Genomic DNA, 115343 nt, shown 5'->3' with positions numbered 1-115343 from the left:
TGGTACGGGAAGTATTAGATGTAATGCGAAGTCTGGCTAGATCGGGTATGACAATGGTTTGCGTGACTCACGAAGTTGGTTTTGCCCGTGAAGTTGCCGATCGCGTCATCTTTTTAGCAGATGGGCTGTTGGTAGAAGATACAACACCAGCTAACTTTTTTAACAATCCTAAAGAAGAACGAACCAAAAAGTTTTTGTCGCAAATTTTACATTGATTTTTAAGTAGTTTGAACGCGGTATGACTGCAACAACATCGATAAATTTGGTAAACAGCGATCGCCTCAATCGCAGTATTGCTCAACTAGCGGAAATTGGCAAGTTAGCCAACGGTGGCGTAAGTAGAGTAGCTTTTACGCCGGAAGACTTGCTAGCACGTCAACTGGTGCAGTCATGGATGATTGATGCTGGGATGACTGTCCGGATTGATGCAGCGGGAAATATTATCGGTACATACGCCGGATTGCAAGAGGATTTAGGCGCATTAGCAACCGGATCTCATATCGATACTGTGCCTGTTGCTGGTCATTTTGACGGCGTGTTAGGAGTATTAGCAGGTATAGAAGTAGTGCGAGTATTGCACGAAAACTCTCTAAGGCTAATCCACCCGATTGAAGTAATAGTATTTACAGATGAAGAATGCAGTGTAATTGGCTGCAAGGCGATGGCTGGTAACGTCATCGCCAATCCAGAATATTATCGCCGTAATGATGGTAGGGCGATAGAGACTTGTTTGCAACAAATTGGCGGCGATTGGGTAAGAATCTCCACAGCTAAACGTAGAGTAGGAGAAATTGCGGCTTTTGTAGAATTGCACGTCGAACAAGGAGGCGTGTTAGAAAGTACAGGCGATCGCATTGGTGTCGTTAAAGGTATTGTCGGACAGTATAGATTTGCCGTCACTGTCACTGGAAGAATGAATCATGCAGGAACAACCCCCATGAACATGAGAAAAGATGCGCTAGTTGCAGCATCTCAAATAGTATTAGCTGTAAATAAACTAGGAAATACCCCAGGCGAACAAGTAGCAACAGTGGGGTATTTCGCCGTTTCACCCAATGCAGTAAACGTTGTTCCTGGCAAAGTCGAACTCAAAATAGACTTGCGCGATTTATCGCAAACTCATTTAGATAATTTAGTTGCACAGATGCAACAGCAGTTTGCCGAAATTGCTACAGCAACTCAAACAGAAATTACGATGACTCAAGCTTTGCACGTATTACCAACGCTAGCAGAGCCAAAAATTCAATCTGGCATCGCTCAAGTTTGTCAAGAATTAGAATTAAGCTACAGCTACCTACCTAGTCGCGCCGGACACGATGCTCAAGAAATTGGACGTTTTACTGATATGGGGATGATTTTTGTCCCTAGTTTTGCTGGATTAAGCCATTCTGAAGATGAATACACTTCTCCGCAGCAGTGTACTGAGGGCGCTAACGTACTGCTGCAGACGTTTTTGAAGTTGGATCTTCTATATAGCTAATTCTTTAGTTCGCCAAGGAAATCTTGATAAAACTCTTGATGTGAAGAAGCAAAGTTACTCATTCCTTGTTTAGTTAAATAACCCTTAAGTTTTCCAGTATGAGGATTGTTCACATAGCTATAAATATATTTTGGATAATGAGGATTTTCATGCCAGCTAATATTAAAAGCAGCATATTTCGGAAAAAAGGTCATATCAGCATAGGCAGGAATAAAGTCGTGAATCCACCAAGCTAAAGCCGTCCAATCTCCTGTCCGTTCGTAATAAGGAACAAACGAAGTAACAATAATGCAGGCTGTAGCCCCCATGTAGCCGTTTGCATCTTTGACATCCCAGATATGTTTGGCATAATTGTCTTCATTTTTAGCACAGTTATATTTATTATTTTCTGCGCCTATTTCATTTACTTGGCAAGAACGATAACCAGAACGGATGCTGATTCTGCCTAAAGCAGCAGAAATTGGTTCAAGTACATTCTCACAAAGATTTGTTCCAGATGCGATCGCAAGTTCTGGGTCGTCAGGAATATTCTTAACGCCCTCAATTTGAGAAATTTCCGAGTAAAGGAATTCGCGCATGAAAAAGCTTTTAGATAATCGAACGCGCCCTAGTTCTTCTAAAGTTTTGACAGATTGAGGCTTTTTCATGGCAAGTTGCAAGCGTATCCTAATAAAGCATAAAAGCTAGCTAAACTAAATACGCTCTTTTGACTCCAAACGTTTGAGCTTGCTATGCAGTTCCAATTCTTGGCTGCTACAAATCGTTTCTAAATTTGCTATTCGCTGCTCCATTTCTTGAATAGTCCTAGCTGAAGAAGATTTCATCAGGCGATCGCTAAAACCACCCCAAACGCCGACTGTACTAATAGCCGCACCAGCAATCACCACTAAAGGAATAATTGCTCCACCACTATGTGCAACTGCAACAAGTGGAATGCAAATTGCCAGCATAGCCGTAGCACACAACCATATTCTTGAAGTAGCAGTAACGCGGATATCTTTCGTGGTTTTACTTGCCATAAGCTAATTTAAGAGATTTCCAAACAGTTAACATTATTATTTGTGCATATCGTAGCCGAATAAGTTGGGGTCAACTTCTCCTAACTGCAAATCTGCCAAACCATACTCTTGCCAACGTCTTTCTACCATTGCTGCAACATCAGGGTCAGATTCTAATACTGCACCCCAATCATGCTCGGTTTCCGGTGGGATTTTAGTTGTCGCATCGATTCCCATGCGTCCGCCTAAGCCAATCTTTTCACTAGCAAAATCTAGAGTGTCAAACGGCGTATTGGGGAGAATAAATACATCGCGCGTAGGGTCTACTTTGGAGCTTATCGCCCACACAACCTGACGCGGATCGCGGATATTAATGTCTTTATCTACCACAATCACAAACTTAGTATAAGTAAATTGCGGCAAAGCACTCCAAAATGCTAAAGCAGCGCGTCTAGCTTGACCAGGATAAGCTTTGTCAATAGAAATAATCGCCGCTTTGTAGCTAAGGGCTTCCATTGGCAAGAAGAAATCGACAATTTCCGATACTTGCTGGCGCAATATAGGAGTATATATGCGGTTAAGAGCGATCGCCATCATTGCTTCTTCTTTAGGCGGACGACCGCTAAATGTCGTCAAATAGATTGGGTTTTGGCGATGCGTCATACAGTGAAAGCGAATCAAAGGCGAATCTTCCACGCCTCCGTAATAACCCATGTGATCGCCAAAAGGACCATCAGGTAAAACTTCCCCTGGCGTAATCGTCCCTTCTAAGACAAATTCCGAGTCCGCTGGCACTTCCAAATCCACAGTCTTACATTTTGCCAAATTCACCCCAGAACCGCCGTACAGCCCTGCAAACAGCCACTCAGAGAGGTCTACAGGTATAGGTGTAGCTGCTGCCATGATAATTAACGGATCTACACCTAATGCGATCGCAATTTCTAATTTTTTGCCTCTTTCTGCGGCTTTACGTAAATGTCTAGCACCACCGCGCACTGAGAGCCAATGAACGGTCATTGTGTTATGCGATTGCAATTGCAAGCGATATACGCCAACATTAGGCGTACCTGTTTCGCAATCTTTGGTAATTACCAATCCCAAGGTGATAATCTTACCTGCATCGCCAGGATAAGGACGAATTAAAGGTAGTCGATTTAAGTCTACATCGTCGCCTTGAATTACTACTTGCTGACAAGCAGGGAAAAAGTCTCGCCCAGGTTTAGCTTTGATTACGTCAAATAATACTTTGCCAAACTCTACCGCTTGCCCAATTTTCTTGGGTGGCTTGGGTTGTTGCAGCATTCCTAGTTTTTTGCCTAAGTCTTCTAGTTCCTCTGGCTGCTGCATATTCATCGCCCAGCAAATTCGCTCTACAGTCCCCATCAAGTTGACTGCTATGGGAAAATCTGCACCTTTAACGTTTTCAAACAGCAAACCTGGACCGCCTTTTTGCAACATCCGGTTAGAAATTTCGGCAATTTCTAGGTCTGGATCGACTAAGGCGTTAATTCGCTTTAGCTGTCCTCTTGCTTCTAGCTGTTTGATGAATCCCCGTAAATCTCTTGCCATATTAGAATTATTTATAACTATTAAGTGTTTTTTCTATTGTCAGGTGGAATCAGCTTCAAGAAAAATCCACACTTTTAAATTATCGTAATAAATAGCTCGTGTCTGCTATCAGCGCTAGATATTGGGCATAGCTAATATTTTCTAAATTATGTCTAGAGTGTACGATCTATTTGTAGCAGGCGGTCCGGTAATGTATCCGCTCTTAGGATTATCGATCGCTACTTTTGCTTGTGCTTTTGAGCGAGGTTGGTTTTGGTTTCAGCTAACAAGTCAAGAAGATCGCGTTGTGCATGACGTTCTAGAAGCTGCTAATCAAGATTTAACTAAAGCCGCGGCGATCGCCAAGCAAGCGCAAAATTTGGCTATAGGTAGGTTTTTGTTAGCACCTCTCAAGCTCAATCAACCTAGTCCCGAAACGTTTCATTTAGCGATGGAAGCCGCCGCAGATAAAGAGTTCGTGCAAATGCGAAAAGGCGATAAGCTGCTGGAAACAGTAATTGCGATCGCTCCTTTATTGGGACTGTTAGGAACGGTGACAGGTTTAATAGTTACTTTCGGCAGCCTAAAAATCGGCGGTGGTAGTAGTAATGATGTAAATACAGCGGCGGCGGGTATTGGCGAAGCGCTGACAACTACGGCGGCGGGAATGATTGTGGCGATTGTTGCTTTATTTTTCTTTCGGATCTTTGTGAGTTTGCAGTCGCAGCAAATGGACTATTTTTCTAGTGTAGGTAGCGAACTAGAACTTATTTACCGCCAAGTGTGGTACGAACCTGTTAACAGTGACCAGTGACCAGTGACCAGTTGCCAGTTAATCCTCATACTTGAAAGTAGGGGATTTAAATAATCAATTTCTTGATTTTCCCAAATTTCTTTGGGGGCTTGTACCTACTACTAACTGGTCAAGCGGTAAGTATGTCTCAGCGATCTTTAAAGCAAGATGGGAAGTAGCAATATGCCTTTAAATTCTAGATTCCGCACTGCTAAGTCGCAGATGCCAGAAATCAATTTAGTACCGATGATGGACGTGTTGATGACGATTTTAACTTTCTTCATCATCATTTCTATGACGTTGACAGTGCAGCAGCGCTCGGTAAATATCGATTTGCCAAGTACAAATGCTGGCGCAAATGATGTTAAAACGCCCGATCCTTTGATTGTGGGCTTAACAAGAGAAGGAACACTTGCGATCGCCGACAAGCCAGTTACAGACGCGCAGCTAAGTCAACAAATGCAAGTTTACTTACAAACAAATCCCAATGGTGCAATAGTTTTAAAAGCCGATAAAAAATTAGCTTACGAGCAAGTAATACAAGTATTAGGTCAGATGCGCGATATAGGAGGCGATCGCGTTTCTTTGGCGCTCGACCAAACTTAACTTGACTTTCAACAGCAGAACTATTTTTCGATTGGCAAGTAGCAGACTTGAGCTATCTAATTGAGCAGCCATCATCAAGTTACTTTGCGGCTGGCAAGTTCCCGAACGTACTGCTGTAGCGATCGCGGCGATCGTTCGAGAATGGTTCGCAGCACAAGTGCATTCCCACCTGGAAAACCATGAAGATTGTAGTCTTCGTACATCACCCGCAGATTCTCGTGCAATCTGTCTGGAATACGTGCGGCTTGCGCCCACTCATCAAATAGAGGTTCGCCAGCTTCAATACTGCGCTCGCTTACCTCGCTCATCATCGCTGCTAGTTCTACGCGGTTGACAGTCAGTCTATTTTCTGCTGCGCGATCGCACTGCGATCGGACTAAATTCAGAACAGTTTGCGCTTGAGCCGTCAGGTACAAAATGTAAGTACAATTGCAGCGATGGTAGTGAAAAAGAGTGAATATAACTTCACAATCGTTAACTATTAATAAAATTAAGCTTTAGCAGTACAGTTTATCAACTTTTAATAAGTAGTACGGCTTCAAGTTGTGGGCGAAGTGAAAACACGCCACTCCTGAATACCCCAACGACTAAGAATCGTCTCAGCCTGATGAATATCGTCCTCTGTACCTTCTAATGCTACTAAGTAATCGCCCTGAGATACTCGATCGTTATATAGTGCTGCTTGCTTTTCGGGAATATACCAACCTTCTAGTGCGCCAATAAGACCACCAATTCCAGCAACGGTTGCACTCCCTAAAAGTACGGTTAAAACCGACTCGGCTGCTAGTGCAAGCCCAATCCCAGGAATCAGCAATGCGGCTATGCCTCCTGCTAAAGTAAGTAAACCGCCTGTCGCGGCTCCTGCTTTTGCACCAAATTTCATACCTTCAGAGTGAGTAGGAGTAAGCTGGCTTAATTTCTCGCTGCTAAGTTCTTTACCCTCACCGGAGTCTTTGGTAAATACAGAAATTTTATTCATGGGGAAACCAGTATCTTTGAGTTCCTTGAGCGCCTGTTCTGCTGTATTGCGGCTGGAAAATACACCAATAGCGTGTTTGTCTTGGGTAGAGGTCATTTTTCTTAAAAAATTAGCTATAGATAACTGAGAGCAGCGAACGAAGATTTATAAAAATGAGACGGTACTTTGAACTGAGTTAGCTTATAAGTTCAACTTTGCAACAAGCCTTGCCAACAAAACTTTAGTGTTTCCATTAACAATGTCATAGTTAAAAAATTACTTGTTGAGCCATAATTCTAAATCCACCCTTTGAGAGACATCTGTTGTCCAAGGATCATAAGTCGTCATTGCGATCGCTCCTATATGCTTGGAGCTATTCAACACCTTGGCAGTTCACTACTCAAAATGCTTGGCTTGATGCACTGGGGAAGCTTTATTCTCAATCTTGCCCGAACAATATATTGCAAGGATGATGCTTGAAATGTCTGTCCCTCAAACATAGATGATTCAGTTCGATTGCTCAATATTGGTTTCACGGCGATCGCTATTATCTGTACGATGAATATTGTCAGTAAGTTGAATAACTTTAATTTGCGGTATAGCGATGAATTTAATTTCTGCTTGCTGCAATGATTCTTTGATTGCCTGTGTTACTTCAGAAGTCATTTCTATAAATGGTAGCCGTTGAGAATTAGCCCAAAATAGCACTTCAAGATTAACTGTACCTGTACCCAATTCGCGGACTAAAGTTATCGGCTTTGGTTCTGGTTCGACTCCTGTAACTTTCAAGACAGTATCAATTATAATTTTTTTGGCAGTGTTAATATCTGTGTCATAAGTAATGCCCACTGTCACAGAAGTACGACGCTTGCCAGAGACAGTATTATTAGTAATAACAGCACTAAAAACTTCTTGATTGGGAATATAAACAACACGTCCGTCGTAGGTGACAAGGGTTGTTGCTCGCAGTTCAATTTGTCTAACTGTGCCTTCAAACTCTTTGATGACAATTTGATCGCCCAGCCGGAATGGACGAGAAGCAAGCAAAATAACCCCAGAAAAGTAATTGCTTAAAACGTCCCGCAGGCTAAATCCAATTACCACACTCGTCAAGCCTAGCGTTCCCAATAAAGTAGTAAACTCTAGTCCTAAAACTCCCAAGGTAATAATAGTCCCTACCACCCACACGCCACCATATACGACGCGGCTTACCAAAATTTTAGCGTTGTCATCCCCTTGCCAATGTCGCGTCCCTACCAAAGTGAGGCGGCGCAAACTCCTTGCTACCAACCAAGTTAGCAGTAGTGCTAACAACGCTCCTATCAAGGAAGGTAGATTACTAATAGTGTCTCTTTGAAAGGAGCGCAACGTACTCCAGAGCCGTTGCCCAACATCAATGACAAACGGTTGCTGTTCAAACGCAGAGTTTAATGCATCCGCCCACTGCCTAGCTAGAGCTTCTACACTCGTGTTAAAGTCTTGGGCATCCTGCCCAGTCACAGTCATCAACACCCGGTTGTTGACTTGCAAAAGAGCTATGCCTCTTGTAGTGTCGGGTTCGACGGTGACTGCTTCTCCAGATTCCGACTGTGCTAAAACGCTAGCAATCCGCCGATTTATAATAGCAGCGCGACTTCTAGCGCTCAAATTTGATAAACTACCAACTTGAAACACGGGCTGTCCTCTGACAAGAATATCGGCGAAGTAAAACCCATCAGAGGGAATCGAGTCAGGGTTAGTGCTTTGAGGAGAAGCAGTTGTAGTTTGAGCTATAGCTGGCGTAAGGGAAGTATCCTGAGTTAGCCCAATACGAGCAACTACTATCGTTAGGCTCGTCACCAAGAATACACTTAGAAATGGACGGAAGCTAAATTTTCCCTGGTTTTTTGCTATCCAATTAGGCATAATTTTTGAGGTAATGCAACAATTCTATTAAAAAACCTCTCTACAAAGTTTTCTGGCTTTACTTGAAGTGAGTAGGTAACATTCGAGATAAAAAGGTATAGCGATCGCATCTCAATCTTAGTGCTATGCGATTTCATTGTTTATCTACTGATAAAAGTGATTTTATAACCTCCTAGCATCAGCAGTTGGTGGAATTTTACTTTAGGCTATCTCGGAAGTTGTCAAGAAAGGTAGGTATAGAAGCTATATACAATTAAACACGAAGCTCTTGTAAAGTAGGCGCTAGTAAACCGCATATTCACCTTCTTTGGATACGTGGAATTTATTAACAGCTATGCTAACTGCTAACCAACCTAGCCAAAATCTGTATGAATACGGGCGTTGTAGCAACTTTAACCCTAAATCAACTCCAGCTTTAAGAAGAATCGATCGCTCGTAAATACAGATCGACGCTTCACCATAATTTTTCAATTTATCCAAATTTAAGCAAGCAGGCGAGGATATAATGACCAATCTCCAACGGCGACTAAATAATTCCTTTATAGTTCGCTGTTTACTATTATTTGCCTTTGGTTGGGCTGCTCTACAGCTTTTGAGTTATTTTGAAACAGTAATTGTAGTTTTCACATTCGCTGCAATTTTAGCTGCTTTATTAAATTATCCCGTTCGTTGGTTGCAACATTTTTTACCCCGCACATTTGCAGTTATCTTAGTTTTCTTGTTAAGCCTTCTAATCACTATTGTTTTAGCGATCGCTCTTGGTTTAGCAATACTGTCTCAAGGTCAACAACTAATTGATAGATTTTTTGAAATTGCTAACTCTATCGGTTTTTTTGTAGCACAAATAGAAGCTTTTTTTCAAACTCGCAATCTGCAACTAGATTTGGATGCGATCGCCGAGCGAATCCGCAACCTTGCTTTATTAGGCATTAATTATCTTATTGTTTTTCTAGGAGCTTCTCTAGCTAATTTTGTCAATCTAATTTTTATTGCAGTTGTTACTCTTTTTATGTTGCTAAATGGCAGAAATGTTTGGCGTTTTGTCTTGAAAATTGTACCTGAAAGATCGCGCAGGCACTTTGCTAATACAGTTGAACAGAAGCTTTTGGGCTTTTTTCGAGGGCAATTACTTTTAATGCTGTTTTTGTCAACTTCTAGTTTTTTGGTTTTCGTGTTACTCCGAGTTCCTTACCCCCTAGTTTTGTCCTTAGTAATTGGAGTTATTGATGCAGTTCCAGGAATTGGAGCAACTTTGGGAATCGGTAGTGTATTTTTATTTCTGCTAACTCAAGATGTCTTGCTTGCTGTCAAAGTTTTAGCAGCATCAATTATCCTTCAGCAAATTCAAGATAACTTAATCTCGCCACGAGTTATGCAAAATTCAGTCGATGTTAATCCTGTAGCTACATTTTTCGCTTTATTAGTTGGAGCAAGAATTGCTGGATTGCTAGGAATTTTTCTGGCTGTTCCCATTGCGGGCTTGATTGTTAGTTTATTAGAAATTGACGAATTAAAAGGAGAATAATCAAAAGTTATAGTTAATTTTTAACTGCTTATACCAACAATGTTGTCCAATTCTACTATTAAATTTAAAATTATTACGAGCGAAGATTGAAATTAAAACACAAAAATCTCAGTTTTAATAATTTGATAAATTACTATTTTTGTACTTACAAATGAGTTAGTAATAAACAAGAAAAAGGCATTTTGAGTATAGGACAGTGGAGCGGTTTGGTTATTTTTGTTGTCTGTCAATACATTTCCTGGTAAGTTCGGCAAGTTCTCGTGCTGGTTTTAATACGAGCGTCGTTGCGATCGCATTGAATCGATTGCTACAAGTCCTGCAATCATGTAAACTTTAATCAAATTAGCAATTTAGCAATTGAATAATGCATAATTGAAGATCCCTGTGTTTCGGCTTGGAAATGATTTCTACGAAGCGATCGAAACTGTGGTGGAAAAATAACTGCTCTCAATCGAGCGTAAGCTGAGGCAGATGTTCTGTTTTCATAGGCAGGTATTTTAATAAGACTAGGTAGGGAACAATAAATCCACATCTTTCTAATTGAGGATTGCTAGCTCCTCTTGTTTCAATCTGTTATTTCGACTCCGTCCCATAGCTCACTTAGGGTTACAGTGCGATAATTGCGTTGCTTCAATTCATTCAGAATCAATGGCAAGGCTTGTGCAGTTTGTTTCGAGCGTTCAGGATTACCCCCATGTAGCACCAAAATTGCTCCTGGAAAAATATGTTGAGCGACATACCAAGCCGTAAATACACTATCATCAGTTGGTTTAAAGGTATCTACTGGCAACATCGATGCCAGCGCAAATCGGGGAACATATCCAGGCAGTTGTTGTAGGCATCGCAGCATAGTTTTATTGTATAGTCCTCGTCCTGGACGATACCACCGTAGGGGCTGATGGAGCTTTGCTGAAATATAGCGATGGGCAGCACTTAATTGGGCGGCAAAAACCTCTGGATGCAGCAATGCTGTTGTTTCATCTGCCAGTCCATGATTGCCAATTTCGTGCCCTTGCTCAACCATGCGATCGAGTAGAATAGTTCCGTCAAACAAATGGTTGCTGATGATAAAAAACGTCGCCCGAACGCGATCGCTCAAAGACGCAATACTTTGATTGTGGACGGCGATCGCCTCTAGAATTAGTTGAGTCGATTCATCGTTCGCCTCGTTCGGAGTTGGCACATCATCAATCGTCAAAGCAACAACCTTATTAGATGTTTCCTTATAGAACAATGCTTCTGGAAACAATCGGGCAAGACGGATAACGAGTTGTTGCTGAGGAGTTCGCTTGATACTCTTCATGAAGGAATATCTATTGATGTAATAACAATTCGATTTACTCTTAGTGCATTTAAAGAATTCTCAAATCTTCTCAGTTGCTAAGATGCTTGACTACATGAAAAGTTGCTGCAAATTGTCGTTTAGTGGGTGTTGGTAAGGAAACACCAAACAGATTTGACATATTCGCTCCTCCATATAGTTTTAGCTAGGATAATCGAACGCAGCAGGCGATCGCAACAGCATAGCAAGCTGATACTAATGGATGTGTTGATACACAGTCTACTACTGAAGGTAGACTATGGCGATTTTATAAGTCAGATGAATCTGCGATCGCAAGTCCAGTAAAATGAATGCTTCTATGACGCTAATGATGCTGGAATCAGCACCGTTAGTCCATTCGGAACGCATTTCACCTCGATTGGAGTTGTGCCAATGATTTCGCCATCCACTACGACTTTCTGAGGCGGATTGGTCGTCACCTTCAAACGACGAGTTCGACCGTGAATCACATTCTGTTGATTCAGTTGAGTTTTCGTAATTCCAGCCCCTAATAATCTGAGCATCGTGGTCACGGCTTGCAGCTTGCTTTGAGCAGTAACGACCGTCACATCTAGCAATCCATCATCGATCGACACTTCTCCTGCACCCTGGGCAAGAACGGATGTCGGTGGGGCAGCATTCGCGATCGTTATCGCACCCGCTTCAAATCGATGCACTTTTTCCTCTGCCTCAATCTCAATTTCAAACTCTTCCTGCCGATCGATCGTCTGCCATCCTGCCATCAGATATGCAAGCGTACCCCACCGATCTTTTAAGGCTCGATCGGCAGTTTCTACCACATTTGCTTCATAACCGATGCCTGCTAACAAGATCATCGGGATATTGTTACAGTAGGCAGCATCGACAGTTTGAGTACAATTGGCAAGAATGACTTGGCAGGCACTTCGCACAGGTAGTAATGCTGGAATACCCAATGCTACCGCAAAGGCGTTTGCTGTGCCCCTGGGAATAATCCCTAATGGAATACTTTTGCCAATTAGCGCACCCGCTACCGCCGACACCGTTCCATCCCCACCCGCAGCAATAATGAGATCGGCATTGGCAGCAATGGCGACTTTGACCAGTTGCTCTGGCTCAACCTCTGGTGTTGTTGAATGAATCTTCAAGCTAAGATGCGGTTCCAATAATTCTCGAATTAATAATAAATCTTGCCCTGCGTCTCTTTGACCCGCAACAGGATTAAAGATTAGGTGAGCCACTCGCGTTTTAGCAAGTTGCTTAACGATCGCTTCTGCTGTCGCCAGATTCGTAGCAAGCGCCACATTATGCACATTACAAAACTGCAATAAAACATCTAAAGAGGGTTCCCACGGCACTGCGATCGCATCAGCGAGAAAGATGACCGCTAGAACATTGCCACTAGCGACCTCAGCTGCAATCTCACCAAGCGAACCGGACAGTTTTGGCTCTAGATTCAGTCCGGTTGCAGCTTGAATCCGATCTGCGGTTTCAGCAGTTGTCATGAGATGATAGCGCGATAATGTGGGTGCATGAGCCGATGCAAAGCGCGTAAGATCGACGGTGCGACTGGTATGAGCAATCAGGGCGATAGTGTTTGGCATAACAAATTATTGAAGGGTGCTTAGAGCTTTAAATCAACGAGACTAAACTAAATTAGCGGAGGCGGTCGAAGCGTTCTAGTAACAGTACAGATGACAATAATGGGTAGACTTGTACCAATACTAATCGCTTCTTGAGTAGTGGTAACAGGAACCGTTTGAAATAATTGATTCATTACGCTCCACTGACTAAATAGTGTTTGTAGGATCGCGATCGCGATAACTCCAAGCGCAGGCGCGTAAGCAGCTTGGCAATCACTGAAAGAATAAACTGGCTAATGCTCAACAGGTAGAACGTCTCTACTGAAATTGATGTATCCACTGCCATTGTCCGTGCTAAATCAATATTACCTGTCGTTTCTCGTGCCCATAGAAATGTTCCGACTGCAATTAAATTAAACAGTGAAATAATAGACTTCTTGCAAAAGTGCTGAATGATATGAGACAAGTAGGTGAGAGATGGTAGTATCGATGACCTACGAACAGGTAAAAAACCTTAAACCAGAATACTTTAAGCACTTATGTGGTGTACGACCAGAGACTTTTAATCAAATGGTAGAGGTAGTGACATTATTTCTGGCTGTCAAAAAAGAAAACAGGACGACCTGGGAAATTAAGTTGGGAAGACCAAGTGTTAATGACTTTAGAATACTTAAGAGGTACCGAACTCCTGTTCATATTGGGCAATCGTGGGGCATAAATGAATCAACAGCATATAGAATCATCCGAAAAATTGAAGATATTCTTGTAAATTCAAGAACCTTCACCCTACCCGGTAAGAAAAAACTACAAAAGTCTGATTGCCAGGTAGAAGTAGTGGTGGTAGATGTCACGGAAACAGCAATAGAGCGTCCCAAAAAAAGCAAAAACGATTCTACAGCGGTAAAAAGAAACGGCATACGTTCAAATCACAGGTAGTAGACTAAAATACCAGAGAAATCATCTGTACTGCTCACGCTAAAGGAAGAGAACACGATGCATCGCATCTTTTGTTAATTTTCTTGTGTGGGAGCGCATGAACTATCAAATCGTTGATAGAACCCACCTAGTAGCGAACATTACAAAAAAAGGCATCCAGGTATAGACCATTACCGAAGTGTCTAAAGTGTCATGGGTGCAATCGGTTCAATATCGAGATCGTTTCCCCCCACCTGATTTGTTCGCAAGACCCACGCCGAGCCGCCCTGCTTTAGAAACGCTTGAGTCACATCATCGCTGGTGAGGCGAGGTAAAATCGTGCGCCAACTCAATAAACTTCGGCGGATTTTACTAAGAGGACGATCTTCTAGAGTGCTGCCCAGCACTTCAGCTTGATTCTTCCAGTCAGCGCGGGCGATTCCCCAGGGCAAAAGGAGCCGCTTTAGCTCTTTGCTCAACTGTTCTAGCTGCTCTAATCGGTGCAGTTGGTCGGGATGTTCTTGTTTCCACTGCTGGACATTGGGGTGAGAGCGCAGCGATCGCACAATTTGCCGCATTGCTGCATACAGTGCTTGATTAGAATCTTGAGTGCAATTGTATGCAGGTCCAACAAATGTTCCGCCCGTTCCATCGCCGATCCGGTAGCGAGCCGCCATAATTTGTAGTTGATAAATTAACCGATCGAGCGGCGACTTCTTCTCACCGTCATCCGTTTCGTAATCACCTGTAAAGGCATCAAGTTCGAGTATTGTATCGGACACCGGGCGCAATCCTAACCAGCCGAATTGGCGATCGCCCATGTAGCGCGACCAATGCAGACTTCCAGCAATCAATCCATCATGGTTATGGGTATAAATTTGGTGATAAACAATCTCAAACCGCAATTCATCAGCTAGAGGGTCTCGCACCACCTTGGCAATTCCGTAAGCAAAGTGACCGAAGTAAAGAGGACTTTTCGCAGCAGGTTCGGTTTTTTTTCCGCCAATTCCACCATAGATGTGAACCAGTAATGCTCGTTTTCCTTCTTGCCAAGAGATTGTGTTTTCGGTAATGGTGTTGTAACTCAGGATTACTTTACTGATTTGACCTTTCTGAGCAGCAAGATTGTCCCAAGCCTCTTTTTTGAGATAGTGTTTGACTGCCGATCCACCCACAATTTGTCTATTGGGTTCAACCTGCAACAAACTTCGGGGAGCAAGTGCCTGTACGATAAACCGTCCTGACTCGTCTGGCGCGCCGTAGATATACCATCCAGCATCGTTGAGGGGAGACTGTTCGATGTTTTGACTGGTGGACGAGTAGGTATCATTTTGATTCGCAACTACTTGAGGCAAATAAACTGTTTCTTTTGCGCCAGTGAATTGCCCTGAAGTTCGATCGAAGTGGATTGCCACAAACAAATCGCCTGGCTGAATCGGTTGCACAAATTTCACTAAGCCATAGTAGCGACCTGTAATTTGAACAGGGTCAAGATCGATCGTCAGGACAAAAGTCGATCGGTCTACCACGACTGGATCTTGCAACATCACGATCGCATCGTCATTGGGGTGCGCTCCTGCCAGGGATTCTAACGGATTGACCTGTCTCCAGTGATTTAGTCGAGTGGGATGAACTCTACCCTGTTGGATGCTGTGTTCAGCTTGAGGACTAAAATGAACGTCTTTTGTGACTGCCTGAACGTATGCTTGCACCTGGGGATCGTCGCTAAAACGCAGCGTTACGATTTGTCCAACTAAATCCTGAAAATCAATAGGTGCGTGATGAACTTCAAACAGTACACCTGCAATCGTTTGTCGCCGATCTTTTGGCGGAAGAATCAATCGTCCCATCCATTGCGCGATCGGTCGGTAATGTTCGGATGCTACCGATCGCGCAATCGGGTAGAACTGGGGTTGATTGAAAGCAGCTTGCTGATAGCGATCGTAGTTACTCAATTGCTGAGAAGTGGCGCGGTCGGAACTATCAGCCGTACTAAGTAAGATTTCTCTAACTCTATCGAGTGTTTGCTGTAGATGACTCTGACCGTCCGGTAAAAATTGTTCCGCGTCCATTAATCCACCCGGAAGTTGATGCCCAATCGGACCTAGAGAAATCCGGCTCACTTTTCCCATGCGAAGAGCGCGATTCCAGTATGACAGAAAAACGAGTTTCCAGCGTCCAGGAAACATGATAGGACCGATTCGTTCTACTCCATCTTTGTCCCCGACCAAATGATAGAGATGCTCTAGCGTGAGAATGTTGATATTGCCACTAATCACGCCGCCAAGGGAAATGATATCGATCGGAGCAGTTAACACTTGCCGCAGATATTGCGCGGCTCCAGCTGCCATTTGTCCGCCACCACTAAACCCAATCAGCGTAATCGGCACATTCTGCTCGATCGAGTAACCGTGTTGAATTAGCGATCGATAGATAATCCGAGCAATGCCCAAGTTGTAGAATAGACCATACCGTTTATCTGCCGAAACCGCAACCGCCAGAACATTGCGAAGATTGACGAAGTAGCCAAATACGCTCGTTGGATCTTTTAGCCGAAACCGATCTGCTAGCCGCCAAAGGAAAGCAAGAGGACGATTTTCAGTCAAGGGGTTATTGCGAACCGAATAAGGCATAATGCCTTTGATTACTTTTATGTCCTGCGGCAGGTTATGTTCTAATGCGTCTACAAAGGCTTGACTGTCCGATAAGTAATCAAGCGTAGATTGCCCGATGCCATCGAGATACACCACGTAGCGAGTGACTGGGGTTTGAGCGCTAGTCGCTTGAGGTTGCGTGGAATCAGAAGATGGGTCTAAGCTATCGCCTAACCAACCTGCCCACCAGCCCAGAGTTTCCCAAGGGGCAAGCAGCGCAGCCGCGACGAGCGCGATCGCACCAATCCAAACTAAACTAACAACAAATTGAGAAATCCGACTAGATTGCTCAAACTCAGCAAACCACCAGGCGCGAATCGGCGAAAGTAGCACGATCGCGATCGACGTTACCCCGATCGAAATCAGATAATCCCGTGCTTGAACGGCAATCGTCCATAACCGACTTGGGGCTTTAGAAGATACTGAGGTGGCAATGGCAGCGTTGTTTTGAAAAATCGCCGCAGGTTCTAATACGCTAAGTGCAGGCTCGACCTGGTTTTCTGGCTCCCTAACTGGAGACACCACAGAATTTCCAGTTGCTACAATCTGCGCGGGGGACTGCTCTGGGAGCGGAAAAGCGCGGAGATTTTGCTGCAATCGCATCAAAAAAGACTGCCGTTTAATTACTAGCTCAACGCCTGCTACCTTACAAACGAGCCAGTACCCCAAATTAGCGATCGGTTGCCCAATCGTGTGCTGCAATACCCATAGCATCAGCCACCCTAATCCCACAGTTCCAAACGCTTGCCATAAGCTGGCATGAGTAGCAGCCGCGAACCCAACGACGATCGCCAGCAAGTGCCAAAACGACAACACAGAGAGAATCGGTTCGCCGAAGTAAGGCATTGCTCCAAATAGACTAAAAATTAGCGGGGCATAGCTTGCGCCGAGCGTGCGTTCTACAACCGTAAACGGAGCTTCAACCGTAAAGGGAGCAAAGCTAATAATCCAGGTACTAAGAACCAGAAATAGATAACCAAATGCAAAGATAATCGCTCCAATCAGCAGCGTCAAAACAAAGCGGAGCGGTTTCACTCGATTGGCAAACAAAACTACACTCTGAGCCACAGCTTGAGACAGACACGCCGTTAAGACAACGATCGCTGCTGTAGAACCACCAGGCTGCGTGTTAATTTGCTCAAACGCTTCAGGATGCAGCGCCAGAATTTCTCCTAACTGCTGCCAAAACTGGCTGAAAGTTTCATCGCTCATTTATCGCTTGCTCTAGATTGTCTCGCGTTGTCTGCGATTGATTGTGCGGATTTTACTTGCTGAGAGATCGACACCGTCTCTATCGAGCGATAGATAACAACTTTTTCATTGCTTGCAGATTGATTAATTTCTGAACTGTTGTGACATGACCTGAATCGCAGTTGACACAATCTGAATCACAGGAAAACTTACGAAACTAATGATGGCAGCCTGAAGAATCGCGATCCTCATGACTCGATGAACTGCGATCGTAACGGCTAAAAGCGTCCACGCTGCTAAGATTAGTTCAATTGGTCTACCAAATAGCGGAATTATAGTCACAACATCCAGAATTTGCGGCGAGTAAGCAAATCCAACTGGAATAAGTAACTCTCGATACGTCGGTGGATTGAACTTCAACGAAGTCAACGCAGTTCCCGGAGGTTCCCTCCGGGAGAACGTTGACCACTGCCCAAGTTTCCAGATTGTGAACGTCCAGAAGTAGTAACCAATAATGACAGTGAAGATTCCCAACACCAAAGTGACTAAAAGTATCGGTAATGTGGCTCGGTTCAATAGAGAAATCACTGTACTTCCAAGCGAACGGGAAAGCGCTGCTAGAAGCACGATCGCGAAGGCGGTGCGACGAGTTTTTTGATTGCCCTGTACGGATTTAGATAAACGAGGATTGAGGGTAAGAGCATCCCGAATCGTTTGCCACACGCCCATATCTCTAGCAGCATCGTGCTTCATATCAAGTACCTTACTGACAGCAACAATAACTCTATCTCGAACGATCTATTATTCTGTATGCTTCTTTACAATATCCTATTCCGAGGGTAGACGTAAATTTCTGGGCAACTTGGTAGTTTAACTATGGCGTTCAAGCTTCAACAACTCAGGTTTACGTCCTCAGTAACAAACGGAAAAATTCTAGAATGCGTAGATAGATTAACCGTGCAGTTCATCATTGGCGATCGAGAACACTCTAAGATCTCAAGGATATTTCCAAGCAGCAATTGCATTTAACCAGACTTCTTATCTAAAACACACCTTAAATCGGGTTAATCAATTGCCAATTTAGTCGAGCGCTTGACCTCTAACCGCTGACTGTCCTGCTCGTAGAGGTTACCGACAGCGCGACTTGAATAGGAAGAAAAATTATGGGAATAGGACAAGCGATCGCTTCAGTTGTTTTTATTGTCTGTCTCTACATTTCCTGGCAAATCCGGCAAGTCCTCTTACTGGTATTTACAGCGATTGCGATCGCTGTAGCATTGAACCAACTTGTACGCGTCTTTCAGCGATTTCGCATCAAGCGACCAATTGCGATCTTATTATCAGTGAGTATTGTACTACTTCTTTTGGCTGGCTTTTTTATTTTAGTAGTTCCACCTTTTCTAGACCAATTGACAGAGCTAGCCAAACTAGCCCCTGAAGGATTAGAAAGGTTACGCAGTTTGACAAGCTGGCTACAGGAGTTGATTCCAGAGCAAGTGGTACAAGACCTCCGTAACTGGGGAGGATTGACTCAACAATTGCGAGCGTTGATGTTTAGCCTATTTGGCAACTTCTTGACTTTGTTTTCTAATTCACTGGGGATTATTCTCAACGTTTTAGTCGTGCTGGTTTTAACGCTCATGCTACTTGCAAGTCCTGCTCCCTATCTTCGGGGTTTTATCCTACTGTTTCCAGCTTCATACCGCCGCCGCGCTGCGGAGATCTTGCAGCAGTGTGAAGTAAGCTTAGGCGGCTGGGTCACAGGCACGCTCTTTAACATGGGTATAATTGCCGTTTTGAATGCGATCGCCTTGTTGATTTTGCAAGTACCATTGGCATTAGCCAATGGCGTTCTATCGGGTATATTAACGTTTATTCCCAATATTGGACCTACTCTAAGTACCATTCCACCGATCTTACTGGCTCTGCTTGATTCTCCCGGAAAAGCAGTGGCAGTGCTAGTGGTTTATATTATCATTCAGCAAGTTGAAAGCAACGTCCTCACACCACTGATTATGAAAAAACAGGTATCTCTGCTACCAGCAGTCACCTTGGCATCTCAACTAATTTTTGCTAGCTTCTTTGGATTTTTAGGTTTGTTCCTAGCTCTACCGCTGCTGGTTATAACTCAAGTTTGGATTAAGGAACTATTAGTAAAGGATGTCCTCAATCAGCGGTAGGTTTCATTTTTTAAAGGAAAATAGTGCTGTCTGGCACTGCCCTTTACAATAATGGCTGGTAAAATTTCGTCAATTGCTCTAATTTGAATCGCCGCGCTCAAGCTTCACATAAACAACTAAGTAGAAATCCTAAGATGCCAAGGTGGATCGACCGCACAGTTCATGCATTGAGTGGAACAACGTTTAGGCTCATTCTCTTAATAGCTGGATTCTTCGTGCTTTGGGGAATGCTAGCACCAGTCACTACGATTATCTGGTGGCTTAACCAAACTGCCGAGAGTTTAGGTTTGGAGAACAACGAAGAGGAAAAGCCTGATGTGTTGCTTCAGCCTTCTACCAATGCTCCAACCACAAAGATTGATTGCTACATTGTGTTTCTAGCAGGTGTCGGGAACTTTTCACCCGATGAGATTACGTCAGGAGAAAAGTATTTTATCGATCGCCTTGCAGAACGCCATCCTAACTGTGTTGTCGTGCGAGATGTGTTTCCTTACTCTGTAGTTAACCGAGATCTCAGTCAAGATCTATTAGCTCCGTTGTGGCAAGCTTCAAAAGAAACTAATGGCATACTCAGCAATGTTTTGGTTCAAGTGCGTAATCTGTGGCGGTTTGCGATTTCAGCCGACGATCGCTATGGTCCAGTTTACAACTTAAGCATTGCTTATACAATCGTCGATCGCATGAATGCCGCGTATCCGATCGCTCAAGCTGATAAACCAATTAACTTGATTTTAATAAGTACAAGTGGTGGAACTCAAGTTGCCTTGGGTACAACGGAGCATCTGCGGGACTGGATTCCCAAAGCTCGGATCGTGAATGTGTCGATCGGGGGCACGTTCGAGGGCAGAGCAGGCTTTAATCATGCAAATCATGTGTATCACTTGTATGGCAATCAAGACTGGGTACAAACGCTGCCGCGTGTAGTCTTTCCAGCACGATGGAGATTTGTGGTCGGGTCTCCGGTGAATCAAGCCCGAAGGCAAGGGCGCTACACCGTTTGCAATGTGGGCGATCGAGAACATACCGGATCTAAAGGGTATTTTGGCGATGCGATACCTTCGGTAAGCTTCGCTAACGCACCCAATGGCATACCTTACGTAAAGCAAACTATTGAGCAAGTCGATCGACTGCCAATTTGGTCAATTGACCAACCACTTACTTCCCGATGCCCCGTTCAGAAAACACCTGAGCAACAGTAATAGAAAATTCATACTTTCAACTGCAACATAGTAGCTTTTAGCAGATGGTACTCTTGGTTCCGATCGGTATGCAGTTCGCATCTGGGAACAAGAGCAATATTCAGGGCAAACTTAAATAAACTACGATTGTCTCCTGCTTGACCGAGACTGCAACCAAGCCAAGCTGGCGCAAAATGAAAAAGAGAATCGAGTTGACAATGCTAAGAGCGTTAGCGAAGCTTACCGAAGGTATCGCTCCTAAAATTGCACTGCCAATTCCCCATCGCAAGCGAAATCCCTCAACCAAACAAGCTGCCAGACCAAACACAATTATCCTGCCGATTAGGGGAATCAACCCCAAACTTAAAATGGCATTGGTAGCTCTAAACCAACCAGGAAACAAACTCCAGATGCCATTGAACGCACCGATAATTGCCCCAGCAATCAGCGCAATCCAAGGATTATCAACTTCAACACCTGTGGGTAGTTTTGAGATGATTAGTAAACTAATTGCAATGACGACAACAGAAACAAGAAAGCCAATCATTTATGCACTCCTGGGATTCAACTGGGAAGGTTTTTCCAAGCAAAGCATTTGCGATCGCTCACTCAAGGCTGAGTAATGTTGAAAATCAAACCGCATCCGCACTTTCGGCGCAAAACCTATGCACTCAAGCGCCATGAAAGCTTTTTATTCCAACGCCGCAGACATTGCCCTCGATCTTCCGAAGATAGAAGTAATACTCCAGACTCCCGCTCCTCGTGCAGCGATGTAGAGGAAGAGGAAACAGTAAAGAACCGCTAACTCACCTTGATTTACGATTGGCAGAAATCCGTGTGAAGCGTGCATCATGAAGTAGGCGACTGCCATTTCGCCACTGGCAACAAAAGCTGCATAACTTGCTAGAAATCCTAGAGCAATCAGCAATCCGCAAACGAGTTCGAGAATTCCGCCCACTCCTAAAAGTGAAGCTAAAGGGACTGGAGATTTGCCCCCTGGTATACCAAACACCTTCTGGCTACCATGCATGGCAAACATAAGACCAGAAATTATTCGCAAAATTGCATAAATGTAGGGTGAATATTTTTCCAAAAATTGATTCATTGTTAAATGCTCCCTCAGCAATTAAAGTGTGATGAGAATTATTAGTTTTTTACAGCACTCGATGCTCCGTCCAGTTTTGCACGCCCCGATCTTTGAGAATAGATTGGGCTTGTTTCAATTTTGCCTCACTACCTTCAATCACCAATAAGTAATGCCCTTGAGCGAGTTGCTCATCGTAAAAACGAGCTTGTTTGGTAGAGATGCCTTGTCCGAATGCAGCCCCAAGAATCATCCCTGCAATACCTGCATAGAATGTTCCAACCAAAGCCCCAACGACAGCGGCTTTGGCTCCCAAAAATGAGATGCCCCAACACCTAGAACCAATAGCATTGTCAGACCAATAAGTATTCCAGTCATCCCACCCAAGACACCACCATCAATTACGTCATGTTCTAGCTCTTGGATGGTTTCATGTCGCTTGAATTTGTTTTCAGCCTGAATCTCAGAGTTTTGAGGATCGCTTTGTTTGGCAACAACAGAGACTTTGTGCATGGGGAATTCAGCCTGTTCAAGTTGCTAGAGTGCAGATTCGATCGCACGCGCGATCGACAAACACGCCGACTGCATGATGATGAATTGTTGGACTACACTCTTTTAGCTTGACTGCTTAACCTAAACTTAATTGTTTTTCTTAAGCATTGCGTTAGCTGCGATCGCTCACTCAAGGCTGGTTATAACGCGGTAATGAACCTAGGGTAATCATCCTAATGCCATCAAACAAAAGGACAATTCCTACCCAAGTCCCGATCAGCCAAGGTGCATTGAAGGGCCATTGCGACCAAAGGAGAATCCCCAAAATAATTGCTAAAATTCCACCGAATAACACCCAACCCCAACTACGAGCAGGACGTATCTGGAAAGCTAAAATCGTTTGCAGCACGCCTTGAGCAAAGATGGTAATTCCTAATATTAACGTGAGTGCGATCGCTCCCCCAAGGACGTTGGATAAGACAATAATGCCAGCGCCAAGATAGAGAACACCTAACAGCACTTTCCAAATAACCTGACCTGCTCCCTTTGACCCAAAAGCATAGACTATTTGAGCAATGCCCGCAAAAATGAACAGCCAACCAAACACCATAGTCGAAGCAATCGTTGCGTATAAGGGTCGAGCAATAGCGATTAGTCCTAAAATCACTAACAAGACACCAACTACAATCTCTGTTCCCGATCCACCAGTTCGTTCTCTATCTCTAACTTCAGGATCTTCAACTCTCATATAGAGCTCCTTTTTTTTATACAGTGTAGTGGTAGATTTTTCGTTACCTTACCGCAACCCACAAACTGGACTTTCAGCTTCCTCATCGAAACTGAATAACTCGATATGTTTTGGGTTATTCATTATCTCTTTTGCAGCTAGCAATCCGGCAATCGTCCAAGTGTGATAAATTCTGGCTTCTTTACCTATCAATCGTCCTTGCTTGCCGTCATAATACTCAGGAAATCTATCTTCAACTAAACGAGATTCGGCAAGAGCGATCGCTTTTTGTGCCAGTGCTTGCCGCCCTGTTTTTTGCGCGGCAGCAGCAAATAGCCATAGTATTACGGGCCAGTTGCCACCATTGTGATAAGACCAAGGGATGTTTTTGGGATCGGAGCCAGTCACAATCCGCCACTCTACTCCTTCTACCGCCGGAAAGCAAATTTTCAAGGGCATAAATCCCATCAAATCTGAAGTGCGCTCGTCATATAAATTCATAATGCTTTGCGATTCCTCGCTGCTGGCTGGAGAAACTAAAATCGCCATTAAGTTGCCCAAGGCGAAAAAGCGAAAATCCATGTGTCCTGGTCCCAAATTTCCTGCTAAGTAGCCTGCTGTTTCGGGCAACCACTGGGTTAACCATGCGGGGATTGATTCGGGATGAATGTTGAATTTGTTAGCTACTTCTTTACCAAACTCGTCATTTTTAAAACGATAAATTTCATTGACTCGCTGCAAATTTAACCAGTAGTATTCGCGAATGTGGTATCTTAAAGCACCCAACCTTTGGGAAACAGATTGAAGATAGAAGTCGCCACCATTTTCAGGCAATAACAGTTCTTTTGCTGTCCGCAAAGCAGCATAGAACAATACTTGAATTTCCAAGGGATGCCCGCCAACTCCCATCCGACGGTCGATCATAAACGCACCATCGAGAACTGGCAAGGTAGGATACATGGAAAACCGATGCGCTAGACACAAATCTAGAATCAGTTTGATTCCCGTTTGTACATCCTCTTGATGAGCAAGCGCAATATCTCCTGTGGCTTTAACGTAAGCTCGTAATAGCAGCATCCACCACAAACAAGAATCAACCGGAGGAACGCGAGCGATCGCGCTTTCGCCAAAATCAGCTACGATAAATTCCTGCGTGCCATCGTGTTGTACTTTAAAGCTAGCGGGCATCAAACCTGGTCCTGGCGCAAAGCAATCCATTTCGCGATCGTGGTTTTGTTGCATTGCTAGCGTTTCGATTAAGAAGTTTCGCACGATTTGGGTTCTGCCATGCATGAGAAATAGCAAAGCACAGGGGACGAAATCGCGAACAAAACACTGGTCGTAATTAAGTGCTTGCAGTTGAGGGTCTTGAGCCGCAAGCGTACCAATTGGTCGCCCTTGATAGTAAATAATGGACTTTTCCAACAGTTGCCAGGCTTCTTCCCACATAGATATTTACGCTAGAGTACCCCTAAAAAAGCTTAACGACAGCATTACATTCACTAAAATTAGTTATAGTGAATAATCTATAGTTAATCTCTCGCTCGACCTTTCAATATGGTGCAGTCATTCTAAGCTCGAAAAACCGCATTCCATTAAAAGCATCTCTATTTGCTCAAAAGCCAGTCGGAGATAAACATGACTTGCAGTAGCAAATATTTGCATCAGCTATTAATAACATCTGAAGATACCCATATTAAAAGAGGGCATCTCAGATGTCGCCATACCTAAAGATTATTAAATGAAAAATCCTTAGATTCTTCTATCTACATCTGAAGGATTTTGGGTATTAATATCTAGCTTTTCGCGGCGGACTGTTTCTTGGGCTTCAACAGTATCTTGCTCTACCTCTTTCCTGATTCTTACTTCCTCACCCACAACGGTTTCTTTGCGAATATCAGGAGTTTCTTCGTAGAGTTGCACGTGTGCTACTTCCCCTTCCTGGAAAGCACCAGTAGTAGGCGAAACTGGCGTACCAGCATTAGTTGGAGTCACTCGCTCAATCACAACTTGCTCTCTTTCGATGGGAACTGAAACTTGTGCTGTTTCGGTTTCGACACGTTTGCCAATTGCTACTTCTCCTGCACTGCGGCGCTGTTTGGATGCAACTAGCCTCTCTTCGTACAATTTGAGCGTTTGTTGATCTTGATGGTTGATATCGTACAGATGTGGCTCTTGCTCGTAAGTGTAGGTACTTCGGTCATAATTTGCAGCAGGAGCCGGAGCGGGGATAGCTTCTGTTGTAGGAGCTTGATATGCCTTCGGTGTGTCTAAAGGTGCTGATGATTCCAAAGCTGCTGACCTTTCTATGGGCGCAGTGCGATAAACTCCTCTTACTTGCTCTTCATAATCGTTATCGATTCTTAAGTCATCATTAAACTCAGGCAGATTCTGTGCTTGCTCTTTAGTGAAACCTAAAGCATACACCCGTTTGCTACTAGGAAAAATCCGAGTACGCCCAACAGGCAGTAATACTTGCTTGCCAAAAATCCAAAATCCCGTATCAACAACTAAATACCGGAAACGACCTGCTTCATCAACTAAAATGTTTTTGACGCTACCAACCTTTTCATCATCTTGGTCTGTGTAAACATCAAGCCCGACAATATCATCACGACCAGCAGCGTCTTGGTAATCTGAATCGAAATCTTTGAGTTTGTAAAGAACCATATCAATCCTATTCAAGTTGTTTTAAAACACTTAATTAATAAAAATCAAATTATGGTCATTTACTATATCTACCCAAAGTATGAATATGCATTTTATTTAAAAACTTAAGTATTATTAGTAGTAATTGTATCTTTAATTAATTGACTACTTACCACTTAAAGATGATTTTGAAAATAAACTACTTAATACTTAAAGATGATTTTGAAAATAAATTATTTTTATAAGCTAATTATGTAAAAAATATAGGGTAATCAGTGAAAAATGTATGAATAATTCACTTGCTACCAAATATACTGATACAGGTGAGTTTTATAACTATGAAGTGTTTCAAGAGAGAACCTAAGCTCTATCTAGCAATGTTGATTATTGGCAGCAGTATAGGATGTACTGATATTAGAAATAGGCAAGCTACACAAACACAACCTGATGCCAGCAATACTCAACAAAATTCGCCTAATCAAGTTGCCACCCAGCCGAATAATATCAATTTTGTTGCCGAGGTTGCTCAAAAGGCAGGTCCAGCAGTGGTGCGTATCGATGCCACCCGCACCCTCGCTGCGCCGGAAAATAGAGATTCTTTATTGGAGCGTTTTTTTGGTAGCGAAGTACCTCAGCAGCGAATCGTACGCGGCAGTGGTTCTGGATTTATTATTAGTGCCGATGGTCGCCTTTTGACTAATGCCCATGTTGTGGAAAATGCCGATGAAGTTACAGTTACTCTCAGGGAAGGCAGAAGTTATGCTGGTAAAGTTATCGGTGCAGATCCAGTCACAGATGTAGCTGTAGTCAAAATTGAAGCAAATAATTTACCCACAGTTCAACTAGCAAATTCTGATAATATAGTTGCCGGACAATGGGCGATCGCCATTGGTAATCCTTTAGGTTTAAATAACACAGTTACTCAAGGTATTGTTAGTGCTACTGGACGCAGTGGCTCTGATATCGGTATTCGAGACAAGCGCCTTGATTTTATCCAAACCGATACGGCAATTAATCCGGGTAACTCTGGCGGACCATTACTAAATGAGCAAGGAGCGGTAATTGGTGTGAATACAGCAATTATTGGCGGCGCGCAAGGATTGGGCTTTGCAATACCAATTGACACAGCACAGCGGGTTGCCAACCAATTAATCGCCACTGGTCAAGTTTATCATCCCTACATAGGCATTCGTTTGATTGAATTGACACCTGCTATTGCTCAAGAAATCAACCAAAGCAATCTTGGTTTTAAAGTAGATCGCGAGCAAGGAGTTTTAATCGTAGATGTAGCTGCTAATTCTCCAGCAGCGCGTGGTGGTTTACGACCTGGCGATGTGATTACCCAAGTCAAAGGAGCAACAGTTCAAAACGCCGACCAAGTGCAAGATCAAATAGAAGCAACGCCAAGAGGAAGCACTTTGCAATTTGAAGTTAGCCGCAATAATTTACCTCAAACTATTACAGTTAGACCAGAACAATTACCAGCAGCTTCATCTAGCTAAAAGTAGAAGTTATTAGCAACTTTTGGCGCTATCCTTCAAGCGTAGAACTGTTGAATGAAAACTTTGATTGCAGACAAAAAACATTTTATCATTCTTAAGAAAAACAAATATGACAAGTGAATTAAACTCCTACTTACCTGCACCGACTAAACAACGATTTGCCGCAACTTTTCATGTAGTCAGGCGGATTAGCTTCTGGGTACAGTTAGCACTCGGTGCTGTATCTTTTTTAGCTTTACTGTTGGCTGTATTTAGCCGCAATGTTACTGTCCAAACAACGACAAATCCCGTCATGGGGTTTGGCGTTTTTTTAGGGATTTGTGGAATTTTAGTGCTGTGCTTCAGGCTGTATTTGTCTTTTCGTTACAGGCGTTTGGACAAGCTTTTACAGTCACCTAGTCGTGAATTACACCCCACAAAACAAGATGTAATTCGAGTATTAAATACAGGATTAATTGTGAGTTCGATCGGTCTTGGCTTGGCTTTTTTAGCATCGGAACTAACTATTGCTGTGGTCGCAGCAAAGGCTATAGCAATACCTCAAGGCGTTGCAGTTTATACATCCAAGAATTTTATTCGTCCGTTGGATATTTTTGTAGTATTAGCAAACGTCAATCTGATTGGCGCTCATTTTGTTGGGAGCGTGACTGCACTAGGGCTATTTAGCTGGTTAGATCAGTAGTAAATAGCACTCTTGTAATTGCAGATATAAAGTTGCAGCAACCAGAGAATGCCCTAAAAGAGCGCAAACCTTTAATAGAGTTTGTTTTCTCTGGTAGTTGGAATCAAACACCTGTAGTTACAAGGTAAAAAGAACAGCGCGATCGCGCTGTCATGTTGTACATTGCACATTTGGGACGTAGAGCGCGATCGCGCAAGGTATTAAAAGTTACGGGAATAAGGTGTTAGCAGCAGTTGGCATTGGCGGTAAAGTATCGCGTACCTCGCTAACCAAAGATCGAGAAGCCCAGTTACAGCAAGTTCTTTCAAACAGAGGTGTTACAGTTTAAGTCACTACAAGTTTGAAATGTCAATTTAATACTAAAACAACAGATTTCTCGACCCCTCTTAGGCACGAACAAGCATACAGACGTTGATAGCAGGAGCAATGTATGCGGATTAGTATTGAAAAACCGATTTTAAGAATTAATCATAGCAGTACCTTTATGGTAACTGACCTGGCGGGACAAATTCAGCCCAACAGTTATTTTGGCATCTTCTCCGACGACACTCGCTTTTTGAGCTACTATGCCTGCTATATAGACGGTCATGCCTGGGAGCGTCTGACCTCGACAACACCCACCTACTACGCTGCTCGAATTGAGCTAACCAATCCAGAGTTTACGTCTAGAGATGGCAAGATTCCTGCTGGAACGCTGTCATTGGCGATTAGTCGCACGGTGCAAGAGGGAGTTCACGAAGACCTTGACCTGATTAATTATGGACTTGCATCCGTCCAGTTTAATTTAGAAATTGCGCTGCGATCGGACTTTGCCGATATTTTTGAAGTGGAGTCGCGTCAATTCGTGCGACGAGGACGGCTTGAAACTCGTTGGGATGAAGAAAATAACGAGCTATCTACAACTTACACCAACGGAGATTTCTTTCGTCGCCTGACCTACAAAATCAGTAATTGCTCCTGCCCACCGCACTTTGCCAACGGACGCATTACCTTTGAAATAAAGCTGCAACCTAGTGAAACCTGGCACGCCTGCTGTGGCTATACCTTAGCAGGCAACGATCGCGTTCGCAAGCCAGTCAATTTTTGCTACGAGGCAATGGTGGACAACCAGATTATCAACACCGAAGTAGAAAGACTATACCACGATTGGCTGAACAGTGTTACGGCTGTCAACTCGTGTAACGAGGCAGTTAATCGCCTTTACCGCCAATCTGTTGAGGATATAGGGGCGCTGCGCTTATTCGATTATGATGTTGAACCTGATATTTGGCTACCAGCGGCAGGTGTACCCAAGTTTGTCACTTTATTTGGGCGAGACAGTTTGATTGTTAGCCTGCAAACCACGATCGCCCATGCCAATTTTGCGCGGGGAACGCTGAAAAAACTGGCACAGTTGCAGGCAACCGAGGACGATGATTGGCGCGATGCCGAACCTGGGAAAATTTTGCACGAAATTCGTCGGGGGGAACTTGCGTACTTAAGACAAGTGCCGCACACGCCCTACTACGGTACTGCCGATGCTACGCCGCTATTTTTAATCTTGCTGCATGAAGCGTGGAAATGGCTAGGGGATGAGTCGCTGCTACAAGAACACAGAGAAGCGGCATTACGTTGCCTAGAATGGATCGATCGCTATGGCGATCGCGACGGTGACGGGTTTCAAGAGTATCAAACCCGCTCTGCACGCGGCATAGAAAACCAAGGCTGGAAAGATTCGGGAGACTCTATCGTCTACCCGGATGGTAGCCAGGTCAAAGCACCTATAGCTCTGTGCGAACTCCAGGGTTATGCGTTTGATGCTCAAATGCGGATGGCGGAAGTTTTTGAGGCGTTGGGAGAAAGCGATCGCGCTGCCACACTCAGAACCAAAGCCGCCGCTCTGCAAAACCGCTTTGAAGAAAAATTCTGGTGCGAGGAGTTGGACTGCTATGCCTTTGCCCTCGACCCTGATAAGCAACCAGTGCGCTCTGTAGCTTCCAATACAGGACACTGCCTCTGGAGCGGTATTGCTAGACCCGATCGTGCCGCAAGGGTGGTACAGCGACTCCTGCAACCTGATATGTGGACTGGTTGGGGCATTCGCACTCTATCAACTCAAAACCCTGCTTGCAATCCCTTTTCCTATCACCGGGGTTCTGTGTGGCCTCACGACAATAGTATCATTGCCCTAGGCTTTAAACGTTATGGCTTCGCCCTAGAAGCGGCACAGGTGGCACAGGGCATTTTCAATGCTGGCACCTATTTCGCTAGCGATCGCTTGCCAGAATTGTATGCGGGTATTGAGTGCCGACCAGGAACGTTCCCAGTTCCGTATCTAGACGCGAACGTCCCACATGGCTGGGCAGCCGCGTCTGTGTTTCAATTGCTTCAGTCAATGCTCGGTATCCAAGCCGACGCACCTGGTGGCTACCTTTATGTCGATCCTTATCTTCCAGACTGGCTGTCTGATATAACGCTTTCTGGACTAGAGGTTGGCAATGCGATCGTTGACTTAAAATTTTGGCGGGAAGGCGATCGTACCTGTTGGGATGCTCTTGTGCGATCGGGCAAAATTGAGGTGAAAGCAAAACCTTGGCAACCCCGATCGGCTTAACTGAAAAGGTAGAAGGTTTGCATTGCATCAAGCACGGGCTGTTTTGAAAGATGGATGACAGCAGAAGAAAGACTGGGAGAATTGACCGACAGCATATTTGGTAACACCTCCAACTGCTGGGAATTGGTTTGGTTCCCTGTAAATTACTTGTATAAAATAGGGTAACTATCCATGACTTTAATCCAATCATCGGTTCAAAATGTTCTTTCTGCTCGCGCCCGTTTAGGGGAATGTCCTCTTTGGGATGAGACTAATCAACGGCTCTACTGGGTGGACGTTTACAACCAGCGAGTGCATGAGTTTGACCCCACTAGCGGACGCGATCGCTACTTCGACCTAGACAGCGTAGTTAGCGCGATCGCTTGCTCTGGCAAAGATCGATTACTGGTGGCTCTGCGCGATCGCCTCGTATTCCTAGATCTCCAGATAGGAAGCATAGAACACTTGTACCAAATTGAATTTCCCCATCCCGATACCCGCTTCAATGATGGCAAATGCGATCCTCAAGGACGCTTTTGGATTGGCTCCGTCAGCGAAATACCAGGACAAGCAGCCCTCTACCGCTACGATCCAGATGGTTCCCTGCACCTAATGGAAACAGGGTTAACTATTTCTAACGGGCTAGGTTGGAGTCCAGATGGAGCAACTTTTTACCTAACTGACTCGGCTCAACACAAAATTTTTGCCTATCGCTTCGATCCGCAAAGCGGTTCAATTAGCGATCGCCGTATAGTGGTTGACCTAAGTAATGAAGCAGTAGAACCTGATGGGCTAGCGATCGATCGGCAAGGGAATCTCTGGTCTGCACTCTGGGATGGTTGGTGTATTGTCTGCTTCAATTCAATAGGGCAAGAAATACTCCAGGTGAAAATGCCAGTGCAGCGTCCTACCTGTCCCACTTTTGGAGGCACCGATCTAACCGATCTTTATATCACCTCTGCATCAGTTGGGCTAAGTCAAAAAGAAATTCAACAAGGATTCTTTGCAGGTGATTTGTTTCGCCTCTCAACAGTTTTCCCCGGAATGCCAGCTCATCGGTTTGATGATTCGATATGAACATAACCATTGGCAGACATTTTTAATCTTTAAAGAGTTCAAGATAAATCTATGAATCATCAAAATTGCATTTCTATCAGTGTTTAATACACTTCGTAAGGTATCAACTATCGTCGAGTTACTTAGTCATCGTTGAAAGCGTTCCTGTCGTGTTTTTAGGAGAAGACTTGTAATGCAAGGATTAGCAGGGAAAAATGCACTAATTACCGGAGCTAGTTCCGGCATTGGGCAAGCGATCGCAATTCGACTAGCTACTGAAGGTTGCAATATTGCCATCAACTACCGCAAGAGTCCTGAAGGTGCCGAAGAAACAGAAGAAATAGCAATGCAAAAAGCTTGCGGACAAGTTGAAGAATGCGGCGTGAAATCGCTACTCGTTCAAGGTGATGTTTCTCAAGAAGCAGATATTATCGAGATGGTGAATGCGGTTGTCGAGCAATTTGGCAGCTTGGATATTCTCATCAACAATGCCGGAATTCAGCTAGAGTGTCCATCGCATGAAATTCCTACCCTCGATTTTGATAACGTGTTGTCTGTAAATCTTCGCGGTGCTTTCTTATGTGCGCGTGAAGCCATTAAGCATTTCCTGTCTCGAAATCGTGGCATTATTATCAATGTCTCTAGCGTTCACGAAAAGATTCCTCGACCTTTTTATGCTAGCTATTCAATCAGCAAAGGGGGAGTGGAAAATCTGACGAAAACACTGGCGCTAGAGTATGCCGAGCGTGGAATTCGCGTCAATGCGATCGCGCCTGGAGCCACCATTACGCCAATTAACGAAGCTTGGGTAAACGACCCACAACAGAAAGCAGTTGTAGAAAGTCATATTCCTATGGGTCGTGCTGGAACGGCAGAGGAGATGGCTGCTGCGGTTGCTTTTCTGGCATCTGAGGAGGCTGCTTACATCACAGGACAAACTTTATTTATTGACGGAGGGCTGACTCTCTATGCCGATTTCCGAGAAGCGTGGTCAGCATAATTTGACTTTGGATGCAGGTATTTTCGATTTTGGATTGAATACACAATTATATTTTTCGAGGTGTCCATAGGTCGAGCTATAGGTTCTTTCCAAAGATGTTGAAGATATGAATTTATCCCTTGTGCTAGAGTTGCCACCGTAGTAGGAGGAAGGATTGACCTATCAATTTTTGCCACCAGGGTCGTTTTTGCCAGGTTGACCGCTCAATACGATTGCTCTTTTCAAAAGCGCCCTGAAGCAATTTTTCAACGGTTGGTGCAAAGTCTGGATCGAACCACGCCAGATTTAATTCATCGTTGTGATAAAAGCTGCGAGGATCGAAATTTGCACTACCCAAGCTAATCCAATCGCGATCGACTAACATCAGTTTGGCGTGGATCATGCTGGGTTGGTATTCGTAAATTGCAATTTCAGCAGATAGAAGATGCCGATAGCGTTCGCGAGCAGCATAGTAAACGGGCGGCTTGTCGTTGCGGGCGCTAGTTGTCACGATCCGCACATCCACACCGCGCTTTTTAGCTTGAATCAGGGCAGTACGAGTATTGCGATCCAAAATGAAGTAAGGGCTAGCAATCCAAATTCGCTGCTGTGCAGCTTGCAGGCTGAACCAAAATAGGGCGTTAATCGACGAAATCTTACTCTCGGCATCGTGAGGAATAACCAGCATTGACTTTGCCTCAACAGAAGATTGCTGCGGGGGAAAATATCCTCCACTCGCCTTGCCATCCTCATAAAGCCAGTGCCGCAGAAAGATGCCTACAAGAACAGGCACAATAGCGTTTTCTAACTCGATTTCGCAATCCAGCCAAGGCGCTGTGTCTCCGATTTTGGGATCGCCGTCCCAGTTATCTGACACACCCATTCCACCAATGAAGGCGACTGTTCCATCAACGATCAATAGTTTGCGATGGCTGCGGCTGAGATATTGCAAGGGGGCTTTCAATTTAAAGGGATGAAAGAAGCGCACCTCAACGCCAGCCGCCCTAAGCCGTTTCCAGTAGGAAAACGACATTTTATGCGTGCCAATGCGATCGACTAGAACTTGGACGCGAACGCCACTTTGCGATCGCTCGATTAATGCGTCCGCAAACTCATTGGCACGCGCTCCCGGTGTCATGAAAAAGGTTTCAAACTGAATGATGTGTTGTGCTTTTCGGATCGCCGCTAACCGTGCTGCATAAATTTGATGCGGCTGCGACCAGAATCCACAGATGTGGGCTTGAGTCGCAAGCGATTGCGAGAAGCCCATTAACAGTGGCAGAAAATTTGCATCGCTCAACACTAAGCGACGATCGGAGCGGTACTGTACTTTAGGTTCAAATACCCCTCGTAGATACAAAATTAACCACGCGATAATTAGGACTGCAACGAAAAGAATAATATCTGTCCAAGCCATAGCTTCCCGCACAAATTGCCAGGTATCGTTAGACTGTATCAGGTTAACTTGATGGCTGAGGTCTTTCAGGGGATAGACCTTTTCTTGAGTATGACGATTAGCATCGTAATAACTACAGCGACTCCATAGAGCCAGATGATATGACGAGCCGCTAAATACCATCTCAACAAAATATGAGCAAGTCAGAATAGTCTTGACGATAATTAAGGCAACCTGTTAAAAGAGACACTATTTACAAGATATTTAGCGCGATGCAGATCTCATTCTACAGTTAGATGTTTAGTTAATTATTACACAGTTAGCTAAGAATATTCTGTTGGCTATTTACCTGAAAATCCGAGCAGACAAAATCCCTGTTTATTGTTGTCGGATTGCACATTTATCAGGAGACACTTAATGGTAGATTCCACAAATCGCTCCGATCGACTGCCGCTACCGCCTCACAAGTTTCAGGGACAGATTGGCATTACTTACACTGATTCTCAACCTGACGTTCTCGCAATGCCCTCTGCACCAGAGGATGCACCGAATGTTCTCGTGATTTTGCTCGATGATGTCGGCTTTGGACACGCTAGCACCTTTGGCGGTCCTATCAATATGCCGACCTTACAAAAATTAGCAGATACAGGATTACGCTACAACTGCTTCCACACAACTGCCCTGTGTTCTCCGACTCGTGCAGCGCTATTGACTGGACGCAACCACCATTCTGCTCATACCGGAGTCGTGATGGAAATGGCAACCGGATATCCAGGGTATGACGGTAGAATCCCAAAGGACTGCGCCTGCATTGCTGAGATTCTCAAACAGAATGGCTACAACACGGCTGCTTTTGGCAAGTGGCACCTGACACCCACTTATGAAACGAGTGTTGCGGGACCGTTCGATCGCTGGGCAACGGGCTTAGGCTTCGAGCATTGGTGGGGCTTCCACGGCGGGGAGACAGATAATTGGAATCCTCCCTTGTACGAAAACACAACGCCAACCCAAAAGCCGCAGGATGACCCAAACTGGCATCTCTCAGAAGGCATGGCGGAAAAATGTATTAGTTGGATTGCTCAACAGAAAGCTGCCGCACCCGATAAACCCTTTTTTGCTTACTGGGCACCGGGTGCGGGTCATTCTCCTCACCATGTTCCGAAAGAATGGGCAGATCGCTACAAAGGCAAATTCGATCGCGGGTGGGATCGGCAGCGTGAAGTCACTTTTGAGCGTCAAAAGCAACTCGGTGTGATTCCACCGGATACCCAACTCACGCCGCGACCTGATTCTATTCCTGCTTGGGAGGACTGTTCTGCGGATGAAAAGCGTCTCTATGCTCGAATGCAAGAAGTATTTGCTGGATTCGTGGAACACGTAGACGCGCAGATTGGCAAGGTCGTCGATACGCTGGAAGCGATGAATCTGCGCGAGAATACCCTGATTGTCTATATAGTGGGTGATAACGGTCCCAGTCCTGAAGGCTCCCTCACCGGAACCCTAAACGGGATGAAGTCGATGCAGGGATTCCCGGATGATGTCAGTACCATGCTGAAGCACATTGATGAGATCGGTAGTTCTCGTTTTGAAAACAACTATCCGGTTGCTTGGGGCTGGGCAGGTTCGTCACCGTTCCAGTGGATGAAGCAAATTGCGTCTCACTTTGGGGGAACCCGCAATCCGATGGTGATATCTTACCCAGCAAGGATCGAGGACAAAGGGGGCTTGCGATCGCAATTTCATCATGCGATCGACCTTGCTCCGACGATCTTAGAAGTGGCGGGTATTCCCGAACCGCGCGAGGTAAATGGCGTGCCGCAAAGACCGATCGAGGGCACATCAATGGTTTACACCTGGGATAATAAAACTGCACCAAGTCGCCGCACCACTCAATACTTCGAGATTCTAAGCAATCGGGCACTCTATCACAACGGATGGGTGGCAGGCTGTCGCAGGGGTAAACTCCCCTGGCAGTCTTCTGGCGGTACTTCTTTCGAGAATGACATCTGGGAGCTATACAACATCGAGCGGGATTTCTCTCAAGCAAATGACCTCGCAAGTCAAAATCCTGGGAAACTGCGGGAGTTACAAGATCTGTTCATGGTAGAAGCGGCAAAGTACAATGTGCTACCGCTCGACGATCGCTTTGCCAATCGCGCCGATGCTAACCTTCGCCCTAGCTATATCAAAGGCAAACAGCAATTTGTTTATCTCCCGAATACCATTCGATTGCCTGAAGCCTCTTCCCCGAACACCAAAAATGTTCACCACACTTTAGCAGCGGAAATTGTGATTCCCGAAGGGGGAGCAGAGGGCGTACTGGTTGCCTGTGGAGGGTTAGCTGCTGGTTATACCTTGTTTATCAAAGACAACAAGCTGCACTGGGAGCATAACTGGTTCACGAGCGATCGCTATCGCGTTTCTTCAACAGAATCGCTTTCTCCAGGACAGTACAGGGTCTCTGCTGAAGTCACTGTAGATGAGGAAGGCAAACCTGGTACAGGTGGCAATGTCAAGCTCCGAATCGGTGAGAAGATTGTGGGCGAAGGTCGATTTGAGAAGCAGGTTCCCTATTGGTTTACCTTCAACGAAACCTTCGATGTGGGTTGCGATACAATTAGTCCTGTTTCGGATGCGTATGAATCTCCCTTTACCTTCACAGGGACGATCGAGCGAGTGCTAGTAAACTTAAGTGGTGCAACGGTTGACGATCGCGCTGCAAAGACAGAAATTGCAATGGCTATTCAGTAACCGATTACCCCTTTCCGTACCAGATTTTAGACAATCTCCAGTCTCAATTCACACGAAGCCATGTTGCCTACCCTTTCTCAGCAGGTTCCTTCTGCATTTCACCTCCTGGCAAAACCGACGGGTGCAATCTGCAATCTAGACTGCCAATACTGTTTCTTCTTAGCCAAAGAACAGCTATATCCTGGCAGTAAGTTTCGGATGACGGACGACCTGCTAGAAACTTACATCCAACAGCTTCTAGAAGCTCATTGCACCCCTGAAGTTACCGTAGCTTGGCAAGGAGGTGAACCCACGTTGATGGGACTGGAGTTCTTCCGTCATGCGGTTAACCTGGTTGAAAAATATAAAAAACCAGGGCAAACCGCGATCCATACACTGCAAACGAACGGCACTCGCCTAGACGATCAATGGGGGCGTTTCTTCAAGCAGCACAACTTCCTAATCGGGTTGAGCATCGATGGATCTCAACACCTTCATGATGCTTATCGCGTTGATAAACAAGGACGGGGTAGCTTTGCTCGCGTGATGCAGGGCTGGAAAATTCTCAAGCAGCACAATGTTGATTTCAACATTCTCTGTACGGTGAATGCAGCCAATGGCGATTGTCCGTTGGAGGTCTACCGCTTTTTCCGGGACAAGTTAAAAGCCAGACATATTCAATTTATTCCAATCGTGGAGCGCATGAATGAGGACGGCTCTACTCTAGTTCAGGCGGGAAATCGGGTGACAGAGCGATCGGTAAAACCAGAGCAGTTTGGGCAGTTCTTGATTACCGTATTCGATGAATGGGTGCGTCGAGATGTCGGAACAGTCTTTATCCAGCACTTCGATGCAGCGTTAGCAAACTGGGTTGGGGTCACACCAGGAGTTTGCATTTTTGCTAAAACTTGTGGTCAAGCCCTCGCTTTGGAACACAATGGCGATCTCTATTGCTGCGATCACTTTGTAGAACCAGACTATAAGTTAGGCAATATTCAAGAAACATCGATGCTGGAACTGGTAGCATCCGAGCAGCAACGTCAGTTTGGACAAGCTAAACATGACTCATTACCGCAATACTGTCGCCAGTGTGAAGTTCGTTTTGCTTGCAATGGCGGTTGCCCAAAAAATCGCTTTATCACCACTCCCGATGGAGAATCTGGGCTGAACTATCTGTGCGCTGGCTATCGAGCATTTTTTAACCATATTACCCAACCGATGCAGATGATGGCGGATTTGCTGCGTCAGGGTCGCTATGCCGATGAAGTCATGGGATTGCTACCAGGGCAAGAACAAAAAGTGAAGCGCAAACCTGTTGGATTTGGTACTTAGAACAGGGGCAAAACCTAGGTACCAAACAAAGCTTGCAAAGGCAGATCGCTCAAGAATTCATTGGATAGAAAAAGACAATATGACATTGCGGAGCATAGGCAAAAGAAGATGCTATTTACAAGAATTTACGAAATTTGCAGTAAAGACATAACTATCAGGAGAAGCTTAAGATGAGTATTAACGGTAAATTCGCTCTTATCACGGGTGCCGGACAAGGAATCGGGCGCGCGATCGCTCTAAGGCTGGCGAAGGACGGCGTATGTAGATTGAGAGCGATCGGCGTATGGCTGAAATCACGGGAGCCAAAATCGGCGAGAGCTACGACAAGTTTGTGGGTGGCATCGCGCTGGGGCGGGCACAAACGCCTGAAGATGTCGCCGCCTTCGTTTCCTACCTAGCAGGACCGGATTCAGATTACATGACGGGTCAGGCTCCGCTGATTGACGGCGGACTTGTCTATCGTTAAGCGATCGCAACCGTTTTAATTGCCACATCATTAAACTAACAATTACCAATTCCCCTGACTATGAGCGATTCTCCTCGAATTTTGGCGTTTGCAGGCAGTGCCCGGAAAGACTCTTTCAATAAGCGCATTGTGCAAATTGCAGCAAATGGAGCAAGAGCGGCAGGAGCCGATGTCACTTACCTCGATCTTCGAGATCTGCCACTTCCTCTGTATGACGAAGACCTAGAATCTGAGCAGGGTATTCCTGAAAATGCGATGAAGCTGAAGGAACTGATGAAATCTCATCAAGGCTTTCTCATTGCTTCGCCGGAATACAATAGCTCGATTACACCCTTGCTCAAAAATGCGATCGACTGGGCATCGCGCCCGTGCGGAGATGAGCCAATATTAGCTGCTTTTCTCGATAAGGTAGCAGGCATTATGAGTGCGTCACCAGGCGGCTTAGGCGGATTAAGAGGTTTGGTGCATTTGCGATCGCTGCTCGGCAATATTCAAGTTTTGGTATTGCCCGATCAGTTTGCAGTGATGGGAGCGCATGAGGCATTTAATCCAGATGGAACGCTGAAAAACTCACAGCAGCAAGAAGCGATCGAAAAAATCGGAGCAAAGGTTGCAGCAGTTGTGACAAAGCTGAATGGATAGCTGTCACGTTCATCAAATCAGTTCGTCGCTGCCAAGAAAGATAGCTTTCCAGTCTCTATTTAAAGCTGTCTTATTGAAAACGTAGAGGTATTTAACAATGGAACGGTTTCTCAAGCAGTATTCACCGTATCTTTATGCAACTTTACGACGAATCTTCGCAGGTCTGATGTTCGCCATGCATGGCAGCCAGAAAGTATTTGGCATACCGGGTGACAAATCTCCTGTTCCCTTAGCTTCACTGCTGGGAGTGGGCGCAACTCTCGAACTCGTTTGCGGATTGCTGATTGCGCTAGGACTTGTAGCAAGCTATGCAGCGTTCATTGCCAGTGGTGGAATGGCGGTTTGCTACTTCGTGATGCACTTTCCGCAAGGTTTTCTACCGATCCTCAATCAAGGGGAATTAGCCGTCCTTTACTGTTTTCTCTTTCTCTACATTGCCGCCCAAGGATCGGGAGTCTGGAGCATTGAGGCACTCCTTGGAGGGAGAGAGAAGCCTGCTGTTCTCACTTAAAATAGACGGGCAAATTCCGAATACTGAAATTTTGGTTGCTGTTCAGCAAGGTAGAGGGAGTTAAAGATTCATTAATAAGGGAGATTGTATGGGCTGCTTATTTGCCATTTTCGCTGGTTTGTTCCCACGCCTGGGTGTGCTGCTGATTTGGCTGGCGCGTCCGGTCTTATTCACTGCTGCTTTTGGTGGCTTCTTCTTGTGGCCGCTCCTGGGCATCATCTTCCTGCCGTTCACCACGCTGATGTATGTGCTCATCTGGACACCGGTCGTCGGCATCGGTGGGTTGGGATGGTTGTGGATCCTCCTAGCCTTGTTGATCGACCTCGGTGGCTGGGGCAGCACCGGCTACGCCAACCGCAACCGCTACCCCCGTAGACGAGTTTAATCATGTCCCGACATCGTCTGCAAAGATTATTCATTGATGAAGCACGTTGTTGCTCTCATCCGTTCGCCCAAACTGTCATCGAGTGAGTTTTATCATAAGGAGGATTAATGAGTACAGAAACACAAACTGGGAAACCGACACAAGGTCATTACCCCTATGAAGCGTGGGAAGATGTTACCCGGAACGAACCGCACCTGTCCAGCATTGATGAGCCGCTAACATTGTCGGAACTAACATCACCATTCAAGGCGCTCGATCCCGTCAAACCCGAAGAAAGCGACCTCACAACCAATGCTGGCACTGGCGGCGAAGCTATCGGTCAGCGCGTCATCATTACGGGTCGCGTGCTTGACGAAAACGGCGAACCAATCCCCAACGTAGCGATCGAAATCTGGCAAGCGAATGCGGCAGGACGCTACAACCACGAACTCGACTCGTGGCGGGGACCACTAGACCCCAACTTCGTGGGGCGGGGGCGCTGCACGAGCAATGAGCAGGGCGTGTACCGCTTTCTCACGATTCGCCCCGGTGCCTACCCGTGGAGAGATGACACGAACGAGTGGCGACCAGGACATATTCATTTGTCGGTGATGGGACCGTCGATCGTTTCCCGAATGGTGACTCAGCTTTACTTTCCCGGCGATCCATTGTTTGCGCTTGACCAGATCTTTCAGTCGATTCCAGAAGCCGATCGAGAGCGTGTCGTGTGCCGCTACGACCACGAACTCACCGAACCAGGTTGGGCGATGGGCTTTCGTTTCGACATCGTTCTGCGCGGCTCACAAGCGACACCTTTTGAAACCAATCTCGATCGCAACGGAGGTCAAAAATGACGCTCGCTCTGACACCAACACAAACGGTTGGTCCATACTTTAGCCTGGGCATGATGCCGGAAGACTCTAATGTTCTCGTGCAGTCGAACACCGAGGGCGAACACATCCGCATCGAGGGAAATATCTTTGACAGCGACGGCGATCCGTTATTCAACGTGCTGCTCGAAATTTGGCAAGCTAATGCTCATGGGCGCTACAATCACCCGCTGGATCGGCGATCGTTGCCGCTCGATCCGACCTTTAGCGGTTTTGGTCGCACAAGCACCGATGCTAACGGACACTACTGGTTTCAAACGCTCAAGCCCGGTCCGGTGCCGTACCCAGAGGACGGGATGCAAGCGCCGCACATCGTCGTGTTGGTCCATGCCAGCGGGGTGTCCCATCCCCTGATTACGCGCATATACTTTGCAGATGACCCGCGCACCGAAACCGATCCGATTCTCCAGGGTGTCCCCCCCAACCGTCGATCGACCATGCTTGCCAAGCGAGAGGAGCGTGATGGGGAAACCGTGTACCGATTTGATATTGTGCTGCGCGGCGAAGCCGAAGATCTGGTCTTAGAAGGCAAGCTCGTCGATGAAGCTACAGACGATGCGGTGCGTGGCACAGGCAAGGCTGAAACAGTGTTTTTGGCGCTGCGTTAGGGAAGCGCACAAACATTAGCAGAAGTGTGTTTCAAAGATGCGATGTGCAGTCTGCCGCATTTCCGGTGCATGGACCCAAGAAAAAAGCAGTCCGCGATGTCTATGAGCAGGAGGCAACGTTTGATAAATGAACAGAGGCTGAAAATGGCGGACACCAGGTATGTTGCTTTGCGATCGCAGGTGTGGACGAACAACTCGATCGAGCGATCGCTACATTTCCTCATCAGCAGGAAAAACCAATGACCAAAAGACCACGCTCCAGCGGCAGAAAACCGATCGCTGCTTCCAGAGTCCGCCAACGCAATCGGGCGGAGCGCGCTCCAACGGCGGACGGTCGCGATTCCACTTTGAGCAAGGTGGGGGTTATCCTTGGACCCGTGCTGTTCCTTGCGATCTTGTTCTTGCCGATTCCCGGTTTAGCAACTCCCGCGCGTGGCGTGCTGGGTCTAGCAGCGTGGATGGGCGCTTGGTGGGTAACTGACGCGATTCCAACTGCGGCTACAGGCTTGTTACCGCTGGTTGTGTACCCGCTGCTGGGTCCGCCTGAACTCAATGATGTTGGGCAAACTTATGCCGATAACACCATCCTTTTGTTTTTGGGTGCGCTGCTGCTGGCGCGCGGCATTTCCCGTGCCCAGATCGACGAGCGGGTTGCCCTGCACATTTTAAAAATCTTTGGGGGCAGCCCGCGCCGACTGGTGGCTGGCTTCATGGTGGCTTGCGCGGCTATCAGCGCTTGGATTAGTGCTGCCGCCACTACGGTGATTATGCTGCCCGTCGCCCTTTCTGTGGTTGCCACCGTGGGCGACGAGGGGCAGCGCCGTCGACTGGGCAAGTGCTTGGTGTTAGCCGTAGTGTACGCATCAACTCTGGGTGTCTTGTCCACCATTATTGCGACACCGCCCAATGCAGTGTTTGCGTCGCTTGCACCCCAGACCCTCGGCTTCGAGGTTGGTTTCGGGCAGTGGATGCTGATCGGCGTACCCATGAGCATCTTTTCGGTGGCGGTTGCCTGGGTCTACCTAGTTTACGTAGTTGCGCCCATCAATGATGTTTCGCTGGCTGAGGGAAACCGGGTCGTCGAGGAGCGTTTGCGCGCTCGTGGTCCGTTGAGCCGCGACGAAAAAGTGGTCGGCGCTGTGTTCCTGTTAACGGTCGTGGCGTGGGTGTCACGCAGCTTGGTGTGGGGGGATCTTTTACCGAACGCGAACAACGTGACGATTGCGATGGCAGGTGCTTTGACACTCTTCATGCTGCCCTCGGCTAAGGGTGGACGGCTCCTAGACTGGAAAACTGCGGTGAAGCTGCCGTGGGGTGTGCTGCTATTGATCGGGGGTGGGCTGGCTTTAGCCTTCGGATTTACCACCCTTGGCATCGATGTATGGATCGCGAACCGCTTGGGGTTTCTCGAAGCGTTGCCTGCTGTGGTTGCTGTAGCCATTATGACGACCCTGGCTATCTTTGTCGGTGAGATCATGAGCAACGCCGCGACCGCCGCGCTGCTGATTCCGATCGCTGCTCCATTAGCGGTGAAGATTGGGCTGAGTCCACTGCAACTGACGATGGCGGTGACATTAGCAGCGAGCTTCGGCTTCACATTGCCAGTCGGCTCGCCCTCGAACGCGATTGCACTTAATACCGGGCAGATTAACACAGTGCAGTTGGCACGATCTGGTCTGCCGATGAACTTGTTGGGAGTCATACTCGTTACCATTGCCTGCTACACACTGGTGCCACTGGTGTTTCGATAATCTTCTGTCAGGCAACAATGCAGGCTTGATGTCCAGTTTTGGTGAAGCAGGTCAACACAATCAGTCAGTGAATTTTTGTCATGCACCTTTGGGCAAACAGTCTCCAAGATTACCGAATCAATAATTTTTTTACTTTGGGAAAGTAACCATCGCTTATGAGTGTCACCGATGAACTTGCTAAAGAGCGCAACCGAGCCGCCGCCGAGCGAACACTCATGGCTTGGATTCGCACGAGTCTGTCGTTGATTAGCTTTGGATTTGGGATCGACCGCATTGTGACTGCGCTCCGGGGTCTAGGCAGTGCTAGTGAGGCGGTAGGGCTCTCGCGTAACATCGGGCTGAGTTTCATTGCGATCGGGGTCTTAGCGCTGTTACTTGCTACCATCGGTCATCGTCAAGACCTCCGCCGAATTAACCGAGGAGATTTCACCTACAATCCGCGCATATCTCTCGGTTTGGTCGTCGCCATTGCCCTCATGATAGTTGGGCTATTTGCATTTATTGGGATTTTGTTATGAGCTTGTACAACTACTGATATCAATTCACGAACAAACTGTTTGCAAAAGGTCTTCTGAAGCTGCATCAAGAAGTGAGTCTAACACAATGACTATTGAAGAATTTTTTCAAACACTAGCTAAACTCAGCACGCTGATCTTTGTTATCACGAGTATGGCTGGGTTAGGGCTGAGTCTAACCGTATCGGAAATTCTGACTCCATTGAAAGATGGTAAACTGGTGTTTCGAGTGCTGCTGGCAAACTTTGTGCTGGTTCCGTTCCTGGGGTTCCTGCTGACGCGGATCGTTTCCCTAGAGCAGTCCCTTAGCGCTGGATTGCTTTTGCTTGCTTGTGCTTCAGGCGCACCCTTTTTGACCAAACTCGTGCAGCTTGCAAAAGGCGATGCCGGATTAGGGTTGGGAATGATGGTGCTATTAATGGTGACAACAATTGTGTATGTTCCCATCGTGTTACCGTGGCTGCTGCCAGGGATATCTGTCAATGCTTTCGCGATCGCCAAGTCTCTAGTTCTTTTGATGTTGATTCCTCTTGCGATCGCATTATTTATCAAATCCCGTTATCCAGACGCGGCTGAGTCTCTGCAAGGTGTGATGTCACAAGCCTCTAATACCAGTTTGATTGCTCTATTTGTGCTGATGTTAGTGTTGAATTTTCAAACTATCCTTGCCACGATCGGTACTGGCGCGATCGCGACTATGCTTGTATTTATTGTGGGTACTTTTGCGATCGGCTACCTACTTGCACCGTATTCAACGGCTCGATCCGTCATGGGATTGGGGACGGCTCAACGTAATATTTCTGCTGCGCTGGTAGTTGCTACAGAGAACTTCAGCGATAATCCCAATGTGCTGACCATGATTGTCGTGGGGAGCTTGCTCATGCTGGGGATTCTTTTACCTACTGCTGGAGAGTTAGGTAAGCGTAAATCTACAACAGAATCTTCTCAGACAGCAGGTGTCACTTCTCGCAGGTAGGGCTACAAATCGAAACGTGCTAAGTGCTGAGAAAAAAGGTTGTGTGGTGTGACGCTCGCTTTGCCCTTAAACATACCTGCTTTGCTAGGTTATTGCATATAGAGATGAGTGTAAGTAAATTCATAATACTAAGGGGTTCAATTGATGTTAACTGGCAAAAATCGGTTCACTTCCTCTGGTTTAACTGCTAAAAATAAGCGTCGAAAAACTGCTATAGTTATAAAAACAGGTTTAGGCAATCGAATTAGCGATCGCAAATTTACTAGCTAACAAGACTCCAAGCCAATCAACTGAAATAGCTGTTTCAATACATACTTTTGCTTGTTGTTTAGGTTGTGTAGTTAAACATGAAATATTTGTAATAACTGCTCAAATTCCCTACAATACTAACAAAAAAAGGTTTTAACTATGAATGATTTGAAATTGTCTGAAATTATCAGTATTAGTATTCTTGTATTAAGTACAGCACTTTTAGTTTTCACTTTGTCTGCTTGCACAACAACACCAGTAACAACTATTCCACCAACTACAGTTGCGCCCAGGGTTGTTTATACTGCTGGCAGTTTTTATTGGGGCTTGTTGGGCTTACTTGGTTTACTGGAGTTAGGAGGATTAAGTGGCGTAATAAAGCGGAGAAATAGGGATACTGATATTTGTTATTAGAGATATTTGAGCAGACATAATTTTATTTCTATTGAAGCGATCGCTACTAGCTACTGTGTCAATGCCATGAGTTATACACGAGTTTTCCACTATTCGGGCTTATCTTCAAAATATAATCAGTTCAATCCTCGATTCTACTCTACTTTCACTGCCTCTTTAAATTTATTTTTGAATAAATTTAAGTCATTAATAAAATATTATTTATGGAGAAGAATAGATGTTGTACTAACCAAACTTGTCAAAACTTGAATTATTAATTGATATACTAAAGGTTGTGCGACTGCCTAGAAACTGATGCATAAGTTCTACTGGCGAGTGCCACTTTTACAACTAGCTCAATATGGATTACGCCTATGTGTAAAACATAGGTTTTACAAACGCCGTCGCATTTCCACTTACAAAACTCTTGAGGTAATTTTTCATGTCTAATTCTTTTTGTTTGAATAGAGGAAGCGCAGCATTGCTAGCCATAGGAATGTCAGCAAGTGCAGTTGTTTCCTTCAGCATTTCTGCTCCAGCCCTAGCGCAAAATAACTTTCCTGATGTTGATGCTAATTATTGGGCGCAACCGTTCATTGAGCGTTTAGCTGCACAACATATTATCTCTGGCTATCCAGATGGGACATTTCGACCTGAACAGGCTTTAGATCGCGATGAATTTGCCGCACTGATCCGAGACGCATTTAACCAGAACCAAGTGCGGCAGATACCAAGTGGCAGTGTATTTAAAGATGTTCCTAGTGGTTATTGGGCGGCTTCTGCCATTGAGGAAGCCTATGAAACAGGATTTATGAGAGGCTTTCCTGGTGGCTTATTTCAGCCACGTGAGGAAGTTTCTCGCGTTCAAGCATTAGTTTCACTAGCCAATGGTCTGAATTTATCATCAGGTAGTCCACAAGCAACTACAAGCACTACTACATCAGGTAGTCCACAAGCAACTACAAGCACTACTACATCAGGCAGTCCACAAGCAACTGCAAGCACTACTACAAATCAAGCAGTTACTCCAGCAACCACACCTAGAGTAGCTAGAAAACAAAAATTTATTCCCCTAGCAATTGTTTCTTTGATGGAGCCACTACTACTAGCTTCCGCGAACGCTCAAGCTGCGATTCCTAGTGGTTCGAGCGCACCATTAGCTGGTAACCAAGCTGTGTCTCCAAGTTCAAACTCATCTACACCAAGCGAACAAAATGTAGCTGCTAAAAGTTCTCTAGCATCTGTTGTCAGCAAATATTATACAGATGTAGAGCAAATTCCTCAGTATGCAATTGATGATGTAGCCGCAGCAACTAAGGCAAACATTGTCGTCAACTATCCAAATGTGAAAGTGCTTAATCCTAATGAGCCACTTAGTCGTGGCGCTGCTGCTGCTATTATCCATCAAACCTTAGTTCATCAGGGTAAATTGCCACCCCTTCCTAGCACTGTTGAATCCTCTAACTATATTGTTGGTCTTCCTACTAAATAAATTAATGCTTATGAATCAAACTAATGAAGTTTTCCGTCCTATAGATCCAAAGGTGCGAATCGGTCATGTGCATCTGAAAGTGGCTGATATTGAACGCGCGCTCGATTTCTACTGCGGCGTTCTCGGCTTTGAGCTAACGCAGCGTTTGGGCGATAGTGCAGCGTTTATTGCGGCGGGCGGGTATCATCATCACATTGCGTTGAACACTTGGGAAAGTCTCGGCGGCGAGCCTCCGCCATTTGGCACGACAGGGCTTTATCATCTCGCAATTCTTTATCCAAATCGTGCTACGCTCGCCGACGCATTGTGCCGTTTAATTCGGGCAAACATTCCGCTCGAAGGCGCGAGCGACCATGGCGTAAGTGAATCGCTTTATCTGCGCGATCCAGATGATAACGGAGTGGAATTGTATTGTGACCGTCCGCAAGATGAATGGACGTACACGGAGGATGGAAAGTTGGCAATGTACACGCGGCAACTTAACTTGAGAAATTTACTTAATGAAACTGCGACGGGAAGCCAGATAGAATCTCCGTCACAACCGGAGAGCGAGTTGAGAGACCCATAGCATATCCGAGAGCGCAACACAACAAGCTATTGGAGTGGAGGGTAGTGCATCAATCGAGTTTATGAGAGAGTTGATGGCTGCATTGAAGCAAGCTGATATTGTAGATCGATCTTGAAAGTTTGTCTTTACCGACATCTATGAGCTAAACATCTGTGCGTAGTCGCGGGCAAATGTCTCAAAACTACGCGGCGCTTTTCCAGTCACATCCTGCACGCTGGGGGCGATCGCTGATGCTTCACCACGCCGATAATGAGCATAGTCTTCAATCAGCCCCTCTGCTTGCCAAGCTGGGAGAACGCTCAATAATGTATCTAGCATAGTTTCAGGCGTAATATCGACAAAGGTTATCTGACGACCTGTTGCATGGGAAATGTATTGTGCCATTTCAGTATGCGAAAGCGCCTGCGGACCTGTAAGATCGTAGGTCTTCCCCTCATGCCCAGATGCAGTTAAGGTAGCTACGGCGACCTCTGCAATGTCACGTACGTCAACGGCGCTCACCTTAGCATCGCCAATAGCAGCATAAAAAGCGTTTTTAGTTGCGATCGCCCTGCGAAAGTTTAACAAGCTTTGCATAAACAAATTCGGGCGCAAAAAAGTATATGCCATCCCCGACGCTCGAATCGCCGCTTCGACTGCTGCATGGTAGCGCAAAAAGCGCACTGGTGAATTGGTATTAGCAGCATACTGAGATAGTTTGACAATGTGGGCAACGCCGCTTTGCTTTGCTAGCTCTACGAAAGCCATTTGTTGCGCCTGGGCGCGTTCTGATGAGTTGGTGACTAAAAAGGCTCGTTCTACACCATTTAAGGCAGCAAGCAGCGTTTCGGGGCGATCGAAGTCAGCCTCGACAACTGCAACGTTTGGGGCGGCGATCGCACTAGCCTGTTGGCGATCGCGCACCATTGCCCGCACCGGAATGTTTTGTGCTGCAAGTAGTTTGACAATTTCTGAGCCATTATTGCCTGTTGCACCAGTTACTAAAATCATTCACTGTTTCCCCTAATGCGAGCTATAACTCGTATAATATGAGCTATTAATCGCATTTTCAACTCGCATTTGAGAACGCCAAGATCGTGCCATCAACAGTCCCAACAAACCCCCGTAAACTACCGCAGCAAGACCGCTCCAAAGTCACAGTAGAGGCAATTTTAATCGCCACCGCTCGCATTTTGATTGAGGAAGGCTATGACAAGGCAAGTACAAATCGCATTGCCGAACGTGCAGGTATTAGTATTGGCTCGTTGTATCAGTATTTTCCCAATAAAGAATCGCTAATTGCCGCACTGCGCGATCGCCATGTCAGCAGTATGATGGAAACGATTGAATCTAAGCTCACAGACTTAGATAATGCTCCCATTGAAGTAGTTTTGCCTGAATTAGTTCGAGCTAATATTGCGGCTCATGCAATCGAGCCAGTATTACACAAAGTTCTGCACGAGCAAGTACCTAGACTCAATGAGACAGAGAGTGAAAACCGCATGACTAAGTTGTTGCAAAATTACTTAGCCAAGCAGTGCGATCGCATCCAACTAAAAAACCTGGACTGTATAGTATTTGTTATCGAGAGAACGATCGAAGCGCTGACTCACGCTGCAGTAATTGAACGTCCTAAATTACTGCAAGATAGACAAATCGAGCAGGAAATTAGCCAAATGTTACTACATTATCTCGAACAGAAACTTGCTCCTTTACCCTGAGATTTGCCATCACCAAGCGCTGAAATTGGAAAAGTTGAGAGTGCTGATTAATACTAGACCTTTATTGCATCTACGCGATCGATGGATAATTTACATCTTACTCTTTTCTTGGGCTTTGCTACCTCCTCCAAGTTGAAAAGTAAAGTTACAGGAAGTTATCTCGCGCAACACGTAGTAGATAAATTGTAAATTCGTTATTAGGTAGCGTTTCCCAAGTCTTTGGGGTTCCTGGAGTAGTCGAAAGAGCCACTCTAACCCAACTTTTTGCATCCATAGCGACGCTCGTCGTTTCTTGCCTGTAATCACATCAAAACCACCACCAACCCCAATAGCCAAGTTCACACCCAAGTCTGACCAATGTTCTGCTAGAAAAAACTCTTGCTGAGGTACTCCCATCCCGACAAGAAGAATCTGAGCGCCGCTTTGGCGGATAGTCCGTACGCGCTCCAGGGCTTCAGCATAGCCTGATGTTTCGCGGTAGGACGATCGCCATCCGCCCTTAAGCGAATAGCCCCAACTCACACCGTTGTCAGGGCTAACAGTGTGAGCTAGCTTGAGCCAGTTAATAGCTGCCGCTAAATGCTCTTGGAGATTGCTAACAACTTGAGGTCTAAAAAACACGTCTTTAGCAATCCTCTTGGCAAAACAATTTAGCAAGCCAGCTTGCATGGTGTCTGCAGATCCATCAGAGCTTATGGTTCTGCCATTGGTTATATCAACTTTACGTGCAAACACTTCATATTTAACTTGAGTTAATTTTTAACACCAAATTATACATTAATTTGGTTATTTAAATAACAATTAAAACTGTGCAATTGACCAAAATAATTTGTAATTGAAGTTTGTAATTACGAATTACGAATTAGTAATTACGAATTGCCGCCTTGCGGCAAGACATTCCCCCGACTCCACGATGTGTTAAGTCGGGGTAAAATGTCACGCACTAAAATACTTAGCTACTGGGTGATAAGCGATAATTGCTGTAGTCGATTGTTCGGGATAGAGTTGTTCGCTTTCATCCATCTGTAGACCAATGCGATCGCTTGCCAATAACTCCAACAACTTATACTGATCTTGAATATTCGGACAAGCTGGATAGCCAAAGCTGTAACGACTCCCGCGATAGCGTTGCGCTAATATATCGCGGATATTATTTGGATCTTCGTTGCCAAAACCTAGTTCCTGGCGAATCCGTGCGTGTAGCCATTCAGCTAAAGCTTCTGCTACCGATACCGCTAACCCGTGAAAGTAGAGATAATCTGTATATTGATGTGCTTCAAACAAGGATTTTGCAAACGTAGTTGCAACTTCTCCTACTGTCACCGCTTGCATGGGGAATACATCAATTACACCCGATTCTACAGGCGCAAAGAAATCAGCAATACATAGGCGGCGCAGCGACTTTTGGCGGGGAAACTCAAATGTTGCTATCTTTCGCTCGTGGTTATTTGGCTCGTATATATACAGCGAATTGCCTTCAGATTGACAAGGGAAATAGCCATAAATTACTTGCGGCTGTAATAGGTTTTCGGCAACTACGCGCTGCTTCCACTGCTCCAAAACTGGGTAAACCTTAGCATCTAAAAACGCTTTATAATCTTCAGCAGATTGGTCTTTAGGCTTGCGGAACTGCCATTGTCCAGCTATTAAAGCTTGCAAGTCTAGATAGCTAAATACCTCTTCTAAAGAGATATCATCGTCTTGTAATAGCTTAGTTCCCCAAAATGGCGGCGTAGGGCGTGCAATATTTAAGGCTACTGCTTCCGAACGGCGCGTGTCTACTGGTTCTGCTGCAGTGACAACTTCTACTACCTCTTGGGGCTGTCTATGTCCGTTTTCTATTACTTCAACACTATCATCTGCTAAACCATCTAAAAAGCCAGTGCGATCGCTCCATTTATTTTCCGACTTAGCAGGCATCAATTTATCCATGAAATGCAAGTCAGAAAAGGCATCTTTACCGTAAATTACCTGACCGTTGTATGTATTTTGACAATCATCGCTGACAAACTTAGGAGTTAGCGCCGCACCGCCTAATATAACTGGTACTGTAATACCGCGATCGTTAAATACCTGCAAGTTTTCTTTCATAAATGCAGTAGATTTAACTAACAAGCCGCTCATGGCAATACAATCAGCTTTGTGCTGTTCGTAAGCCTCAATGATGTTATCTACTGGCTGCTTGATGCCCAAATTAACTACTTTGTAGCCGTTATTTGACAAGATAATATCTACTAGGTTCTTGCCAATATCGTGAACGTCGCCTTTGACAGTTGCAATTACTACTGTTCCTTTAGCACTATTATCGCTGTCGCTCTTCTCCATAAACGGTTCTAAATAGGCTACAGCAGCCTTCATCGTTTCGGCTGATTGCAGTACAAAAGGTAGTTGCATTTGCCCCGAACCAAATAATTCACCGACAACTTTCATGCCATCCAGCAAGAAGACGTTGATAATTTCTAACGGCGGGTACTTCTCTAAAGCTACTTTTAGCTGTTCTTCTAGCCCAATCCTTTCCCCATCGATGATGTGACGCTTTAGGCGTTCTTCTACAGGTAAAGATTCATCTTCTGTGCGATCGCGTTTTGTTGTCGCTCCCTCAAATAATGTAGTCAATTCTGCCAAAGGATCGTATACGCAGATATCCCCTTCAAACTTGCGTTCGTCAAAAATCAACTGACGGCAAACTTCTTGCTGCTTGTCTTCAATCCGCGCTAAGGGCAATATTTTACTGGCACTGACAATAGCTGCATCCATTCCCGCTTCCATCGCATAGTGCAGAAACATAGAATTTAGCACTACTCGCGCCGCCGGATTCAAACCAAAGGAAACGTTAGAAACACCTAAAATAACGTGACATCCAGGCAATTCTTGCCTAATGCGCTTAATAGCTGCAATCGTGGCGCTACCATTTGCTCTATCTTCTTCAATCCCTGTAGAAATCGGTAAAGCTAAAGTATCAAAGAATATTTCGTTAGGAGATATGCCATATTCTACAGCTTGACGATAGGCACGTTGGGCGATCGCAAACTTTTTATCGGCAGTTCGCGCCATTCCATCCTCGTCAATCGTCCCAATTACAACACCTGCACCATACTTTTTCGCCAATTCCAACACTTGCAAAAATCGCGGTTCGCCATCTTCGTAGTTAGTCGAGTTTAAAAGACACTTTCCGCCAGCAACTTTTAACCCCGCTTCCATCTTTTCCCATTCGGTGGAATCTAGCATTAGGGGTAAGGTGACGTTAGTTACTAGCCGCGATACCAATTGGTGCATATCGCGCACGCCATCGCGCCCGACATAATCGACGTTGACATCTAATATATGCGCTCCTTCTTTTACTTGTGCCTTACCCATTGCCACAAGTCCATCCCAATCTTCAGCATTGAGTAAATCGCGGCACTTTTTAGAACCAGAGGCATTTAACCTTTCGCCGACAATCAAAAATGAATTATCTTGCTCGTATGGTTGGGCGCTATATATAGATGCTGCTGCTGGTTCGTACTCAAACGCACGTTGTTTGGGCTGTAAAGTTGTGCCTATTTCTGCTAATTGTTGAATGTGATCTGGTCTTGTACCGCAACAACCACCAATTACCTGCACGCCCAAATCTTCAATAAAGTGCATCAACGCCATTTTTAGTTCTATGGGCGTGAGTTTGTAATGTGCGTGACCGCCAATGTTTTCGGGTAAACCAGCATTGGGGATGCAAGATACTACAAAAGGCGAGTGCTGCGATAAATACTTGATATGTTCAGCCATGCGATCGGGTCCGGTCGCACAGTTTAGCCCTAAAATGTCGATGGGATAAGGTTCTAAAATTGTCAGTACAGCGCTTATTTCTGTACCTACAAGCATCGTCCCCATTACTTCCATCGTTACCGACACCATTAAGGGTTTTCTTTCGCCCTTGCGCTGGAAAACTTGCTCGATCCCATTTAACGCTGCTTTAATTTGCAGCACATCTTGACAAGTCTCGACGATAAATAAATCTACACCGCCGTCATATAGTCCTTCTGCTTGTTCGGCAAAAGCTGCTTCCAATGTATCAAAATCAATATGCCCTAAAGTGGGCAATTTAGTTCCAGGTCCCATCGAACCCGCTACAAATCGGGGTTTTTCGGTTGTAGAAAATTCCGCAGCGACGCTTTTTGCAAGTTCTGCTGCTGTTTTATTTAGTTCGTATGCTCGCTCGGCAAGGTCGTACTCTGCAAGTACAATCGATGTACCGCCAAATGTATCAGTTTCAATGACATCTGCACCCGCAGCCAAAAAGTCATGATGCACCTTTTTAACTGCTTCTGGCTTAGTATAGACCAAATATTCGTTACAGCCCTCATACTCCGCCCCGCCGAAGTCTGCGGCAGTTAAGTTCTGCGTTTGCAAAGATGTACCCATCGCCCCATCAAATACAATAACTGGGCAACTTTTACTATGCAGGCGAGAAAGAAAGGGACTATTCATATAATTGGCGAGTGTATAAGGATTTAAGCTAGGCTTTGGATAATTAACTTATTATATTCTGCAAAATTTATAGTTTTTTACTGCACATAAGATAATGAATGCAATTAGCGCGATCGCACCTACCCCTAACCCCCAAATTGCTGTAGAACGATTAGTAGTGTTGGAGGGTGTTAGCTGGCAGACTTTTAAAGCATTACTTGCAGATATTGGCGGTAGTCGTGTTTCTAGAGTTGCTTATGACCGAGGAGTGTTAGAGATAAGAATGCCGCTGACAGAACATGAAGAATCTAAAAGGCTGATAGAAAGCTTTATTGAGGTAATAGTTGATGAGCTAGAAATTGAGGCAAGAAGCCTTGGTGCTTTGTTACTAAAACGAGAAGATTTAACTCGCGCTATCGAGCCTGATAGTTGCTTTTACATTCAAAATGAATCTAGAGTTAGGGGAAAAAAAATTCAACTGCCAGACGATCCGCCACCGGATTTAGCTATAGAGGCAGACTATACCAGTTCTTCGCTAGATAAATTTAACATTTATGCATCTATTGGCGTTCCCGAACTATGGCGCTACCGCCAGCAAACTTTAGAAGTGTATCAACTTGTGGGTGAGAACTACGAGCGATCGCAAACAAGTATAGCTTTTCCCTTTCTCCCCATCGCTGAAGTTCCAACATTTATCGAGCAAAGCAAGACAACTGGACAAAGAGCAGCAGTACGTTTATTTCGCCAACGCATTCAAGGAATTCTCCAAAATGCTAGTTAATTTTGACTGCGATCGCTAAAAGAATAAGTATATGTCTGTATATGACTCAATTGGTCAAAGTTACTCCAATTCTCGAATTCCCGATCCTCGGATAGTTAAGCAGATACTAAATTTATTACAACTAAAACCAGGTAGTACGATCGCGGATATCGGTGCTGGTACTGGTGGCTATAGTAAGAGTCTTGCTAATTGTGGCTATCAGATTTACGCTATTGAGCCATCTTTAGTAATGCGATCGCAATCTCAACCCCATGCACAAGTACAATGGTTTACTGGATGTGCAGAAGACATACCTTTACCAACTGCATCGGTAGATGCTGCAATCAGTGTTTTAGCTACTCATCATTTTTCTAATCTGGAGCAGGCATTTAGAGAAATGCATAGAATTACTAGGAAGGGTGCAATTGTTATTTTTACCATCGACCCTAGATTTGCTAACAAATTCTGGTTCGCTGATTATTTCCCCTCTCTTTGGCAAGATACATTTCGCTTTTTTCCACCATTGAGCAATATTTCAGAACTTATCGGTGCAACTACTCAAAGAAGCGTTGAGGTGTCTACCTTAATGTTGCCTCCTAACTTATCAGATTTATTTGTTGCTGCGCTCTGGCGACGACCAGAAATGTATCTAAGTTCTGTAGTTCGTGCAGGTATGTCAGCTTTTGCTTTAGCAGAGCCTTCTGTAGTTGAGTTGGGAGTTAGACAACTTGCTGAAGACTTAACTAGCGGTCAATGGCAAGCTAAATATGGAGATATAAAAAACCTTACAGAATTTGATGCTGGCTACCGTTTTTTGCGTGCAAAGAGCGATCGCTAACTGCACTAGCCAGCACCATATTACCTGCAACTAACCGCAATCGCAACCTGCATGACCGCAGCCTTTACCGTCTGGGTGTCCTTGGGCGCAAGCTTCGCTACAGTATGTTTTACCATCTTTTTGTACTGCTTCTGTTTCGGAAACTGGGCAGTGGCAAGATTCACAAGCACATTGAGTTTGGGTTGCAGTAGTCATTAGTTTGTTCCTTACAAGAATAAAAAGAATGCGATGTATGAACAGGCATTCATGCATATATAGATATAGTTTAACCTATTTGCCGATAAAACTTCTGAGCCTAGCCGATAAAATATAGCTGGAGTGAGGAGGTTATTTAGAGATGTTTTTAGTTACAGGCGCAACTGGGGATATAGGCAAAAGAGTTGTCCGCAAATTACGCAAAGAAGAAACACCTGTGCGCTCTTTTGTGCGCCTAAGTTCTCGCTACGGCGAATTAGAACACCGAGGTAGTGAAATATTCATTGGCGATTTAAGAGAGCAAAGGGATATTGATAAAGCGTGTCAAGGCGTGAAATACATAATTAGCGCTCATGGTAGCGGTGGTGATGCTTTAGCTTTAGACTACCGCGCTAACATCGAACTAATAGATCGCGCCAAAGATGTTGGAGTTGAGCATTTTGTGTTTATTTCCGTACTGGGAGCCGATCGCGGTTATGAAGATGCACCAGTATTTAAGGCAAAACGAGAAGTCGAAAAATACTTGCAATCTAGTGGTTTAAACTATACTATTTTGCGTCCGGCAGGTCTTGCTTCTAATTTGTTGCCTTTGGCAGAAAGGTTTGAGCAAACAGGGATTTATTTATTGGTAGGCGATCGCCAAAGTCGCACTTCTATTATTAGTACAGACGATTTAGCATTAATGGCTGTAGATGCTGTTAGTAATGCTGATGCTCGCAACCAGATTTTTGCAGTTGGCGGACCTGAAGTTTTGAAACGAGAGGATATTCCGCAGATTTTTAGTCGCGTGTATAAACGAGAACCTGTTATTATTAACCCGCCTTTAGCTGTAGTTGATGGCTTACGTACGGCGATTGGTTTATTTAACGCCGATGCACAAAAAGCTATAGGAACTTTTCGCACTTTGCTAGATAACGAGTTTTTCTGTACGCCAGCAGAGATCGAACGCTTAGAGTCAGTATATAAAATTAAGTTAGAGACACTAGAAAGTTTTATCAAGCGTTACGTGGGAAGCGCAGATTAAGTTAACGTGCAGCAGCCTTTCAACTCAAAACTCAAAACTCAAAACTCAAAACCTTTAAATGGCATCGTCTTGGCGGGGGGTAAAAGTTCGCGGATGGGACAAGACAAGGCTTTGCTTCCAATTGGGGGCGTACCTCTGCTGCGCTTGGTATGCGATCGCGCGATCGCACTTTGCAATCTAGTCTATGTAGTTACACCTTGGCAAGAACGCTATCAGCACGTATTACCAACAGGTTGCCAATTCGTGCGGGAAATATCTATAGTAGACGAACCGAATGCACCAATTATCGGCTTTGCTCAGGGACTTGTGCAAGCTCAAACTGATTGGGTATTGCTGCTAGCTTGCGATTTACCCAGGTTGCAAGTTGAGGTACTGCAACAATGGGCAAGTCAACTAGATAAAGTTAGTGAAGATGCGATCGCCTTTTTGCCGCGCCATGCTAAAGGTTGGGAGCCTTTATGCGGTTTTTATCGTCGCGATTGTTTACCAGGGCTTACAGACTTTATCAGCCAAGGCGGACGCTCTTTTCAGCGCTGGTTGGAGCAACATTTTGTCCAAGAAGTGTCTGCGAGCGATCGTCAGATGCAAATGCTTTTTAATTGCAATACACCTGCTGATGTAGCTAGTTTAGAATCTAAGGTAATCTCTAAGGGAGATGGTCTTGCAATACCATAACCTTGAGCGTAATCAATGCCTAATTCCTGAATTTTGGCGATAATTTCCTTATTTTCCACAAATTCGGCAACTGTCTGAATTTCCATTACACCAGCAAGCCGCACAATTGCTTCTACCATTGCTGAGGCGATTTCATCGTTGACAACTTCTTTGATAAAAATACCGTCAACTTTGACATAATCTACAGGCAAGTTTTTGAGATAAGCAAAAGATGACATCCCACTACCAAAGTCATCTAAGGAAAATTGACAGCCTAGAGCTTTCAATTCTTGAATAAACTGCGCTGCTTTTGTTAAGTTGGTAATTGCTACAGTCTCAGTAACTTCAAAGCAGATTATTGCTGGCGAAATATTGTATTTTACAAATTGCTCTTGCACAAAGCTAATAAAGTTATGGTCGTTGATACTAGCACCAGAAAGATTAATCGAGTATAACCTATGATGAATATCTAAGTTATTTTGTCGCTGTAAATAAGCAAAAAGTGTAGAAATTACCCAGCGATCGATTAGGTGCATCAAATTGTAACGTTCTGCGGCTGGAATAAACGCCATCGGCGAGATAATTTTTCCTGTCTCATCTTCCAATCGCAATAAAATTTCCCAATGTTCTATCGCATCTTTGCTTTGAATTGGCATTATTTTTTGACAATAAAGCTTAAATTTATTTTCGGCTATTGCTTGAGGAATTATAGATACCCATTGCATTTCTCCTTGTTGTTTTGCTAGTTGGCTATCGTCTATTTGGTAAATGTGTATTTGATTTCTACCTTGATTTTTGGCTGCATAGCAAGCTGCATCTGCTGCACCTAGTAAACTAATTAGATTTTGAGTAGTGCTATTAATAGCAACTATACCAATACTGACACCCAAAGCAAAAGTTTTGTCTTGCCAAACAAAGCGAAAATCTTCAATGCGCGATCGCAAATTTTCAGCAATCTTGTATGCTTCTTCTAGCGAGCATTGATAAAGTATAATGCCAAACTCATCCCCACCCAACCGCGCCAATACATCAGTTTTGCGTAGTTCTTTTTGAAATATCTCGCTGATTTGACATAATAAGCGATCGCCTGCTAAATGTCCGCAGGTATCGTTGACAATTTTGAACCGATCTAAATCTAAATAACACAAAGTATGTTCTTGAAGCTGAGTTTGAGTGCTAGCTACTGCTGCTTGCAAAAATTGCTCGAATTGACTGCGATTGTATAATTGAGTTAAAGGATCGTGACTAGCTTGCCATGATAGTTGATGCGATAAACGGCGCGATTGAGTCACATCGCGGAAAATTAAAACATTGCCGATAAAAGAGCGATCGCTATTATAAATTGGTGCAGCGCAATAATCAATTGCAAACTCAGTGCCATTATTAGCAATTAAAAGGATATGATGAGAATAATTACTAGCTCGCTCTCCGCATAGAGATTGTTCGATAAAGTTTGTTACAGGTGCGCCTGTAGTTTCATCGACAATCTTAAAAACCTCTTGTAAAGGCAACCCAATTGCTTCTTCAAAACGCCAATTGGTTATTTTCTCTGCTACTGGATTTATAGATTTGATAATATTATCAGCATTAGTAGTAATAACTGCATCGCCAATTGATTGTAATGTTATTTGAGCGAGTTCTTTTTCTTGAAACAATGCTTGCTCGACACGTTTGCGTTGTTCTATTTCATTAGTGAGTTGTAAATTAACTACTTCAGTAACTTGGGTTTTAATTAATGCTTCTTGAGCTATTATCAAATCGGTAATATCGCGTTGGATTCCCCAAACTCTTACCAAACAATCGTTTTCAATAATTCCCACTATGTTTTTAAAAAATACTTTTTTGTTGCCATGCTTATCAATAAAGTAAGATTCTGCGTTGTCAAGCCTGTACCCAGATTCAATAAAATTTTGGATTAGTTGCTGTAAAGGTAGTTTTGGATACAAATTAGTAATTTTTATTCCAACTATATCTTGAGCGCAACTGTAGCCCATCATTTGGGCGTATATATCATTACATTCAGCTAAATAGGTATGATTATTTAAGTAATAAATTTGCTCTTTTTTTGAGCTATTAATAGCAATAGGACATTCTAATTCGCAGCGCCAGATACCTTCTGAACTTTGAGCCAAAAATACGCGATAGCGTTCTTCACTGCTTTGCAAATTCTGTTGAGACTTCTGCAACTGACGCAGCATTGAATTAATATTATCAGCTAAATGTGCTAGTTCGTCTTTTCCAGATGCTATTACCCGCGCCGAAAGGTTGCCACTAGCACCAACAATACTTACACCATTGCTAAGACGCGCTAAACGAGATAGCACTAATTTTTCTAAAAGTAGTAAAGTTACAGTGCTAAATACTAACCCTACTGCAAATAATAAAGTGCCAACGTAACGCATACTGACTTTGCCTTGCTTGTATACTGCTCTCGGCATCTGTACGCGCAATAGTATGGCAGGTTTACCGTCAACATCTTTGAGTAGAGTGTAACCCGCGATCGCATTTTCATTTAGCGGCTGTACGAAAGGTGTAGAATCGCTAGCTAGTGCTTGATGGGCTAGCTGAAAGTCAGGAGGTATTTGCGAGGAATCGTATCCGTATAAACTAATGTGAAAGTGAGTTTGCTGTGCTAATTGGGCGATATTCAAGTAGCGTCCCATAATCAACGTACCGCGACGCGGTCCTATTCCCGCACTGGTAAGAATATCTCGCCGACTAATTAACATAGGACCATGTGGTAGGAGAATGATTCCCCCTTGCTGTTGGTTTTTTTGTAACAATACGTCATTGTTAGTGATGTATGACTGCAAAACCTGGGGAATTAACCTACTATGCTGGTTATCATCTGACAAGCTGCCGAAAACTAGCTGACGTTCGTTACTTACATAAGCTATCAAGTTTACATTGATGCGTTGGAGTGCTGCATCGATCAGATTTTCTTGAATATAGGTAGAATTGCGATTTTCTATAAATCGATAGGTACTATCCCACTCTGCCCAATCTTCATTCATCAAAGATAGTTTGGTAAGCTTCTCATTGTAGGCATCGACAACTCGCTGGACGTTTTCACGGGTGCTTTGGACTTCTACACGCTCAAATCCCTTCATCAGCAGCGTTGTAGACGTAACGTACATTACTGCGATCAGACACGATAGAGTAATGCTGATTAGTAAAAGTGTCTTTTTGCGTAGCGTCATAGTAGCACCTGCCTTTGGCAAGTGCCAGTTTTAGGTTCTAGCGCCGACTTTACCTTGCTTGTGATGCTAGCAATTTCTGACGGCATATTTGTGATGCAGCTATGCTGTTGTTTTGGGGTTGTGCTGGTGTTATCCAGTAACGAGGAAGAAAGCAAATTTCGCCTCCTATCAATCCAACTTGAATGTAAATAGTTGTTGCTTTACTTATAGTTCCCCGCAAACAGGCGAATTTATCTATCGCCACATAAAATTTTGCCTCCTCTTCTTGGTTTGGCGACAGAATAATCTTTCCAGAAGCTTAATATAAGTTTACGCACAGGTGTGCATAAAGGTGATGAGAAAGTCTATGATGGTTATGCACAGGTGTGCATGAATTAAAAATCTCCTATTTAAAAACATTGAAAAGTAGGAAAATATGGTTTCAGAAGCAAACAATGAGATTCAACAATTTTTAGCAAAATGATGTACTCAATCGGGAAGCTAACGGGCAATTGATAGACTTTGAGCAAGCGAATATAAATGTCAATTGAGGTAGATGTTACAGATAGCCTTAACAATAAGTGGCTGAGATTGTAGCTATTAGCGATCGCTTAAAAATAGAAATATTAAGATAAATGAGCGATTCGTCGATAACCATCCCTAAGATTGATGTTGTGTTTGCTACCAACTATCAAAGTGAGTTAGGGGCAGATTTAGCAACTAGGCAAGCAAGATAAAAGAATTTTTATCCTTCTTAGTGTTGGCGGTAAATCCGACGCACTTTAGTCTATTTGCAACAATTGGTAGTTGCCAAAAAATAGCTAAAAAAGCGGTTTGTTGGTAATATCTTTTGCCAGGAAAAAAGCTCCCACTATGTCAAGATTTCAGCCTAGTTAGTTATGAAAGATTGCATTAATAGCGACAAAGGCTAGTAAATCGGAAGCAATCCAAAATTTTGCTTGTAAACCTCTGCCATTAGGTGTGGGGTGGTAATGACTTGGAGATAAATATGAAAAAAATAGCGATCGCATTTAGTCTACTCGCCCTGACGCTAGTAGGCTGCAATAATACTGCCGAAAATAACGCCTCTCAACCTAGCCCTAATGCTACAGAAGTAGCGAGTAGCGGCAATAAAGATGGAAAATTACGCTCAGTTGGCGTGACTGTAGGCGATTTGAGCAATCCTTTCTTCGTCGTCATGGGCAAAGGTGCAGAAGCCGAAGCCAAGAAACTAGGCGGTGATGATGTCAAAGTTACAGTAGTTTCTAGTGGCTACGACGTTAACCAACAGACTAATCAACTAGAAAACTTTGTTGCCGCCAATACCGACTTAATTATTCTCAATGCTGCTGACAGTCAAGGGATTAAGCCAGCAGTAGACAACGCCAGACGTGCAGGCAAAGTTGTCATTGCAGTAGATACAGCAGTAGATGCAGATGTAGATGCTACCGTTACTACCAACAACGTGCAAGCAGGAGAAGTAAGTTGTCAGTACATTGCCGATCGCCTCAAAGGGCAAGGTAATATAGTGATTGTCAACGGTCCTCCAGTTGCCTCAGTTATCCAGCGAGTCGAAGGTTGCGACAAAGTATTAGCCAAGTATCCTAATATCAAAGTCCTTTCTAGAGATCAAAACGCCGAAGGTAGTAGAGAAGGCGGATTAAGGGTAATGACAGACTTGCTAACTACCTTCCCAAAGATAGATGCAGTATTTGCGATCAACGATCCTAGCGGTACGGGAGTAGACTTAGCGGCTAGCCAAGCCCAACGCAAAGAGTTTTTTATTGTGGGTGTAGATGGTGCGCCCGAAGCGATCAAAGCGATCGCCTCTGAAAATAGCCTCTATGCAGCAACCGCGACGCAAAATCCACGCGGGATGACAGAAACAGCAGTTAGAGTCGGCAATGACATCTTAAATGGCAAAAAGCCGGAAACATCAACTATTCTGCTGCCTGTAACCCTAATTACGCGAGAAAATGTCAGTACCGCTAAAGGTTGGTAAGCAAATGTGTGATTTACAACACAATCAATTTTGAATTAAGAATTGCAAAGTTGAGTTTAATGTGTATCTAGCGGTACATTCGCTCTGTCATTGCTCATATTTACGATTAATGCAGAGCATTTTAGAGTTTTGAGGTGATAAAAGCCTCAAAACTCTCTTCAAGGCGCGATCGCTTTTAAAAACGAAATTTAACGGCGGCAGGTAATAGGTGACAAATACTTATTACCAACTGCTAACTTTCTGCTGGAAATAGTTATGACTACAAACACAGAAACCTTATTTTCCGATGCATCAACTGCTATCCCTGTATTAGAAATGCAAGGAATTAGCAAGCAATTTCATGGCGTACCTGCACTACAAAATGTCAACCTATCTATCTATGGCGGAGAAGTTCACGCCCTAATGGGTGAAAACGGTGCAGGCAAAAGCACCTTAATGAAAATTTTGGCTGGGGCTTATATTGCTGATGGTGGAGAAATTCGCATCAACGGTCAACCCCTGAAAATTACCAATCCAGCGATCGCCAGGCAAGCCGGAATCAACCTGATTTATCAAGAACTCAACGTCGCGCCTAACTTAACTGTTACCGAAAATATTTTTATGGGTAGCGAGTTGCAGCGCGGGCAGTTTTTAGACCGTCAAGGCATGGAAGCAGAAGCCAAGCAGGTACTAGCTAGTTTGGGAGCCACTTTCAAAGCCAGCGATATAGTTGGAACTTTATCAATCGCCGAACAACAGCAAGTAGAAATTGCCAGGGCGCTGAAGGACAAAAGCCGCGTATTGGTCATGGATGAACCAACAGCAGCCTTATCTGACCGCGAAACCGAGCGTTTGTTTGAAGTAATTCGCAAACTGCGCCGTGACGGGATTGCAATTATTTACATCAGCCATCGCATGGAAGAAATCTATGCCTTAGCAGATCGAGTTAGCGTCCTGCGCGACGGTCAATATATCGGCAGTCTATTGCGGGAAGAAATTTCGCCGCAAAGATTGGTGCAGATGATGGTCGGTCGGTCGATGCAAGATTTTTACGAACATCAACGCCAACTGCATCCAAGTTCGGTAGTGTTGGAAGTGAGAAATATCGGCGACGGACGCAAAGTAGATGGTGTTAGTTTTGAACTGCGTGCTGGCGAGATTCTGGGACTGGCGGGGTTAGTAGGCGCAGGACGAACAGAAGTATCGCGGCTAATTTTTGGCGCAGATCCAAAAGTTAGCGGTGAAATCTTGCTTAATGGCAAAAAAGTAGAGATTAATTCTCCTAGCGATGCTATCAATGCCGGAATTGGTTACGTGCCAGAAGATCGCAAAGATCAAGGCTTGTTTTTAGAAATGAGTTGCCGCAAGAATATTGCCCTTAATACCCTCAAGCGAGAAGCCAAGGGGGGAATAGTTAATTGGGGTGCAGTCAATCAGTTAGCCAAAGGTGCGGTAGAAAACTTCAATATTCGCCTTGCCAATTTGGAACTGAGGGCATTGGATCTTTCTGGTGGCAATCAGCAAAAGCTACTACTAGCAAGGTGGCTGGCAATTAAACCCCAAATCCTGATGTTAGACGAACCAACACGGGGCGTAGATATCGGCGCTAAGAGCGAAATTTACAAAATTATCAGCGAACTTGCCGCCCAAGGAGTCGCTATTTTGATGGTTTCTAGCGAATTACCAGAAATTGTCGGCATGAGCGATCGCGTTTTAGTCATGCGCGAAGGGCGTTTAGTTGGCGAACTCGACGATAGCCCTGAGCAAAAGATTACTCAAGAAAATATTATGCAATATGCCACAGGAGCGGCGGAGGTACAAGCAGTATGAGCCAAGTTGCCGATAAGCGAGTTAGTCAGCAAGAAAAATCGCGCAAGCGCAAATCAGTTAATACTCTGCTCCAAGTTGCAGGTATTTTGCCGATATTGATCTTAATTTGCGTCCTGTTTTCTTTTCTCAGTCCTAATTTCCTTACACCCAACAACCTTGTCAATATATTTCGCCAAGCATCAATCAATATTGTGCTGGCAACTGGAATGACATTTGTTATTCTCACTGGCGGGATTGACTTGTCGGTAGGTTCAATTTTGGCTGTCTCGGCGGTAGTTTCTGTACTGGTATCGTTAATTCCTGGTTTGGGATGGGCGGCGGTATTAGCAGGCTTGCTGGTAGGGTTAGCTTTGGGCTTACTCAACGGCGCTTTGATTACCTTTTTGGATGTGCCACCGTTTATCGTTACGTTGGGTTCGTTGACTGCTTTGCGCGGTGCTGCCTTTTTGATTGCTAATGGCACAACAGTTTTTAACCGCGATTTGAATTTTGCTTGGGTGGGTAATACTTATTTAGGTCCCTTACCTTGGCTAGCTGTCATTGCTTTATTGACTGTAGCTATTAGTTGGTTTGTGCTGAGGCAAACTGTACTAGGCGTACAAATTTATGCTGTAGGTGGTAACGAAAGGGCAGCGCGACTTACAGGGATTAAAGTCAATCGCGTGTTGCTGTTTGTCTATGGCGTAAGTGGCGCTCTTGCAGGTTTGGGCGGCATTATGAGTTCTAGCCGTCTATTTAGCGCTACTGGGACTTTGGGACAAGGTTATGAATTAGATGCGATCGCTGCTGTAATTTTGGGTGGAACTAGCTTTACAGGCGGTGTTGGCACTATTGTCGGCACGCTTTTGGGTGCGTTAATTATTGCGGTGCTTAATAATGGTTTGACGCTTTTAAATCTGTCTTATTTCTGGCAGTTAGTTGTCAAAGGTTTAGTAATTATTGTGGCGGTAATTATTGATAGACTCCGCCGACGTTCGCGCCGCTAAAACAATGCTTGCATTCATCCCAAGTCTTTATTTCTGCCATACAGATGAAAACTATTAACACGGCTCTTTGTGCGTACGGTTTATCGGGAAAGATATTTCATGCACCTTTCCTCGATTTACATCCTGGATTTCAAATAGCTGGGGCTTGGGAAAGAAGCAAAAAGCTAATTGGGCAAGATTATCCTACTGCAAAAAGCTACCCCGATCTGCAAGCGCTGCTAGCTGATGAGGAAGTAGAGCTAGTTGTAGTAAATACACCAACTTATACCCATTACGACTATGCTAAAGCCGCCTTAAAAGCAGGCAAACACGTAGTAGTAGAAAAAGCTTTTACTACTACAGTGGCTCAAGCCGTAGAACTCCAACAATTAGCTCTAAAACAAGGCAAAAAATTATCTGTATATCAAAATCGGCGCTGGGATAGCGACTTTCAAACAGTAAAAGCGATCGTTCAAAAAGGTGTACTTGGAGATATTATTGAAGCAGAATTTAGTTTTGAAAGATACAAACCAAATCTCAATTCCAAACAACATTTAGAAACTCCAAATCCAGGCGCAGGAATACTCAAAGACTTAGGTCCGCACATTATAGACCAAGCTTTATATTTATTTGGAATGCCTGATGGTGTTTATGCTGACTTGCGGATAACAAGAAAAGAATCGCAGGTAGAAGATTATTTTGCAGCAATTTTATATTACGAAAAACTGCGCGTAAGACTAAAAGCAAGTTTTTTAGTGTGCGAACCTGCACCTGCTTACATATTACACGGTACAAAGGGTTCTTTTTTAAAAAATAGGACTGATAAGCAAGAAGAAAAGTTGCGTGCAGGGATAAAGCCAAATACTGATGATTGGTATACTGAACCGGAAAGCAATTATGGATTATTACATACAGAAAAAAGAGAAAAAATTAAAAGTTCAAAAGGTAGCTATTTGGAGTATTACGACGCGATGTATAAAGCAATTGTAGAAAATTGTCCAGTTGCCGTTACTGCCGAAGATGGAGTTAATGTGATGCGAATTATTGAAACAGCTATCCAAAGTAGTAAAGAACAAAAGCTAATTAGAGCAGATTAACTTTTGTTATTTTGACTTGACAAGATAAGTAGATTATTAATGTTTAGTGGAGGCGTGATGAAAGGACATTTACTAACAACAACAGCCCTTGTTTATACAGGATTGATTTGCAACTTAGGTAATTTTAGTCCAGCGATCGCGACAGAAGCAGGAGAACAAAGCGAGCGACGCAATACCGAATTAATTAAATCATTGCGATCGCCAGATCGAGTTGCATCCAACAACTATTTAGCCCAAGCAGAAGTACCAACAACTACCCCACCTAGCAGTAACGAAAATTCTATGGGGCAAGTTACATCTGTTTCTCAGCTATCAGACGTACAACCGACTGATTGGGCATTTCAAGCATTGCAATCTCTAGTCGAACGTTACGGCTGTATTGCTGGTTATCCAGATGGTACGTATCGCGGCAATCGGGCTTTGACTCGCTACGAATTTGCCGCTGGCTTGAACGCTTGTTTAGACCGAGTAAACGAGCTAATTGGTACAGCTACAAGTAATTTAGCAACCAGAGAAGACTTAGCAACATTGCAGCGCTTGCAAGAGGAATTTGCTACCGAACTTGCAACTATACGCGGGCGCGTTGATAATCTTGAAGTCGCTACAGCCGAACTAGAAGCCAATCAATTTTCTACTACGACAAGACTCAATGGTGAAATTGTAGTTGGTGTAGTCAGCGTCCTTGGTGGGGAAAATGCCAACGGCGAGTCAATTGACAGAGTTCCTACCTTAAGCCAACGAACGCGACTCAATTTAGATACCAGCTTTAGCGGTAGAGACTTACTCACAACTCGCTTGCAAGCCAACAACGTTACGCCTTTAGGCGGGACAAATAGCGGTCCATTACTTACAAACGAAGGTCGCGTAGAGTTTGACGGCGATAGCGACAATGAATTTGGTTTAGGACTGTTGCGGTATCGTTTTCCTATAGGCTCTCGAACTAATTTCTACCTGGCGGCTACAGGCAACGGTTTTGTTGACTTAGATGCTTCCGCGCAATTAAACCCTTACTTTGATGGCGGTGCAGTTTCGCTATTTGCCTTGCGTAACCCTATCTACAACTACTCTGGAGGTTCTGGAGTTGGATTGAGACACTTTTTTAGCGACAGCATAGAACTCAATTTAGGCTATTTAGTCCCTAGCAACACAGCAGCAACACCTACAGAAAAAAATGGCTTATTTGACGGCGTGTATGCAGGTTTGGCGCAAGTAATTATTAGTCCTAGCGATCGCTCTAAAATCGGTCTAACTTATATCAACAGCTATAGCCCTTCTTTCTTTACTACAGGCGGTGGCATAGATCCTGAGTTAAATCCTGACTTTATACCTTTTGGTACGAGTACGGGCAGCAATTTATCAAATACTAACTTTGGCAGAGCAGTATCTACCAATGCCTACGGTGTGTCGGGAACTTTCGCCCTCAGCCCTAATTTTTCTATTGGTGGTTGGGTAGGCTACGCCAACCAGCGCTACATAGGTAGAGGCGATGCAGAAGTTTGGAACTGGGCAGTTACCTTAGCTTTTCCTAATTTGGGCAAAGAAGGCAATCTCGGCGGTATTTTAGTCGGCATGGAACCCAAGGTGACAAATATTGACAGTACCTTAAACAACGGTCAAGCAGACCCCGATACATCTTTGCATTTGGAGGCTTTCTATAGATATCAGATATCTGACAACATTCAAATTACCCCAGGAGTAATCTGGCTAACTGCGCCCAATCACAATGCCAACAACGAAGATGTTGTAATTGGCGTACTCAGAACAGTATTTAGGTTCTAGGTGCAATTTTAGCAATATTTAGAGAGCAATAAAAATGACCATTCTACTTGCAGGAGACATTGGCGCTACTAAAACAATTTTACGGTTAGTGGAGTCGCAAGCAACTTCAGGCGATCGCCAATTACCCAACCAAACTACTTTGCACGAGCAAACCTACCCCAGTCAAGAATTTGCCGATCTAGTACCGATGGTAGGCAAATTCTTAGGCGAGGCACAACAACAAGGCAGCCAAATAACTCCCGAAAAAGCTTGTTTTGGCATTGCAGGTCCCGTTGTCAACAATACCTCCAAGCTAACTAACTTAAATTGGAACTTAGAGGCAAGTCGCTTAGAACGGGAGTTGCAAGTCGCCCAAGTTGCGCTGATCAATGATTTTGTCGCCGTAGGCTATGGAGTTTTAGGTTTATCCGAGGAAGATTTGCATACATTACAGCCAGGTACACCTAATACTGATGCCCCAATTGCCGTAATTGGTGCAGGTACGGGGTTAGGGCAAGGTTTTGTTATTCCCCAATCGGGAAGCTACCGCGTGTTTGCCACCGAAGGCGGACATAGCAGCTTTGCCCCGCGAACCCAATTGGAATTTGATTTGTTGCAATACATCTTAGAGAAAAACAACATCAATCGAGTTTCAGTCGAGCGAGTAGTTTCTGGGATAGGGATTGTGGCGATTTACCAATTTTTGCGCGATCGCAAAATCTACCCAGAATCTTCCTCCTTAGCCGAAGTCTACAAAACTTGGGAACGCGAGATTGGGCAAGCAGAGAAATCTGTCAATCTTGCAGGGGAAATCTCCAAGGCTGCTATCAATAAGCAAGATGCCCTCGCCCAAAAAACGATGGAAATATTCATCGAAGCTTATGGCGCAGAAGCCGGAGACGTAGCGCTGAAATTTCTGCCCTACGGCGGACTTTACATCGCTGGAGGCATTGCCGCCAAAAACTTGCCCCTAATGCAACAAGGCAATTTTCTCCAAGCATTCTTAAGCAAAGGACGGATGCATTCTCTATTAGAGCAAGTTCCCATTCACATAGTTTTAAACCCGCAAGTGGGATTAATTGGTAGCGCATTACGCGCCGCCCAGTAGAGACGTAGCACTGCTACGTCTAAAAAAATGGGGCGCATCCAAATTGCGCCCACACAGTTCAAAAAACACATTTACAACTCTACTATGTCTACAGTTACCGAACGTCGCAAAACAAACACTTTTTACGTCATTTTAATCGCTGGTGCTGCCGCCCTCGGTGGCTTCTTATTCGGCTTTGACACTGCCGTCATTAACGGCGCAGTCACAGCCTTAGCCAACACCTTCAACGCCAACAGCGTGCAAACAGGGCTTGCCGTATCCCTAGCCTTACTAGGTTCTGCAGTTGGAGCCTTTTTCGCTGGGAAAATTGCCGATCGCTACGGTAGAGTCAAAGCTATGGTAGTAGCTTCGGTCTTGTTTACCATTAGTGCTATTGGTTCCGGTTTACCCTTTACAATTTGGGATTTTATCTTTTGGCGGGTACTAGGCGGGCTAGCAGTTGGCGCAGCTAGTGTAATTGCCCCTGCTTATATTGCTGAATGCTCTCCAGCAAATTTGCGGGGTAGGCTAGGCTCGTTGCAGCAATTAGCAATTGTTGTGGGCATTTTTATTGCTTTACTATGCAACTACTTTATCGCCGTCTCCGCAGGTTCGGCGGAAGCTCCATTTTTATTTGGCATAGCTGCTTGGCGCTGGATGTTTTGGACAGAAATTCCTCCTGCTATTTTGTACGGAATGGCTGCTTTAATGATTCCCGAATCTCCCCGCTACCTAGTTGCTCAAAATCGGGAGCAAGAAGCTGCTAAGGTGCTGCATAAAATTATTGGCGGTAATGTCTTAGAAAAAATCAATGAAATTAGGCATACAGTATTGCAAGAGCGCGAGCCAAGATTTTCTGACCTTTTAAGCAGAAGAGGCGGACTGTTACCGATTGTTTGGTTGGGAATTGGCTTATCTGTATTTCAGCAATTTGTCGGTATTAACGTCATCTTCTACTACAGCAGCGTTTTGTGGCGAGCGGTAGGTTTTTCCGAGCGAGATTCTTTGTGGATTACGGTAATTACTGGAGCAGTAAATATCATTACTACTTTAGTTGCGATCGCTTTTGTCGATAAATTTGGTCGCAAGCCTCTGTTGCTGCTAGGTTCCTTGGGCATGACGCTAACGTTAGGAACCCTAACGTCTATCTTCGCCAACGCCGCCCTCGATGCTGCTGGCAACCCTACACTCACAGGTTCGGCAGGGATTACAGCCCTAATAGCTGCTAACCTCTACGTGTTCTGCTTTGGTTTTTCCTGGGGTCCTGTAGTTTGGGTGATGTTAGGCGAAATGTTTAATAATCAAATTAGAGCCGCAGCACTAGCGATCGCAGCTTCAGTACAATGGATCGCAAACTTTATCATCTCCACAAGTTTTCCGCCTTTACTCCAATACTTTGGGCTAGGTTCTGCCTATGGTTTATACACAACTTCAGCAGCTATCTCGTTCTTTTTCGTCCTCTTTTTGCTCAAGGAAACCAAAGGAATTGAGCTAGAAGATATGTAAATGACAGTGACCAGTGACCAGTAAACAGTGACCAGTTAATATTAGCTAGTGCTTTTTATCTGGTCGCTGCCAAGTTTCCTGATTTGCTTGAATATAGTTGTGAGGATGAAACTTAGTCGGTTTATTTAAAAATCTTGAGTTTTAATAGGCTTGGAGGCGAAAAGTATGTTTCAAAAGATTTTGGTTGCAATCGATACCTCAGAAATTGGCAAGCAAGTATTTGAGAGCGCTATTACTTTAGCAAAGGCAACAAATGCCAGCCTCATGCTCTTACACGTCCTTTCCAGCGAGGAAGAAGGTAGTCCTTATATGCCGATTATATTTTCCGGTATGGGCTACGCGGGTGGTGACAAAATTATCGAAAACTATCGCCAAGAATGGGAAGCATTTGCCCAGCAGGGTTTGGAGTTACTCAAGTCGCGTCAACAAGCAGCAACCCAAGCAGGAGTACAAGCAGAATATACTCAACGCCCTGGTACTCCTGGTAAAACTATTTGCGACTTTGCCCAATCTTGGGAAGCTGATACCATTGTTATCGGACGCAGGGGGCATTCGGGCATGAGCGAACTATTTCTTGGTAGCGTTAGTAATTACGTCCTTCATCATGCCACTTGTTTTGTCTTAGTTGTGCAGTAAAAATAAAGGGTAAAGGGATTTTACCTTTACCCTGAGTATTAATAAGGGCGATCGCTCAACTATTAGATCGGCATTAAATATAACTTGTTTATGCACACGTGTGCATTTACGCAAATGAGTAAGCGGCGAATTTCAATCCAAGACATTGCTCGTAGAGCAGGCGTTGCTCATACTACAGTTTCCCGCGCTTTGCGAGATAACCCCTCAATTAGCCCTAAAGTGCGTGAAGAAATCAAGCAATTGGCGCAGGAGATGGGCTACGTACCTAATGGAATTGCCCAAAGCTTGCAAAATCAACGAACTAATACAATCGGGGTAGTAGTAACATCCATTGCCGATCCTTTTTTTGCTGAGGTAGTAGAGGGCATCGAAAAGATTGCTCAAGCAGCAGGGTTAAGTGTACTGTTAAGTGCATCTCATCAAGATGTCGAGCGGGAAATCGCAGCTATAAATAATTTCCATCGCCGCAGAGTAGATGGAATTATAGTAGCCGACTCGCATATTAGCAAACAGCATTTACAACAAATAGCTGAAATTGCCGTACCAACAGTTTTGCTCAACAGCCAAACTGAGGAATTAGCTCAATTTCAGTTTGTTAGCATAGACAATCTGCTAGGAGCGCAATTAGCAGTAGAGCATTTAATTCAACTCAAACACACTGCAATAGGATATATCGGTGTCAGCAATCGCACCAGATCGAACCAGCAGCGCCTTGAAGGATATCGCACAGCCTTAATAGCAGCTAATTTGCCTCAAAATAGCGATTGGGTGGCAATTAGCAAAGCAGAATACACCACAACCAGCGATGTCGATACTGGTTTGCAGATGCTATCTGGGCTAATTAATGCCGGAGTAACTAGCATCTTTTGTTATAACGACATGGTAGCAATTGGCGCTCTATTAGCCTGCCAAAAATTAAGTATTAGCGTACCGCAAGAATTGAGTTTAGTCGGGTTTGATGACATTGCTTTAGCCCGATACGTTACGCCGTCACTAACAACCGTCCGTCAGCCAATGCTAGAAATGGGTTGCTGTGCGGCACAAATGTTGCTCGACTTATTACAGGAAAAAAGTGTTGAAAATCGCGTTTTATCTCCATTTCTAGTTGCGGGGGGTAGTAGCAGACAAATCTAGAAACGTAGCGATGTTATGTAGAAACGTAGCGATGCCATGTAGAGACGTAGCACTGCTACGTCTCTACCGCTAGGTAATATGGTTTATTAACCAACATATTTTTCCTAAAAATGATTGTTATCGTCATGGGCGTTTCTGGATCGGGAAAAACCACAATAGGCAAACAACTAGCCGCCTCTTTACAGTGGGAATTTAGAGATGCAGACACCTTCCACTCGCCAGAGAACGTAGAAAAGATGCGACGCGGTATTCCTTTAAGCGAAACCGATCGCCTACCTTGGTTAAAATCTCTGCAAACAGCGATCGCCGAATGGTTGCAAGCAGATAAAAATGTCGTGCTAGCGTGTTCGGCTTTAAAACAAAGTTACCGCCAATATCTAATGCTAGATAGCGATCGCGTTAAGCTAGTTTACCTCAAAGGCTCGTATCAACTAATCTACAAGCGCCTACAAATGCGGCAGAATCATTATATGTCTGCAGAACTGCTTAACAGCCAATTCGATTTACTTGAAGAACCAGCCGATGCTATTAGCGTAGATATTTCCGCACCGACTCAAGTTATATTGCAAACAATTGAATCTGCTTTAAAACTTTAGTTGATATTGAAAAAGCTAGGTTGTGAAATTGCATAACCTTGAGCGTAATTAATGCCCAAATCCTGAATTTTAGCTAAAATTTCCTGATTTTCTACAAATTCAGCAATAGTTTCAATACCCATAACTGCAGCAATGCGGCTAATTGCTTCTACCATTTCCAAAGCGAGTTTATCGTCAACAATTTCTTTAATAAAAGAACCATCAATTTTGACGTAATCGACAGGCAAAGTTTTGAGATAAGCAAAAGATGACATTCCACTACCAAAATCATCTAAAGCAAACTGACAACCTAAAGATTTAAGCTTATGAATAAATTCAGCAGCTTTAGCTAAGTTAGTAATAGCGACAGTTTCAGTAATTTCAAAACAGATAATTCCTGGCGGGATACGAGTAGTTGCAAATTGTTCTTCAACAAAGTGAAAAAATTGCTCGTCATTGATGCTAGCACCAGAAAGATTTACAGCATATAAGCTAGGTAAACTTTCAATTTGACACGTCTCCCAAGTAGTTTGATATTGCTGTTTTAGATGAGCAAATAGTGTAGCAATCACCCAGCGATCGATCTGCTGCATCAGATTGTAGCGTTCTGCGGCAGGAATAAACGCCATCGGTAAGACTAAATTACCACTTTCATCTTCAAAGCGTATAAGCACTTCGTAATGTTCTTGCTTAATCCCGCTTTGCTCGACTGGGATAATCTTTTGATAGTATAAACGGAATTTATTATTGGCGATCGCTTGGGGAATAAGCGCTCCCCAATGCATTTCGCCTAGTCTTTGCGCTAATTCGCGATCGTTATTTTGGTATATATGAACTTGATTTCTGCCTTTATTTTTAGCAGCATAACAAGCAGCATCAGCAGCACTTAATAAACTATCTAAGTCTTGAGTATCAGCATTAATAGTAACTAAGCCAATACTGACACCAATAGCAAAGGATCTATTATCCCAAGTAAAAGTAAATTGATAAATATGTTCTCTTAACTTCTCCGCAATTTTTATTGCTCTTTCAATTGGGCAGTGATAGAGTAAAATGCCAAATTCATCGCCACCTAAACGTGCTAATGCATCAGTTTTACGCAACCCTGCTTGGAATAAACTGCTAACTTGACGTAATAATTCATCCCCAGCTACATGACCGCAAGTATCATTAACAATTTTAAAATGATCGAGGTCTAAATAACATAAAGTATGCTGGTGTCCGCTCTCTTGAGCAGAACTTAAAGCTTGAACTAACTTTCGTTCAAACGATCGCCTATTAGGTAATTCAGTGAGCGGATCGTGACTCGCTTGCCAAGATAAAAGTTTTTCACTTTCCCGCAATGCAGCTTCGGCAACTTTGCGATCGCTAATATCGCGCACTACAATACATAATGCATCTTTCTCTTCATAAGCAATCGCATTAGCACTAAATTCTACATCAATTGTCCGCTCTTCTTTGCAGCGAAATTGCCATTCACCTGTTAACGGCTCGTTCGTACCAGCAATATTATTAATAGCATCTTCGATATTATGGCGCTCGTCAATTACAACATCGTAAAGCGTCATATTTCTCAACTCTCGAAAAGAGTAGCCGAGCAAATTTTCAAAGGCGGCATTAGTTTCAATAAATGTTTTGACTTCGCTATCAACTAATACAATTCCTTCGGAAGCTTGCGTTACTACAGCCCGATAGCGTTGCTCTCTTTCTTGACGCTCGTAATAAAATAATAGCAATCTTTCCAAAAGCGGCAGCATAATGCCACTAAATACAAGTCCTACTCCTAAAACAGACAAGGAAAGATAGCGCAAGCTCCTTTGGCGTTGGTTATAAATATTTCTGGGAATATCGACTCTTAATATTGCTGCAGGTCGGTTATATATATCATTTAATAAAGTATATCCGGCAATAATATTATCGTTCAAGGGGTTAATTAACAGCGAATTCTGCGGCGATAAATTTCTGCTAGCGGCTGCAAAATCAGCAGGTAGTTGTTTCTGGTTTGCTTTATAAATTGTCAAAGATAAACGAGTTGACCTAGCTAACTTTTTGATAATTGTTTCATCTATATACCGCCCAAAAATCAAACTACCGCGTACTGGTCCTGTACTACTACTGGTTAAAATTGGGCGTGAAGAAACTAGCATCAAACCTTCAGGTAATACTACTATACCTGCCAAACTATTTTTAGGATTAGAGCGGCGCAAAAGAATGTCATTTTCGGCAATCTGTTCTGTAATAGCTGTAGGTATTGCAGTTTTGCGTTTAGTTTGACGGTTGAACCCAGTACCGTAAACAATTTTGCCAGCAGAGTTGACGTACAACGCTATATTCACCCCTAACAAGTCAAGTTGCTCGGCTGTCATATTTGACTTGATATACTGCTGGTTGCCATCAGCAATAAAGGTATAAGTATCGTCCCAGGAAGACCAATCACCGTATCCGGCAGTAAAATCCTCTTGATATTGAGTAAAAAGACTTAAAACTCCAGTAACTACTTGACGAGTATCCTCTTCTTCTACCTTTTCTAAGCTGCCTGATAATACAGTTGAAGATGCAACGTACAATACACCAATCAAAGCCGTCAAAGTTAAACCAAATATCAACCGCGTTTGTCTACGCAGGTGTTTAGACTTAGCTTTTGCTTTTCTGGCAGTATTTGCGAGACTCACACTATTATTGGTATTGGTTTGTACGGGTCGCGTCTTAAGTTTATTCACACTTGTAGCGGCTGAATATCCATAAGTGTATCTAGCTTATGTTATAGCAGGCGCGAAAAGAACATACTTTACTTTGTACCTCAAGTTGAGAGTTAGTTGCTGCTCAAGCTCGTTAGCAAAAATAAAGGAAATTACTTTAAATTTTTCCTGCTTTGGTCAGTATCGAGCAAAAACCGAAATTTGTTAAGCAGCTTTAGCAAATTTAACCTGAGCAAGCAAGCTTAACAATATCTGCAACAGATACAGTACCGCTACTAAGGACTTGTGCTAGTACGCCAGTTTGTTGATGGGCAAAGTGTTGTTTGAGTAAAGCAAATAGCGGTATATCCCGATCGCCTGTATCGGGATTAACATCAATATTCAAGCAGCGATTGATCGGCGCTGCGATCGCAATTTGGGTTTCCCCTAATTGAAACTGTTTCCCTACCCAGTCAAATTCTGCCCAAGCTGGTACGCCTTGCAAGACCACATTCGGGCGAAACCTCCGCACATCTACAGTTTGTCCAACAGCAGTGCTAATAGCATCTAAAGTTGCTTGACTGACTAAAGATATATGTACTGGTTCCCTGTCTGGATAGCGGCTACTTGCACCATCGCCTACTAAGCGCAGCGATCCCCGTTTTGGATAATCGGCGGCTATATAAGTGCTAAAAAACTCACTAATGCGATCGCGTCCTTGGCTAGTATTAGTTGCAGCGCTTAATAATTCTGCTTCTTGACGCTTAATAGTTAAAACCGCAGTATCTTCATCGTAATAGCAATCTAAAGCTGCAAGTTGCGGCAAATCGCACTGCATGGCAAAGTTTTTCTTTTTCATCCAGGGTACAGCAGTGCGGGGAATATCTGGGGCGATCGCCTCGTACATTAAGGCAAAAGCGCGATCGCCTTTAATTCCGTGTCCTGCTTGCAAAAATACGCGATCGCACTTTTGCGGTGTCAAACCTTTAACTGGATGGGTAAATAATTCTCGAACTTGAGCAGTTATACTCATTCCTTATTTAGGCTGCAATTGAGATGATGGCTGAGATTTTACCCCAATACCGCCTAAACTACGGAAGTAAATACCACCTATACTCACCAAAAAGACAACATAAGCTACAGCTTGCACCAAAAAGATATTTTCCCTGTAGCCAAATAAAGCCTTAAGCACAACTCCAGGAAACTTATCGTCAGGCAAAACCTTGGATGTATCCCATACCCTAGGTCCTAAAATACAAGAGGGATTTTTAGTAAACCGTTCGTAGTAGAAACACAAAGATTGAGAAGAACGATCCATTTGCGCCAAAGTATGAGTCGCCACATCAAAATGTTCTAGTGCCGACACTACTAAGCCAGAGACAATCAAAAGCAATAACACGCCCATAATTTTAAAAAACAAGCGAATATTAATTTTGACTCCCCACTGAAATAGCAAAACGCCTATAGCCACCGCCGCCAAAATCCCAGCTACAGCCCCAAAAGCAGGCACTAAGCCCTGTTGAAAGTTGGCGGCGATAAATAAGACAGTTTCAAAGCCTTCACGCACTACAGCAATCAAAATCAAGGTAAAAACGCCCCAACCAGCATTTTTAGCTTGCAAAGCACTAGAAATCGTACCTTCAACCTCGGCTTTCATAAACCGCGCTTGCTTAGTCATCCACACCAGCATCCAACTGAGCATAGCGATCGCTAAAACGCTAAATACACCTTCCAACAGCGGTTCGACTACAGTTGTATATTTGGGATTAACAGCGCTGATAGCAGGAATCGCCAGGCTAAATAGTACGCCTACTATGGCGCTAACGACGATCCCCACCCCTACACCAGCATAAACCCAAGCATTTAGCGACTTTTGTCCAGCTTTTTTCAAGCAAGCCAAAACAATGCCTACCACTAAGGCAGCCTCTACGCCTTCGCGCAGAGTTATTACAAACGTAGGTAAAGCAGCACTAAAATTCATTTAATTTCCCTAAGCAGCAGTGCCACTAAAATCGCGCAACATTTTTTTGATTTCGATGTTGTGCAGTTCTTCTGTGCCGATCATAGTTCGGGCAAACTCTTCTAAGTACACGCTGGCATCGCTCACGGTGTCTAGTAAGGTTTTATACAAATCCAACGCTTTCTTTTCGTGGTTGAGGCTTTCTTCCAAAATATCTTTAACAGAGTGGTTGAAAGTTTCCTCCATTGGCGCGATTCGCAGGCTGGGATGCCCTTCTAGTCCGGTAAGAATTTCGCCTACTTGTTGGGCGTGAGTCAAAGACTCAGTAGCTTGCAACTTGAAAAATTCGACAATAGGAATTCGATTTGGTCCTGTAACCATTAGGGAGTAGTGAGTATAACGGACTACTCCCGCCAGTTCAAATTCCATGATGGAGTTCAGCAGTTCGATAGCTTTAGCTTGGTCGAGGTCGCGCATGATGTCTATTGTTTAGCAGTGGTGTTACTGTTTACCACTTTTTGCGATTCTTGTTCAATGTTTTTAACTAACTGCGTAACTTGGTCAGGAGTCTTCACAGGAGTCTGTGGAGGAACAACTGCGGGCCAAGTGGTCGCTAGTTCTTTCATGCTAGTTGATAGGGCTTTATCTGCGTCAGGGTTAGCTGCAGCAATTTGCGTAGATACCCCTTGATACAAGTCGTTGGCGTAGTTGACAAAGCCGCGCGAGTCTTGATATTCAATTGCTGCGGCGATTTTGCCATTGGCGATCGCTGCTGTATATTCTGAGTTAGCAGTATCGAGTAAGCCGTAAATTACTTGCAACACAAATTCTGGCGAGGAACGCTGATTTTCTGGCAATACGGCGATCGCTCCATCTACAGATTCTACTGCTGCTGCGAAGTTCGTGCCGACTTCCGGTGATTTGGATTTAGATTTTACTAAGTCTTGCAAACCGATCAAGCTTGATTTAAATTCTTTGACGTTGCGTTCGCCCAGTTGATCTTCTACATCTACATAAATTTCTTCAACTGGATGACCGATATGGGGTTCTGCTTGGGCTGGTTTTTGTAAATCCAGTAGTTCTTTAGCAACTAATAAATGCCCCTTCATCAAGCCTAGTTTGGTCATGTAGTCTACATCTTTGGCAACGCCTGTTAGCACTACGTCCTCAATTGTCACCATGTCTTTGATTTGGTCGTATTGGGCTTGATTGATGACTTTTTTGGCTACCAATTCTTCGGTGCTGGCGTAGGGTCTTTGTGCCTGAATTTGGTTTGATAGCGCCGGAATTGCGAGTTTTGCTTCTAATTTGTCTAATTCTGACAAAATGGCGCTGTTAATGTTGATTTTGTTTTTGCTATTTGCTGCTACTACTGTTGTTGCTGGGCTAGCAACGGTGTTCGGTGCTACGTTGGCGCTATCTGTTGGTGTTGGCGATTGGTTGCAGCTAAATAGAACAGATAGCATTGCTGCAGCTAGTGTTAGGAATAAAAAGCGGATTATGGACATAACGATAAATTGGTAGTTTTTAAGAATTTTTGGCAATTTTCTAACAGGTTTGTTGCTAATTAGTGGCAATTGGGCGATATGTTTTGAGCCTGCGATTATGTAGCTATGACGTTGAATATACCCATGCAGCCAGATTGAGCGATCGCATCTTGGTGGGGATGAAACATATATTTGCCTGGGTATTTGTAGGCAAATTCTAAGATATGTCTTTCGGTTGTCCCCATCGTAATTACGTCTGAGTCTTCGCTAGGTACTAAAGTCCGCCCTGTTCTGTAAACTTGAAAAAAGTTAGCGTGGAGGTGAAACGTAGCTGCAACATCAAATTCAATCATGTTGAGTACGTACAATCGCACTAACTGATTTTGATAAATGGGAATCGGATGATTGCGGTAATAATCCGGTTGCCCGTTGAAGGCGTAAAACTCATTTTTGTTGTCATCGTTGGTATCGTAACCAGCCATAACTAGCACCATTTCGTCGGCTGGCGGGCGAGGTTTGGGCGGATCGACGATCAACATCCCATACAATCCTTTACCAATATGACGAGTTATAGGCTCGGTATGGCAGTGATAAAGATGAACGCCAAATGGTTCGGCATCAAATTCATAAATTGCTGCATTTCCGTGACGGATAGGGCGAACGCCATCAACTTCCGCCGGATGAACGCCGTGAAAGTGCATGGAATGCGAGTGTCCCCCCTGGTTGAGAAATACAACTCGAATGCGATCGCCTTGTGTTGCCCTTAATGTCGGTCCAGGAACGCGATTATTAAAGTTCCAGGTGTTGAAATCTACCGCGCTATTGAGCTTGATTGTGGAATTGCTAGCAACTACGCGAAATTCTCTAATCGTGCGTCCTTTTTCGCTTTTTACTGTCCCATAGTCGAAGTCTCGCAGTATTGTCATCGGGCTAATATTCCCATCAGTCGGCTCGATAGAATCAACTGTGGGAATTCTTACTGGCAGCGACTTTTGCGGTTTTAGGGTTTGGTAGGCAATACCCGCACCCGTTATTCCCAATCCAGCTATACCCAACTTCAAGAACTGACGGCGGTTCCAAGACGATTGGGTTTTGCCCTCTAAAAAATCGTTTTCCATGCGGTGCGATCGCGCTTGCTGCGAACAGCCTTATTGCTAATCGTTGGCAAATAATACAATCGATCAGTATAGAGGATTACTGAGTTACTGTCAATTATTCTCAATAAGCTCAAGGAATTATTTAACGGTCACTGGTCACTGGTCACTGGTCACTGGTCACTGTCATGGGTGCATCTTCAAGCTGACAATAAGGGCGGCTGTAACTTAGAGGCGATTCTAAAGCGTGCTGGAGCAAAAATTCAGAATTGCTCATAACTTGCTCGGTTTTGCCATCAAAGACAACTTCACCTTGACTTAAAACTACAGTGCGATCGCATAGTTCTAAGGCTAAATCTAAGTCATGAGTAGCAATTAATTGAGTTAAAGGTAAAGTTTGCAACAGTTCAATTAACTGGCGGCGCGAACGGGGATCTAACTGTGCTGAAGGTTCGTCAAATACTAAAATTTGCGGTTTCATTGCCATCACACCAGCGATCGCAATTCTTTTCTTTTCTCCACCTGACAAGTTTTCCGTACTGCGATCGCTATACCATTGGGGATCGATATCTACTGCCGCCATTGCCTCTAATACTCGCTGCCTGACTTCTGTTGGCGATAGACCTAGATTGATTGGACCGAAAGCAATATCTTCCCACACTGTAGGCATAAACAATTGATTGTCAGGATTTTGAAACACTAACCCGACAAAGTTACGAATTTTTTGTAAATGCTGGGGACAAACTTGCCACTCGCCAATAATTACTTCGCCAGATTGGGGCAAAATAATCCCATTTAAGTGTAGTTGTAGGGTAGATTTACCAGAACCATTAGCACCAATTAAGGCAACACGCTCGGTTGCTTGAATAGATAAATTAATATTGTTTAGAGCTAGAGTCCCGTCAGGATATACATAGCTCAGATTTTGAATAAAGATCGGATTGTGGTGCATTGAAACGTAAATAAATTTTATCGGGCTAAGTAAACGCTTTGCCCTAGCAGTGCCAAAACAAAAGTTAACGTCAAAGCCAACAAATCGCGTTTTCCTCCAAGGGGTGTTTTTTGTACAGGCGATACACCCTGATAGCCGCGTGACAGCATAGCTTGATAAATGCGATCGCCTCGTTCGTAAGTGCGGATAAACAGCGCCCCGATAATATTGCCAATGACTAAGCGTTGCCAGCGTTTGTTACCCATCAAGTTGCGTGAAACTGCTGCCCGACGCATAGCATTAAATTCTCCCACTAAGACGCTGATATAGCGGTACATAGAGGCAAGAGTTGCAACTAATAGAGGCGGCATTCGCAATTCAAGCAAACCATTTAGTAGCGCCGGAACTGACGTAGTTAAAGTCAATAAATTCATCATCAATAGAGATAGCAGGGCTTTGAGAGAGACGCTACCTAATACAGTCAACCCGCCTGTAGTAATTTGCAATATTCCCCAACTCCACAGCACCTCACCTCCACCGTGAAACAAAGTACCGAGGAGAACAGCACCAATAAATACAAATTCAACTGCCAAGCGTTTGAGCAAAACTGACAGGGTAATTTTGCTAATTAAAAGCAGATGTACGATTGCTAATCCATAGATCGCCCAAGTCAGCCATCGCCCGTTCGGTGTGAGGACGATGGCAAATACCATTAATACAGCACAAAGGATTCTAGTGCGCGGCGCTAGTTTATGCCAAACAGTAGTATTTTTACTATCTATATCTAGATGAAAAGCTCCAACGTGCAGCATTAACTCAAATACCTATGTAATTTCATTGGCGATCGCTATTATCTGGATAATTAGAGTTATCAGCACGACGAACTAATAATTTACCTGCTCCCCAAGCCAAGCCAAATGTCGCCAAAGTACCAACTAAACCAGCTATAGGAGTAGCTACCGATTCAGGTACGCCTCTTAGGGCATACTCTTCAAATACAGCATAAAAGGGAAGTTTACGGGCGGGCGCATCTTCAATAGCTTTATCGTCAAATTTGAGATCTTGCGAGACTCGATCTAAACCATCGGGGTTTTGGCTGGCGAAAGGAGAAAGGAAAATGGCAATTAATAAGGCAACTCCGACACCAGCAATGACAAAAGCGCTGTTGCGCGATCGCTTTAGGTTGTTACTCATAATTTTTTCGGGTGTGAGAAATTTTTAATATCTAGACAGGGGGCGACTTTTGTCTAACGTAGCCTTACGCGGCGGATCGTAAAATAGATCGGGGCGAGTCCGCCAGACAAACATCAGGGCAACTACAGTAATGAGCGCTTCGCCAATGCCAATAATTACGTGCCACGAAACCATTGCTGTTAAAGCTAATTGCAATGGTACAGTTCCAGATAGGGCAAGTTGAATTGCCGTAACAATTGCTGCAACTACTACGCTTGTCCAAGCGGCTATACTGGCAGCGATCGCCAGTCCTCGGATACTATCGCGTCCTACAGCAAACCGAATAGCCCGATAGAGGTAATAACCGCCAAATGTACCAATTAGCCCCATATTAGCGATATTTGCGCCTAGTGCTGTCAACCCGCCATCTTGAAACAAAACAGCCTGCACGATAAACACTGCTACCATGACGAGCGTGCCTGCCCAAGGTCCTAACAAAGCTCCAGCTAAGGTTCCACCCAAAAGATGCCCAGAACTACCGCCTGGGATGGGAAAATTAATCATCTGGGCAGCAAAAATAAATGCTCCGCATACTCCCATTAGGGGTACAGCCCGTTCTTGATAATCTGCTTGGACTTTATTTAAAGCCAGGGCAATTAAACCTATAGATACCAACCAACTTACAGCAATTACAGGTAAATTCAAAAAGCCATCAGGAATATGTAAGGCTAATTGCGGCTGTATCATCCATTGCAGCCAGCTTAAGTAGAAACTACTAGAAAACCCCACTATAGCCATAAGTAAAAACTGTCCTCTACGGTCGGATCGTTTAAGCAAGTGTAATCTTCTTATCAAACCTACGTTAGATAAAAATTACAATCCACTAGGGGGGCATATTAGTTTTGAGTTTTAAGTTGTAAGTTTTGAATTATTTTAAGTAGTTTTAAGTTTTGCGTCGAAAAGGTAGATCCTCTTTTAATTACGAATTACGAATTATCAATGGTGAATCTCCAGAGTCAACACATACTTACCCATTCTCACTTTCTGCGACCACAGTTCGTATTCCAGGCGTAAATTGTTGGGTAAGGGATGACCGACTAAACTGAGATCGCAGGTAAAGTTACGCAGGCGGATTTGCTCGTGCGGTTGGAAGGAGTTGCTTTGCAACCAATAATAGCTAAAGCCATACAAACCCCGTTGCCAAGAATGACGGTAGCTTAATTGACCGCTTGCTTGCATACTCATAGTCACGCGGTAGGGAGAAATATCTAACCACAGCAAGCGATTATTTGGCGACTTCTCCTGCAAGGGCGGCTCATTTAGCACTAAATGAAACTGTTCGCGGTCTTTCTGGTACAGTGTTGCTGACGTTTCCACAACTGACCAAATCGGTAAGTCTGTAGAAACTAATGACAGACATACAGGCTTGCGGTGATGAGTCAGCATGATGGTAAAAAAACTACATAAATATAGTGTAGTACGGAGACAATTTATTTTGATGTGAACTAACTGTAGGGGTTAAGCGCAAACTATAAAGATTGTGCAAAATTTCCTCTCTAGCGCCAGAAATTATCAATAATTAAGTAAAGCCAAGATGGCGGGAAAAAGGTACGATAGAACCGCTCAGTCACACGCTGGTTTATCCCCATGTCGGCATCAATAGTTACGGTCGAAACTACTCAACAGCTTACGGATAACTTAATTATCCAATTACCTAGTGCTGGAGTGGCGTTGCAAGGACGAATTCAAGTTCCAGGAGATAAATCAATTTCTCATCGCGCTTTGATGTTAGGGGCGATCGCTCAGGGTGAAACGCAAATTCAAGGACTACTTTTAGGCGAAGATCCCCGCAGTACGGCTGAATGTTTCCGAGCTATGGGTGCAGAAATTTCTGACTTGAACACGCAAATGGTGCGCGTTAAAGGTATTGGCTTAGGACAACTACAAGAACCAGTTGATGTCCTCAATGCTGGCAATTCTGGCACAACGTTGAGGCTGATGCTGGGGTTATTAGCCTCGCATCCTGGGCGGCTATTTACAGTTACAGGCGATAGCTCCTTGCGATCGCGTCCGATGTCTCGCGTTGTCAAACCGTTGCAGCAAATGGGCGCACATATTTGGGGACGAAAGGACGCAACTTTAGCACCTTTGGCAGTACAAGGACAAAGCTTGCAACCTATACACTATCAATCGCCAATTGCTTCGGCTCAAGTTAAGTCTTGTATTCTTTTAGCGGGATTGATGAGCGAGGGACAAACTACTGTAACTGAACCATCCTTATCGCGGGATCACAGCGAACGAATGTTAAAAGCATTTGGAGCGCAAATTAGCACCGATCCTGACAGCAACAGCGTCACAATTACTGGCGGCGCGACTTTGCAAGGGCAAACGGTAATTGTCCCTGGAGATATTAGTTCGGCAGCTTTTTGGCTAGTAGCAGCAGCGATCGTACCAGGCTCAGAATTGTTAATCGAAAATGTGGGTGTAAATCCGACGCGCACAGGGGTTTTAGATGCTTTAGAAATGATGGGGGCAGATATTACCTTAGAAGATCAGCACGTTGTTGCTGGCGAACCTGTAGCCGATTTGCGCGTGCGTTATGGTAAGTTGCATAGCTGTACAATCGCTGGCGATATCATTCCCCGCCTGATCGATGAAATTCCCGTCCTCGCAGTCGCCGCCGCTTTTGCATCAGGGACGACTGTAATTAAAGATGCGGAAGAATTGCGGGTAAAAGAAAGCGATCGCATTACCGCAATTGCCACAGAACTCAATAAAATGGGGGCAAAAGTAACAGAATTACCCGATGGCTTAGAAATTACTGGCAATAGTTCTTTAACAGGTACAGAAGTTGATAGTTACAGCGATCATCGTATTGCTATGAGTTTAGCGATCGCATCTCTCAATGCCAAAGGCAAAACTACCGTACGTGGTGCTGAAGCTGCTTCAATTTCTTACCCTACTTTTGTTTCTACACTCAAACACGCCTGCGGCGAAGTCTAAATTTATTACTCATAACTGAAAAATGGATGTAATCCCAGCAATTGATTTACTAAATGGTCTATGCGTCAGGTTGTATCAAGGAGATTACGCCCAGTCGCAAGTATTTAACGACAATCCCGTAGAAGTAGCGATGCAGTGGGTAGAACAAGGCGCTACTAGGCTGCACATTGTCGATTTAGATGGCGCTAAAACAGGGCAAGTAGTCAACCATAAAGTAATTGAGGCGATCGCATCTGCTGTACCAGTACCAATTCAAGTAGGTGGCGGATTGCGCGACTTTGCCAGCGTCGAACAATTACTAAATTTGGGCGTACAACGGGCAATTTTAGGCACTATTGCTGTAGAACAGCCGCAACTTGTCGCCGATTTATGCCAAGCATTTCCCCATCAAATTGCGATCGGAATCGACGCTCGTAACGGTAAAGTTGCAACTCGTGGCTGGCTGGAAACTTCGGAAGTTTTAGCAACCGATTTAGCTAGGCAAATGCAAGACTTAGGAGCAGCAACTATTATTTACACAGACATTCACCGCGACGGTACGCTGCAAGGACCAAACCTAGAAGCATTGCGAGAACTAGCCCAAGCAATCTCCATTCCCATTATTGCCTCTGGTGGAGTAAGTTCCGTAACCGACCTATTAAGCTTACTAGCACTAGAACCATCAGGAGTAAATGGGGCGATCGTCGGACGAGTTTTATATACAGGCGACATCTCTCTCAAACAAGCAATTCAAGCAGTTGGACAAGGACGTTGGCAAGATGTACCGCCAGATTTAGGCTCATCAGCCTTTGCCTAAATAGGAAAATTGCCTTACTGCCAGAGCGATCTAACGTTTCTTTCCACTGGCTGAATGTGGTAACATTTAACCCGCCAATGTGCGGGTTTTGTCTCATGTAGACATAATTTACAACTATGACCGTAACCAAACGCAAACCACCTAAATTCCTGCAACTTAATACTCGCCCTAGCGTCTCAGGGCGATTAATGCAAATAGGCATCGTCATCAGCCTATTTTTTCTTGTAATAGCCGTTTTGGGTGGTGCATTCCAAGCTTGGGGTTTACTGCAAGATCCGACAGCATCATTAGTTAACCCAATTCACGAACCACCTTCAGCAAGTCACTGGTTCGGTACGAGTCGCCAAGGTTATGATGTGTTTTCGCGGACGTTATTTGGCGCTCAAGCAGCGCTGCAAGTTGTAATTCTCGCCACTGCCCTAAGTCTTGTGATTGGCGTACCATTAGGCTTAGTTAGCGGCTATATCGGCGGCAGAGTCGATCGCATATTGCTGTTTTTGATGGATACTATCTATACATTGCCAGGTTTGCTGCTATCGGTGACACTGGCTTTTGTTGTAGGTAGAGGGATATTAAATGCAGCGATCGCTATTAGTATTGCTTACATCCCTCAATACTATCGCGTTGTCCGCAACCACACTGTCAGCGTCAAAACTGAGCTATTTGTAGAAGCCGCCCAAGCAATGGGTGCGTCTACATGGCGCATTTTATCTCGCTACCTATTTTTTAATGTGATTGCTAGCGTTCCGGTATTATTTACCCTCAATGCGGCTGATGCCATATTAACTCTAGGCGGTTTGGGCTTTTTGGGGTTGGGATTGCCAGAACAAGTACCAGAATGGGGTCACGATTTACGCCAAGCTTTAGAAGCATTACCGACAGGTATTTGGTGGACGGCGCTTTTTCCTGGTTTGGCGATGACTTTGATGGTTGTGGGGTTGTCTCTGGTTGGTGAAGGCTTGAATGACTTTATCAATCCGCGATTGCGGCGAGAAAATAGCGATTTTGTGCCGTAAAGTTGGAGCTTATAGAAATAATTTTGGCGATCGCAAAGTAAGATTATGGGTAAAGAAGACGATCGAGTAATCGGCATTGACTTGGGGGGAACGGCAATTAAGTTAGGGCGATTTACCCAGGATGGTAATTGCTTGCAGTCTCTAACTGTAGATACTCCCCAACCAGCAACACCAGAGGCGGTTGTAGGTGCTATGGTAGATGCGATCGCTCAAATCGATCCCCATAGTGAATGTAGTGCTATTGGCGTTGGTACTCCAGGTCCTACTGATGCTAGCAGGCGGATTGCTAAAGTTGCGATTAATCTAACTAATTGGCACGATATACCTCTAGCTGACTGGCTAGAAGATAAAACAGGGCGCAAAGTAATTCTTGCTAATGATGCCAATTGTGCGGGTTTGGGAGAATCTTGGCTAGGAGCAGGTCGTCGATTCAAAAACTTGCTCGTACTGACGCTTGGTACTGGTGTAGGTGGGGCGATTATTCTTGATGGTAAATTGTTCACCGGACATCAAGGCGCAGCCGGAGAATTAGGCTTAATTACTCTAAATCCAGATGGTCCGCCTTGCAATAGTGGCAATCAAGGCTCTTTGGAACAGTATGTTTCTGTTCCCGCTATTCGCCGTCGCACTGGAATGGAACCCTCTCAATTAGGTGCTATGGCTGAAGCTGGAGATATAGAGGCGTTGACATTTTGGCAGGACTATGGTAAAGATTTGGCTGCTGGGTTAGCAAGCTTAATTTACGTAATGTCACCAGAAGCGATCGCCATAGGTGGTGGCGTATGTGCTAGTTTTAAGTTTTTCTTGCCTACTATGCAAGCTGAAATTGAACGGCGAGTTTTGCCTAGTTCCCGCGTTGGTTTGCAGTTACTAAAGGCTGAATTAGGCAATCAGGCGGGAATAATTGGTGCAGCAAAATTGGCGCAAACATTATTGTAGAGACGTAGCAGTGCTACGTCTCTACGCGGTGGTGGGTAATTCACAGGCGTGCGATCGCATAATTTGGTGTGGCTAAATTGGCACAGACATTAATTGTAGATTTATGGGGGTAGAGAGACGTAGCTACGTCTCTACATGGTGGCGGATTTATACAGGGGTGGGTATTTCAGACGCAGCGTGCGATCGTGTCATTACTGCTTGCATAAACCCATTAAACAACGGATGAGGCTCGCTAGGGCGCGATTGAAATTCTGGGTGAAATTGAGTAGCAATAAAGAATGGATGATTAGGCAACTCGATAATTTCCACCAACCGCCCATCAGGAGAAGTACCGCTAACTTTGTAGCCTGACTCTAAAAATAAATTGCGGTAGGCATTGTTAAATTCGTAGCGATGGCGATGGCGTTCGTAAATTACTTCTTTTTGGTACAGCTTGTGAGCTAAAGTATTTGGCTCAATGCGACAAGGATACAACCCCAAGCGCATCGTACCGCCCAAATCTACTACATCTTGCTGTTCTGGCAACAAATTAATTACTGGATGCTTACCTGTAGGATCGAATTCAGCACTATTAGCATCATCCAATCCTGCTACATTTCGCGCCCAGTCAATTACCGAGCATTGCATCCCCAAGCATAAACCTAGAAAGGGAATTTGGCGATCGCGCGCATACTTAACAGCGCCAATTTTGCCGTCTACGCCGCGAATACCAAAGCCGCCAGGTACAACTAAACCATTTACGCCTTCTAGATATTTTTCGACTTCCTCAGTTTCCAAATCTTCAGAATTAATCCAGCGCAGGTGCAAATCTCCCCCCGTTGCGATCGCCGAATGCCGCAATGCCTCTATAACTGAAAGATAGGCATCATTTAACTGCACGTACTTACCGACAATCCCTACTTCTATTTTATGGGTGGGGCGATACAAGCGATCGACAATTGTTTGCCATTGGCTGAGATCCGGCTGACGGTGTTCTAATTGCAGTATATTTAAGGCTTGCTGGGCTAATCCTTCCCGCTCTAAAATTAACGGCACTTCATAGATACTGCTAGCATCTTGAGCGGTAATTACGCACTCTACAGGTACGTCGCAAAACTCAGACATTTTTAGCTTCAAGCCTGGAGGTAGCGGGCGATCGCAACGACAGACTAAAATATCTGGTTGAATGCCAATCGAGCGCAATTCCTTGACTGAATGCTGCGTCGGCTTAGTTTTCATTTCCCCAGCCGAAGGAATCCAAGGTACTAAGGTAACGTGCATATACAGCACATTTTGCCGCCCGACATCTTTGCGAAACTGGCGAATTGCTTCTAAAAAGGGCAGCGATTCGATATCGCCTACCGTACCGCCAATTTCAGTTATGACTACATCAGGGTTAGTATTATTGGCAACTCTTTGGATGCGGTCTTTAATTTCATTAGTAATATGGGGAATAACTTGAACAGTTCCACCCATATATTCGCCGCGTCGCTCTTTATTGAGTACCGCTTGGTAAATTGAGCCTGTAGTCACGCTGTTAAGACGAGACATAGAAGTATCGGTAAACCGCTCGTAATGTCCCAAATCTAAGTCTGTTTCCGCACCATCTTCAGTTACAAATACTTCCCCATGTTGGAAAGGACTCATAGTACCAGGATCGACGTTGATATAAGGATCGAGTTTGAGGATCGATACAGAATAGTCCCGCGATTTTAATAATCTACCCAAGCTAGAGGCTACAATGCCTTTACCAATACTGGAGACTACGCCACCAGTAACAAACACAAATTTAGTCATAAAAGTTAGTAGTCTTTAGCAGCAGACTTATAGCAATATACCCCGTCAATTGTGCCACAGTATTACCTGTTAGCTTTAGTGTAAAAAGTATTGCCAGAACTAGGGCATCCTCAACAACCAAAGCTGACAATTAATCGTTCTTATACTATTGTGGCGTGAGAAAACTTTTAGGATTAGTAGCAACGGGAACTGTAATAGTATCATCCTCAGCTAGAGCAGAACAACCTTTATCAGTTGTGTATCCTCCAGCAGAGCATCAAACTACAGCTAACCAAATATTTTTAATCGGTACAGCACCGCCGCAAGGCAACGTTTTAGTCAATGGTAAAGCAATCGTTCGCAGTCAAGCAGGGCATTTTGCGCCTAGTTTTCCGTTAAAGGTAGGGGAAAATCTATTTACTTTGTACTATCAAAACCAGCAGGTGCAAATTAAAGTCAAGCGACTACCAACAACTGAAGCACCACCAGTAGGATTAGCTTTTGGCAAAGACTCTTTAATTCCAGCCGTTGATATTGCTAGAGTTCCTGGAGAAGTAATTTGTTTTGGAGCAACTGCGCCTGCTAAAGCTACTGTTAATGTTAGGTTAGGCGATCGCACAATTCCCTTACTCCCCCAATCTCAAAACGTACAATTACCGCCCAATTCTGCGGCGCTGACTGGGCAAGACAAGCCTGCAACGGAGTCAATAGCAGGAAAGTATCAAGGTTGCGCTACGGCTTTGCAACCAGCAGATTTAGGACAACCAGAATTTCAGCTAACTTTAAATGGTCAAACTACAAAGCAGTTAGGCACAGGTAAAGTTACTATTCTTTCTCCCCTACAGTTAGAAATTGCTGAAGTTACCGCAGATTCAGGAGTAGCCAGAACTGGTGCTAGTACAGATAATTCTCGGCTGACACCACTGCCTAAAGGTACGCAAGCAGCAATTACAGGTAGGGAAGGAGAATGGTTGCGTTTAGATTACGGTGGTTGGATTAATAGCAATGAAACGCGCGTATTTAAGGGCGTAGTACCCCCTACGTCCATTATCCGCAGCATCCGCGCCAGACAAGTTCCTGGTGCAACAGAAGTAGTATTTCCTTTGCAAGTACCCGTACCCGTAAGCGTACAACAAGGCAACAGCACTCTCACACTAACTCTCTACAATACTACAGCCCAAACTGACATTATCCGCTTAGATGATGACCCGTTAATTTCGCGTTTAGATTGGCAGCAGGTGGTTCCCAACCGCGTGCAATACACTTTTAACCTCAAATCTGCCCAACAATGGGGCTATAAGCTCAGATATGACGGCACAAGCCTGGTTTTGTCTTTGCGACATCCGCCAAAGGGAGATAGGGGGAGATCTAAACCCCTAAGTGGAATGAAAATTCTCCTAGATCCTGGACATGGGGGTAAAGAATTGGGTTCTAAAGGACCGACTGGGTATCCTGAAAAAGATATTAATTTGTTGGTATCTAAGTTAGTACGCGCACAATTGGTAGCCAAGGGAGCCATTGTCTATATGACGCGGGAGGAAGATAAAGATGTATCATTAAGCGATCGCGTCGCAATTATCGATAAACTAGAACCTGCGATCGCTGTTTCTATCCACTACAACGCTTTACCCGATGGCGGCGATGCCATGAAAACTAAAGGAATAGCAGCTTTTTGGTACAATTCCCAAGCACACAGTTTAGCGCTGTTTATGCACAATTATTTGGTCAAAGAACTGAATCGTCCTTCTTATGGAGTGTACTGGAATAACTTAGCCCTAACTCGCCCCACTACCGCGCCATCAGTCCTATTGGAGTTGGGTTTCATGATTAATCCCACAGAGTTTGAATGGATTACCAACCAAAAAGAACAGCAAAAATTAGCAAATGCGATCGCCGATGGGATAAATTTATGGTTTAGCCAATCTCAACAAACACAATAGCTCGCTTGCAGATGTTACTTTCGCTCGTAGTTGGGAAAAGGTTAAAATTCTTTCCCCTTTTCCCTTTAAATTCCCTACTAAACGTTCTTGCAAAAGTAGACAACGCTCTGTAAATTGGCAATCCTATCCCCCTGTAGTCCTCCTTGTCTGTCAAATTATGGACTTATGCAAGAGGTCTATTACCTCCTCCAAGGACCCCAGATTGCAAATGTAATTCCAGGACTTTGAATATTCAAGAACATAGTTCGACCATCTGGAGAAAAGCAAACTCCGCAAAACTCAGAGTCGTTGAGTGCATTGCGCGCAAATTGGTAAAGTTCGCCTTGCAAATTAACGCCGACAACGTAATTTGTGCCGTCTCCATCCTCGCACAAGAATACATCGCCAAAAGCAGACACGATCGCGTTATCAGGGCTTTCTAATACCGTTCCATCGTTTGGTTCGACAAATAGTTCGAGACTACCGCCATCATTTGAATTTTTACCAGGAATGTAGCGCCATACCTGACCTTTACTTGCAGCGCCGCCATCAGTACAGGCAAAATAAAATTCTCCTTTACCGTAAGCGATACCTTCCCCGCGCGAAAATTGTGCTGCTCCTTTGGCAAATCCTTCTACCCTAACTGTATCGAGAACAGGATTAACTTCTGCAATTTTTACCCACTCTACTGCCATTGTTTGACCGACAGTAAAGCCTGTTTTGGTAATAGCTTGAGGTTTACCTTTAATTTTTAAAGCTTCGAGAACGCCTCCTGCTTGCAAAAATCCTGGCTGCTTGGGAATAAAGCGATAGAATAAGCCATCACCTCTATCCTCTGTCTGGTAGACGATACCAGTTTTTGGGTCTACAGCGATCGCTTCATGGTTAAAACGCCCCATTCCTACCAACGGAATCGGGTCTACAAGTCCAGTGGCTCTAGCCGGGACTTCAAAGTTATAGCCATGCATCTTAGAGACGTTGTTAGCGTTACCAGGCGTATTAGTATCTGGGGTAGCGGTACTTTCTTCGCAACTAATCCAAGAACCCCAAGGAGTAGAGCCGCCAGCACAATTACGATAAGTTCCTGCTAGAGAAGCGTAGTCTTTAATAAGTTCTCGATTTGCGCCGACAATCAAAGTCGTTGTCCCACCGCGACCGAGAGCATCGTATTTCTTATTTTCTGGGGCTACAACTGTTGTCCTAGAACCAGGACTAAGTTCGTGATTGCGAACCAAAATAGTAGTTTTTCTAGGTCCAGCAAAAGCCGCCATCCCGTCATGATTACCTGGAACGGGATTGCCATCTTTCATTATTTCCCCAGTTTTAGAAAAGGCTTTGTATCTAAATCCTTGAGGCAAATCTAATAATCCTTGAGGATCGGCTTGCAATGCACCGTAGCCTTGCCCAAATACCGATTTACCTCCAGACTCTCTAGAATATAAAGCTCTTAAGGGAGCCGCAAGCACAACGCTAGCAGTTCCGGCTCCTGCTAGAGTAAAGAATTGCCGCCGTGAAAAACTCATGTGTTCTCTAGACTTTTGTAGTACAAACAAATAGCCTAGTGGAGCTTCATCATGGTGAGGCAAAGGTTAGATTAATCGTAGATTAATTAATCTTAGGTTAAGGCAGTAAAAAAGAGTTGGCGATCGCACTATTACCTAAAACCAGCCTATCACTGCTGGGAAAGGCGTTTTATGCCTTGTCCGCCCAACATTTTGTCAGTTTCAGCAAGTAATCTAGGAATTTGCTGGGCGTGGGGACTTGCAGCCAAACACGAACGCAAGTCTAGTTTGTCTATTTTATCGGCTTTAGCACCAGGGAACCAATGACCGCCCGAACCTAGCAAGTTGTAGCGCATTTTGGCATATTCTGTGAGATCGTAAGCGATCGCCAAATTTCTCAGCCACAAAATGACGGGAATATTTACCCCGCCTGGTGTCTCTTCTGGTTTGGGCAAACCAGTACGCCAAGTTTTTACCCAGTTTTCTCCTAAAGTTGCGATCGCTTGTTGCTCTAATCTTGCCAAAATTGGCGGCAAAATTTCGTCGGCACGCTCTAATAACTCTAAGGTTTTGAGATGTTCGTCAAAATCTTGCGGTGAGCTAGCGCCAATACTTAAGGTATGTACTTGCGAGTGACTCAGGCAAAATAGATCGTTAAATACCATCGGACTTAGAGGCTGGCACAAATCTACTAACTTTTGCGGAGGTTTGTACAACAAGCCGCCTTTATGGGAGGGACTGATAATAAAAACTCCCATGTCATGACGACGAGCAGCGGCGATCGCTTCCCAGTTAATCTGATTGATGTAGTACCAGTGCAGATTTACATAATCAAATTGATTAGTTGCAATTGTCTGCACAATCGTCTCGGTTGCGCCATGCGTCGAAAAGCCAATAAATCTAACTTTGCCTTGAGCTTGCAATTTTTGGGCAATTTCTAAACAACCGCCAGGACGCATACTTTGGTGGAAAGTCTCAGCATCATTAATGCCATGCAAACTCAATAAATCGACATAATCTAGCTTGAGATTTGCTAAGGATTTCTCAAACTTGCGTCGAAATTCCTTCGCATTTTCCTGGGGAGTGACTTTCGTTTGGACAATCAGGCGATCGCGATCGTAAGTTGGTAAGATTTTGCCTAACTGTAATTCGGAAGTACCGTAGCCACGAGCCGTTTCAATATGATTAATCCCTACTTCTATTGCTCGGTTAATTGTTGCTTCTAAATTGCGTTGACTATCTTGAGAAATTTGCCACGCTGGGACATCTTGCCATTTGTACTGATATCTCATCCCGCCGCAGGAAAATAGCGGCATTTGTAACTCTGTGCGTCCAAATCTTCGGTACTGCATCATATAACAAAAGTCAAAAGCCAAAAATTATAGAGAATTTTATTTTTTTGATACTGGTTCTTCAACTAAAGAGGTAATATTAGCTGGCAATTGTGTATTCAAACGCAAAGCAAGTTCTCTAGTAGAGAGAGATTGCGCGTAAGCTGATGTCAAAAAAGGCGCGTAGATTTTTGCTTGTGGTGTTAGCTGTTGGATAAATGCCAAACTCACTCCAGAAGTTAACTGACGCAATGGCTGCACCTCTGCACCTCGACGTTCTCGAACAGATTCATTTAATTGGCTCGAACTACCAGGACTACCTACACTCAAATGCGTAGCGCCAACTGCTGTAAGTAAATACTTAGGATTTGGCAGTTGCGCGAAAGGTCGCAGTTGATGGTTAACAATAGGAGTAACCGCATCATCTGTGCTAGCGAGGATTAAAGTCGGCGTTGCTACTTGTGCTAAACCGTTGTCACCGAATAAATTACCAATTAAGGGATTAAGAGCGATCGCATTTTTGACTCGGCGATCGCGCAATCGATTTTTTTTATCTGGTAAACTTGCGGCGGCGCACTGCAACCAATCTGCGGGTGCTTGTGCTATGGCGTTTGAGTTTTTACAAGCCTGACGCAAACTATCTATATTCAACTCTCCTCCAGCTACCGCTAAAGCTGTGTAACCTCCCAAGGAGTGACCAATTACACTTACTTGTTCGGTGTTGAGTTTGCCTTGTAAAGTACCCGATTGCCGATTAATTTTTGCCAGTTCGTCTAAAACAAAGCTAATATCTTTGGGTCGATTGATAAATTCATTGGCTCCTAGGAGCTTGCTAGGGTCGTTTACCTCGGATGCGGTTAATTTGCTTCTTCTGCTATCGGGGTGTTCTAAGGCGGCTACAGTTAGCCCGTAACTAGCTAAATGACGTGCTAAGTAGCTAAAAAATTTCCTGTCTGCACCAAAACCAGGAGAAATAACGACTAAAGGCGCAGGTGATTTTGCTGCTGAATTAGCAAATAAGGCTGGAACTGGTGCAGAAAAATAGATATCTACGGGGATGCTGCGAAAACGCTGCTTGTCTTGCAGAAATAACGTTTCTGTTTTTACAGTTGCTTTTCCTGGCGCTGCGGGGTCAAAACTAGCTTGAAAAGGAGTATTGCTAGTAACTAATAATTCTTCCGCTAAAGAAGGACTAAGAGCGCGACTTTGTAAGACATTGGGGTTAAATTCCAGCGCTAAAGCGATCGCGCTACTCGCATCGATTGTAATATTTTCTTCTGGATAGGCTTTTAATACTCCCACCAAATTGATGCCGTTAGCTTGCTGTGCGGCGAGTGCTACCGCAGCTTGCAGTTGCGGTAATGTAATATCGGGGATAGCTGCGCCTAAAGACCTTAAAAATTGTCTGCCTGATGGCGAACTCGATACATCAGCAATAAATTTGTCTGCGGCTTCTGGATCTAGTTGCAAGCGACGGTTGAGGATTTCTCTAATTTGTGGCGTTAATACAGAACTATAAGCTTGTAAAGTAGGTGGCAGGTCGCCTGTTTTGGCAAATTGTTCTAATTCAGATACAGCGATCGCTTGTTCAAATGGTCCTAAACGCAGAGTAACTTTTTCTGCAGCGATCGTTATGGGTGTTGCTATTACTTGCCAACCTAACGCCACACCCAAACTCCAGCCCAATCGACGTAAAGTGACAAAATCGCTTTTTTTTTGGTTCTTGCCACTTTTCGCAGATAATAACTTACTTAACCTAAACTTCATAAATAACCGCTGAATTTTAAATTACCTTCTTCGTTCCATTATGTACGCCTGCTCTTTTGCTAGTATTTTTATTCTCGAACTAACCACAGTAGTCGAGCGTTAATTGTCTAAATAACCAAGTAATATTGGGTACATTTATATTTTCAGCAATTAATGGTATTACTAGACAATGCTAACAACTTAAGCTAGCAATAGGAGTTATTAGGAGTAATAAGTAGCACTCAAATACTTAAATTCCCAATTGTGGGAAACAAAACATAAAATAGTTAAGACTAAAAACTTAGAGAATTTACTACATCGCCAACATGGGATCTAAAGGTTTGCCTTTTGCAGTCAGTCAGCCAGTAGTTGCACTATTTACTATCTTGGCGACGATCGCCGTTGCTTGTCCATTACCTAGCAAGGCTCAAGCGCCGCTCAATCCAACTCCGCCTGCAAGTAATCCAAAGCCAAACGTCGTCCAACCACCTGCAGGACAGCCTGTACAACCACCATTAGACTATACCTTGGGCGGAGGCGATCGCATTCAAATCAACGTGTTTGAAGTTCCAGAATACAGCGGCGCTTACCAAATTCCCCCAGGAGGAGCATTATATTTGCCGTTAATTGGTGGTGTAAGTGTTTTAGGACTGACACAAGAGCAAGCAGCCGAAGAAATCGCTGCTAGATATTCTCGTTACCTGCGCCGACCTTTAGTAACTGTAAGTTTGATATCGCCGCGTCCGATTAACGTTGTCGTCGCTGGAGAAGTAAACCGTCCTGGTTCTTACACTGTAGGCTTGCAAGGTGGTGCGGGGGATAATCCTGGAGTACAGTATCCGACTATTGTTGGCGCTCTTACCCTAGCAGAAGGTACGACTTTAGCAGCAGACTTGCGCCAAGTGCAACTGCGAAGAAGGAATGGACTAGGACCTGAAGTAGTAACCAATCTTGACTTAACGCAATTAGTGCAAACAGGTAATTTACCTCAAGATATTACCTTGCGCGATGGAGACACAATTTATATTCCCCCAGCTACAGAAGTCAACTTAGCCGAAATTCGCCAATTTGCTACAGCTAGCTTTGCGCCAGCGACAAATAGACCGCGAACAGTAACAATTGTCGGCGAAGTTACCCGCCCTGGAACGTATGTTGTCGTGGGCGGTTCTGCTACAGGTATTGCGACCGAACAAGGTGGTGGTAGTGCAGGCGCAGGCTTACCGACAGTCTCTAGAGCAATTCAGCTAGCAGGTGGGGTAACATCTTTAGCCGATGTCCGCAACGTGCAATTACGCAGACAAACAAAGTCAGGGACAGAACAAAATCTCACTCTCAATTTTTGGCAACTACTTACAGGCGATACCAATCAAGATACGTTAGTTCAAGATGGAGATACTGTGGTTGTTGCTACTGCTCCCGAACAAAATGCGGCTGAAGCAACTACAGTAGCTACTGCTAACTTCTCGCCAGCAACGATTCGAGTGAGCGTCATCGGCGAATTAAAACGTCCTACAGGCGGTAGTGGCGGCGAAACGCTGCAACTTCCAGCTAATACTTCATTAAATCAGGCGATATTAGCAGCGGGAGGGTTTAACGATTCTAGAGCTAGGAGAAGTACCATAGACCTAATTCGCCTCAATCCCAACGGCTCGATTACCAAGCGTCAAGTAAGAGTCAATTTGTCTCAAGGTATCAACGAGGAAACTAACCCAATCTTGCGCAATAACGATGTAGTAGTGGTCAACCGCTCTTCGTTGGCAAAAATCGGCGATACTATCGGCGCAGTTGGCAATCCTATCCTGAATATCTTTAGTATTTTCAGATTGTTTAGCAACTAATAATCTCCAAACTAGAGGGGAAGGCAGAAATAAGCACTTATTTCTGCCTTCCCCTTGTTTATAGCAGCGCTGCGATCGCTTTAAGCAAGTCCGCAGGTTGGAAAGGCTTGGTAAAGTAATCGGTTGCGCCTAATTGGCTAGCTTTTTGACGGTGCTGGTCGTTTTCCCGCGATGTCAGCATCGCGACAGGTAAATTATGCCAGCGATTGTGAGAGCGGATTTCTCTTAATAAGGTAAATCCGTCCATCCTCGGCATTTCGATATCAGAAATTACTAAATTGTAGGAGTCTCCCGAACGGTTCAAAGTCTCTAAAGCTTCTTTACCATCTCGACATTGTACGACCTGATAGCCCGATTGATTGAGAACTCGGTCTAACAACCGCCGTACAGCAACAGAATCGTCAACAATTAAAATTGTGGCGGTTTCCTGCTTGGTTTCAGGTAAAGAGTGACTAAATGTTGGTAGTTGTTTGCGATTGGTCAGTTCGCCTAAGTAATTGGGCGACAATACAGCAACTACTTCACCCGTTCCTAACACAGTACAACCAGCGATATAAGCAGGAACGTTAATTGTGCTATCAAAGGGCTTAAGTACCAGTTCTCTTTCTCCGAGCAAAGAGTTGACAGCAACAATTGCAGGCTCACCGCCTACATCTAGGACAATACCTAAATGCTGGTTAAATTGGCTAGCAGCAGGGACGCTATCAGCACGAGTATAAGGAAGTAACTGAGTTAGACAAAATAAGGGTGCTGGCTTGTTTTGCCAAATAATAGTTTCTGGTCTTGAGGCATAATCGCAATACTCCGATAAGGCAATAATTTCTAAAATATTTACCGAGGGAATCGCCAAAGTTCTCTGCTGACAGCGACAAAGTAGCAACGGTAAAATACTTAAAGTCAAAGGAATAGTAATTTTAAACTTTGTCCCTTGTTGCAACATGGTTTCTACCTGGACTTTGCCTCGCAATCGCTCTATTTGCAGGCGAACGACATCTAACCCCACGCCTCTACCAGAAAGGTCTGTTACTGTCTCTGCGGTTGAAAACCCTGGCATAAATAGAAAGTCGAGAATTTCTGCGCTGCTAAGGGTAACATTAGAGTCGCATAAGCCCATCTTTACGGCTTTAGCTTGCACCTTTTTGAGATCGATACCGCGACCGTCATCAGCGATCGCAATTACGACCTGATTGCCCTGAACGCTAGCTGTGAGGTTAATTGTGGCAGTTTTAGACTTCTTTGCTTGGGCGCGTTCTGGGGGCATTTCAATCCCGTGATCGAAAGCATTACGCAGCAAATGAGTTAAGGGTGTTTGCAATTGTTCGAGAATTACTTGGTCAATGAGGGTTTCTTTACCAACAATTACCAGTTCTACAGGCTTTTTATAGCGCTGACTGAGATTTTGTAAGGGTGCAGTAAACCTTTGCGCCAGAAATTTAAACGGCACTAGGCGAGATTGAGTTAAGTCACCGCGCAAACCATCTAGTTGCTGGCGCAATTGGTCTAATGCTGCTTGAACATCGCGGGTAACGAGTTCAATATCTGATTTAGTTTCTTGCACGCGCACCATAACTTCTTGTAAGTCTTGTAAAGTCGAGTGAAAGCCCGTGTATTGGTCAAATTGCAACGAGTCAAATTCGCTACCAGTAGTTTCTAATTCAGCAATTGCACTTCCAGCAGCTAATGGAGTTGCTAATTGATCGTAAAAAATCCTGACTTGTTCGTTGATGGGGTTAAGCTTTTGGGCTTCTTTGTTGAGAGTGACATTAGCTTGGTGGAGTTGGGAATGATATAGAGACAAGCGCTCGTGACCGATCAGTAATTCGCCTAGTGTATTGTTCATCCTGTCTAATCTGCTGACAGGAATCCGCAAGTTTAAAGTAGGCGTAGCCGGGGTTTGAGGTTCAACAGGCGTTGTTTCTACGACAGGGGTTGGAGATGGGGGGTTGAGAGTTTGCGATCGCAATTGGCGCATTTGGGCGATCGTTTCAGTAGCGATGCTGGCTAAGTCATTTTGACCCAACTTTGGCTTGAGCGCTTCTGCTGCATCTAACAGCCAATCGAGGCTCAATGTCTGCCCTAACAAAGTACATTCTTCGACAAAGCTTGCTAGTCCTTGTAGCAGCACTTGCTTTTGTACGGGTGGCTGCAACAATTGCTCGACTCTTTGCAGGCATTCTTCTAAGTCCACCTCAAGTATAGTTTTGAGGATGATTGGGTTAATAGCGATCGCCTCGTCATTAATCTCAGTTTCTACTTGAGGTGCTATTTCTTGCAAAAATCCCTCAAGGGCAAGAACTAGAGGTAAAGAATTAGCTACTTCTGCGTCTGTAACTACCTGACTATTAGGGTTATTGGTCGCTTCTGCAACTAAATCTTTGATTTGCTCTATACCCAAAAACAGCAACTCGTAAGCCGTTTCTGTTTGCGCTTCTACCCTACCTGCATCTAAAGCTTGCAGCAAATCTTCTAATTTATGCGCGAGTTTATTTAAAGATGGGAGTTGAGCTATACCCGCTCCACCTTTAATTGAGTGCGCTGCTCGCATTAAAACTGTATATTCGTGCTTGAGATCGCTTGGGTTAGTTGCAGAGGGATTGGCAGCAAAAGTAACTATGCGCTGCATTCCCTGCTCTAACATCGTCAAGTAGTCGGGCGCATCTTCGTACAGAAAGCAAGAACGGGCTTCTTGCAAAATGGCATCTAAACTAACTGCATCTAGTACCATTTATTTTGCTACCTGGAAACGAGATACTGAGTTTTGTAATTCTTCAGCAACGCCAACTAATTGCTTCAAGGAAACAGATACAACTTCTGACTCGTTAGACGTATTTTGAGCGATCGCTGCTACTTCTTGCATGGTTTTGTTTACCATCTGCGAGGCTTGCGTCTGAGAAACGGTACTTGCAGAGATTGATTGCAATAGTTCGTCAATTTTGTTGCTGATAGTGGCAAGTCCTTGTAAAGTCTGCTTGGTTTTACCGACTAATTGAGTACCTGTAACTACCTGGGTTGTGCTAGCTTCCATTGTTTGCAACACTTCCGCTGTTTCTACTTGAATGGTGCTAACAAGTTGCTCGATTTCTTTGGTTGAGTCGGTGACTCGTTCTGCTAGGCGGCGGACTTCATCCGCTACTACGCGGAAGCCTTGACCGTTTTCACCCGCGCGGGCGGCTTCTATTGAGGCGTTAAAAGCTAGCAAGTTGGTTTTTTCGGAAATCCCGGAAATAATACTGACGATTTTGGAGATTTCTTGCGATGATTCTGCCAAGCGCTTCACTTTTTTAGATGTTTCTGCTACGCTAGCGCGGATATTTTGAATGCTGCCTACAGTTTTATCCATAGTCTCGCCGCCATCTTTAGCTGCTAATACAGCTTCGCGGGCGATCGCTGCTGCTTTTTGAGCAGAATCGGCTACCAATTGAATTGATAGTCCGATTTCTTCTACAGAGCTAAGAGCTTGATTGACAGCTTGTGCCTGAGTTGTTGCTTCCTCGGATAGTTTGCCTACAGTTGCTTCGCTACTAAATGTTGATGCTTGTACTTGGCTGCTGGCTACTTTTACTTGGGTAACAATTTCCCGCAGACTGCGAATTGTAGCATTGAAAGCATCGGCAATCGAACCCATCGCGTCCTCATTTACTTTGGCTTGAACGGTTAAATCGCCTCGTTGTGCGCCTTCAATTTCTAGCAACAGTCCAATTACACCTTGCTGCAAGTTTTCTTTTTCTTTGCGCTGTTTTTCTGCCTCTTGTCGGCTTTGCTCTTGCTGCTCTCGCACTTTATTAAGGTTTGCCTCAATGCTTACCGCCATTTGATTGAGTTCTTTTGCCAACACGCCAATTTCATCTTGGCGATCGGTATTTTCTAGTCTGACTCCTTGTTCTCCTTGGGCTACTTGTTGAGCAAAACTCGATAACTGCCTCAAAGGACGGACAAAATAACTAGCGAGCCAAGTAGCGACTAGAGCAAGTAACACCAAGCTGCCTAGTCCTATGCCGTATGCAAGTAATTGTTGGCTGCGGAGATTGCCTTCGATCGCATCTAGAGACTCGCCCACATAAGCCATGCCTACAGGTTTAGCTTGGGGGTTGAGTTGCTTTTGATGGTCGTATATGGGGCTGTAGAATGTGAGGTATTCCTGCCCGATAATATTTGTTTTGCCGTTAAAATCTTCACCCTGGTTAAGCACTTTATCGGCTACTTCTCTTGCTACCCGCGTGCCTACTGCTCTAGTTGTGCGATCGCTATACGGTACGTTTGTCGCTACTCGCCAGTCACGGGCAAATACTGTCGCTGTATCTATGGCGTAATTTTGGCTAAATTTATCGACTAAATCGTAGTTGCGGTTTTGCAATGCGCCAACTATGACTGTTCCTACTACTTTGTTGCCGATTTTGACTGGACGCACAGCCATACTTACTAAGCCGATTTTTCCTTCTTCGATGTCGTAAGTTCCGGCGGGAAATGGTGTTTTAGCTTCAGGTAAGTTATTAGTAGGCTGCGCCCTTAGTCCAATATCTGCTTGTTTTTCCAGTCCTAGACTTTGCAGCGATGCTTGTTTGAGCAACTCCATTCCCGATAATGGCTGTCCTGTTTTTAAGACAGCTTGTACGATGGGAATATTTTTTAAATTCGTTCCTATGGGCAAAGACTGGACTACGCGATATTTTTGAGTGCTGGCGTTTTTTGTTGGTAGTAAGTTGTTTGTAAAATCGCCATCAATAATTTGCACTTCTTGTCCAACTACCCTACCTTGGTTGTCGGTGAAGATTTGAAAGCTTTTGTTAGATTCAGGATTCTCGCCATTTTGAATCTTGAGGGAATTTTGGATAAAAGTGCTAGAACTTGCTACCTGGCTGGGATTGCTCAAATCCAGCTTAGTTGCTTCTACTAAAGCGGCTAAGTTTTCTGCCTTTGTTTCGCTTTCTACTTGCGTCCACAAAACGTACTCGTCCCTGAAAGATGAGCCATCTTTTTGCAGAGAGGCTTTAAGGTCTTGCAGAGCGCGGTTGTGGTTGAGGGTGACAAGTCCCTGGGTTACAGCAATTACAGGTAGCGCTCCGCTAGCGACTAGAAAGATTGCTAGTTTGGTGCGGAGGCTTAAGTTGTCCCAAGTTTGACGCAGTGACTTGGTAGGAGCAAATTGCTTTTTTTGAGGTTGAATCGGTTGCGCTTGGGGCGAAGCTTGTGGCTCTATGCTGGGCGCGGGTAAAATGCTACTCTCCGGTAAATCTAAAGCTTCTAAAGCTTTGAGGGCAATAGCTCCCATCGAGCCTGCGGGGTCGGCATCAACTACTTCTTGGTATACAGCTTTTGCTGCGCTAATTCTGCCTGATTGCTCTAGAGCAGTAGCTAAACTAATTTTACTGACTAAATCTGTTGAATCAAGTTCGACTTCAGCTTGTAGCGAGGCAATAAGCGACTCTATATCCTGGGAAGTTGTGCCATAAGAATTATTATTTGTAGTTGTCATAAACTATTTACCAAGTTAGAAAAAATTTCAGAGTGAATATTATTTAAAATTGCTTGAGTATCGATTACAGAAATCGCTTCTTGTTCGATAAGTGCGATCGCTGAGGAAAATGCTTTTAAAGTAGGGAAAATATGAGAATTCGTAGATCGAAATTCTGCTGAATCTAAACCAATAACTCCTTTTAATGTTGATACTACACAACCAAGCTGACGGTTTTGGTTTTCGCTTAAATTGTGAGAATCGTTTAATACTAATAAAGTTAGATTATCTTGAGGTCTGATAGTTTTTTCCGATGGTGGAATTTTAAGTAAATCGCCAAGCTCCAAAACCCATAAAAGTTTGCCGCGCTGATTTGCTACTCCCAGTAAAGCTGGAGAAACTCCTGGAACCGGGCAAATTTCTCCATAAGTTAGGGAAATTACTTCTCTGGTACTGTCCAATGGCAAGGCAACTTTGAGCGATTGGCGCAGTTGCACAAAAAAATAGTCGTTCAGCATGAAACTTGAAACCTAAAGGCACGAATTAATTGAGATGTTTGCAGACAGTTTGCACTAAATTGTTAGGGACAAAAGGTTTTGTAATATAGTCATTTCCGCCTTGGCGCAATGCCCAAAATTGATCGAATTCTTGGTCTTTGGAAGAACAAAAAACGATCGGTACGTTTTTGAGTTGAGCATTGGCTCTAATTTGCCGACATAAGTCTAAGCCACTTAGTCCAGGCATAATAATGTCTAAAACTATGACATCGGGCTGTTGGTTTTCGGCTAACCAAGTTAAAGCGAGTTCCGCTGATTCTGCCAGGGCAACTTTTAAGCCTGACTGTTGCAATAAAGATACAATTAAACGTTGTTCGGCGCGGGAATCTTCGACAACTAATACAGTTTTCATTAACTTGCCTCTATTTGAGAAGAATTGACTAATTCATTCACGACACTAAGCAGTTGTTGAGGCTGAAATGGTTTTGTGACATAGCTTGTTGCCCCTACCATGCGAGCGCGAATTCTGTCTACTAATCCATCTCTTCCGGTCAACATTACAATCGGAACTTCTTTTAGGGCGCTAGATAAGCGCAACATCCGGCAAAGTTCGTAGCCGTCTATTTCTGGCATAGAAATATCCATTAGCACTAAGCTAGGCTTATCTCTGACTAGCGTTGTTAATGCTCTTGCTGGTTCCATTATTTCTATGACTCGATAGCCAGAAGACTCTAGAATCAGCTTGACGTTGCGCTGTACGGTTTTACTATCATCAATACAAGCAACAATCGGTCTGTTATCGTTTTGAGAACTGCGGTAAGGATTCATGCCGATGATGTCAGCACGAATCAATGGTTGTAGGAAAATAGCTAGTTTCAAAATATCCATTTTTAACTTGGTAGCTACTTCATACAAACAGTAGTTTTGACTGAGCGTTTGAGTTAAAAAGTCAATTTGTTGCGGCTTACCAGTCTTTCTTTGATATACAGCTTGAGCGAATTTTTCTAATTCTTTAATAAAAGGGCGGTGAAAAGGAGATGGAATATCTACTTGCAGTTGCTTCCATTGATTGATTGAGTTTTGCAAGGGAGCAACAGTTTGTTGCAGCGAAGCTGAGAGTAATAAGGGATCTAAACCAATTTTTTTATCAAAGCCAAGCTGGACTTCAGGCAAGGTGAGTGTATGTAAAATAGCTTCTTGAGATAGCAAAAAAAGTAATTGTCTAACTTGTTGCAAGGATAGTCTTCCCGATTGCCAACATTGACAAAGGTACTGGTAGTCTGATTGCGGCTTTTCTAACTGCGAAAATTCTAGCTGAGGGCAATTTTGCTGTAGTAAATATCTAAAACGTTCCTGCTGCCCGCCAATACTGCCCGCATAAAGAACTTGTCCATTGCCTACATAAATGCGCCAATATATAGAATCTACGTTGGGATCGCGAATTGTCAGTTGCCCAGAAAGCTTTTTTTTGGCAATCTCGTGTAAGGCTTTGGCAGCCGATACGTTTGATTTGGTAGAGGTCGTAGATTGTGTTTGGGCTTCAATAGGATCGACCATTGCGGAAACTCCTACAGCAGGATGCATAAAATACATTTAATAGGTACAAGTACAACTCAAAATTCATATAATTGGCATTGACAAGGACTTGCCCGGTCAATAGTCGCACTCAAGTGAGTTCCTCTTAAAATTAACGCTACCTACGTTGTCCGCGTAACCGAGATTTTACTGATAACTTGGCTGATGCATAGACGGTATAGGGGAAATTACGGCATAAAAACTTGATTTATTTCTTGATAATATAAGTAGAAAAATAAGGACAATTACTTAAAATTAGCTCAACTGGCTTTAGAAATATTTAGGCATGAACTATCAGGAAACAATCCTAGCTATATGTACGTACGTAGATATGTACTGATTATTACTTAGTCATGTATTGAGGGCTTGTCTGGAAAAAGAAGCCGCAAGAGAGTTAATGCCCAGTAGATTTGTACAACTAAGGTATCTAGATCGAGTTAACAAATAAGTCTTATACTTAAACTTAAGTATTTTACGTAGATCGAAAGTGACAGACTTACTGGCGATGAAAATTGAAAAGAGCGATCGCTTGCCATAACTGCAAGTTATAAAGATGGCGATGTATGAGGAAAAATAATAATTGCAGATGCAAGGATTAGGCGTTTTAGCGATCGCTCTAATACCTTGGCACAAGGTAACAGTAAAAGATGCATAAACTAGATTGCCATCAGTATATATACGGTTAAAAGTTAAGGAACTAAAAACCTTTGGCAAATTAGCTCTCAAAGATTCATCAAAAAATTGCATTAATAAGTATCAAGACGATAGCTATAATTCGGCATATTTATGAGCGATCGCTACCTGACGCGTTTAAGTTAATCCCGTTAGCTTGGAGTTGGTGCAAAAAGAACTCTTCTAGAGACGGGCGAGACAAGTTTAGAGATAAGATTTGCGTGTCAATCTGTTGACGATGAGCGAGAAAATCATCAAGCTGGTGAGGGAGAATTTCACCATACCAAGTGCGATCGCGTTCGCAAGTTAGCGATGATATCCATTTATTGAGTAACTCTAAGTTACCGCCCTTACCTTTGATGTGGTAGGCGTTAGCTGTACCGAGTAGTTCGTCAAGAGAACCAGCGCAGATCAATTGTCCTTGCGCCAAAATAGCCACGCGATCGCATATTTGCTCGACTTCAGACAAAATATGGCTATTGAAGAAAATCGTCTTACCTTGTTGTTTGAGCGAAAGAATAATATTTCGCATTTGATAGCGCCCAATCGGATCGAGTCCTGACATTGGTTCGTCTAAAAATACCAATTCAGGATCGTTAATTAATGCTTGCGCCATCCCTATGCGCTGTAGCATCCCTTTAGAATACTGACGCATTTGCTTTTTTCTCGCGGCGCTTTGGGGCAATCCGACTAATTCCAATAGTTGAGGAATCCGATGGCGTTGCACTACGCTAGGAATTTGAAACAACCCTGCTGTCATTTGCAAGCATTCCCAGCCTGTTAAATAGTCGTAGAAATAAGCATTTTCTGGTAAGTACCCTATGCGCTGCTTGACAGAGCGATCGCCTAATGGTTCATTTAATAGCAACCCGCGTCCAGATGTAGGGCGAATAATGCCTAATAGCAGCTTGAGTAAGGTAGTTTTACCTGCGCCATTTGGTCCTAAAAGCCCAAAAGTTTCGCCCTGATAGACGCTAAGAGAGCAGTTTTTTAAAGAAGTAATTTTTTGATTGAGCCAAAAGCCAGTAAGATAAGTTTTGCCTAGCTCAAACGTCTGCACTACTAACGGGCGCGATTGCATATTAGGTTCATCTGGCTGCATCTGGCTTCACCAAGTTCTGCGGAAAATATCTAATATATAGTTAAACATTGACAAAAAATTAAATGGAACGTTCAAAAATTGTTGCTGTAGTTACTGGTGCGATCGCGCTATTTTTGGGCATCGCTTATTTAGTTATCGTCCAGTTTCTCGACTTTCGCGGCGAGATGTTACCTGCACCCCAAAGTCAGCTAGTCCAACCGAGCGTAACAATTGCCCAAAGTTGGGACAATAGCGATTTATAGTGTAGCCGATCTATATAGATCGGCAATAGCGAACCAAGAGATATTGATTCGCTATTTTTAGACCTGATAATCTTGCTATCTAACAGCGACCAGTATTTACGCCAAGCAAACGTCTTAAACCTGGTAACTGGTCACTGACAAACTGGTCACTGTTTTAACGCGCCTCCAATACTAGCGGCGAAAATAACCGCGTCTCTGGATCGTATGCCCAAGCAATGCCTTCAGGATCGCGGGTTTTAGTCCATTCGGAAAAATCAGCATCGTCTCTACGTTTGTAAATTGTGCTGGAGTGGACATCGAGCCTTTTGGCAAGATCCGATTGAATCAAAGCAGATGAGTCAGAGGCAGCTTCATCTGATGCTTCCAGGTTTTCGGGTGCTTCAGAGTCAGGAGCGCTTGGAGTAGCTATTGATTCTTCTGAAAGTGCCAATTGCTCGGTATGTTGGCTTTGGGGTAACGATCGCACAGGTTCGCTGTCATCTAGGATGCTGCCCAGAATACTTGCGGTCATAAAGTAGTAAATTGGATCTTGGCTTTCGTAGTTGCGGCATTGTGCGCCGAACTCGTGGGCTTTGCTTTCTAGGTAGCGTTTGGCTGTTGCTGCACTAAAGTTTGCTTTCATTGCCAAGTCTAGAGGCGTAATCGAGCCTTGGTTGTGCTGAATCAAATTGTAAAAGAGCGGATCTACCTGTTGGCTCCATTTTTGCCATTGGTATTGCTGCCAAAGGTTCAAGCCTACGCTAAACAAAAGTAAAGCCAAAATTATTCGCCAGGTGGCAAATAGGAAAACAATCAAAATTGCGATGGGCAAAATAAGAATGAGTATTCCGCTACTGCTGTTGTTATCTATTGCTTTTTCATTCATGCCTATTTTTGCAAGTTGACGCTGCGGCAAAATCATCTTAATTTTTGCTTAAATTGGAGTCAATTGATTATTGCCTTGGCAAAAATTGACAAATCTATTTTTGCTTGATGTTAATTAGTGGGCAAAAGCTCCATCAGCGTCACTTCCCAAACTAAGCGCGGTTGGGCGTAGCTAAGTAATGATTTGCGGGCTGATTCTAGTTGCAAATGCGGGGATACAGCAATTTTGCCAGCGAGAAATTGTTGCCAATAATTATGCTGGAGATAGTCTAATAACCAAAGTTGCTGCTCGGTATCTAAAGCTTTATCGACTTGACGGGCAATTTCTAGGGCTGCACGTAAAGATTTGGGCAAATCAGATATTTTGCTGAGTAATTCACTGGGAATTTTTTCAATTTGCTGGGCTGAGGCGATCGCTTGCCCTGGGCTTCCTTGAGCGGTATCTATTAAAGATGGATATTGCTGCAAAATTGCTTCGTTACCTGTTTGGCGCAACACTTGAGCGATTTGTACTGGGTTAAGGCGATAAAAGGGGATTTTTTGACAGCGGGATACTAAGGTAGGCAATAATGATTCAACGCTAGGGGCAATTAAAATTATTGTTGCTTGTCCTGGTTCTTCTAAGGTTTTTAATAAAGCATTTGCCGCTGCTTCTGCCATTGTTTCGGCTTGTTCTATAACTACTACTAGGCGAGGTGCGACGCTGCTGCGGCGGCTGAGAAACTGCGCGATTTCCCGAATTTGCTCTGTACGTATTGTGGGCGGGGCTTTGCGCTTTAGACCTTTTTCTGCTGCTTCTGCACTACTAAGGCGCTGTCCTTGATGAAGATATGTAGGCTCTACCCACAATACATCGGGGTGGTTGCCTTGACGCAAGAGATTTTGAGTTTGGCTTTGCTGCGCGGAGGGTAAGTTCGAGCAAAATAGTTGCTCTATAAAACATCGCGCAGCTAAAGCTCGTCCTATGCCATCTATACCTGCAAATAAGTATGCAGGGGCGAGGCGATTTTGGCTTATTGCTTGAGTTAGTAGTTCGACAGCTTGAGATTGCCCGACGAGGGGAGTAAAATAATTCATAAAAAATTATAGATCGTCGTAGTTTTTGGCGATCGCTCTTTAATTTAAAAAACATCGAACTACAGAGATAAACAAAACGGTTCGAGATGTAACTAAATTATTAATCCTACTATGTTATTAGAGCGATCGTTCCTGCTTCGTTAGCTTGCTATTGACATATATATTGCTAGTATGCCGCTATGCTATGAAACTATTGGAGGCGACAACTTAGCTACGACTATTATATTATGGGAGGGAAACTAACTAATTGAAGTTAGGCTATTAACTTGTTTTAAAAAATATGATTTTATACATTCACCTATGAGAATAAAACACAAATCTTTATTAACTGTAAGTTTATTGCTAATTTTAGCTGCTTTTTGTTACCTACCTTTTACTTACAAAAATATAGCAGGCGAACGAGACAGCTTCCGCATGGTTATGGGAATAATCGACTCAGTTAAGTCTGAAAAACCTTTAGGTAGTCCGTTACTTTATGGTCGAAATATTTCTTTTGTTTACTATGCATTAATAGATATTTTTAAACCGATATTTAAGGATGATTTTGCCTTGATACTTCCTATAATGAACTACATAAGTTCGTTGAGTGCTGTATTAATGGTTATTCCAGTTTTTTTTATTGTAAGAAAATACTGGGGAATAACTACAGCTATATTAGCAAATATTTTTCTAATACTTATTCCTGTTTGGTGGAGTACAAGCCTCTATGGACATCCAATGCTTCAAGCAATATTATTGATGTTTGTAGGTTTAGCATTAATTGGGTATAGAGCAAAATTAGCTTATGTAGAAGCCAGATCGAGCAAATTAATACTGTTAGATATCTCTATTGTTACAGCTTTTGCTTTATGTCTAATGTTTAGGCTTGATGCATTATTAATGTTTTTACTTATTCCAGGTTGCTTAATTCTCGAACGATACCCTCTACCAAAAATTGTTTCTCAATCTATTTTATATTGTTTTTTGCCAATAGTTATATTTTTAGTGGCAAAGTCGCAGCTTCCAGAAATTACTACTAAAAATAGTGATATAGTTACGGATTTGCTTTTTTATCACGGTCCGGATCGAATAATTGATAATTTAATAATAGGCACAAAAAGCTTTATTAAAGCCTGTAACCCATTGTTAATTTTTGGCACTGCATTGTCTTTTATTTATTTAAATTTCAGGCGCAATTATGCAACTTCATTATTCATTTTTCCGACAATAATTGTTAATTATGTTTTTTGGTTGCCCAACCCTTATCCGGCTCGACATATTATTTATATAGCTCCACTTTTAGCAATTGCTAATGCAGTATTTATCCAAGCAAATTTGAATAAACTAATTGCCTTATTTTCTAATAAGAAAATTTTGGCAATACTTTGTTCCTTAATTTTATTTTTTGTAGTAAAGATTAGTTATACAAATTCTTATACGCCTCCTTATCCTTATTGGAACAATCAAATTGTTACTACCAAACAATTAGCGAATATTTTACAGCAATTGCCGCCAAAAGATCGGAGAATTTTTGTAGTTTATGATTCAATTCCTTTGGTAGTAGAAATGCAGCTTTTAGATGAAAAAGTGGAGGTTGCTCCTATAAATACATCAGTATTAACAGACACTCAACTTAAATATTATAAAGATGATAAATTTCTAAAACTAGATAGTAAAAAATCTATAGGACTACTCAATGTTCGGAATGAAAATAATAATTTTGTATTTTATAATCAAGGTTGGAATAGAAATGAAGTTACTAGGTTTTTTGCAGAAAACGATGATTACAATGATGTTTATTTATTAATACAAAAGTTAAATCCAGAATTTGCTATCAATCCTGCTAATTTGTCTAAAAAGTTATTGCTTTTAAATGTAGACTAGCTTAAGTAGAGAGATGTAAATAAATCTACATCATTTTAGCTCTAGACTTCGCCACAAGTACCATGAAGCAATGCTGCGATAGGGTTGCCAGTTTTGCCCTAAGTTTACAATTGTCTGCCGATTGGGAAGCTCTGGCAAACTGTATATTTTCCTAATTGCTGCGCGTACGCCCAAGTCGTCAACGGGCAAAACATCTTGGCGCTGGAGACGAAAAATTAGTAACATCTGTACCGTCCAACGTCCTATTCCTTTAACTTGAGTTAGAGTTTGCACGATCGCTTCGTCATCCATTGTTTCTAATTCAAGCAAAGTTGGCAATCCATCTATTACCTTTTGAGCTAAATCTTTGAGATAAGTGACTTTGGGACGCGATAAACCTGCTTTTAACAACAATTCATCAGGAGTATCGAGGATATCTAGGGCAGTTGGCGAAGGCTGATGAGGGTAAAGTAGTAAAAACCGACGATAAATAGCCCCAGCAGCTTTAGTAGAAATTTGTTGGTGGATAATTGCTCTTGATAGGGCAGCAAATAAGTCGCCTTGCTGGATAACTTCATCTAGCCTACAGCGACCAATTTGGTCTATTACTTGCCCTAAAATTGGATCGGATTGCTGGAGAAATTTGACAGCTTCTTCGTATTGCATAGATTCAGTTGAGAAATGCCAGCATATTAGAGCGGTGCTAAAAATCATCTAATTCGCTAGCTGAATCCGCATCGAGAAACAAAGTTGCTTGAGCTTGCGATCGCAATACAGAAGCAGGAAGATCGCAATTAATAGGCGATCGCAACATTTTTTTGACAATTGCTGCTTTATGCTTATGGGTAGCAAGACAAATTATCTTTTTCGCTGCACAAATGGGTGGAATTGTCAAAGTATAAGCGTATTGCGGCACAGCTTCAACGTTAGGAAAATGCCCTTCACCTACTTGCTGTTGGCGCGTGGCTAATTCCAATTTAACCAACTTTACCTGCCGAGCATCGTTAAAATCTGCTACTGAAGGCTCGTTAAACGCCAAATGTCCGTTTTCTCCGATACCCAAACAACATAGATCGATTGGTTGAGCTTGCAAAAGTTGCGTGTAGCGATCGCATTCTGCTAGTGGTTGCATAGCATCGCCTTCTAAATAGTGAAAAGCGGCTGGATTGACTCGCTTTTCTACTCGCTGCTGTAAGTAACGCCGGAAACTAGCGCTATGATTAGCATCAATGCCTAAATACTCATCAAGGTGAAAAAAGACAATCCGCGCCCAATCTAGATCGCCTAAGGCAATTAAAGCATCCAAAAACTTAATTTGCGAGTTGCCCGTAGCGAGAATTACCCTAGCCTGACTTTGGTGCGCCAGAATATTTTGCAAATAGTTGTGGGCGATCGCTGCGACATCAGAAGTTAGTTCAGTTTCTTGGTGATAAAGGCGCACCGATAACTTATCGACTTGAAAGCATTTGACAGCAGGAGGCAGTTGTTCGGACATTATTTGCATCTCACATAGGAACTGTTGGCGGCATACCGTTATCTCGGGGGCGAAGTTGCAGCAAAAAGGGAACAGCTTTTTTTACCCAACTTTGAATTGATGTGTAACTAGCAGCTTCTTCACCAAAGCATATATCCAACATATCAGTATGATTGACCCTCCCCTGACTGAAGTTTAGGGGATGCTAAAAGGATGCTACCTGGCAGGCTAAAGCCGTGTTGCGCCGCGTTTTCCTTTCTAATTTAAGAAGATTAATCCTTCTTGGGGCAGTCAAAGACCCTCTAGACACTCCGGTAAACCCATTGTGCTTACTTTTTCTACCGATATTCAGTGAACCATTCAAATCACTATTAACCAAATGTCCATCTTTTGTTTTGTACAATCCGCGTTTAATTCGTAACCCAGAAAACTGATATTCCTTGGGATTGTCGGCGTTGTAAACAGGTATTTCGTCACCATCAATCGCACTTGCAATGCTGGTGTAACTCTCTTCCTGTTCAATATATTTCAACCCGTATCTTGCACACATTGCCTTCAATTTAGAGCGCAACGAGTGAAACGGGATTTGGACAAAGTTTTGGTTATTGCACTTACCGATGTTGATTTCCTGTTTAATTCCAGGATTGTAGCCAACAACCATCTGTGCAATCTGGTTGCCCTTGCAGTGATTTACTATAAACCGTGCCGTCTTGTTCAGATAATCTCTGACTTGGTTATTGCGTTTTGCCGTGAGCTTCACTTGTTGGTTAGTGATGCCTTTAATTCCTTGCTTGTCCTTAAGGGATTGCAGTTTGGCATTGCGCTTGTTGAACCACTGGTTAATAGATTTGATTGGTTTACCATCCACAAGAAAGGATGCCCCATTGGTATCAACACAAGCTGCGAGATTATTAACTCCCAAATCAATACTAATAGCACTATCGCTTTTAGCTTCTATCGGTTCCGGTTCTACTGCACTGATAAATTCAACCTCAAAATATCTAGCATTATATTTTGGGTGAATTCTAACTTCCTTGATTTGATTGATGTTAAGTCTTTTTGGAAATGGAATCCAAACTTCTCCAAATTGCTTTCTAAAAGCATTGGACATTGGCACCCTGAATTTTCCCTCCTTAATCACAATCCTCGGAATTATCAGCAAGAAATGTCCTTCTTTTGGCAGATAATTAGGCAGCTTCACTTTTTGGTGATAACTTCCATTTTTAACTGCACTTATCAATCCGTAGAAGCTTTTAAAAGTTCTGTCCACTACCTTCAATGTTTGCTGTGCAATATCTGTGTTGAGACCTTTGTAATTCTCATTTGTCTTGCACAGATGGTAAGCAGACTCATAACGCAAGTGTTTATGTTCCTGAAAAAAGTATTGCCGCACAGTGTACAACCCCACATTGTAGAGGTTCTTACTCAATCGACACAACTCACGCAAACTAGCAAATTCAGACTTACTGAGTTCTCTAATTTGATTCTTTTGCGTTAGGTACATAAACAATTTTTCGCTATAGTTAATAGTGTACAGCGAAAGACTGCTTAAATCAATCCTGCGACACAGCAGACTTTAGTCTGCCGCTCGCTTTTCCTCCCAGGGTTAAAAACCACTGGGTTTCTAAGCTCCCGTAAGGTTTTTATGATTCCAGGATTGAGCGGAATAGCAGCCATCCCAGTCGGTAATTCTTGGGCGAGAGAACGAGTTAGCCCTTCAATTGCCCACTTAGAAGCGCAGTAGGGCGCTACATGGGGAGAAGTAAAACGTCCCCAACCCAAGAATATTGGTTGTTCAAAAAAATATTCCCAGTTATCGCTAGTTGATTTTTTGTCAACTTAGCATATATTTGAGCATATTAATAACTATTTCAGCCATGCTATTTTTAGAGTCAACTAAAGGATTTATTTCTGTTATCTCAAGTCCGCAGAGATTGGGGAGTTGCCACAGCTTTCTCAACAAAAATGTTGCTTCTTCTAGTGATAATCCATTTTGAGCAGGGGTACCAGTGCCTTTTGAAATTGAAGGATCGAGGCTGTCGACATCGAAGCTTACAAAAATTAGATCGCACTGTTTCAAGCGATTGGTAATTTCATTTGCATTGAATTCTATTCCATGTTGCTTTATATTTTCTGGAGTTATACATTTAATGCCTAACTCTTGAATGATATTTCGCTCTGCTGGATCTATATCTCTTACTCCCACAATTACTACGTCGCTAGCATCCACATTGTCTCCAAGTTTTTTAAATTTCTCCCAATATTGACATTCGCGTTGGCTTGGATTCCTAGTTTGGTTTTGCCTATTGTCAATGCCTGTTACAATTGCAAGCGGCATCCCGTGCATATTTCCCGATCGGGAAGTAAATGGAGTATTAATGTCCGGATGTGCGTCAATCCAAACTATGCCTAGTTTTTTACCTGGGTAAGCTTCTCTAAAGCCAGCAATGATATAGCTCTACGCAAGAACATTAGGACAGTCTTTGAAGGCGGCATCAACACAATCACGAAAGTTATCAAATTCATCCCATCGCTGCCGCATCCAATTGTTCAGGACAAACCGCGAAAGCTTTGCG

102 protein-coding genes and 3 pseudogenes (1 of these 105 running past the window's edge) are annotated in these 115343 nt (G+C 43.9%); 52 read left to right on the top strand and 53 right to left on the bottom strand.

Annotation, left to right across the window (positions count from 1 at the left end):
• Both UH38_RS14970 and UH38_RS14965 read left to right on the top strand, forming a co-directional pair.
• Window positions 1-215, top strand: partial view of an amino acid ABC transporter ATP-binding protein gene (locus UH38_RS14970; RefSeq protein ID WP_045055464.1) — the final stretch only. The gene continues 571 nt to the left of window position 1, outside the view; 215 of the gene's 786 nt are visible here — the last part of the coding sequence; its start codon lies beyond the left edge, outside the window; it ends in the stop codon at window positions 213-215.
• Between the two features lie 23 nt (window positions 216-238).
• A complete protein-coding gene (locus UH38_RS14965; protein WP_045055463.1) occupies window positions 239-1480 on the top strand; it encodes a Zn-dependent hydrolase in 1242 nt (413 codons plus the stop codon).
• Here UH38_RS14965 and UH38_RS14960 read toward each other — a convergent pair.
• Genes UH38_RS14960 through UH38_RS14950 form a run of 3 tightly spaced genes read right to left on the bottom strand, consistent with a single transcriptional unit; the run spans window position 1477 to window position 4047 of the window.
• Complete coding sequence (locus tag UH38_RS14960) at window positions 1477-2127, bottom strand: hypothetical protein (protein WP_045055462.1); 651 nt, start codon at window positions 2125-2127, stop codon at window positions 1477-1479. The genes UH38_RS14965 and UH38_RS14960 overlap by 4 nt on opposite strands.
• 45 nt (window positions 2128-2172) lie before the next feature.
• Entirely contained in the window at window positions 2173-2499 is a 327-nt protein-coding gene (locus UH38_RS14955) for a hypothetical protein (protein WP_045055461.1), read from the bottom strand.
• A gap of 36 nt (window positions 2500-2535) precedes the next feature.
• Window positions 2536-4047, bottom strand: a complete 1512-nt coding sequence (locus tag UH38_RS14950; protein WP_045055460.1) for a UbiD family decarboxylase — start codon at window positions 4045-4047, stop codon at window positions 2536-2538.
• Window positions 4048-4195: 148 nt separating this feature from the next.
• On the opposite strand from UH38_RS14950, the gene UH38_RS14945 reads away from it, so the two are divergent.
• Together UH38_RS14945 and UH38_RS14940 are read left to right on the top strand one after the other, a co-directional pair.
• Window positions 4196-4840 (top strand): MotA/TolQ/ExbB proton channel family protein, encoded by a 645-nt coding sequence (locus UH38_RS14945; RefSeq protein ID WP_045055459.1) that lies wholly within the window; start codon window positions 4196-4198, stop codon window positions 4838-4840.
• Between the two features lie 162 nt (window positions 4841-5002).
• On the top strand, window positions 5003-5425 hold the full coding sequence (locus UH38_RS14940) for an ExbD/TolR family protein (RefSeq protein WP_045055483.1): 423 nt from the start codon (window positions 5003-5005) through the stop codon (window positions 5423-5425).
• Window positions 5426-5499: 74 nt separating this feature from the next.
• Here the strand turns inward: UH38_RS14940 and UH38_RS14935 are convergent, their stop codons facing one another.
• From UH38_RS14935 to UH38_RS14925, 3 genes are all read right to left on the bottom strand, one after another.
• The gene (locus UH38_RS14935; protein ID WP_045055458.1) at window positions 5500-5841 is read right to left on the bottom strand and encodes a hypothetical protein; all 342 of its coding nucleotides are present in this window, start codon (window positions 5839-5841) and stop codon (window positions 5500-5502) included.
• 122 nt (window positions 5842-5963) lie between these two features.
• A complete protein-coding gene (locus tag UH38_RS14930) occupies window positions 5964-6500 on the bottom strand; it encodes a hypothetical protein (protein WP_045055457.1) in 537 nt (178 codons plus the stop codon).
• Window positions 6501-6890: 390 nt separating this feature from the next.
• Entirely contained in the window at window positions 6891-8222 is a 1332-nt protein-coding gene (locus UH38_RS14925; RefSeq protein WP_235355269.1) for a mechanosensitive ion channel family protein, read from the bottom strand.
• Between the two features lie 571 nt (window positions 8223-8793).
• Between UH38_RS14925 and UH38_RS14920 the strand changes: the two genes are divergently transcribed.
• Window positions 8794-9813: an AI-2E family transporter gene (locus UH38_RS14920; protein ID WP_045055455.1), complete on the top strand. Its 1020-nt coding sequence runs from the start codon at window positions 8794-8796 to the stop codon at window positions 9811-9813.
• A 565-nt stretch (window positions 9814-10378) separates the two neighbouring features.
• Here UH38_RS14920 and UH38_RS14915 read toward each other — a convergent pair.
• Complete coding sequence (locus tag UH38_RS14915; protein ID WP_045055454.1) at window positions 10379-11116, bottom strand: polysaccharide deacetylase family protein; 738 nt, start codon at window positions 11114-11116, stop codon at window positions 10379-10381.
• A 153-nt stretch (window positions 11117-11269) separates the two neighbouring features.
• On the opposite strand from UH38_RS14915, the gene UH38_RS26795 reads away from it, so the two are divergent.
• Window positions 11270-11440: a hypothetical protein gene (locus tag UH38_RS26795; RefSeq protein ID WP_160295968.1), complete on the top strand. Its 171-nt coding sequence runs from the start codon at window positions 11270-11272 to the stop codon at window positions 11438-11440.
• A gap of 11 nt (window positions 11441-11451) precedes the next feature.
• Here the strand turns inward: UH38_RS26795 and UH38_RS14910 are convergent, their stop codons facing one another.
• Complete coding sequence (locus UH38_RS14910; RefSeq protein ID WP_045055453.1) at window positions 11452-12717, bottom strand: methylglyoxal synthase; 1266 nt, start codon at window positions 12715-12717, stop codon at window positions 11452-11454.
• 468 nt (window positions 12718-13185) lie between these two features.
• Here UH38_RS14910 and UH38_RS14905 point away from each other — a divergent pair, with 468 nt between their 5' ends.
• Window positions 13186-13632 carry a helix-turn-helix domain-containing protein gene (locus UH38_RS14905; RefSeq protein ID WP_160295966.1) on the top strand — a complete coding sequence of 149 codons (447 nt, stop codon included), beginning with the start codon at window positions 13186-13188 and terminating at the stop codon, window positions 13630-13632.
• 182 nt (window positions 13633-13814) lie between these two features.
• On the opposite strand, the gene UH38_RS14900 is transcribed toward UH38_RS14905, so the two are convergent.
• Together UH38_RS14900 and UH38_RS14895 are read right to left on the bottom strand one after the other, a co-directional pair.
• Window positions 13815-17477, bottom strand: coding sequence for a CAAX amino protease (locus UH38_RS14900; RefSeq protein ID WP_045055452.1), 3663 nt, complete (start codon window positions 17475-17477; stop codon window positions 13815-13817).
• Window positions 17478-17600: 123 nt separating this feature from the next.
• On the bottom strand, window positions 17601-18209 hold the full coding sequence (locus UH38_RS14895) for a hypothetical protein (RefSeq protein WP_045055451.1): 609 nt from the start codon (window positions 18207-18209) through the stop codon (window positions 17601-17603).
• A 410-nt stretch (window positions 18210-18619) separates the two neighbouring features.
• On the opposite strand from UH38_RS14895, the gene UH38_RS14890 reads away from it, so the two are divergent.
• Together UH38_RS14890 and UH38_RS14885 are read left to right on the top strand one after the other, a co-directional pair.
• Window positions 18620-19636: an AI-2E family transporter gene (locus tag UH38_RS14890; RefSeq protein WP_045055450.1), complete on the top strand. Its 1017-nt coding sequence runs from the start codon at window positions 18620-18622 to the stop codon at window positions 19634-19636.
• 134 nt (window positions 19637-19770) lie between these two features.
• Window positions 19771-20835, top strand: a complete 1065-nt coding sequence (locus UH38_RS14885) for a hypothetical protein (protein WP_045055449.1) — start codon at window positions 19771-19773, stop codon at window positions 20833-20835.
• A gap of 100 nt (window positions 20836-20935) precedes the next feature.
• Here the strand turns inward: UH38_RS14885 and UH38_RS14880 are convergent, their stop codons facing one another.
• From UH38_RS14880 to UH38_RS14850, 7 genes are all read right to left on the bottom strand, one after another.
• A complete protein-coding gene (locus tag UH38_RS14880; RefSeq protein WP_045055448.1) occupies window positions 20936-21361 on the bottom strand; it encodes a phage holin family protein in 426 nt (141 codons plus the stop codon).
• 144 nt (window positions 21362-21505) lie between these two features.
• Window positions 21506-21919, bottom strand: coding sequence for a DoxX family protein (locus tag UH38_RS14875; RefSeq protein WP_045055447.1), 414 nt, complete (start codon window positions 21917-21919; stop codon window positions 21506-21508).
• Between the two features lie 49 nt (window positions 21920-21968).
• Window positions 21969-22151, bottom strand: a complete 183-nt coding sequence (locus UH38_RS14870) for a hypothetical protein (RefSeq protein WP_045055446.1) — start codon at window positions 22149-22151, stop codon at window positions 21969-21971.
• On the bottom strand, window positions 22148-22411 hold the full coding sequence (locus tag UH38_RS14865) for a hypothetical protein (RefSeq protein WP_045055445.1): 264 nt from the start codon (window positions 22409-22411) through the stop codon (window positions 22148-22150). Before UH38_RS14865 ends, UH38_RS14870 begins: the two co-directional genes overlap by 4 nt.
• A 169-nt stretch (window positions 22412-22580) precedes the next feature.
• Window positions 22581-23138, bottom strand: a complete 558-nt coding sequence (locus UH38_RS14860; RefSeq protein ID WP_045055444.1) for an HdeD family acid-resistance protein — start codon at window positions 23136-23138, stop codon at window positions 22581-22583.
• 48 nt (window positions 23139-23186) lie between these two features.
• On the bottom strand, window positions 23187-24566 hold the full coding sequence (locus UH38_RS14855; RefSeq protein ID WP_045055443.1) for a glycoside hydrolase 100 family protein: 1380 nt from the start codon (window positions 24564-24566) through the stop codon (window positions 23187-23189).
• A gap of 303 nt (window positions 24567-24869) precedes the next feature.
• A complete protein-coding gene (locus UH38_RS14850; protein ID WP_045055442.1) occupies window positions 24870-25787 on the bottom strand; it encodes a DUF2382 domain-containing protein in 918 nt (305 codons plus the stop codon).
• Window positions 25788-26104: 317 nt separating this feature from the next.
• Here UH38_RS14850 and UH38_RS14845 point away from each other — a divergent pair, with 317 nt between their 5' ends.
• From UH38_RS14845 to UH38_RS14825, 5 genes are all read left to right on the top strand, one after another.
• Window positions 26105-27268, top strand: coding sequence for an HhoA/HhoB/HtrA family serine endopeptidase (locus UH38_RS14845; RefSeq protein WP_045055441.1), 1164 nt, complete (start codon window positions 26105-26107; stop codon window positions 27266-27268).
• Between the two features lie 109 nt (window positions 27269-27377).
• Window positions 27378-27950 carry a DUF3611 family protein gene (locus UH38_RS14840; RefSeq protein WP_045055440.1) on the top strand — a complete coding sequence of 191 codons (573 nt, stop codon included), beginning with the start codon at window positions 27378-27380 and terminating at the stop codon, window positions 27948-27950.
• A gap of 430 nt (window positions 27951-28380) precedes the next feature.
• Window positions 28381-30543, top strand: coding sequence for an amylo-alpha-1,6-glucosidase (locus UH38_RS14835; protein ID WP_045055439.1), 2163 nt, complete (start codon window positions 28381-28383; stop codon window positions 30541-30543).
• A 171-nt stretch (window positions 30544-30714) separates the two neighbouring features.
• Complete coding sequence (locus UH38_RS14830) at window positions 30715-31599, top strand: SMP-30/gluconolactonase/LRE family protein (protein ID WP_045055438.1); 885 nt, start codon at window positions 30715-30717, stop codon at window positions 31597-31599.
• A gap of 172 nt (window positions 31600-31771) precedes the next feature.
• Window positions 31772-32578, top strand: coding sequence for a glucose 1-dehydrogenase (locus UH38_RS14825; RefSeq protein WP_045055437.1), 807 nt, complete (start codon window positions 31772-31774; stop codon window positions 32576-32578).
• Between the two features lie 124 nt (window positions 32579-32702).
• On the opposite strand, the gene UH38_RS14820 is transcribed toward UH38_RS14825, so the two are convergent.
• Window positions 32703-34136, bottom strand: a complete 1434-nt coding sequence (locus tag UH38_RS14820) for a phospholipase D-like domain-containing protein (protein ID WP_200892449.1) — start codon at window positions 34134-34136, stop codon at window positions 32703-32705.
• Between the two features lie 234 nt (window positions 34137-34370).
• Between UH38_RS14820 and UH38_RS14815 the strand changes: the two genes are divergently transcribed.
• From UH38_RS14815 to UH38_RS14750, 15 genes and pseudogenes are all read left to right on the top strand, one after another.
• Window positions 34371-36704: an arylsulfatase gene (locus tag UH38_RS14815; protein WP_045055436.1), complete on the top strand. Its 2334-nt coding sequence runs from the start codon at window positions 34371-34373 to the stop codon at window positions 36702-36704.
• A 60-nt stretch (window positions 36705-36764) separates the two neighbouring features.
• Complete coding sequence (locus tag UH38_RS14810) at window positions 36765-38015, top strand: anaerobic sulfatase maturase (protein WP_045055435.1); 1251 nt, start codon at window positions 36765-36767, stop codon at window positions 38013-38015.
• 265 nt (window positions 38016-38280) lie between these two features.
• Window positions 38281-38481, top strand: a pseudogene (locus UH38_RS14805) (SDR family oxidoreductase); the annotation flags it as partial.
• 60 nt (window positions 38482-38541) lie between these two features.
• The gene (locus UH38_RS14800; protein WP_045055433.1) at window positions 38542-39123 is read left to right on the top strand and encodes an NADPH-dependent FMN reductase; all 582 of its coding nucleotides are present in this window, start codon (window positions 38542-38544) and stop codon (window positions 39121-39123) included.
• A gap of 97 nt (window positions 39124-39220) precedes the next feature.
• Window positions 39221-39634, top strand: coding sequence for a DoxX family protein (locus UH38_RS14795; protein ID WP_045055432.1), 414 nt, complete (start codon window positions 39221-39223; stop codon window positions 39632-39634).
• 88 nt (window positions 39635-39722) lie between these two features.
• Window positions 39723-40019, top strand: a complete 297-nt coding sequence (locus UH38_RS14790; protein ID WP_045055431.1) for a hypothetical protein — start codon at window positions 39723-39725, stop codon at window positions 40017-40019.
• Window positions 40020-40126: 107 nt separating this feature from the next.
• On the top strand, window positions 40127-40852 hold the full coding sequence (locus UH38_RS14785) for a dioxygenase family protein (RefSeq protein WP_045055430.1): 726 nt from the start codon (window positions 40127-40129) through the stop codon (window positions 40850-40852).
• On the top strand, window positions 40849-41496 hold the full coding sequence (pcaG, locus tag UH38_RS14780) for a protocatechuate 3,4-dioxygenase subunit alpha (RefSeq protein ID WP_072044928.1): 648 nt from the start codon (window positions 40849-40851) through the stop codon (window positions 41494-41496). The genes UH38_RS14785 and pcaG overlap by 4 nt, the downstream gene beginning before the upstream one ends.
• A 239-nt stretch (window positions 41497-41735) precedes the next feature.
• Window positions 41736-43247 carry an SLC13 family permease gene (locus UH38_RS14775; RefSeq protein ID WP_144405692.1) on the top strand — a complete coding sequence of 504 codons (1512 nt, stop codon included), beginning with the start codon at window positions 41736-41738 and terminating at the stop codon, window positions 43245-43247.
• 155 nt (window positions 43248-43402) lie between these two features.
• Complete coding sequence (locus UH38_RS14770) at window positions 43403-43765, top strand: YidH family protein (protein ID WP_045055429.1); 363 nt, start codon at window positions 43403-43405, stop codon at window positions 43763-43765.
• 85 nt (window positions 43766-43850) lie between these two features.
• Complete coding sequence (locus tag UH38_RS14765; RefSeq protein WP_045055428.1) at window positions 43851-44738, top strand: bile acid:sodium symporter family protein; 888 nt, start codon at window positions 43851-43853, stop codon at window positions 44736-44738.
• Between the two features lie 144 nt (window positions 44739-44882).
• Window positions 44883-45008 (top strand): hypothetical protein, encoded by a 126-nt coding sequence (locus UH38_RS27910; RefSeq protein WP_268748891.1) that lies wholly within the window; start codon window positions 44883-44885, stop codon window positions 45006-45008.
• Window positions 45009-45146: 138 nt separating this feature from the next.
• Window positions 45147-45401, top strand: a complete 255-nt coding sequence (locus UH38_RS14760) for a hypothetical protein (RefSeq protein ID WP_045055427.1) — start codon at window positions 45147-45149, stop codon at window positions 45399-45401.
• Window positions 45402-45822: 421 nt separating this feature from the next.
• The gene (locus UH38_RS14755) at window positions 45823-46872 is read left to right on the top strand and encodes an S-layer homology domain-containing protein (RefSeq protein ID WP_045055426.1); all 1050 of its coding nucleotides are present in this window, start codon (window positions 45823-45825) and stop codon (window positions 46870-46872) included.
• A 10-nt stretch (window positions 46873-46882) separates the two neighbouring features.
• Window positions 46883-47440, top strand: coding sequence for a VOC family protein (locus UH38_RS14750; RefSeq protein WP_045055479.1), 558 nt, complete (start codon window positions 46883-46885; stop codon window positions 47438-47440).
• 135 nt (window positions 47441-47575) lie between these two features.
• On the opposite strand, the gene UH38_RS14745 is transcribed toward UH38_RS14750, so the two are convergent.
• Entirely contained in the window at window positions 47576-48430 is an 855-nt protein-coding gene (locus tag UH38_RS14745) for an SDR family oxidoreductase (RefSeq protein ID WP_045055425.1), read from the bottom strand.
• Window positions 48431-48516: 86 nt separating this feature from the next.
• On the opposite strand from UH38_RS14745, the gene UH38_RS14740 reads away from it, so the two are divergent.
• Window positions 48517-49140, top strand: a complete 624-nt coding sequence (locus UH38_RS14740; RefSeq protein ID WP_045055424.1) for a TetR/AcrR family transcriptional regulator — start codon at window positions 48517-48519, stop codon at window positions 49138-49140.
• Window positions 49141-49230: 90 nt separating this feature from the next.
• On the opposite strand, the gene UH38_RS25440 is transcribed toward UH38_RS14740, so the two are convergent.
• Both UH38_RS25440 and metH read right to left on the bottom strand, forming a co-directional pair.
• A complete protein-coding gene (locus UH38_RS25440) occupies window positions 49231-49875 on the bottom strand; it encodes a WecB/TagA/CpsF family glycosyltransferase (protein WP_200892447.1) in 645 nt (214 codons plus the stop codon).
• A gap of 201 nt (window positions 49876-50076) precedes the next feature.
• Complete coding sequence (metH, locus tag UH38_RS14730) at window positions 50077-53604, bottom strand: methionine synthase (RefSeq protein ID WP_045055423.1); 3528 nt, start codon at window positions 53602-53604, stop codon at window positions 50077-50079.
• 94 nt (window positions 53605-53698) lie between these two features.
• On the opposite strand from metH, the gene UH38_RS14725 reads away from it, so the two are divergent.
• Both UH38_RS14725 and UH38_RS14720 read left to right on the top strand, forming a co-directional pair.
• Window positions 53699-54364 carry a Uma2 family endonuclease gene (locus tag UH38_RS14725; protein WP_045055422.1) on the top strand — a complete coding sequence of 222 codons (666 nt, stop codon included), beginning with the start codon at window positions 53699-53701 and terminating at the stop codon, window positions 54362-54364.
• 31 nt (window positions 54365-54395) lie between these two features.
• Window positions 54396-55181 (top strand): class I SAM-dependent methyltransferase, encoded by a 786-nt coding sequence (locus UH38_RS14720; RefSeq protein ID WP_045055421.1) that lies wholly within the window; start codon window positions 54396-54398, stop codon window positions 55179-55181.
• A gap of 30 nt (window positions 55182-55211) precedes the next feature.
• Here UH38_RS14720 and UH38_RS14715 read toward each other — a convergent pair whose 3' ends face one another.
• A complete protein-coding gene (locus UH38_RS14715) occupies window positions 55212-55376 on the bottom strand; it encodes a metallothionein (RefSeq protein ID WP_045055420.1) in 165 nt (54 codons plus the stop codon).
• A 142-nt stretch (window positions 55377-55518) separates the two neighbouring features.
• On the opposite strand from UH38_RS14715, the gene UH38_RS14710 reads away from it, so the two are divergent.
• Together UH38_RS14710 and UH38_RS25435 are read left to right on the top strand one after the other, a co-directional pair.
• Window positions 55519-56400 carry an SDR family oxidoreductase gene (locus tag UH38_RS14710; protein WP_045055419.1) on the top strand — a complete coding sequence of 294 codons (882 nt, stop codon included), beginning with the start codon at window positions 55519-55521 and terminating at the stop codon, window positions 56398-56400.
• Between the two features lie 93 nt (window positions 56401-56493).
• Window positions 56494-57075 (top strand): molybdenum cofactor guanylyltransferase, encoded by a 582-nt coding sequence (locus UH38_RS25435; RefSeq protein WP_407640454.1) that lies wholly within the window; start codon window positions 56494-56496, stop codon window positions 57073-57075.
• Here UH38_RS25435 and UH38_RS14705 read toward each other — a convergent pair.
• Together UH38_RS14705 and UH38_RS26325 are read right to left on the bottom strand one after the other, a co-directional pair.
• Window positions 56979-60254 carry an EAL domain-containing protein gene (locus tag UH38_RS14705; protein WP_045055418.1) on the bottom strand — a complete coding sequence of 1092 codons (3276 nt, stop codon included), beginning with the start codon at window positions 60252-60254 and terminating at the stop codon, window positions 56979-56981. The genes UH38_RS25435 and UH38_RS14705 overlap by 97 nt on opposite strands.
• 49 nt (window positions 60255-60303) lie before the next feature.
• Window positions 60304-60498: a hypothetical protein gene (locus tag UH38_RS26325; RefSeq protein WP_144405691.1), complete on the bottom strand. Its 195-nt coding sequence runs from the start codon at window positions 60496-60498 to the stop codon at window positions 60304-60306.
• A 744-nt stretch (window positions 60499-61242) separates the two neighbouring features.
• Between UH38_RS26325 and UH38_RS14700 the strand changes: the two genes are divergently transcribed.
• The 10 genes from UH38_RS14700 to UH38_RS14655 all read left to right on the top strand — a co-directional run bounded on the left by UH38_RS14700 (window position 61243) and on the right by UH38_RS14655 (window position 72823).
• Entirely contained in the window at window positions 61243-62235 is a 993-nt protein-coding gene (locus tag UH38_RS14700; protein ID WP_045055417.1) for an ABC transporter substrate-binding protein, read from the top strand.
• Window positions 62236-62490: 255 nt separating this feature from the next.
• A complete protein-coding gene (locus UH38_RS14695; protein WP_045055416.1) occupies window positions 62491-64044 on the top strand; it encodes a sugar ABC transporter ATP-binding protein in 1554 nt (517 codons plus the stop codon).
• Window positions 64041-65030, top strand: a complete 990-nt coding sequence (locus UH38_RS14690) for an ABC transporter permease subunit (protein WP_045055415.1) — start codon at window positions 64041-64043, stop codon at window positions 65028-65030. Before UH38_RS14695 ends, UH38_RS14690 begins: the two co-directional genes overlap by 4 nt.
• Before the next feature lie 44 nt (window positions 65031-65074).
• Window positions 65075-66106: a Gfo/Idh/MocA family oxidoreductase gene (locus UH38_RS14685; protein ID WP_045055414.1), complete on the top strand. Its 1032-nt coding sequence runs from the start codon at window positions 65075-65077 to the stop codon at window positions 66104-66106.
• Between the two features lie 57 nt (window positions 66107-66163).
• Window positions 66164-67885: an iron uptake porin gene (locus tag UH38_RS14680; protein ID WP_200892446.1), complete on the top strand. Its 1722-nt coding sequence runs from the start codon at window positions 66164-66166 to the stop codon at window positions 67883-67885.
• 34 nt (window positions 67886-67919) lie between these two features.
• Complete coding sequence (locus tag UH38_RS14675; protein ID WP_045055413.1) at window positions 67920-68972, top strand: glucokinase; 1053 nt, start codon at window positions 67920-67922, stop codon at window positions 68970-68972.
• A 27-nt stretch (window positions 68973-68999) separates the two neighbouring features.
• A complete protein-coding gene (locus UH38_RS14670) occupies window positions 69000-70457 on the top strand; it encodes a sugar porter family MFS transporter (protein ID WP_072044925.1) in 1458 nt (485 codons plus the stop codon).
• 165 nt (window positions 70458-70622) lie between these two features.
• Window positions 70623-71093: a universal stress protein gene (locus UH38_RS14665; protein WP_045055412.1), complete on the top strand. Its 471-nt coding sequence runs from the start codon at window positions 70623-70625 to the stop codon at window positions 71091-71093.
• Window positions 71094-71207: 114 nt separating this feature from the next.
• Window positions 71208-72227, top strand: coding sequence for a LacI family DNA-binding transcriptional regulator (locus UH38_RS14660; protein ID WP_045055411.1), 1020 nt, complete (start codon window positions 71208-71210; stop codon window positions 72225-72227).
• Window positions 72228-72337: 110 nt separating this feature from the next.
• Entirely contained in the window at window positions 72338-72823 is a 486-nt protein-coding gene (locus UH38_RS14655) for a gluconokinase (RefSeq protein ID WP_045055410.1), read from the top strand.
• Here the strand turns inward: UH38_RS14655 and UH38_RS14650 are convergent.
• From UH38_RS14650 to UH38_RS14600, 11 genes are all read right to left on the bottom strand, one after another.
• On the bottom strand, window positions 72820-75522 hold the full coding sequence (locus tag UH38_RS14650) for a bifunctional diguanylate cyclase/phosphodiesterase (protein ID WP_052672393.1): 2703 nt from the start codon (window positions 75520-75522) through the stop codon (window positions 72820-72822). The genes UH38_RS14655 and UH38_RS14650 overlap by 4 nt on opposite strands.
• Before the next feature lie 202 nt (window positions 75523-75724).
• Window positions 75725-76513 (bottom strand): MOSC domain-containing protein, encoded by a 789-nt coding sequence (locus UH38_RS14645; RefSeq protein WP_045055409.1) that lies wholly within the window; start codon window positions 76511-76513, stop codon window positions 75725-75727.
• 3 nt (window positions 76514-76516) lie between these two features.
• The gene (locus UH38_RS14640; protein ID WP_045055408.1) at window positions 76517-77461 is read right to left on the bottom strand and encodes an FTR1 family iron permease; all 945 of its coding nucleotides are present in this window, start codon (window positions 77459-77461) and stop codon (window positions 76517-76519) included.
• A gap of 9 nt (window positions 77462-77470) precedes the next feature.
• Complete coding sequence (locus tag UH38_RS14635; RefSeq protein WP_045055407.1) at window positions 77471-77917, bottom strand: ferritin-like domain-containing protein; 447 nt, start codon at window positions 77915-77917, stop codon at window positions 77471-77473.
• A gap of 5 nt (window positions 77918-77922) precedes the next feature.
• Window positions 77923-78948, bottom strand: a complete 1026-nt coding sequence (locus UH38_RS14630; protein ID WP_045055474.1) for a ComEA family DNA-binding protein — start codon at window positions 78946-78948, stop codon at window positions 77923-77925.
• 95 nt (window positions 78949-79043) lie between these two features.
• Entirely contained in the window at window positions 79044-80045 is a 1002-nt protein-coding gene (locus tag UH38_RS14625; protein WP_045055406.1) for a multicopper oxidase domain-containing protein, read from the bottom strand.
• Window positions 80046-80187: 142 nt separating this feature from the next.
• Window positions 80188-80973: an energy-coupling factor ABC transporter ATP-binding protein gene (locus tag UH38_RS14620; RefSeq protein WP_045055405.1), complete on the bottom strand. Its 786-nt coding sequence runs from the start codon at window positions 80971-80973 to the stop codon at window positions 80188-80190.
• A gap of 17 nt (window positions 80974-80990) precedes the next feature.
• A complete protein-coding gene (cbiQ, locus tag UH38_RS14615) occupies window positions 80991-81764 on the bottom strand; it encodes a cobalt ECF transporter T component CbiQ (RefSeq protein ID WP_045055404.1) in 774 nt (257 codons plus the stop codon).
• A 22-nt stretch (window positions 81765-81786) separates the two neighbouring features.
• Entirely contained in the window at window positions 81787-82146 is a 360-nt protein-coding gene (locus UH38_RS14610) for a PDGLE domain-containing protein (RefSeq protein WP_045055403.1), read from the bottom strand.
• Window positions 82147-82170: 24 nt separating this feature from the next.
• Window positions 82171-82923 (bottom strand): energy-coupling factor ABC transporter permease, encoded by a 753-nt coding sequence (locus tag UH38_RS14605; protein WP_082065396.1) that lies wholly within the window; start codon window positions 82921-82923, stop codon window positions 82171-82173.
• 198 nt (window positions 82924-83121) lie between these two features.
• Window positions 83122-83571, bottom strand: a complete 450-nt coding sequence (locus UH38_RS14600; RefSeq protein WP_045055402.1) for a hypothetical protein — start codon at window positions 83569-83571, stop codon at window positions 83122-83124.
• Between the two features lie 201 nt (window positions 83572-83772).
• Between UH38_RS14600 and aroA the strand changes: the two genes are divergently transcribed.
• The 4 genes from aroA (at window position 83773) to UH38_RS14580 (ending at window position 87879) form a co-directional block, all read left to right on the top strand.
• Complete coding sequence (gene aroA / locus UH38_RS14595; RefSeq protein WP_045055401.1) at window positions 83773-85128, top strand: 3-phosphoshikimate 1-carboxyvinyltransferase; 1356 nt, start codon at window positions 83773-83775, stop codon at window positions 85126-85128.
• A 22-nt stretch (window positions 85129-85150) separates the two neighbouring features.
• The gene (gene hisA, locus UH38_RS14590; protein WP_045055400.1) at window positions 85151-85924 is read left to right on the top strand and encodes a 1-(5-phosphoribosyl)-5-[(5-phosphoribosylamino)methylideneamino]imidazole-4-carboxamide isomerase; all 774 of its coding nucleotides are present in this window, start codon (window positions 85151-85153) and stop codon (window positions 85922-85924) included.
• A gap of 116 nt (window positions 85925-86040) precedes the next feature.
• Entirely contained in the window at window positions 86041-86940 is a 900-nt protein-coding gene (locus tag UH38_RS14585; protein WP_045055399.1) for an ABC transporter permease, read from the top strand.
• 45 nt (window positions 86941-86985) lie between these two features.
• On the top strand, window positions 86986-87879 hold the full coding sequence (locus tag UH38_RS14580; protein ID WP_045055398.1) for an ROK family protein: 894 nt from the start codon (window positions 86986-86988) through the stop codon (window positions 87877-87879).
• A 147-nt stretch (window positions 87880-88026) separates the two neighbouring features.
• Here the strand turns inward: UH38_RS14580 and UH38_RS14575 are convergent, their stop codons facing one another.
• Complete coding sequence (locus UH38_RS14575) at window positions 88027-89655, bottom strand: CTP synthase (RefSeq protein WP_045055397.1); 1629 nt, start codon at window positions 89653-89655, stop codon at window positions 88027-88029.
• 155 nt (window positions 89656-89810) lie between these two features.
• On the opposite strand from UH38_RS14575, the gene UH38_RS14570 reads away from it, so the two are divergent.
• Window positions 89811-91574, top strand: coding sequence for an N-acetylmuramoyl-L-alanine amidase (locus tag UH38_RS14570; protein ID WP_045055396.1), 1764 nt, complete (start codon window positions 89811-89813; stop codon window positions 91572-91574).
• 179 nt (window positions 91575-91753) lie between these two features.
• On the opposite strand, the gene UH38_RS14565 is transcribed toward UH38_RS14570, so the two are convergent.
• The 3 genes from UH38_RS14565 to UH38_RS14555 all read right to left on the bottom strand — a co-directional run bounded on the left by UH38_RS14565 (window position 91754) and on the right by UH38_RS14555 (window position 96153).
• On the bottom strand, window positions 91754-93076 hold the full coding sequence (locus UH38_RS14565) for an alkaline phosphatase PhoX (RefSeq protein WP_045055395.1): 1323 nt from the start codon (window positions 93074-93076) through the stop codon (window positions 91754-91756).
• 149 nt (window positions 93077-93225) lie between these two features.
• The gene (locus UH38_RS14560) at window positions 93226-94407 is read right to left on the bottom strand and encodes an aldo/keto reductase (RefSeq protein WP_045055394.1); all 1182 of its coding nucleotides are present in this window, start codon (window positions 94405-94407) and stop codon (window positions 93226-93228) included.
• A gap of 39 nt (window positions 94408-94446) precedes the next feature.
• Window positions 94447-96153 (bottom strand): alpha/beta hydrolase, encoded by a 1707-nt coding sequence (locus UH38_RS14555; RefSeq protein WP_082065395.1) that lies wholly within the window; start codon window positions 96151-96153, stop codon window positions 94447-94449.
• 305 nt (window positions 96154-96458) lie between these two features.
• On the opposite strand from UH38_RS14555, the gene UH38_RS14550 reads away from it, so the two are divergent.
• The gene (locus UH38_RS14550) at window positions 96459-97970 is read left to right on the top strand and encodes a polysaccharide biosynthesis/export family protein (protein WP_045055393.1); all 1512 of its coding nucleotides are present in this window, start codon (window positions 96459-96461) and stop codon (window positions 97968-97970) included.
• Between the two features lie 58 nt (window positions 97971-98028).
• Here the strand turns inward: UH38_RS14550 and UH38_RS14545 are convergent, their stop codons facing one another.
• The 6 genes from UH38_RS14545 to UH38_RS14520 form a co-directional block, all read right to left on the bottom strand.
• Entirely contained in the window at window positions 98029-100695 is a 2667-nt protein-coding gene (locus UH38_RS14545; protein WP_045055392.1) for a hybrid sensor histidine kinase/response regulator, read from the bottom strand.
• Window positions 100696-103443, bottom strand: coding sequence for a methyl-accepting chemotaxis protein (locus UH38_RS24880; RefSeq protein ID WP_052672392.1), 2748 nt, complete (start codon window positions 103441-103443; stop codon window positions 100696-100698).
• Window positions 103440-103940: a chemotaxis protein CheW gene (locus UH38_RS14535; protein WP_052672391.1), complete on the bottom strand. Its 501-nt coding sequence runs from the start codon at window positions 103938-103940 to the stop codon at window positions 103440-103442. Before UH38_RS14535 ends, UH38_RS24880 begins: the two co-directional genes overlap by 4 nt.
• Window positions 103941-103965: 25 nt before the next feature.
• On the bottom strand, window positions 103966-104331 hold the full coding sequence (locus tag UH38_RS14530) for a response regulator (protein WP_045055391.1): 366 nt from the start codon (window positions 104329-104331) through the stop codon (window positions 103966-103968).
• Window positions 104331-105476: a response regulator gene (locus tag UH38_RS14525; protein ID WP_045055390.1), complete on the bottom strand. Its 1146-nt coding sequence runs from the start codon at window positions 105474-105476 to the stop codon at window positions 104331-104333. Before UH38_RS14525 ends, UH38_RS14530 begins: the two co-directional genes overlap by 1 nt.
• A gap of 802 nt (window positions 105477-106278) precedes the next feature.
• A complete protein-coding gene (locus tag UH38_RS14520; RefSeq protein ID WP_045055389.1) occupies window positions 106279-107268 on the bottom strand; it encodes an ABC transporter ATP-binding protein in 990 nt (329 codons plus the stop codon).
• 62 nt (window positions 107269-107330) lie between these two features.
• Between UH38_RS14520 and UH38_RS14515 the strand changes: the two genes are divergently transcribed.
• Complete coding sequence (locus UH38_RS14515; protein WP_045055388.1) at window positions 107331-107510, top strand: hypothetical protein; 180 nt, start codon at window positions 107331-107333, stop codon at window positions 107508-107510.
• Between the two features lie 154 nt (window positions 107511-107664).
• Here the strand turns inward: UH38_RS14515 and UH38_RS14510 are convergent, their stop codons facing one another.
• Window positions 107665-108411, bottom strand: coding sequence for a hypothetical protein (locus tag UH38_RS14510; protein WP_235355261.1), 747 nt, complete (start codon window positions 108409-108411; stop codon window positions 107665-107667).
• Window positions 108412-108485: 74 nt separating this feature from the next.
• The gene (gene holB / locus UH38_RS14505; protein WP_045055387.1) at window positions 108486-109451 is read right to left on the bottom strand and encodes a DNA polymerase III subunit delta'; all 966 of its coding nucleotides are present in this window, start codon (window positions 109449-109451) and stop codon (window positions 108486-108488) included.
• Window positions 109452-109751: 300 nt separating this feature from the next.
• Between holB and UH38_RS14500 the strand changes: the two genes are divergently transcribed.
• Window positions 109752-111314: a hypothetical protein gene (locus UH38_RS14500; RefSeq protein ID WP_045055386.1), complete on the top strand. Its 1563-nt coding sequence runs from the start codon at window positions 109752-109754 to the stop codon at window positions 111312-111314.
• Window positions 111315-111344: 30 nt separating this feature from the next.
• Here the strand turns inward: UH38_RS14500 and UH38_RS14495 are convergent, their stop codons facing one another.
• From UH38_RS14495 to UH38_RS14480, 6 genes and pseudogenes are all read right to left on the bottom strand, one after another.
• Complete coding sequence (locus tag UH38_RS14495; protein ID WP_045055468.1) at window positions 111345-111959, bottom strand: DNA-3-methyladenine glycosylase family protein; 615 nt, start codon at window positions 111957-111959, stop codon at window positions 111345-111347.
• A gap of 37 nt (window positions 111960-111996) precedes the next feature.
• On the bottom strand, window positions 111997-112788 hold the full coding sequence (locus UH38_RS14490; RefSeq protein WP_045055385.1) for a glucosamine-6-phosphate deaminase: 792 nt from the start codon (window positions 112786-112788) through the stop codon (window positions 111997-111999).
• 10 nt (window positions 112789-112798) lie between these two features.
• Window positions 112799-112939, bottom strand: a pseudogene (locus tag UH38_RS28200) (oxidoreductase); the annotation flags it as partial.
• Between the two features lie 33 nt (window positions 112940-112972).
• Complete coding sequence (locus tag UH38_RS14485; protein ID WP_045055384.1) at window positions 112973-114271, bottom strand: RNA-guided endonuclease InsQ/TnpB family protein; 1299 nt, start codon at window positions 114269-114271, stop codon at window positions 112973-112975.
• A 134-nt stretch (window positions 114272-114405) separates the two neighbouring features.
• A pseudogene (locus UH38_RS28195) lies at window positions 114406-114546 on the bottom strand (SDR family NAD(P)-dependent oxidoreductase); the annotation flags it as partial.
• A gap of 55 nt (window positions 114547-114601) precedes the next feature.
• Window positions 114602-115216 carry an arginase family protein gene (locus UH38_RS14480; protein ID WP_268748892.1) on the bottom strand — a complete coding sequence of 205 codons (615 nt, stop codon included), beginning with the start codon at window positions 115214-115216 and terminating at the stop codon, window positions 114602-114604.
• Window positions 115217-115343: the final 127 nt, after the last annotated feature.

The organism is Aliterella atlantica CENA595, from assembly GCF_000952155.1.
GTDB lineage: Bacteria > Cyanobacteriota > Cyanobacteriia > Cyanobacteriales > Chroococcidiopsidaceae > Aliterella > Aliterella atlantica.
The sequence above is the reverse complement of the archived record's forward strand: the minus strand, read 5'-3'. Positions and strand labels throughout refer to the sequence as shown.

Coding starts and splice junctions, on each gene's coding strand:
- UH38_RS14965 (WP_045055463.1), top strand. CDS start 239: ATGACTGCAACAACATCGATAAATTTGGTAAACAGCGATCGCCTCAAT.
- UH38_RS14960 (WP_045055462.1), bottom strand. CDS start 2,127: ATGAAAAAGCCTCAATCTGTCAAAACTTTAGAAGAACTAGGGCGCGTT.
- UH38_RS14955 (WP_045055461.1), bottom strand. CDS start 2,499: ATGGCAAGTAAAACCACGAAAGATATCCGCGTTACTGCTACTTCAAGA.
- UH38_RS14950 (WP_045055460.1), bottom strand. CDS start 4,047: ATGGCAAGAGATTTACGGGGATTCATCAAACAGCTAGAAGCAAGAGGA.
- UH38_RS14945 (WP_045055459.1), top strand. CDS start 4,196: ATGTCTAGAGTGTACGATCTATTTGTAGCAGGCGGTCCGGTAATGTAT.
- UH38_RS14940 (WP_045055483.1), top strand. CDS start 5,003: ATGCCTTTAAATTCTAGATTCCGCACTGCTAAGTCGCAGATGCCAGAA.
- UH38_RS14930 (WP_045055457.1), bottom strand. CDS start 6,500: ATGACCTCTACCCAAGACAAACACGCTATTGGTGTATTTTCCAGCCGC.
- UH38_RS14920 (WP_045055455.1), top strand. CDS start 8,794: ATGACCAATCTCCAACGGCGACTAAATAATTCCTTTATAGTTCGCTGT.
- UH38_RS14915 (WP_045055454.1), bottom strand. CDS start 11,116: ATGAAGAGTATCAAGCGAACTCCTCAGCAACAACTCGTTATCCGTCTT.
- UH38_RS14910 (WP_045055453.1), bottom strand. CDS start 12,717: ATGCCAAACACTATCGCCCTGATTGCTCATACCAGTCGCACCGTCGAT.
- UH38_RS14905 (WP_160295966.1), top strand. CDS start 13,186: ATGACCTACGAACAGGTAAAAAACCTTAAACCAGAATACTTTAAGCAC.
- UH38_RS14900 (WP_045055452.1), bottom strand. CDS start 17,477: ATGAGCGATGAAACTTTCAGCCAGTTTTGGCAGCAGTTAGGAGAAATT.
- UH38_RS14895 (WP_045055451.1), bottom strand. CDS start 18,209: ATGAAGCACGATGCTGCTAGAGATATGGGCGTGTGGCAAACGATTCGG.
- UH38_RS14890 (WP_045055450.1), top strand. CDS start 18,620: ATGGGAATAGGACAAGCGATCGCTTCAGTTGTTTTTATTGTCTGTCTC.
- UH38_RS14885 (WP_045055449.1), top strand. CDS start 19,771: ATGCCAAGGTGGATCGACCGCACAGTTCATGCATTGAGTGGAACAACG.
- UH38_RS14880 (WP_045055448.1), bottom strand. CDS start 21,361: ATGATTGGCTTTCTTGTTTCTGTTGTCGTCATTGCAATTAGTTTACTA.
- UH38_RS14875 (WP_045055447.1), bottom strand. CDS start 21,919: ATGAATCAATTTTTGGAAAAATATTCACCCTACATTTATGCAATTTTG.
- UH38_RS14870 (WP_045055446.1), bottom strand. CDS start 22,151: ATGATTCTTGGGGCTGCATTCGGACAAGGCATCTCTACCAAACAAGCT.
- UH38_RS14865 (WP_045055445.1), bottom strand. CDS start 22,411: ATGCACAAAGTCTCTGTTGTTGCCAAACAAAGCGATCCTCAAAACTCT.
- UH38_RS14860 (WP_045055444.1), bottom strand. CDS start 23,138: ATGAGAGTTGAAGATCCTGAAGTTAGAGATAGAGAACGAACTGGTGGA.
- UH38_RS14855 (WP_045055443.1), bottom strand. CDS start 24,566: ATGTGGGAAGAAGCCTGGCAACTGTTGGAAAAGTCCATTATTTACTAT.
- UH38_RS14850 (WP_045055442.1), bottom strand. CDS start 25,787: ATGGTTCTTTACAAACTCAAAGATTTCGATTCAGATTACCAAGACGCT.
- UH38_RS14845 (WP_045055441.1), top strand. CDS start 26,105: ATGAAGTGTTTCAAGAGAGAACCTAAGCTCTATCTAGCAATGTTGATT.
- UH38_RS14840 (WP_045055440.1), top strand. CDS start 27,378: ATGACAAGTGAATTAAACTCCTACTTACCTGCACCGACTAAACAACGA.
- UH38_RS14835 (WP_045055439.1), top strand. CDS start 28,381: ATGCGGATTAGTATTGAAAAACCGATTTTAAGAATTAATCATAGCAGT.
- UH38_RS14830 (WP_045055438.1), top strand. CDS start 30,715: ATGACTTTAATCCAATCATCGGTTCAAAATGTTCTTTCTGCTCGCGCC.
- UH38_RS14825 (WP_045055437.1), top strand. CDS start 31,772: ATGCAAGGATTAGCAGGGAAAAATGCACTAATTACCGGAGCTAGTTCC.
- UH38_RS14820 (WP_200892449.1), bottom strand. CDS start 34,136: ATGGTATTTAGCGGCTCGTCATATCATCTGGCTCTATGGAGTCGCTGT.
- UH38_RS14815 (WP_045055436.1), top strand. CDS start 34,371: ATGGTAGATTCCACAAATCGCTCCGATCGACTGCCGCTACCGCCTCAC.
- UH38_RS14810 (WP_045055435.1), top strand. CDS start 36,765: ATGTTGCCTACCCTTTCTCAGCAGGTTCCTTCTGCATTTCACCTCCTG.
- UH38_RS14800 (WP_045055433.1), top strand. CDS start 38,542: ATGAGCGATTCTCCTCGAATTTTGGCGTTTGCAGGCAGTGCCCGGAAA.
- UH38_RS14795 (WP_045055432.1), top strand. CDS start 39,221: ATGGAACGGTTTCTCAAGCAGTATTCACCGTATCTTTATGCAACTTTA.
- UH38_RS14790 (WP_045055431.1), top strand. CDS start 39,723: ATGGGCTGCTTATTTGCCATTTTCGCTGGTTTGTTCCCACGCCTGGGT.
- UH38_RS14785 (WP_045055430.1), top strand. CDS start 40,127: ATGAGTACAGAAACACAAACTGGGAAACCGACACAAGGTCATTACCCC.
- pcaG (WP_072044928.1), top strand. CDS start 40,849: ATGACGCTCGCTCTGACACCAACACAAACGGTTGGTCCATACTTTAGC.
- UH38_RS14775 (WP_144405692.1), top strand. CDS start 41,736: ATGACCAAAAGACCACGCTCCAGCGGCAGAAAACCGATCGCTGCTTCC.
- UH38_RS14770 (WP_045055429.1), top strand. CDS start 43,403: ATGAGTGTCACCGATGAACTTGCTAAAGAGCGCAACCGAGCCGCCGCC.
- UH38_RS14765 (WP_045055428.1), top strand. CDS start 43,851: ATGACTATTGAAGAATTTTTTCAAACACTAGCTAAACTCAGCACGCTG.
- UH38_RS27910 (WP_268748891.1), top strand. CDS start 44,883: ATGTTAACTGGCAAAAATCGGTTCACTTCCTCTGGTTTAACTGCTAAA.
- UH38_RS14760 (WP_045055427.1), top strand. CDS start 45,147: ATGAATGATTTGAAATTGTCTGAAATTATCAGTATTAGTATTCTTGTA.
- UH38_RS14755 (WP_045055426.1), top strand. CDS start 45,823: ATGTCTAATTCTTTTTGTTTGAATAGAGGAAGCGCAGCATTGCTAGCC.
- UH38_RS14750 (WP_045055479.1), top strand. CDS start 46,883: ATGAATCAAACTAATGAAGTTTTCCGTCCTATAGATCCAAAGGTGCGA.
- UH38_RS14745 (WP_045055425.1), bottom strand. CDS start 48,430: ATGATTTTAGTAACTGGTGCAACAGGCAATAATGGCTCAGAAATTGTC.
- metH (WP_045055423.1), bottom strand. CDS start 53,604: ATGAATAGTCCCTTTCTTTCTCGCCTGCATAGTAAAAGTTGCCCAGTT.
- UH38_RS14725 (WP_045055422.1), top strand. CDS start 53,699: ATGAATGCAATTAGCGCGATCGCACCTACCCCTAACCCCCAAATTGCT.
- UH38_RS14720 (WP_045055421.1), top strand. CDS start 54,396: ATGTCTGTATATGACTCAATTGGTCAAAGTTACTCCAATTCTCGAATT.
- UH38_RS14715 (WP_045055420.1), bottom strand. CDS start 55,376: ATGACTACTGCAACCCAAACTCAATGTGCTTGTGAATCTTGCCACTGC.
- UH38_RS14710 (WP_045055419.1), top strand. CDS start 55,519: ATGTTTTTAGTTACAGGCGCAACTGGGGATATAGGCAAAAGAGTTGTC.
- UH38_RS25435 (WP_407640454.1), top strand. CDS start 56,494: ATGGGACAAGACAAGGCTTTGCTTCCAATTGGGGGCGTACCTCTGCTG.
- UH38_RS14705 (WP_045055418.1), bottom strand. CDS start 60,254: ATGACGCTACGCAAAAAGACACTTTTACTAATCAGCATTACTCTATCG.
- UH38_RS14700 (WP_045055417.1), top strand. CDS start 61,243: ATGAAAAAAATAGCGATCGCATTTAGTCTACTCGCCCTGACGCTAGTA.
- UH38_RS14695 (WP_045055416.1), top strand. CDS start 62,491: ATGACTACAAACACAGAAACCTTATTTTCCGATGCATCAACTGCTATC.
- UH38_RS14690 (WP_045055415.1), top strand. CDS start 64,041: ATGAGCCAAGTTGCCGATAAGCGAGTTAGTCAGCAAGAAAAATCGCGC.
- UH38_RS14685 (WP_045055414.1), top strand. CDS start 65,075: ATGAAAACTATTAACACGGCTCTTTGTGCGTACGGTTTATCGGGAAAG.
- UH38_RS14680 (WP_200892446.1), top strand. CDS start 66,164: ATGAAAGGACATTTACTAACAACAACAGCCCTTGTTTATACAGGATTG.
- UH38_RS14675 (WP_045055413.1), top strand. CDS start 67,920: ATGACCATTCTACTTGCAGGAGACATTGGCGCTACTAAAACAATTTTA.
- UH38_RS14670 (WP_072044925.1), top strand. CDS start 69,000: ATGGGGCGCATCCAAATTGCGCCCACACAGTTCAAAAAACACATTTAC.
- UH38_RS14665 (WP_045055412.1), top strand. CDS start 70,623: ATGTTTCAAAAGATTTTGGTTGCAATCGATACCTCAGAAATTGGCAAG.
- UH38_RS14660 (WP_045055411.1), top strand. CDS start 71,208: ATGAGTAAGCGGCGAATTTCAATCCAAGACATTGCTCGTAGAGCAGGC.
- UH38_RS14655 (WP_045055410.1), top strand. CDS start 72,338: ATGATTGTTATCGTCATGGGCGTTTCTGGATCGGGAAAAACCACAATA.
- UH38_RS14645 (WP_045055409.1), bottom strand. CDS start 76,513: ATGAGTATAACTGCTCAAGTTCGAGAATTATTTACCCATCCAGTTAAA.
- UH38_RS14640 (WP_045055408.1), bottom strand. CDS start 77,461: ATGAATTTTAGTGCTGCTTTACCTACGTTTGTAATAACTCTGCGCGAA.
- UH38_RS14635 (WP_045055407.1), bottom strand. CDS start 77,917: ATGCGCGACCTCGACCAAGCTAAAGCTATCGAACTGCTGAACTCCATC.
- UH38_RS14630 (WP_045055474.1), bottom strand. CDS start 78,948: ATGTCCATAATCCGCTTTTTATTCCTAACACTAGCTGCAGCAATGCTA.
- UH38_RS14625 (WP_045055406.1), bottom strand. CDS start 80,045: ATGGAAAACGATTTTTTAGAGGGCAAAACCCAATCGTCTTGGAACCGC.
- UH38_RS14620 (WP_045055405.1), bottom strand. CDS start 80,973: ATGCACCACAATCCGATCTTTATTCAAAATCTGAGCTATGTATATCCT.
- cbiQ (WP_045055404.1), bottom strand. CDS start 81,764: ATGCTGCACGTTGGAGCTTTTCATCTAGATATAGATAGTAAAAATACT.
- UH38_RS14610 (WP_045055403.1), bottom strand. CDS start 82,146: ATGAGTAACAACCTAAAGCGATCGCGCAACAGCGCTTTTGTCATTGCT.
- UH38_RS14605 (WP_082065396.1), bottom strand. CDS start 82,923: ATGGCTATAGTGGGGTTTTCTAGTAGTTTCTACTTAAGCTGGCTGCAA.
- UH38_RS14600 (WP_045055402.1), bottom strand. CDS start 83,571: ATGCTGACTCATCACCGCAAGCCTGTATGTCTGTCATTAGTTTCTACA.
- aroA (WP_045055401.1), top strand. CDS start 83,773: ATGTCGGCATCAATAGTTACGGTCGAAACTACTCAACAGCTTACGGAT.
- hisA (WP_045055400.1), top strand. CDS start 85,151: ATGGATGTAATCCCAGCAATTGATTTACTAAATGGTCTATGCGTCAGG.
- UH38_RS14585 (WP_045055399.1), top strand. CDS start 86,041: ATGACCGTAACCAAACGCAAACCACCTAAATTCCTGCAACTTAATACT.
- UH38_RS14580 (WP_045055398.1), top strand. CDS start 86,986: ATGGGTAAAGAAGACGATCGAGTAATCGGCATTGACTTGGGGGGAACG.
- UH38_RS14575 (WP_045055397.1), bottom strand. CDS start 89,655: ATGACTAAATTTGTGTTTGTTACTGGTGGCGTAGTCTCCAGTATTGGT.
- UH38_RS14565 (WP_045055395.1), bottom strand. CDS start 93,076: ATGAGTTTTTCACGGCGGCAATTCTTTACTCTAGCAGGAGCCGGAACT.
- UH38_RS14560 (WP_045055394.1), bottom strand. CDS start 94,407: ATGCAGTACCGAAGATTTGGACGCACAGAGTTACAAATGCCGCTATTT.
- UH38_RS14555 (WP_082065395.1), bottom strand. CDS start 96,153: ATGAAGTTTAGGTTAAGTAAGTTATTATCTGCGAAAAGTGGCAAGAAC.
- UH38_RS14550 (WP_045055393.1), top strand. CDS start 96,459: ATGGGATCTAAAGGTTTGCCTTTTGCAGTCAGTCAGCCAGTAGTTGCA.
- UH38_RS14545 (WP_045055392.1), bottom strand. CDS start 100,695: ATGGTACTAGATGCAGTTAGTTTAGATGCCATTTTGCAAGAAGCCCGT.
- UH38_RS24880 (WP_052672392.1), bottom strand. CDS start 103,443: ATGACAACTACAAATAATAATTCTTATGGCACAACTTCCCAGGATATA.
- UH38_RS14535 (WP_052672391.1), bottom strand. CDS start 103,940: ATGCTGAACGACTATTTTTTTGTGCAACTGCGCCAATCGCTCAAAGTT.
- UH38_RS14530 (WP_045055391.1), bottom strand. CDS start 104,331: ATGAAAACTGTATTAGTTGTCGAAGATTCCCGCGCCGAACAACGTTTA.
- UH38_RS14525 (WP_045055390.1), bottom strand. CDS start 105,476: ATGGTCGATCCTATTGAAGCCCAAACACAATCTACGACCTCTACCAAA.
- UH38_RS14520 (WP_045055389.1), bottom strand. CDS start 107,268: ATGCAGCCAGATGAACCTAATATGCAATCGCGCCCGTTAGTAGTGCAG.
- UH38_RS14515 (WP_045055388.1), top strand. CDS start 107,331: ATGGAACGTTCAAAAATTGTTGCTGTAGTTACTGGTGCGATCGCGCTA.
- UH38_RS14510 (WP_235355261.1), bottom strand. CDS start 108,411: ATGATTTTGCCGCAGCGTCAACTTGCAAAAATAGGCATGAATGAAAAA.
- holB (WP_045055387.1), bottom strand. CDS start 109,451: ATGAATTATTTTACTCCCCTCGTCGGGCAATCTCAAGCTGTCGAACTA.
- UH38_RS14500 (WP_045055386.1), top strand. CDS start 109,752: ATGAGAATAAAACACAAATCTTTATTAACTGTAAGTTTATTGCTAATT.
- UH38_RS14495 (WP_045055468.1), bottom strand. CDS start 111,959: ATGCAATACGAAGAAGCTGTCAAATTTCTCCAGCAATCCGATCCAATT.
- UH38_RS14490 (WP_045055385.1), bottom strand. CDS start 112,788: ATGTCCGAACAACTGCCTCCTGCTGTCAAATGCTTTCAAGTCGATAAG.
- UH38_RS14485 (WP_045055384.1), bottom strand. CDS start 114,271: ATGTACCTAACGCAAAAGAATCAAATTAGAGAACTCAGTAAGTCTGAA.